The sequence below is a fragment of the Huintestinicola sp. genome (assembly GCF_050874005.1).
Classification (GTDB): Bacteria; Bacillota; Clostridia; order Oscillospirales; family Ruminococcaceae; genus Huintestinicola.
Genome location: NZ_JBNMJV010000006.1, coordinates 1 through 102,121, shown reverse-complemented (window position 1 = coordinate 102,121; position 102,121 = coordinate 1). Strand labels below are relative to the sequence as shown.

At 46.7% G+C, this 102,121-nt stretch carries 98 protein-coding genes, 4 tRNA genes and 3 pseudogenes; 74 read left to right on the top strand and 31 right to left on the bottom strand.

Going from position 1 to position 102,121, the window contains the following annotated elements:
- Positions 1–258: 258 nt before the first annotated feature.
- From metA to ACR0QN_RS03790, 3 genes are read left to right on the top strand one after another with little or no spacing between them, the layout of a single operon-like run.
- Positions 259–1,194, top strand: coding sequence for a homoserine O-acetyltransferase MetA (gene metA / locus ACR0QN_RS03800; RefSeq protein WP_432649864.1), 936 nt, complete (start codon positions 259–261; stop codon positions 1,192–1,194).
- Between the two features lie 11 nt (positions 1,195–1,205).
- Entirely contained in the window at positions 1,206–2,006 is an 801-nt protein-coding gene (locus ACR0QN_RS03795; RefSeq protein ID WP_432649863.1) for a 3'-5' exonuclease, read from the top strand.
- Positions 2,003–2,305: an MGMT family protein gene (locus tag ACR0QN_RS03790; protein ID WP_432649862.1), complete on the top strand. Its 303-nt coding sequence runs from the start codon at positions 2,003–2,005 to the stop codon at positions 2,303–2,305. Before ACR0QN_RS03795 ends, ACR0QN_RS03790 begins: the two co-directional genes overlap by 4 nt.
- A 35-nt stretch (positions 2,306–2,340) precedes the next feature.
- Here ACR0QN_RS03790 and ACR0QN_RS03785 read toward each other — a convergent pair whose 3' ends face one another.
- The 3 genes from ACR0QN_RS03785 to ACR0QN_RS03775 form a co-directional block, all read right to left on the bottom strand.
- A complete protein-coding gene (locus ACR0QN_RS03785) occupies positions 2,341–3,255 on the bottom strand; it encodes a chemotaxis protein (protein WP_432649861.1) in 915 nt (304 codons plus the stop codon).
- Between the two features lie 104 nt (positions 3,256–3,359).
- Entirely contained in the window at positions 3,360–4,544 is a 1,185-nt protein-coding gene (locus ACR0QN_RS03780) for a C39 family peptidase (RefSeq protein ID WP_432649860.1), read from the bottom strand.
- 8 nt (positions 4,545–4,552) lie between these two features.
- The gene (locus ACR0QN_RS03775; protein ID WP_432649859.1) at positions 4,553–5,164 is read right to left on the bottom strand and encodes a hypothetical protein; all 612 of its coding nucleotides are present in this window, start codon (positions 5,162–5,164) and stop codon (positions 4,553–4,555) included.
- Positions 5,165–5,335: 171 nt separating this feature from the next.
- On the opposite strand from ACR0QN_RS03775, the gene ACR0QN_RS03770 reads away from it, so the two are divergent.
- Positions 5,336–5,424: transfer RNA gene (locus ACR0QN_RS03770), tRNA-Ser, on the top strand.
- 37 nt (positions 5,425–5,461) lie between these two features.
- Here ACR0QN_RS03770 and ACR0QN_RS03765 read toward each other — a convergent pair.
- Together ACR0QN_RS03765 and ACR0QN_RS03760 are read right to left on the bottom strand one after the other, a co-directional pair.
- Positions 5,462–6,013, bottom strand: a complete 552-nt coding sequence (locus ACR0QN_RS03765) for a DNA-3-methyladenine glycosylase (protein ID WP_432649858.1) — start codon at positions 6,011–6,013, stop codon at positions 5,462–5,464.
- Positions 6,000–6,710 carry a hypothetical protein gene (locus ACR0QN_RS03760; protein ID WP_432649857.1) on the bottom strand — a complete coding sequence of 237 codons (711 nt, stop codon included), beginning with the start codon at positions 6,708–6,710 and terminating at the stop codon, positions 6,000–6,002. Before ACR0QN_RS03760 ends, ACR0QN_RS03765 begins: the two co-directional genes overlap by 14 nt.
- Before the next feature lie 136 nt (positions 6,711–6,846).
- Here ACR0QN_RS03760 and ACR0QN_RS03755 point away from each other — a divergent pair, with 136 nt between their 5' ends.
- The 40 genes and pseudogenes from ACR0QN_RS03755 (at position 6,847) to ACR0QN_RS03560 (ending at position 49,467) form a co-directional block, all read left to right on the top strand.
- Positions 6,847–7,056, top strand: coding sequence for a DUF1858 domain-containing protein (locus ACR0QN_RS03755; protein ID WP_432649856.1), 210 nt, complete (start codon positions 6,847–6,849; stop codon positions 7,054–7,056).
- A gap of 174 nt (positions 7,057–7,230) precedes the next feature.
- Positions 7,231–7,911 carry a class I SAM-dependent methyltransferase gene (locus ACR0QN_RS03750; RefSeq protein ID WP_432649855.1) on the top strand — a complete coding sequence of 227 codons (681 nt, stop codon included), beginning with the start codon at positions 7,231–7,233 and terminating at the stop codon, positions 7,909–7,911.
- A 1-nt stretch (position 7,912) separates the two neighbouring features.
- Positions 7,913–8,854, top strand: a complete 942-nt coding sequence (locus ACR0QN_RS03745; RefSeq protein ID WP_432649854.1) for a hypothetical protein — start codon at positions 7,913–7,915, stop codon at positions 8,852–8,854.
- A gap of 16 nt (positions 8,855–8,870) precedes the next feature.
- Positions 8,871–9,656, top strand: a complete 786-nt coding sequence (locus ACR0QN_RS03740) for a Nif3-like dinuclear metal center hexameric protein (RefSeq protein ID WP_432649853.1) — start codon at positions 8,871–8,873, stop codon at positions 9,654–9,656.
- A gap of 10 nt (positions 9,657–9,666) precedes the next feature.
- Positions 9,667–10,281, top strand: coding sequence for a hypothetical protein (locus tag ACR0QN_RS03735; protein WP_432649852.1), 615 nt, complete (start codon positions 9,667–9,669; stop codon positions 10,279–10,281).
- 165 nt (positions 10,282–10,446) lie between these two features.
- Positions 10,447–11,292 (top strand): putative RNA methyltransferase, encoded by an 846-nt coding sequence (locus tag ACR0QN_RS03730; RefSeq protein WP_432649851.1) that lies wholly within the window; start codon positions 10,447–10,449, stop codon positions 11,290–11,292.
- Complete coding sequence (locus ACR0QN_RS03725; protein ID WP_432649850.1) at positions 11,282–13,021, top strand: Rqc2 family fibronectin-binding protein; 1,740 nt, start codon at positions 11,282–11,284, stop codon at positions 13,019–13,021. The genes ACR0QN_RS03730 and ACR0QN_RS03725 overlap by 11 nt, the downstream gene beginning before the upstream one ends.
- 23 nt (positions 13,022–13,044) lie before the next feature.
- Positions 13,045–14,721 carry a MutS-related protein gene (locus ACR0QN_RS03720; RefSeq protein ID WP_432649849.1) on the top strand — a complete coding sequence of 559 codons (1,677 nt, stop codon included), beginning with the start codon at positions 13,045–13,047 and terminating at the stop codon, positions 14,719–14,721.
- Between the two features lie 85 nt (positions 14,722–14,806).
- Entirely contained in the window at positions 14,807–18,331 is a 3,525-nt protein-coding gene (locus ACR0QN_RS03715; RefSeq protein WP_432649848.1) for a PD-(D/E)XK nuclease family protein, read from the top strand.
- Positions 18,332–18,349: 18 nt separating this feature from the next.
- Positions 18,350–22,252: a UvrD-helicase domain-containing protein gene (locus ACR0QN_RS03710; RefSeq protein WP_432649847.1), complete on the top strand. Its 3,903-nt coding sequence runs from the start codon at positions 18,350–18,352 to the stop codon at positions 22,250–22,252.
- An 85-nt stretch (positions 22,253–22,337) separates the two neighbouring features.
- On the top strand, positions 22,338–22,760 hold the full coding sequence (locus tag ACR0QN_RS03705; protein ID WP_432649846.1) for a hypothetical protein: 423 nt from the start codon (positions 22,338–22,340) through the stop codon (positions 22,758–22,760).
- 24 nt (positions 22,761–22,784) lie between these two features.
- Entirely contained in the window at positions 22,785–23,315 is a 531-nt protein-coding gene (locus ACR0QN_RS03700; RefSeq protein ID WP_432649845.1) for a hypothetical protein, read from the top strand.
- A gap of 45 nt (positions 23,316–23,360) precedes the next feature.
- Positions 23,361–23,786: a hypothetical protein gene (locus ACR0QN_RS03695; RefSeq protein WP_432649844.1), complete on the top strand. Its 426-nt coding sequence runs from the start codon at positions 23,361–23,363 to the stop codon at positions 23,784–23,786.
- Between the two features lie 204 nt (positions 23,787–23,990).
- Entirely contained in the window at positions 23,991–24,821 is an 831-nt protein-coding gene (locus tag ACR0QN_RS03690; protein WP_432649843.1) for a hypothetical protein, read from the top strand.
- Positions 24,822–25,178: 357 nt separating this feature from the next.
- Positions 25,179–25,721, top strand: coding sequence for a translation initiation factor IF-3 (gene infC, locus ACR0QN_RS03685; protein ID WP_432649842.1), 543 nt, complete (start codon positions 25,179–25,181; stop codon positions 25,719–25,721).
- 44 nt (positions 25,722–25,765) lie between these two features.
- Positions 25,766–25,963: a 50S ribosomal protein L35 gene (rpmI, locus tag ACR0QN_RS03680; protein ID WP_022474285.1), complete on the top strand. Its 198-nt coding sequence runs from the start codon at positions 25,766–25,768 to the stop codon at positions 25,961–25,963.
- Positions 25,964–26,018: 55 nt separating this feature from the next.
- The gene (gene rplT / locus ACR0QN_RS03675; RefSeq protein WP_432649841.1) at positions 26,019–26,372 is read left to right on the top strand and encodes a 50S ribosomal protein L20; all 354 of its coding nucleotides are present in this window, start codon (positions 26,019–26,021) and stop codon (positions 26,370–26,372) included.
- A 79-nt stretch (positions 26,373–26,451) separates the two neighbouring features.
- Positions 26,452–27,273: a TrmH family RNA methyltransferase gene (locus ACR0QN_RS03670; RefSeq protein ID WP_432649840.1), complete on the top strand. Its 822-nt coding sequence runs from the start codon at positions 26,452–26,454 to the stop codon at positions 27,271–27,273.
- Positions 27,270–28,562 carry a DNA-processing protein DprA gene (dprA, locus tag ACR0QN_RS03665; protein ID WP_432649839.1) on the top strand — a complete coding sequence of 431 codons (1,293 nt, stop codon included), beginning with the start codon at positions 27,270–27,272 and terminating at the stop codon, positions 28,560–28,562. Before ACR0QN_RS03670 ends, dprA begins: the two co-directional genes overlap by 4 nt.
- 78 nt (positions 28,563–28,640) lie before the next feature.
- Positions 28,641–30,719 carry a type I DNA topoisomerase gene (gene topA / locus ACR0QN_RS03660; protein WP_432649838.1) on the top strand — a complete coding sequence of 693 codons (2,079 nt, stop codon included), beginning with the start codon at positions 28,641–28,643 and terminating at the stop codon, positions 30,717–30,719.
- A gap of 2 nt (positions 30,720–30,721) precedes the next feature.
- Positions 30,722–32,053, top strand: a complete 1,332-nt coding sequence (trmFO, locus tag ACR0QN_RS03655; RefSeq protein WP_432649837.1) for a methylenetetrahydrofolate--tRNA-(uracil(54)-C(5))-methyltransferase (FADH(2)-oxidizing) TrmFO — start codon at positions 30,722–30,724, stop codon at positions 32,051–32,053.
- Positions 32,050–32,217: a hypothetical protein gene (locus ACR0QN_RS03650; protein WP_432649836.1), complete on the top strand. Its 168-nt coding sequence runs from the start codon at positions 32,050–32,052 to the stop codon at positions 32,215–32,217. The genes trmFO and ACR0QN_RS03650 overlap by 4 nt, the downstream gene beginning before the upstream one ends.
- 4 nt (positions 32,218–32,221) lie before the next feature.
- On the top strand, positions 32,222–32,737 hold the full coding sequence (locus ACR0QN_RS03645) for a YcxB family protein (RefSeq protein WP_432649835.1): 516 nt from the start codon (positions 32,222–32,224) through the stop codon (positions 32,735–32,737).
- 4 nt (positions 32,738–32,741) lie between these two features.
- A complete protein-coding gene (gene plsX / locus ACR0QN_RS03640; protein ID WP_432649834.1) occupies positions 32,742–33,746 on the top strand; it encodes a phosphate acyltransferase PlsX in 1,005 nt (334 codons plus the stop codon).
- Positions 33,747–33,859: 113 nt separating this feature from the next.
- Positions 33,860–34,567, top strand: coding sequence for a ribonuclease III (gene rnc / locus ACR0QN_RS03635; RefSeq protein WP_432649833.1), 708 nt, complete (start codon positions 33,860–33,862; stop codon positions 34,565–34,567).
- A gap of 1 nt (position 34,568) precedes the next feature.
- Positions 34,569–35,585, top strand: a complete 1,017-nt coding sequence (locus ACR0QN_RS03630) for an elongator complex protein 3 (RefSeq protein ID WP_432649832.1) — start codon at positions 34,569–34,571, stop codon at positions 35,583–35,585.
- A 15-nt stretch (positions 35,586–35,600) separates the two neighbouring features.
- On the top strand, positions 35,601–39,164 hold the full coding sequence (smc, locus tag ACR0QN_RS03625; protein ID WP_432649831.1) for a chromosome segregation protein SMC: 3,564 nt from the start codon (positions 35,601–35,603) through the stop codon (positions 39,162–39,164).
- Between the two features lie 131 nt (positions 39,165–39,295).
- A pseudogene (ftsY, locus tag ACR0QN_RS03620) lies at positions 39,296–40,195 on the top strand (signal recognition particle-docking protein FtsY); the annotation flags it as partial.
- A gap of 406 nt (positions 40,196–40,601) precedes the next feature.
- Complete coding sequence (rdgB, locus tag ACR0QN_RS03615; protein ID WP_432649830.1) at positions 40,602–41,174, top strand: RdgB/HAM1 family non-canonical purine NTP pyrophosphatase; 573 nt, start codon at positions 40,602–40,604, stop codon at positions 41,172–41,174.
- Between the two features lies 1 nt (position 41,175).
- On the top strand, positions 41,176–41,484 hold the full coding sequence (locus ACR0QN_RS03610) for a YhbY family RNA-binding protein (protein WP_432649829.1): 309 nt from the start codon (positions 41,176–41,178) through the stop codon (positions 41,482–41,484).
- Complete coding sequence (gene nadD / locus ACR0QN_RS03605) at positions 41,481–42,101, top strand: nicotinate (nicotinamide) nucleotide adenylyltransferase (RefSeq protein WP_432649828.1); 621 nt, start codon at positions 41,481–41,483, stop codon at positions 42,099–42,101. The genes ACR0QN_RS03610 and nadD overlap by 4 nt, the downstream gene beginning before the upstream one ends.
- Positions 42,102–42,689, top strand: coding sequence for a bis(5'-nucleosyl)-tetraphosphatase (symmetrical) YqeK (gene yqeK, locus ACR0QN_RS03600; protein ID WP_432649827.1), 588 nt, complete (start codon positions 42,102–42,104; stop codon positions 42,687–42,689).
- A gap of 13 nt (positions 42,690–42,702) precedes the next feature.
- Positions 42,703–43,068: a ribosome silencing factor gene (gene rsfS, locus ACR0QN_RS03595; RefSeq protein WP_432649826.1), complete on the top strand. Its 366-nt coding sequence runs from the start codon at positions 42,703–42,705 to the stop codon at positions 43,066–43,068.
- A gap of 19 nt (positions 43,069–43,087) precedes the next feature.
- Entirely contained in the window at positions 43,088–43,597 is a 510-nt protein-coding gene (locus ACR0QN_RS03590; RefSeq protein ID WP_432649825.1) for a hypothetical protein, read from the top strand.
- Between the two features lie 15 nt (positions 43,598–43,612).
- A complete protein-coding gene (locus tag ACR0QN_RS03585) occupies positions 43,613–44,482 on the top strand; it encodes a hypothetical protein (RefSeq protein ID WP_432649824.1) in 870 nt (289 codons plus the stop codon).
- A 57-nt stretch (positions 44,483–44,539) separates the two neighbouring features.
- Entirely contained in the window at positions 44,540–46,978 is a 2,439-nt protein-coding gene (leuS, locus tag ACR0QN_RS03580; RefSeq protein ID WP_432649823.1) for a leucine--tRNA ligase, read from the top strand.
- A 146-nt stretch (positions 46,979–47,124) separates the two neighbouring features.
- Positions 47,125–47,298: a 30S ribosomal protein S21 gene (gene rpsU, locus ACR0QN_RS03575; RefSeq protein WP_022474864.1), complete on the top strand. Its 174-nt coding sequence runs from the start codon at positions 47,125–47,127 to the stop codon at positions 47,296–47,298.
- 89 nt (positions 47,299–47,387) lie between these two features.
- Positions 47,388–47,873, top strand: a complete 486-nt coding sequence (locus ACR0QN_RS03570) for a YqeG family HAD IIIA-type phosphatase (RefSeq protein ID WP_432649822.1) — start codon at positions 47,388–47,390, stop codon at positions 47,871–47,873.
- 15 nt (positions 47,874–47,888) lie between these two features.
- Positions 47,889–48,581, top strand: a complete 693-nt coding sequence (locus ACR0QN_RS03565; protein WP_432649821.1) for a zinc-ribbon domain containing protein — start codon at positions 47,889–47,891, stop codon at positions 48,579–48,581.
- Between the two features lie 25 nt (positions 48,582–48,606).
- The gene (locus tag ACR0QN_RS03560; RefSeq protein WP_432649820.1) at positions 48,607–49,467 is read left to right on the top strand and encodes a TIM barrel protein; all 861 of its coding nucleotides are present in this window, start codon (positions 48,607–48,609) and stop codon (positions 49,465–49,467) included.
- 50 nt (positions 49,468–49,517) lie between these two features.
- Here the strand turns inward: ACR0QN_RS03560 and ACR0QN_RS03555 are convergent, their stop codons facing one another.
- The 3 genes from ACR0QN_RS03555 to ACR0QN_RS03545 all read right to left on the bottom strand — a co-directional run bounded on the left by ACR0QN_RS03555 (position 49,518) and on the right by ACR0QN_RS03545 (position 53,865).
- A complete protein-coding gene (locus ACR0QN_RS03555; RefSeq protein WP_432649819.1) occupies positions 49,518–50,306 on the bottom strand; it encodes a polysaccharide deacetylase family protein in 789 nt (262 codons plus the stop codon).
- 73 nt (positions 50,307–50,379) lie between these two features.
- Positions 50,380–52,149: an ABC transporter ATP-binding protein gene (locus ACR0QN_RS03550; protein ID WP_432649818.1), complete on the bottom strand. Its 1,770-nt coding sequence runs from the start codon at positions 52,147–52,149 to the stop codon at positions 50,380–50,382.
- Entirely contained in the window at positions 52,150–53,865 is a 1,716-nt protein-coding gene (locus ACR0QN_RS03545; RefSeq protein WP_432649817.1) for an ABC transporter ATP-binding protein, read from the bottom strand.
- A gap of 255 nt (positions 53,866–54,120) precedes the next feature.
- On the opposite strand from ACR0QN_RS03545, the gene ACR0QN_RS03540 reads away from it, so the two are divergent.
- The 15 genes and pseudogenes from ACR0QN_RS03540 to ACR0QN_RS03470 all read left to right on the top strand — a co-directional run bounded on the left by ACR0QN_RS03540 (position 54,121) and on the right by ACR0QN_RS03470 (position 68,588).
- Positions 54,121–55,122, top strand: a complete 1,002-nt coding sequence (locus tag ACR0QN_RS03540; protein WP_432649816.1) for an SPFH domain-containing protein — start codon at positions 54,121–54,123, stop codon at positions 55,120–55,122.
- Positions 55,123–55,204: 82 nt separating this feature from the next.
- Positions 55,205–56,008, top strand: coding sequence for a YhfC family intramembrane metalloprotease (locus ACR0QN_RS03535; protein ID WP_432649815.1), 804 nt, complete (start codon positions 55,205–55,207; stop codon positions 56,006–56,008).
- Entirely contained in the window at positions 56,005–56,370 is a 366-nt protein-coding gene (locus tag ACR0QN_RS03530; protein WP_432649814.1) for a hypothetical protein, read from the top strand. Before ACR0QN_RS03535 ends, ACR0QN_RS03530 begins: the two co-directional genes overlap by 4 nt.
- Before the next feature lie 18 nt (positions 56,371–56,388).
- Positions 56,389–56,550 (top strand): annotated as a pseudogene (locus tag ACR0QN_RS03525) (Arc family DNA-binding protein); the annotation flags it as partial.
- Positions 56,551–56,893: 343 nt separating this feature from the next.
- Positions 56,894–57,016: a hypothetical protein gene (locus ACR0QN_RS03520; protein WP_432649813.1), complete on the top strand. Its 123-nt coding sequence runs from the start codon at positions 56,894–56,896 to the stop codon at positions 57,014–57,016.
- A gap of 89 nt (positions 57,017–57,105) precedes the next feature.
- Positions 57,106–57,849, top strand: a complete 744-nt coding sequence (locus ACR0QN_RS03515) for an ABC transporter ATP-binding protein (protein ID WP_432649812.1) — start codon at positions 57,106–57,108, stop codon at positions 57,847–57,849.
- Positions 57,836–59,179: an ABC transporter permease gene (locus ACR0QN_RS03510; RefSeq protein WP_432649811.1), complete on the top strand. Its 1,344-nt coding sequence runs from the start codon at positions 57,836–57,838 to the stop codon at positions 59,177–59,179. The genes ACR0QN_RS03515 and ACR0QN_RS03510 overlap by 14 nt, the downstream gene beginning before the upstream one ends.
- Positions 59,176–59,463 (top strand): hypothetical protein, encoded by a 288-nt coding sequence (locus ACR0QN_RS03505; RefSeq protein ID WP_432649810.1) that lies wholly within the window; start codon positions 59,176–59,178, stop codon positions 59,461–59,463. Before ACR0QN_RS03510 ends, ACR0QN_RS03505 begins: the two co-directional genes overlap by 4 nt.
- 87 nt (positions 59,464–59,550) lie before the next feature.
- Positions 59,551–59,694 (top strand): hypothetical protein, encoded by a 144-nt coding sequence (locus ACR0QN_RS03500; protein ID WP_432649809.1) that lies wholly within the window; start codon positions 59,551–59,553, stop codon positions 59,692–59,694.
- 342 nt (positions 59,695–60,036) lie between these two features.
- A complete protein-coding gene (locus ACR0QN_RS03495; protein WP_432649808.1) occupies positions 60,037–61,398 on the top strand; it encodes a hemolysin family protein in 1,362 nt (453 codons plus the stop codon).
- On the top strand, positions 61,379–63,088 hold the full coding sequence (locus ACR0QN_RS03490; protein ID WP_432649807.1) for a transglutaminase domain-containing protein: 1,710 nt from the start codon (positions 61,379–61,381) through the stop codon (positions 63,086–63,088). Before ACR0QN_RS03495 ends, ACR0QN_RS03490 begins: the two co-directional genes overlap by 20 nt.
- A gap of 68 nt (positions 63,089–63,156) precedes the next feature.
- Entirely contained in the window at positions 63,157–64,500 is a 1,344-nt protein-coding gene (locus ACR0QN_RS03485; protein ID WP_432649806.1) for a transglutaminase domain-containing protein, read from the top strand.
- A gap of 74 nt (positions 64,501–64,574) precedes the next feature.
- Complete coding sequence (locus tag ACR0QN_RS03480) at positions 64,575–65,699, top strand: transglutaminase domain-containing protein (RefSeq protein WP_432649805.1); 1,125 nt, start codon at positions 64,575–64,577, stop codon at positions 65,697–65,699.
- Positions 65,700–65,721: 22 nt separating this feature from the next.
- The gene (locus tag ACR0QN_RS03475) at positions 65,722–67,353 is read left to right on the top strand and encodes a transglutaminase domain-containing protein (protein ID WP_432649804.1); all 1,632 of its coding nucleotides are present in this window, start codon (positions 65,722–65,724) and stop codon (positions 67,351–67,353) included.
- A gap of 11 nt (positions 67,354–67,364) precedes the next feature.
- A complete protein-coding gene (locus ACR0QN_RS03470) occupies positions 67,365–68,588 on the top strand; it encodes a transglutaminase domain-containing protein (protein ID WP_432649803.1) in 1,224 nt (407 codons plus the stop codon).
- A 50-nt stretch (positions 68,589–68,638) separates the two neighbouring features.
- Here ACR0QN_RS03470 and ACR0QN_RS03465 read toward each other — a convergent pair whose 3' ends face one another.
- From ACR0QN_RS03465 to ACR0QN_RS03450, 4 genes are all read right to left on the bottom strand, one after another.
- Entirely contained in the window at positions 68,639–70,306 is a 1,668-nt protein-coding gene (locus ACR0QN_RS03465; RefSeq protein WP_432649802.1) for a bifunctional diguanylate cyclase/phosphodiesterase, read from the bottom strand.
- Between the two features lie 206 nt (positions 70,307–70,512).
- Entirely contained in the window at positions 70,513–71,343 is an 831-nt protein-coding gene (locus tag ACR0QN_RS03460) for a carbohydrate ABC transporter permease (RefSeq protein ID WP_432649801.1), read from the bottom strand.
- Positions 71,340–72,185 (bottom strand): carbohydrate ABC transporter permease, encoded by an 846-nt coding sequence (locus ACR0QN_RS03455; RefSeq protein WP_432649800.1) that lies wholly within the window; start codon positions 72,183–72,185, stop codon positions 71,340–71,342. The genes ACR0QN_RS03460 and ACR0QN_RS03455 overlap by 4 nt, the downstream gene beginning before the upstream one ends.
- A 2-nt stretch (positions 72,186–72,187) precedes the next feature.
- Entirely contained in the window at positions 72,188–73,573 is a 1,386-nt protein-coding gene (locus tag ACR0QN_RS03450) for an ABC transporter substrate-binding protein (RefSeq protein WP_432649799.1), read from the bottom strand.
- A gap of 276 nt (positions 73,574–73,849) precedes the next feature.
- Here ACR0QN_RS03450 and ACR0QN_RS03445 point away from each other — a divergent pair, with 276 nt between their 5' ends.
- Positions 73,850–74,302, top strand: a complete 453-nt coding sequence (locus ACR0QN_RS03445; RefSeq protein ID WP_432649798.1) for a GNAT family N-acetyltransferase — start codon at positions 73,850–73,852, stop codon at positions 74,300–74,302.
- A 71-nt stretch (positions 74,303–74,373) separates the two neighbouring features.
- Here the strand turns inward: ACR0QN_RS03445 and ACR0QN_RS03440 are convergent, their stop codons facing one another.
- The 5 genes from ACR0QN_RS03440 to ACR0QN_RS03420 form a co-directional block, all read right to left on the bottom strand.
- On the bottom strand, positions 74,374–74,952 hold the full coding sequence (locus ACR0QN_RS03440; protein ID WP_432649797.1) for a rhomboid family intramembrane serine protease: 579 nt from the start codon (positions 74,950–74,952) through the stop codon (positions 74,374–74,376).
- A gap of 76 nt (positions 74,953–75,028) precedes the next feature.
- Positions 75,029–75,310 (bottom strand): 50S ribosomal protein L27, encoded by a 282-nt coding sequence (gene rpmA / locus ACR0QN_RS03435; RefSeq protein WP_178724439.1) that lies wholly within the window; start codon positions 75,308–75,310, stop codon positions 75,029–75,031.
- A gap of 34 nt (positions 75,311–75,344) precedes the next feature.
- Positions 75,345–75,656 (bottom strand): ribosomal-processing cysteine protease Prp, encoded by a 312-nt coding sequence (locus ACR0QN_RS03430; protein WP_432649796.1) that lies wholly within the window; start codon positions 75,654–75,656, stop codon positions 75,345–75,347.
- The gene (gene rplU, locus ACR0QN_RS03425) at positions 75,653–75,967 is read right to left on the bottom strand and encodes a 50S ribosomal protein L21 (protein WP_432649795.1); all 315 of its coding nucleotides are present in this window, start codon (positions 75,965–75,967) and stop codon (positions 75,653–75,655) included. The genes ACR0QN_RS03430 and rplU overlap by 4 nt, the downstream gene beginning before the upstream one ends.
- Positions 75,968–76,179: 212 nt before the next feature.
- A complete protein-coding gene (locus ACR0QN_RS03420) occupies positions 76,180–77,163 on the bottom strand; it encodes a hypothetical protein (RefSeq protein ID WP_432649794.1) in 984 nt (327 codons plus the stop codon).
- A 279-nt stretch (positions 77,164–77,442) separates the two neighbouring features.
- Here ACR0QN_RS03420 and ACR0QN_RS03415 point away from each other — a divergent pair, with 279 nt between their 5' ends.
- Positions 77,443–78,948 carry a DNA methylase gene (locus ACR0QN_RS03415; RefSeq protein WP_432649793.1) on the top strand — a complete coding sequence of 502 codons (1,506 nt, stop codon included), beginning with the start codon at positions 77,443–77,445 and terminating at the stop codon, positions 78,946–78,948.
- A gap of 139 nt (positions 78,949–79,087) precedes the next feature.
- Positions 79,088–79,528 (top strand): hypothetical protein, encoded by a 441-nt coding sequence (locus ACR0QN_RS03410; protein WP_432649792.1) that lies wholly within the window; start codon positions 79,088–79,090, stop codon positions 79,526–79,528.
- Positions 79,529–79,532: 4 nt separating this feature from the next.
- Here the strand turns inward: ACR0QN_RS03410 and ACR0QN_RS03405 are convergent, their stop codons facing one another.
- Entirely contained in the window at positions 79,533–80,384 is an 852-nt protein-coding gene (locus ACR0QN_RS03405) for a patatin-like phospholipase family protein (RefSeq protein WP_432649791.1), read from the bottom strand.
- 192 nt (positions 80,385–80,576) lie between these two features.
- Between ACR0QN_RS03405 and ACR0QN_RS03400 the strand changes: the two genes are divergently transcribed.
- Positions 80,577–80,669: transfer RNA gene (locus tag ACR0QN_RS03400), tRNA-Ser, on the top strand.
- 133 nt (positions 80,670–80,802) lie between these two features.
- Here ACR0QN_RS03400 and ACR0QN_RS03395 read toward each other — a convergent pair.
- The 6 genes from ACR0QN_RS03395 to ACR0QN_RS03370 form a co-directional block, all read right to left on the bottom strand.
- The gene (locus tag ACR0QN_RS03395; protein WP_432649790.1) at positions 80,803–81,768 is read right to left on the bottom strand and encodes a D-2-hydroxyacid dehydrogenase; all 966 of its coding nucleotides are present in this window, start codon (positions 81,766–81,768) and stop codon (positions 80,803–80,805) included.
- A 131-nt stretch (positions 81,769–81,899) separates the two neighbouring features.
- Positions 81,900–82,664 (bottom strand): amino acid ABC transporter permease, encoded by a 765-nt coding sequence (locus ACR0QN_RS03390; RefSeq protein ID WP_432649789.1) that lies wholly within the window; start codon positions 82,662–82,664, stop codon positions 81,900–81,902.
- Complete coding sequence (locus tag ACR0QN_RS03385) at positions 82,664–83,431, bottom strand: amino acid ABC transporter permease (protein WP_432649788.1); 768 nt, start codon at positions 83,429–83,431, stop codon at positions 82,664–82,666. The genes ACR0QN_RS03390 and ACR0QN_RS03385 overlap by 1 nt, the downstream gene beginning before the upstream one ends.
- 80 nt (positions 83,432–83,511) lie before the next feature.
- Positions 83,512–84,447 carry a transporter substrate-binding domain-containing protein gene (locus ACR0QN_RS03380; RefSeq protein WP_432649787.1) on the bottom strand — a complete coding sequence of 312 codons (936 nt, stop codon included), beginning with the start codon at positions 84,445–84,447 and terminating at the stop codon, positions 83,512–83,514.
- 85 nt (positions 84,448–84,532) lie between these two features.
- Positions 84,533–85,258 (bottom strand): amino acid ABC transporter ATP-binding protein, encoded by a 726-nt coding sequence (locus ACR0QN_RS03375; protein WP_432649786.1) that lies wholly within the window; start codon positions 85,256–85,258, stop codon positions 84,533–84,535.
- 298 nt (positions 85,259–85,556) lie between these two features.
- A complete protein-coding gene (locus ACR0QN_RS03370) occupies positions 85,557–86,111 on the bottom strand; it encodes a TetR/AcrR family transcriptional regulator C-terminal domain-containing protein (RefSeq protein WP_432649785.1) in 555 nt (184 codons plus the stop codon).
- A gap of 203 nt (positions 86,112–86,314) precedes the next feature.
- On the opposite strand from ACR0QN_RS03370, the pseudogene ACR0QN_RS03365 reads away from it, so the two are divergent.
- The 5 genes and pseudogenes from ACR0QN_RS03365 to ACR0QN_RS03345 all read left to right on the top strand — a co-directional run bounded on the left by ACR0QN_RS03365 (position 86,315) and on the right by ACR0QN_RS03345 (position 92,783).
- Positions 86,315–86,908 (top strand): annotated as a pseudogene (locus ACR0QN_RS03365) (AAA family ATPase).
- Complete coding sequence (locus ACR0QN_RS03360; protein ID WP_432649784.1) at positions 86,905–87,234, top strand: hypothetical protein; 330 nt, start codon at positions 86,905–86,907, stop codon at positions 87,232–87,234. The pseudogene ACR0QN_RS03365 and the gene ACR0QN_RS03360 overlap by 4 nt, the downstream one beginning before the upstream one ends.
- Positions 87,218–89,278 (top strand): efflux RND transporter permease subunit, encoded by a 2,061-nt coding sequence (locus tag ACR0QN_RS03355; RefSeq protein WP_432649783.1) that lies wholly within the window; start codon positions 87,218–87,220, stop codon positions 89,276–89,278. Before ACR0QN_RS03360 ends, ACR0QN_RS03355 begins: the two co-directional genes overlap by 17 nt.
- Before the next feature lie 12 nt (positions 89,279–89,290).
- Positions 89,291–91,057, top strand: a complete 1,767-nt coding sequence (locus ACR0QN_RS03350) for a hypothetical protein (protein ID WP_432649782.1) — start codon at positions 89,291–89,293, stop codon at positions 91,055–91,057.
- On the top strand, positions 91,035–92,783 hold the full coding sequence (locus ACR0QN_RS03345) for a glycoside hydrolase family 3 protein (protein WP_432649781.1): 1,749 nt from the start codon (positions 91,035–91,037) through the stop codon (positions 92,781–92,783). The genes ACR0QN_RS03350 and ACR0QN_RS03345 overlap by 23 nt, the downstream gene beginning before the upstream one ends.
- Here the strand turns inward: ACR0QN_RS03345 and ACR0QN_RS03340 are convergent.
- Entirely contained in the window at positions 92,763–93,602 is an 840-nt protein-coding gene (locus tag ACR0QN_RS03340; RefSeq protein ID WP_432649780.1) for an ABC transporter permease, read from the bottom strand. The two genes, ACR0QN_RS03345 and ACR0QN_RS03340, sit on opposite strands and share 21 nt — an antisense overlap.
- 74 nt (positions 93,603–93,676) lie before the next feature.
- Positions 93,677–94,093, bottom strand: a complete 417-nt coding sequence (locus tag ACR0QN_RS03335; RefSeq protein ID WP_432649779.1) for a MarR family winged helix-turn-helix transcriptional regulator — start codon at positions 94,091–94,093, stop codon at positions 93,677–93,679.
- Positions 94,094–94,448: 355 nt separating this feature from the next.
- Between ACR0QN_RS03335 and ACR0QN_RS03330 the strand changes: the two genes are divergently transcribed.
- From ACR0QN_RS03330 to ACR0QN_RS03305, 6 genes are all read left to right on the top strand, one after another.
- Positions 94,449–95,423 (top strand): ABC transporter substrate-binding protein, encoded by a 975-nt coding sequence (locus tag ACR0QN_RS03330; RefSeq protein WP_432649778.1) that lies wholly within the window; start codon positions 94,449–94,451, stop codon positions 95,421–95,423.
- Positions 95,424–95,558: 135 nt separating this feature from the next.
- Complete coding sequence (locus ACR0QN_RS03325; RefSeq protein ID WP_432649777.1) at positions 95,559–96,554, top strand: ABC transporter permease; 996 nt, start codon at positions 95,559–95,561, stop codon at positions 96,552–96,554.
- A 1-nt stretch (position 96,555) separates the two neighbouring features.
- Positions 96,556–97,371 carry an ABC transporter ATP-binding protein gene (locus ACR0QN_RS03320; protein WP_432649776.1) on the top strand — a complete coding sequence of 272 codons (816 nt, stop codon included), beginning with the start codon at positions 96,556–96,558 and terminating at the stop codon, positions 97,369–97,371.
- Between the two features lie 257 nt (positions 97,372–97,628).
- The gene (locus ACR0QN_RS03315; protein WP_432649775.1) at positions 97,629–98,168 is read left to right on the top strand and encodes a hypothetical protein; all 540 of its coding nucleotides are present in this window, start codon (positions 97,629–97,631) and stop codon (positions 98,166–98,168) included.
- Between the two features lie 154 nt (positions 98,169–98,322).
- Positions 98,323–98,399: transfer RNA gene (locus ACR0QN_RS03310), tRNA-Met, on the top strand.
- A 33-nt stretch (positions 98,400–98,432) separates the two neighbouring features.
- A tRNA-Glu gene (locus tag ACR0QN_RS03305) sits at positions 98,433–98,507 on the top strand.
- 84 nt (positions 98,508–98,591) lie between these two features.
- Here the strand turns inward: ACR0QN_RS03305 and ACR0QN_RS03300 are convergent.
- The 5 genes from ACR0QN_RS03300 to ACR0QN_RS03280 all read right to left on the bottom strand — a co-directional run bounded on the left by ACR0QN_RS03300 (position 98,592) and on the right by ACR0QN_RS03280 (position 101,637).
- Entirely contained in the window at positions 98,592–99,824 is a 1,233-nt protein-coding gene (locus ACR0QN_RS03300) for a site-specific integrase (RefSeq protein WP_432649774.1), read from the bottom strand.
- A 121-nt stretch (positions 99,825–99,945) separates the two neighbouring features.
- Complete coding sequence (locus ACR0QN_RS03295; RefSeq protein WP_432649773.1) at positions 99,946–100,236, bottom strand: helix-turn-helix domain-containing protein; 291 nt, start codon at positions 100,234–100,236, stop codon at positions 99,946–99,948.
- Positions 100,237–100,254: 18 nt separating this feature from the next.
- Positions 100,255–100,587, bottom strand: a complete 333-nt coding sequence (locus tag ACR0QN_RS03290) for a plasmid mobilization protein (RefSeq protein ID WP_432649772.1) — start codon at positions 100,585–100,587, stop codon at positions 100,255–100,257.
- Complete coding sequence (locus ACR0QN_RS03285; protein ID WP_432649771.1) at positions 100,584–100,931, bottom strand: plasmid mobilization protein; 348 nt, start codon at positions 100,929–100,931, stop codon at positions 100,584–100,586. Before ACR0QN_RS03285 ends, ACR0QN_RS03290 begins: the two co-directional genes overlap by 4 nt.
- Positions 100,932–101,076: 145 nt before the next feature.
- The gene (locus ACR0QN_RS03280) at positions 101,077–101,637 is read right to left on the bottom strand and encodes a hypothetical protein (RefSeq protein WP_432649770.1); all 561 of its coding nucleotides are present in this window, start codon (positions 101,635–101,637) and stop codon (positions 101,077–101,079) included.
- Positions 101,638–102,121: the final 484 nt, after the last annotated feature.

Below are 102,121 nucleotides of genomic sequence, written 5' to 3'. Positions count from 1 at the left end.
ATCAACCTGTTAAGGGATAACTGCGCCCTTTTGAGGAAAAAGGGCAATAATAGAGGGGATTTTGTGGTCAAATAGAGGCTGTTTCGGCTTTTGACACGGAAAATTTTCCTCATATAATTCCGCTTGTTTAAATACCAGGGCTTTTAGAGGTTACCATAAATGACTATATGCCCTCCGAATATGATTATCCCGAGTTTTCCTCGTTCAATATAAACGGCTTGTTTGAGCCATAAATACATCTGAAAGGACAAAATCAAAATGCCTATCAATATACCCGATAATCTCCCTGCCGCCGAAACTCTCAAAGAGGAAAAAATATTCTGTATGACAGGCACCACCGCCGCTCATCAGGATATCAGACCTCTGAGAATTGCCATACTTAACCTTATGCCCAAAAAGATAGAAACGGAAACTCAGATACTGAGACTGCTCAGTAATACACCCATTCAGGTGGACATTGAGTTTCTGCAGACCGCTTCTCACGTTTCAAAGAACACTCCCGTTTCTCACCTGAACAAATTTTACACCACCTTTGATATGGTGAAGGATCAGAAATTTGACGGTCTTATTATTACGGGTGCGCCTGTGGAGCAGATGGAATATGAGGAAGTGGATTACTGGGACGAGCTTTGCAGGATAATGGACTGGTCGCTGACAAATGTTTTTTCCACATTCCACATCTGCTGGGGTGCTCAGGCGGGGCTTTATCATCATTACGGCATTCCAAAATATCAGCTCAAAGAGAAGATGTTCGGTATTTTTCCCCACAAGATCGAGCTGCCTTTTCACCCTCTTATCCGAGGCTTTGACGAGACATTTTTCGTTCCCCATTCCCGTCATACGGAGGTAAGGCGTGAGGATATCGAGAAGGTCAAGGGACTTGAGATACTCACGTCCTCCCCCATTTCGGGCATTCACATCGTGGGAGACAAGTCTCAGCGGCAGTTCTTTGTAACGGGACATTCCGAATATGACCGCTTCACTATCCGTGATGAGTATATGCGTGACGTGGAAAAGGGGCTGAAAATAAATATGCCCTACAACTATTTTCCGTACAATGATATCGGTCAGCCGCCTCATTTCAACTGGCGCTGCCACGCAAATATGATGTTCTCAAACTGGATAAATTACTGCGTTTATCAGGAAACTCCCTATGACCTTGACAAGCTTACGCCTGTGGTCATAGAAAAATAAGGAGGTCGCTTATGCCGCCCTTTGACAGCAGGATAATTTCCGATTATGTGGTGGTCGATCTTGAGACCACAGGGCTTAGCCCCGAAAATGACAGGATAATTGAAATTGCGGCGGTGAGAGTTGTAAATGACGCTGTTGCCGACACCTTCAGCACTCTTGTTGACCCTCATCGGCACATTGACAGGTACATTACCGAAATTACGGGGATAGATGACAGTATGGTCAGGGGCGCTCCCGATATCGGGGAGGCAATGCCTCATTTTCTTGAATTTTTGGGAGATATGCCCATACTCGGGCACAATGTTATCCGCTTCGACCTGCGTTTTTTGCAGGCGGTGTCCGATTTAGAGGTGTTCTGCGTTGACACTCTCGATATTGCAAATCATATGCACACAGGCAGCTATGGAAACAGTCTCACCGCTCTCTGCGCCCGTTTCGGCGTTATTAACGACAACGCCCACCGTGCGCTGTCCGACTGTCTTGCAACTCATAGGGTGTATCAGAAAATGAAGGAGCATTACCGAAACAACGGTGCGTATTTTACAATGGCGGTCTCCTGTAACAGAAAGGCTTATCAGGAAAATATACGTGCAAAATGCAGATACGGCACTGTCCTCACCGCAGAAAAGGACGCAAAAGGCTCCCTTCTGCTTTCCGCCTGCGGCTGTCCTGTGGGAACGGTCTCGGGAAGCAGGCAGGAGGAATTTGAGGAGAATATTCATCTTGTACGGGAGATAACCGTTTCTAAGCTTACCGAAAATGCCAAAGGAAAGCTGCTTTTAGGTGCGGAAGTAAGGCTGGGCGGAAGATGAAAGAAAAGGTTTTTGAGTTTCTTATGACTATACCAAAGGGCAAGGTCGTGACATACGGGCAGATAGCCGAATTTCTTGGAAATAAAAAAGCGGCACGTGCTGTTGGAAATATCCTTCACAGTAATCCCGATGAAAACAAATACCCCTGCTACAAGGTGGTTGACGGCAATGGGAATTTATCAAGAAATTTTGCGTTCGGCGGTATAGAAAAACAGAAGGAAAAATTAGAGGCTGAGGGCATTGAGGTCAATAATTACAAGGTGGATCTCAATAAATACAAGTGGCGTATAATAAAATAAACCTGAGAGGGAATCGATCCTCTCAGGTTAAATTTTTACTGTGAAATAAGCTTCAGAAGCGTTCTGATAAGCTCGGTTATCTGCGGCTTGGAGAACTGTGCGTCTGCGCCGACGGATTTGCACTTTCTTATCATCTGCTCGTCGATAAGGGACGAGAAAAGGATAACGGGGATAGATTTAAGCACAGGATCGTCCTTGATAAGCTTTGTGAGCCTGTGACCGTCCATCTTGGGCATTTCGATATCGCTTATAACGCAGGCGATATTGTCGGTGATGTCCTCGGCGGTGCAGCGGTTTTTGAACGTGTTTACGTAATCCCAGGCGTCCTCGCCGTTCTGGAATGAAACAACATTCTTGAAGCCTGTGTCTGCAAGGGTGCTGGTTATCATCTTGTTGAGGAATGGCGAGTCGTCCGCAACCACAATTCGCTTGTTTCCTGCGTCGATGCTTGCCTTGTCAACGCTGCTGAGACCTGTGGTGTCGATACCATTGCTGCGGTTGAGGTCTGAAACGATCTTCTCAAAATCCAGTATCATAAGTATCTTGCCGTTTATCTTGGCAACGCCTGTGGATATGCCCATTCCGTCCTGTCCCCCCGAAACTGCGGGAGGCTCGACAATATCCGACCAGGAAATGGTCTGGAAGCCCTTTACCGCCGTAACGTGGAATGCCACCACCATCTGGTTGAACTGGCAGACGATAAAGGTTTTCCTGGAATTTGTCTGGGGAACGTGGAGCACCTTGTGCAGGTCGATAACGGAAATAAGCTTGTCTCTTGGGATAAACACGCCCTCAACAACATCGGGGCCGTTGGGAACGGGTGTTATCTCCTGATCGGTCATTATCTCGCTCACCTTGGCGATGTTAATGCCGTAGCTGTTGTTTCCCACAGTATATTCAAGGAGCTGAAGCTCGTTGGTACCGCTTTCAAGAAGAATTTTTGTGTCCATATATGTAACCGCCTTTCGGAGATATTCCTTTTATTTATTTTATCACAAAACTCCAAAGCATTTGTTAATTTTTTGAAAACTTTGTTTAAAATGCATAAAACATATTATTTATCGGTGGTCTCCGCTATAACAATTGCCTGCTGCTCCAGCTCGTAAAACCTGGTCTCAAAATCCTCCATTTTGAATGACACGATGCCGTAAAGAGGATCGTTCAGATACACGTATTTCTTCTTCAGGTCATAGCCTGTGAGCAGTACGCAGTGCTCATTGCCCGTCCAGGTAACGGTCTCCCCTGTTTCGCTGTCGGTCCAGGAAGGTCCCTCAAAGGTCGGCTGCATTTTATTTGACACCCACACGATAACGGGATATCCCATATCCGTATAAGCATAAAGTGCCTGAGGCGTGCAGCCCGTCACGTTTTTTACATCAAAGCTCCTTGAAGAAACGGTACAAAAAAATTTTTCGGCACACTTTACAATAACACCTGCATAACAGCCGTATGCATTGACCTCACGGGGATCGCCCACGAAAACCTTGCGGTAATCTGCGGCACGGTACTCTCCTTTTTCAAGAAAAACATCCGCAAGAACGGTCTTTGATATTTTTATCCCGTAATGGTTGATCGCCATTGCAAGACTTGTGACCTCGCAGCCTGTGGGCAGCTCGGGCAGCTGCTTTATAAGGGGTACACGCAGGGCTGCGCTTCCCGAAAGCTTCTTTACGGGGACTGCCACGTCAATGCTTCTTGAAGCAAGAGACGGCTCACCCACGCATCTGACGTCCACACGATACTCTCCCGAGTTAAGCCCGGTTATCTCCGTTTCCTCTCCCGAAGCAGGCTTCCAGGTCCTGCCGCCGTCAAGGGAAATAAGGTAGCTTTTGCTCTCCTCGAAATTTTTTATTCTCACCGAGATCCTGCCGCTGCCCAGGGTCTCCTCGGCATATCCCGAAACTGCAATAAATATCTCGTTTCCCGGGGATATAGGACTTTTGCCGATGACCGCAGGCTTTACCTCGGAAAGCTCCCCATTCCCGTACATTACCCGAAGCTGATATGTACCGTCCGGGAGACTTGGAAATGTAAAGGGCATTTTTACATTAAAATAGCTTTGTCCTCCGTCCGTACTGAGACGGTAATCGGACTTTCCTCCGTCGGTTACGAAAACCGTGAGAGAGCTGCCCCTGACGGTATATCCGAAGTGGGACTCCTCGGCGGCGGAAGCGTCTGTCCCGAACACACCGCAGCCGATGACAAAGAAAACGGCGGTGAATAATATTTTTCTTAACATCTGAAACCTCATTTAACGGGTATCTTCTCCCATTCTCCTATCCTGCGCTCAATATCGCCCGAATAATCCGCAATGCGGAAAACAGCGGTGCAGGAGTCACCCTCGGAATATACCATACAGGATATTTTCGGATCCTCCGTACTCACATAGCTGTCCCCGTAAACATAATCGGGGATAACATCGGGGTCGGGATATACGGTCATTCGGATATCATATTCGGGATCGCCGCAGGGAAAGGAAATAAGCTTTTCTATAAGCTCCTCGTCCTCCGCTGTTTCAGTCGGAAGGGAGAATGCAGCATAAAAGCTGCTCCCGTCAAAATTTTTATGGAGCCTTGCATATTTAAGCTCCGCCTGCAGATCTGTATCAAACTGCGGTATTTCGGACATTACAGCAGCCCTTTCCTCGGCGGAAAAATCATCGGAGTACAAAGCGCAGGAAAAGTATATATGACCTTTGATAAGCTGCCAGCCGATATAAAGCACGGCAAAAATAAGCAGGGAAAGAAAGGTGTAAAGCTTGTTTTTCGGGTCGGGTGCAGGACGTGGCACACCGTCTTCGTTAAGCTCGGGGACTTCCTCTTCGGGCGGCATATCGTCCTTTTTTATTTCATCACTCATCGGCAATTTCTCCTAAACACATAGTAACTTACATTATATCACATTTATCTTCATTTTGCAACCGTACAAAACGGTGATATGCCGTTTCAATTGTAAACAAATTATTTTTTTGCCAAAACCTCTTGCCTTTTTTTTACGGGTGTGATATAATATTATAGTCACATAAGATCCGGAGACGTATCGAAGTGGTCATAACGGGGCTGACTCGAAATCAGTTAGGGAGTGATCCCCCGCGAGTTCGAATCTCGCCGTCTCCGCCAAAAAAGCGTTCTGCAAGCCGCAGAACGCTTTTTATTTTTACTTTTTCGTTTTATAAACGTCCTTTGTGCGCTTGTCCGCAAACCGCCAGAGGGCATTTCTGTCCTTTTCCTCGGCATAATCTATGCCCACACGCCTGCGCCGCTCGATCTCGGGGCGGAAACCATCGTCTGCAATGCATATTTCGGGGTTCCCGATGACAGAGCTGCCGTTTAAGGCTTTGTCTATCTTCAGATATTTTGTTAGCCTTGCAGGGCCCTCGTAATTCTCGCAGGCACGGATAAGAACGCCCTGAGGCTGCTCAAGTTCTCCCGAAATGATGTTAAACAGCCAATGCATACCGTAGCAAAGATACACATATATAGTTCCCGCTTCACGGTAGAGAAGCTCCGTCCGGGGAGTGCGCCCCTTTGAAGCGTGACAGGCGGTGTCCTCTTCGCCACGATAAGCTTCTGTCTCGGTTATCCGCAGGACAAGCTCCTCGTCACCGATTTTTCGGACGATAAGCTTACCCACCAGGTCGGGAGCAAGCTCAAGACAGTCCTTCCCGAAAAAATCCGCTCCCAGAGTGGTAAACTTACTTTTCATCATTGTCTCTCTCGTTCTTAGACATTTTTATCTTGTTTTGCTTCATTTCTCGGTAAAAATCACGGTGCCTGAATCTGTTCACCAGTCCGCCGAAATGATCTTTTCCGAAAAATATGCCGTATACAAGAAATGCAGCAAGCACAGGGAGCTGATATGCAATTCCTACTGCGGGAGATATGGGATAGATCGCAAATGCCTGAACAAATTCAAGAAGCATAAATACAGCGTCAATGACTGCCATCCACCTTGCCTCAATGGGAATGATCATAAACATCATAAACCGATGATGAGGGTCAAGGTGAGCAAAAACCAGAAACAGGGAGAAATACAGATAAGAAACATCTGTGTACCCTGTTGCAAAGCCCGTTATTATCAGCAGCACCGCTCCAACCAGGAAATACATCGTCATATTATGGCTTCCCCACTCATTTTCCGTTGCCTTGCCGATAAAGTAATAGAAATAGACAGAGAAAACTATCCAGATCGGGCTGCCTGTCTGCGGAAGCATTAAAAAGGTAATTAGCCGCCATACCTGACCATCAAGTATCGCCGCCCTGTCAAATGCAAGAAACTGCGACAGCATTCCGTTTGTAAAAAGGTCGCCCACAAAAATTATCGCCATAGATGCGGCGATGTAGGTCATAAGATTTTCAATGGCGATATTTCGGAAAAAACGTTTGATTTTATATTTGAGATCCATCTGAAAGCTCCTTTATAAAAATATAATAAAATTATACCACAATGAATTGTATATTTCAAGGAAAACTCTTGCAAAAATCAAAAAAATAGGTTATAATATATTTACATAATTTTTTATGAAAGGTCGTTTTAAAACAATGAGCTATACTGTAACACCCGACTCCATTATCGGAGATATCCTCGACACCGATATGGACACCGCTCCCTACTTCTTCGAGATCGGTATGCATTGTCTCGGCTGCCCCGCATCAAGAGGCGAGTCCATTGCCGACGCCTGCGCCGTTCACGGTACAGACGTTAACGCTCTCGTTGCAAAGCTTAACGAGCATTTCGCACAGAAGGCATAAATTCTGAGCAAAACGGGAAGCGGCGGTAAAATGCCGTTTCCCGATTTTTATTTAAACGGTAGGACAGTATAGTTTGAAAATCAATGATTTTCAAACTCCGAGTTTTGTTTCTTCGGCTGTCGCCTCGATTTGCTGACGCAAAACACAAAACTCTCAAAAGAGGATGGATCATAAATGATACTTAAAGACAAACGGCTTCTCCTGTGCGCCGAGCTTGTAACGGGAGATCTTATATGCGATATAGGCACAGATCACGGCTATCTCCCTGCTCATCTGATACTTACGGGAAAATGCCGCAGGGCAATTGCCGCAGATATTAACGAAATGCCCCTTGAAGCGGCAAAAAGCGTGTTTAATAAAGAAAACATCTCGGACAAGGCGGAGTTTTTTCTGTCTGACGGACTGAAAAACATTCCTCTTGAGGGAGTTACGGATATCGTTATTGCAGGAATGGGCGGCGAGCTTATCTCAAAGATAATCGCCGCCGATGAACGGTCAAAAAGCTGCGGTGCGGCATTTATCCTACAGCCTATGACCAGGGCGTCGGAGCTTAGAAAATTCCTTTCTGAAAACGGCTTTGAGACCGACTGCGAAAAAGGCGTAAAAGAGGGCAGATTTATCTATTCGGTCATAAGATGCCGATATACGGGAGTATGCCGAAAGCTCTCCCCTGCCGAAGAAATAAGCGGCAGACTTGACCCAAGTATTCCCGAGGACAGGGATTATATCCTTTTGCAGTCGGACAGGCTCTCCCGCTCTGCCGAGGGAATGAAAGAAAAATATCCCGACAGATCGGCAGAGCTTACAGAATTATCCCGAGAACTTCGGGAGATGTGCGAAAAGGAGCAGCTTTGATATGGTAAAATTTCACATTCCGAATTTTATGGACAGATTTACGGGCAGTATGAATATGGCCCTTATCGGTATGATAAAAAAAGCTCCGCAGATGTTTTATGACGGGGTGGAAATTGCCAGCGTGTTCGACTCGTTTCCACTTATATGGAACGGCGGACGTATCGTTGCAGGATATATGGATATGAACACCACGGAAAGAGTGGTTCCACAGTACCTCGGACGCTTTAACGCTTTGGGCGTTCCCTGCCGTCTCACATTCACAAATCCGATCATCACCGAAAAGGAGCTTGCCGACCCCGTCTGCAACAGGGTGCTTGATATCGCAGACAATGGACTCAACGAGGTCATTGTTTTTTCGCCACTTCTTGAGGAGCATATCAGAAAAACTCACCCGAGGATGAAAATTACAAGCTCCACCTGCAAGCAGATAACCGATGTTTCGGCGCTTAAAACCGAGCTTGATAAAAACTACAGCCTTGTGGTGCTTGACTATAATTTCAATAATAATTTTGATGTGCTGAAAGACCTGCCGCATAAAGAAAAATGCGAGCTTCTCTGCAATGCGGTGTGCGTACCGAACTGTCCGAGACGTGGGGAGCATTATAAGTTTATCGGCAAATATCAGCTTGAGCATTGCTGTCCCGAGGAGCTTGAAAAAATACGTCGGGGAACGGCAAAGGTAGAGGAATGGAAATGCCCTCATATGAACAACAACGCCTTTACACGAAGAAACTCCCCTCTCCACATTTCTCCCAAGGATATTTACACAAAATACGCTCCTATGGGCTTTGTGAATTTCAAGCTTGAGGGCAGAGGAAATATTTTCCCCGACCTTGCGGAGCAGTATGTTTACTATATGGCAAAGCCCGAGTATCGGGATATCGTGAGATACAACCTGCTCTGCACCGCTGCCTCTGCGGCAGGCTCGGGACGGCAGGCATAAGAAAGGACTGCAAATTATGACAACTGTACGGGATATTTATGATTTTATAGACAGCGTTATCCCATTTTCCACTCAGGAAGGCTGGGACAACAGCGGATTTCTTGCAGGCGACCCGGAAATGGAAGTTCACCGCATTATCACCGCACTTGACATCACAAATAACGTGATAGACGAAGCAATTTCGGAAAATGCGGAGCTTATCGTGAGCCACCACCCGGTTATTTTCACGCCTCTTAAAGCGGTTATGGCAGGCTCTCCCGTAGGCAGAATGATACGGGCAGAAATTTCCGCCATATGCACCCACACACCCTTTGATATGTCCCCTCTTGGAATGAACAAGGGGCTGTATGACTTACTTTCGGAGCCCCTTGGATTATCCGAAAGCTTTATTCCCCTTGAGGAAACGGGAGAGGGACTTTCGGTGGGCAGGATATATGAGCTTAAAGCTCCCCTGTCACCCGAAGAAGCCGCAAAAAGGGCAAAAGCGGCTCTCGGCTGCTCTGCGGTGAGATTTTCGGTCGGCGGCAGGGAGATACGAAAAATTGCCGTAAGCTCAGGCTCGGGAGGAAGCTTTGTTGGGCTTGCTCAAAGGAAAGGTGCGGACGCACTTATTTCGGGAGACTTCAAGCACGACGCATTTATCAACTCGGGTAACGATGGCTTTACCATAATCGACTGCGGACATTTCCACACCGAGCGGATATTCTGCGGCATTATGAAAAAGCTGCTTTCCGAGGCTTTTCCCGATATAACCGTTACCGAGGCAAAAAGCTGCACCGACCCCGCAGGTTATATTCTCTGAGGTAAGCATTATGGGGGAATATAAGCTTATAAATCTCAGGCAGGATTACTATAACGGCATCACAGCAGAAGAGCTTGAGGGGCTTTACTCGTTAAAAAATGATATGCGAAAGCGGGCGTGGAACAGCATTGCGATCCACACTGCCCTCTGCCTGTCGGTCATTGCTGTCTCGGGCTTTATTGCTTTTCTTTATTTCGATAAATTCGGCACCGAGGCACTGCTTTCCGAGGGCTTTTCGGACTGTATCGGATTCATCATTGTGTATTTCATCATTCTTGCGGAGGCTATTGCAAATGCCATAAAGGAGCTTGGCAGATGGAGTGACTTCTACTTCGGCAAGGGAAAAATAATCTCCCTTGAAAGCGAATTTTTTGAGGGAAACAAACGCCGCCCCGAGGGATATTACCGCCACACTCTGACCATTGCCGTAAGCGAGACGGAGGCGGTGGGAAACATTTTCTATTTCTCGGACGAGCCCTGGGAAAGCGAAAAATACATAGGCAAGGACGCTGCGGCGGTCTATTTTCCCAAAGCCCACCTTTTGTATGCGGTGATAGACGGCGAGGACGCCGAAAAATATTCGGAAGAATTTTACTACAGTCTGTCGAAAAAGCTTAAAGCTTGAGCCAAACAAAAGAATCTGATCGCAGGATTTGTTTTCAATATGTACGTTACCGAGCCACAAAGCAAGAAAATTATTTCTATCTTTCCAACGAGATGGCTTCAGCGACACGCTGACGGAAGAATTTTCCGAGATGATGTTTGTGAAAAAATGAAAGGACTGAACAAAATGAGCGGATTTATCTGCCCCGTATGCCGCCTGCCACTTGAGCGGGGAGAACATTCTTATAAATGCGAAAAGGAACATTCCTTTGACATTTCCGCAAAGGGCTATGTCAATCTCCTGCTCTCAAAGGATATGAACGCAAAGCTCCCCGGGGACAACAAAATGATGGTCAGAGCAAGGACGGATTTTCTGTCAAAGGGATATTATTCCCACCTTGCAAAAGAAATGAGCAGGGCTGTACGGGAAAATTTTTCGGGGGGACTTATCCTTGACGCAGGCTGCGGCGAGGGCTATTACACCGAGGAAATTTACCGCTGTGTAAGAGAAAAAACGGACAATGTGAAGCTGTGTGCCGTTGACATCTCCAAATTCGCCTGTGCTTCGGCGGCAAAGCGTTTCAAAGGAGACGAAAACGCCGAAACAGCGGCGGCAAGCGTTTTTCATATACCTATGGCTGACGAGTCGGCAGATGTGCTGGTGACGATGTTTGCGCCATTTTGCAGAGAGGAATATCTCAGGGTGCTGAAAAAGGGCGGCAGCCTTATTATGGCTATCCCCGGTGAAAACCACCTTTTCAGCCTTAAAGAAGCGGTCTATGACGAGCCTTACAAAAACGAGACTGCGGATTATGATATAGAAGGCTTTGAATTTATAGAAAGCAGGAAAATAACCCGCAGAATTTATATTGACAATAACGAGGATATAAAAAGCCTTTTCTCAATGACCCCCTATTATTACAAGACAGGCGTTGAGGGACACAGGCGTGTTGATGCACTTGAAAGCCTTGAAACGGAGGCTGAGTTCGAGGTGCTTATATACAGGAAAGGAAATGATACAAATGGCGCTTGACGGTGCATTTCTCCTTGCGGTAAAGCAGGAGCTTATGCCTCTTGTGGGAGGCAGGATAGAAAAAATATACCAGCCCTCAAAGGAGGAAATTGTTTTAGGCATACGCACAAGAACAGGCAGTTCAAAGCTTCTCATATGCGTTAATGCCGCTTCCGCACGTATCCATATAACGGCAAAACCTATCGAAAATCCCCAAGTCCCCCCTATGTTCTGTATGCTGCTGAGAAAGCGTCTGGGCAGCGGCAAGCTCATCGCTGTAAGGCAGGACGGACTTGAGAGAATACTTTTCCTTGATTTTGAGACAGTAAACGAGCTTGGTGACGTTGTTACCGTTACCCTTGCCTGCGAAATTATGGGAAAATATTCAAACCTTATCGTTATCGGTCAGGACGGCAAAATAATTGACAGCTTAAAGCGTGTGGACGACGCTATGAGCCGTGAAAGACTTGTTCTCCCCAATATGACCTACACCGCTCCCCCGAGAGAAGAAAGACTCAATTTTCTTATTGCGGACGAAAATGATATGAGGGAGCGGATAAAAGCCTGCGTGGGAAAATCTGCGGCAAAGTGCCTTATTTCCGTATTTGAGGGCATTTCCCCCATTCTCGCAAGGGAGTGGATATTCAGAGCCGCAGGGGGCAGGGACATCACTTCCGAGGACTTTGACGATAATACTGTTGACAGAATTGTCCGTGAGATAATTAACACCCGAAATGCCTTTTTCGAGGGCAGACGGGAATACACCATCGTCACCGAACCCGAGGGCGCATTAAAGGATTTCTGCTTTACCTCAATAGATCAGTACGGGGAGCTTATGAAAACAATTCCCTGCGAGACCGCCTGTGAAACTCTTGACAAATTCTACTCCGAACGTGACAGAGCCGCAAGAATGAAGCAGCGTTATCAGGACCTTTTCAGACTCCTTGGAAATACCTACGACAGAATTTTACGCAGAACGGAAAATCAGCGGATTGAGCTGAAAGAGTCCGAGGAGCGTGAGGAGTTAAAGCTCAGAGGGGACCTTATTTCCGCAAATCTTTATACATTGCAGAAAGGTATGAAGGAGTTTACCTGCGTGAATTTCTATGATGAACAGGGCAGCGAGATAACCGTTGAGCTTGACCCTATGCTAACGCCGTCTCAGAATATGCAGAAATATTATGCAGGCTACCGCAAAGCGGACAATGCAGAAAAGCGGCTCAAGGTACTTATCGCAAACGGCGAGGAGGAGCTAAAATATATCGCCAGCGTTTCCGACGCACTTTCGAGAGCAGTTACCGAAAATGATGTAAACGAGCTTAGAGCCGAGCTTGCCGAGCAGGGGTATATCAGGGCGCAGAAGGGCAAGCAGAAACCCCCGAAGCCTGCTCCGCCCCTGCAGTTCACCTCTCCCGACGGATTTACAATTCTGGTGGGACGAAACAACAAGCAGAACGATATCCTAACTCTCAAAACTGCCGAAAAGACCGACATATGGCTCCACACAAAGGATATCACAGGCTCCCACGTAATCATCAGAGCAGAGGGGCGGGAAGTTCCCGATGAAACTATCTATTATGCCGCAAGGCTTGCCGCCGCTCACAGCAGCGCAAAAAATTCGGCACAGGTGCCTGTGGATTATGTTCCTGCGAAATTCGTCAAAAAGCCCGCAGGCGCAAAACCCGGTATGGTCATATTTACAAACAACAGGACTCTTTATGTAAAGCCCCTTGAAACCGAAGAAATGTGATAAAACGAAAGGAAGCTTTGATTATGGACAAGACCGCTCCGCTCCCCGATATACCCGACCTGCTCTATCCCACGGCAGAAAAGCGTGAGACTCTTAACCGACGCAGGACAGAGCTTGCGGACAAATTCCCCTGCACATATATAAACGACCTTATGACCGATACGGTGGCATCTATGATATGCCGCAGAAATCCTCAGAATGTGCAGAAGCTTTTCCGTGAAATGTGCACAGACACCGATGTGATAAACTACCGCCTTGACGCTCTCGAGGACGTGATGAACAATCCGAAGCTGTCCCCTGCCGTACACAATGCGGCTGAAAAGCTGCTTGAAACGGAAAGCAGAAACAGCGGCGGCAACGGCTCACCCGACAGCTTCACCGCTTTGGGAGACCGCATTGAAATGCTCGACTCATATATTTCCTGTATGGAAAGCCTGAATGAGCTGTCCGCAGAGCTTGGAAACGGTATCCGCTCCGAAGCATTCAGAAGTTTTTTTGAGATAATAAAAGAACGCTGCGAATGTGAGGAATTTGCTCAGATGAAGCGTGACATTTCCGAGCTGAAGGAAGCTTTTTCAAAGAAGATACGCTCTGTCACCGTTGCCATAAATTTCAACCAGGAAATGCGCCCCGTTTCCGCAGGGATAGTAAACTATTCCGACAAGCCCGCAGGGGAAAAGCAGAATGTTTTCGACAGGCTTTTTTATAAAACGACAGCATATTCAGATACGGTGGTATCGGGCAAGCTGCGCTCGGGTCTGCCAAACGAGGACGGATATCTGAGCGAGGCAGACAGGGCGCTTTTTGAGGCTCTCGAAAAGCTTACATCATCATATATGAGACGGCTTGAAAGCGCTCTAAGAGCCTATGACAGGCTGTCATTCTCAAGGCTGTCAATGCTTACCGACCAGCTTGAGATATATGACGGAATGGCGAGGATAGCAGAGTCCTGCACCGCAAGAGGCATAAAAATGTGCCGCCCCGAATTTACGGACAAGCCCCGTACTGCCGAGATAACAAATCTCTTTGACCCCTGCTTTTATTTCAAAGCGGCGGCGGCAGACTCCGAAGCAAAAGGCGATGACCTTGTGGTGCGAAACAGCCTTACAATGGACGACAGCGGGCGATTTTTTATCCTGACGGGCGCAAACAACGGCGGAAAGACCACCTTTCTCCGTGGCGCAGGTCTTTGCTTTCTTATGGCTCAGACCGGCTTTTACGTCCCTGCTGAAAGCTGTAAATTATCCCCCTGCGATTTTATCTTCACCCATTTCCCCAAGGAAGAGGAAACGGGCATAAACGCAAGCCGCTTTACCACAGAGATAAAGGACTTGAAAATAATCAGCGACCTTGTGACCGAAAACAGTCTCCTGCTGATGAACGAGTCCATTCAGAGCACCACTCCCAAGGAATGTGCCGAGATAGCCGCCGAAATAACCCGTATTTTCTGTATCATAGGCGTAAGAGGTATCTATGCCACACATATAACCGACCTTGCATACAGGTGTGACGATATCGCCGCAGACCCCGACTGCAGGAGCATTCCCGTAAGCATTGTGGCAGGGGTTGACAAGGAAAGCGGAAAGCGGCTTTACCGCATAGAACGTGGCGAACCTCTGAAGCAGAGCTATGCCAAGGATATTTTCGACTCCTTCGGAATAAATGCAGAAAATATCCGAAAAAGAGTTCACCGAAGCTGATTTTATGTAACGATTTTTACACAGACAAAATGCTATAATGTACATAAGCGCAAAAAAATTATCCATATAAAGGACGGTCAGACTAATGCTGAATATTTATTACGGCACCACAGGCACAGGCAAATCCGCCGCAATGATGAACAGGATAAGGGAAGAAGCGGAGCTGATACGAAAATCGGGCGAAAGCAGAAGCATATGCGTTATCGTCCCCGACCAGTTCACCTTTGAATACGAGCATATGCTTTATAATTCAATGGGCTGCGGACTTTTCAACAGCGGAAATACGGAAGTGTGGTCATTTTCACGTCTTGTACGGGATATTTTCAGCCATAGTCACGCTCCCGAAAAGCAGGCTGCCGACTCCACCGTCAAAACTGCGGTCATGTACAAAGCCATAAAAAAAGCAGTCTCCGAGGACGCTCTGCTATATTTTCAAAAGCAGGCATCACGCCCTAACTTCACCGCCACGGCCCTGACAATGATAAGCGAGCTTATCCACAGCGGCGTTACCCCCGAAATAATGGGCGAGCTTGCGGGAAAAGCTCCCGAAAATATGCGGGATAAGCTGACGGACATTTTTCTTATCTACTCAAGATTTACCGAGGAGCTTTCAAAGCTGGAGCTTCGTGACCCTATGCTTGATTCCCGTATCGCCGCCGAATATGCACGTGAATGCGGCTATTTCAAGGGTATGAGCATTTTTATGGACGAGTTCAAAAGCTTTACGGGAGACCAGTACGGTCTTATGGAAACAATGCTCTCGGACTGCACCGACCTTACTGTATGCCTTACCTCCGACAGCCTTTCGCAGACGGGGTATTCTCCCTTTACCGCCGTTACAAAGACCGCCGCAAGAATTATGTCCATTGCAGGGAAGCTTGACATCAGGACCGAGACGAAAAAATTCACCGAAAACAAACGGTATAAAAACGATGGGCTTTTTACCCTTTCCGACAAGCTTATGAGACTTCCGAAAGCAAAAAATGCCGCTTCGGGAGAATCTGTCACCGTTGTAAATGCTCCCGATATCTACAGTGAATGTGACTACATATGCTCTGAGATAAAGCGGCTCATTTCCGAGGATAAAAGCCTCAGATACAAGGATATCGCCGTTCTCAGCCGCACAATGAACGATGATATTTCCATTCTTTCCGCCGCATTTGAGAGATACGATATCCCCTATTATTCCGACAAAAAGCAGTCTGCGGCACATAAGCGGCTTATGATAATGATAAACGCCGCCTTAGAGCTTGCCTCCGCAAAGCGCATATCCACCGAAACACTTCTGAGATACGCAAAAACAGGTCTTGCCAAGCCTCCGGTCTCATACGAAAAGGACGGCGAGCTATGCAGCATTTACACTCTTGAGCCTGACGAGGAGCTTTTAAAGCTTGAAAATTACTGCTACACCTGGGACATTGACGGTGAGCTCTGGGAAAAGCCTTTCCCCGAAACGGACGAGACCTACAAGGGCATTGACGATATCAAAAACAGGCTTCTTGAACCGATCCTCACTCTCAGAAAGGACTGCGCCGACAAAACGGGAGCGGAAATATGCAGGGCGATACGCCGCTTTATGGCTTCCATACCTGCGGAGGAAAATCTGCTTGAATTTACCTCCCTGCCCTCCGAAGAGAGCGGAAAGACAGGCGGAAAATACTGCTTTGACGAAAGACTTGAAAAGCGTGAAAATGAACGGCTGCTGGCTCAGCTTGACAGTATCCTTTCCGGACTTGAGACTGCCCTTCCCGATAAAATATCCCTTTCGGAATTTCGTGAGATATTCACCCTCAGCGCATCGGGCATAACTCTTTCAAGTCCCCCCGAAGCCCTTGACTCGGTAGCCGCACAGCAGTCGGACCTTGCCCGTCTCTCAAACCCGAGGATAGTTTTCGTAATGCACGCAAACGACGGCGTTTTCCCCTTTGTAACGGGCGAAAGCGTAACCTTTTCCGAGAGGGAAAGAGAGTTTTTCAGAGAGTCCTCTCACGACCTTTCGGGAGATGTGAAAAACCGTATCGAGGAGGAACGCTTCAACGCTTTCAAGGCTCTGTGCAGCCCCTCTGAGAAGCTGTATGTTTCCTGTGAGGCGGCTTCATCCGACGGCTCGCCTATGTATCCCTCCGCCCTTATCGCAGAAATATGCTGTGCCCTTGAGGGCGTTAAAAGGATAAATACAGATGAGCTTGATATGCTCTTTTTCTGCCGCACGAAGGAGTCTGCCTATGCCGCTGCGACTGAAGGCTTTGACCCGGGTGACGGAGATTTTGCCACAGTCCGTGCAGAGCTTTCAAAGGACCCCGTCTACAAAAGCAGATTTGAATACATCGACTCAATTGATACGGGTACAGAGCACCGCATAAACGACAGAACGCTTAGCAAGCGGCTTTACGGCTCAAACGCCGAAATATCCCCCTCACGCTTTGAGGATTTCAGCAAATGTCCCTTTATGTTTTTCTGCAAAAAGGGTCTGGGCATATATCCGCTTCAGAAAAACGACCTTAACCCTATGATACAGGGAAATATTATCCACAAATGTATGCAGGATATTTTTATAAAACACTCCAAGCAAAGCTTTTTAAAGCTCACAAAGGAGGATATCCTCGGTTCTGTGGCACTTTCCGCTGATGAATATATAAGAGATAATCTTGGAGGCGGATTTGCAAAGAAAAGCAGCTTTGAATTTTATCTGAACATCGCCGCAGAGCTTGTCCTCAAGGTCATTCTCCATATGCAGGAGGAGCTTATGCGTTCGGATTTTGTTCCCGTTGCCTGCGAGCTGCCTGTGGGTATTTCAAGCAGGAAAAACACGGAGAACGAATTGCCCGAAATATCAGGAGCCGAAGAAGAAATTTATGCAAGACTTTACGAAAAGCTGAAGTCTGCCCCCTGCACCGCAAGATCGGACAGGGAAGACGGTATGGGAGTTAATTTCTCGGGCACCGCAGACCGTGTGGACGCATATATCGACGAGAAAAACGGCGGTAAGATATATCTCAGGATAATAGACTACAAAACAGGCTCCAAGGAATTTGTGCGTGGTCAGCTTGACCTTGGGATAAATATGCAGATGTTTTTCTATCTCTGGGCACTAACGAGAAAAGGTGAACCCACAGATAAACAAAACTTTGAACCGGCAGGCGTAATGTACGTGCCGATGAAAGCCCCGAAGCTGTCAATGAAAAACAGAAATGACGACATTTCTCCCGAGCAGACGGAAATGAGCTCGTTCAGAATGAAAGGCGAGATACTTGACGACAGAAACATTCTCACCGCAATGCAGAACGATCTCTTTGAATGCGGCAGCGACAGCCTGGTTTACATTCCCGCAAAGCTTAAATTCAAAGACGGTGAAGCACAGGTGTCAAACGTGTTCACCGAGGAGGAGCTTTGCGCCGATATAAACAAGGCAGAAAAGCTTCTCCAAGGGCTTGCACAGGCTCTTGACGAGGGATATATACCTGCCAGTCCACTTAGCAATAAAAAGCTGAAATGCGCCTGTCCCTGCGACAACTGCGATTATGCGGAGGTGTGCGGAAATTATCCCTCACCGAAAACCAGAAGCGGCAGCATTTTCCCCGCCGATGATACCGAAACCGAAGAAAACTAACGAAAGGAACAATGAACTATGGCACCAAACTGGACTCCCGAACAATGCGCCGCCATAAACGTAAGAAACAGGGCGGCAGTGGTATCAGCCGCCGCAGGAAGCGGAAAGACCGCCGTTTTGGTGGAAAAGCTCCTGCGTATCCTTTCGGACAGAAATGACCCCGTTTCGGCGGACAGGATAGTGGTGGTCACATTCACAAACGACGCCGCCGCACAGATGAAGCAGAGACTCTGCGCCAAGCTTGCGGAGGCGGCAGAACAAGACTCCGAGAATGACTGGCTGGTATCTCAGCAGTCCCTTATCCCCTCGGCAAAGATATCTACCATACACTCATTCTGCTTTGATTTGATACGGGGAAACTCTGCACTTATTGACGTTGACTCGGGCTTTCGTGTGCTTGACCAGTCCGAGGACGACGCAATTTCGGCGCAGGCTGCGGAAAATGTTTTCGACAGATGGTTTTCCGACCGTTCGGAGGATATGAAGCGGCTGACGGATTTTTTCTGTCCCGATTCACGAAACGATGAAAGGCTTGCGGCGGTCATTCCGCCCCTCAGAAGCAAGCTGCTTGCTCTCCCCTTCCCCGAGGACAAAATGAACAATATTGCCGCCGCATATGAGCATACGGCAGATATTCTTGAAAAATGCTGCTCCGAAGGCGTTTCCGAAGAACTGAAAAACGAACTGCTTAACGACCCGCTTATCGCCTATTATCTGAAAAACGCAAAAACAAAGCTTGCCAAAGCCCTTGACAGCCTTAATAGTGCCGCAGATATGCTTATTTCCGAATATGAAAAGATAATTTCCGAAATAAGCCTTAAAACAAGCGGCTCCGATGAAAAGCCCTATGCCGACACACTTTCCTCTCTTGAAAAGGCTAAGGGGATAATAACCGTACTTGATGGCGAAAAAAATTCCGCCGCTGTAATGGGAATGAAGCTTGAAGCAGACCTGTTTTTCCCATTTTCGGGAGAAAGTCTGAAGGTCACTCCAAGGCTTACTCTCAGCAAATCCTTTAAATACAAAGTCAAGCCAGCAGGTGCAAAAAAGGCGGACAGCTATACCGCCGCACCCTCTCAGGAGGTGCTTGACAAGGGCAAAAAGCTTCGTAACGAAAGTCTTGACACCGTAAAAAAGCTTTCGGGAAGATACACCCTCTCCGACCTTTTTTACGATTTCACCCGTCACGGTGAGATATGCAGGCTGCTGTTTGCCCTTATGAGCGATATTTTCGCAGAGGAAAAGCGGCTCAGAAGCGAAAAAAACGCCCTCAGCTTTTCCGACGCAGAGCAGCTTGCGGTGGAACTTCTGTGCAGCCGTGACGAAAGCGGAAACATCTCCCCCACACCCCTTGCAAAGGAGCTTTCCGACTATTTCCACATCGTTATGATAGACGAATTTCAGGACTCCACCGCCGTTCAGGAGCTTATTTTCCGTATGCTCTCAAAGGGCGGCAGCGCCGAAGCTCCGGGAACCAATTTCTTTGCTGTGGGAGATGTGAAGCAGTCCATTTACCGCTTCCGCTGCTCCGACCCTACCATTTTCCTTGCAAATATCAGAGAGAGCGTTGACTATGCCGACGACGGAAGCACCGACAGGGCAAGGATATATCTTAACCGCAATTTCCGAAGCTCCCACGGGGTGGTGGAATTTGTAAACGCTGTTTTCGGCAGCATAATGTCCGAGGAAAACGGCAGCGTTCTGTACGATGATACCGCAAAGCTTATCGAGGGCGCAGGTATCGGGGATATTTACGGTCCCACGGAAATAATAACTCTCCCCCCTTCCGTTTCCGAAGAAGAGGACGAAGAAGAAGACTCCGACAATGAAGATAGCGCTGCTCTGACCGAAGACGACGGTGGGCTTTCCTCTCTCGATATCATCGAAGCAAAATGCACCGCTGTGCGCATAAAGGAGCTTCTTGAAAACGAGAAAATAGAGGAAAACGGCGAGATAAGACCCGTCCGCCCATCGGATATATGCATACTTATGCGTGGAGTGAAAAAGGCAGGGATATATGTAAGCTGTCTCGAAGAGCTTGGCATAAGCGTGCAGGGACCTGCGGAGGAAAGCTATCTCGGCTCAAGAGAGATATCAGTGCTTATAAATCTGCTCAGATGTATCGACAACTGCACCCTTGACGTGCCTATGGCATCGGTGCTGATGTCACCTATGTTTATGTTCACCGCCGAGGATATGGCAAGGCTGAGAGTAAAGCGCAGCTCTTCGGTCTATAACGATATTCTGCTGTCCTCAATGGGCAAAAAGGACGTTCCCGAAAAGCTTAAAAGGCAATGTGAGAATTTCCTTGAGGTGTTCGGCAGGCTGAGAGAATACGCCGCCGTCCACACCGCCGCAGAGCTTATCGAGTTTATTTACAGCAGAACGGATTTTATGGCGGTGGTATCGGTCTACAAGGACAGCGCAAAGAAGAAGGCAAATCTCAGGCTCCTGCCCATCTATGCGGAGAAATTTGACAAAAACGGCTCGGGGGGATTAAGCGGATTTCTGCGGTTTATCGACTCAATGCTCCGAAACAAGAAGGATTTCCAGTCCGCCTCGGCAGTTTCGTCCATTAGCGACAGCGTTTCCATTAAGACCATTCACAGATCCAAGGGACTTGAATATCCCTTTGTATTCCTCTGCCGAAGCTTTGTGAAATTCAATCTGAGGGACACCTCGGGCAAGATAGTATTCTCACCATTCCCCGACGGAAGCGGCAGCAGCGTGGGCTTTCGGATAACAGACGGGGCAAAGTATGCCGTTTACGAGTCATTCCCCAGAGAGGTGCTCAGCGAAATGCTGAAAAAGAGCCAGCGTGACGAGGAAATGATGCTCCTTTACGTGGCTCTCACCCGAGCAAAATACAAGCTTTTCATCACCCGAAGAAACGACAGCGAGCCTATAAGCTCAAAGCGTACTGTGGGCGACAGGCGAAGTGAGCTTGCCGAGCTTATCGTAAAGACCGAAACGGGATTTGACTGCCGTGAAGCGGTGGGCGAATGTATGTGTATGGAACAATGGCTTGATGTGGCGCTGTCCCTTTTTGAAAACGGCGATAACATTTCCGAAAAGCATTTGGGTGAATGCAAGGTAATGTTCACAGGCGGAAAAATTTCCGAAGAAAGGGTTTCGGAGGAGGAAACAGCTTCCCCTGCTGCCCTGCCCGATGAAAACAGGGCAAAGCTTCTCAGAGAAAACCTTGTCTGCGATTATGACGATACCCTGTCCGTTACCGCTTCAAAGCTTACCGTAAGCGAGATAGCCAAAAAGCACGAGCCGAGGCTAAGAAGATTTTTCGGTGAGACTGCCCGGAAAAAAGCTGCAAAGAAGGCTGTGGCAGGAATATCCGCCGCCGACCGAGGCACCGCTGTTCACGAATTTATGCAGTACTGCGATATAAAAAAGCTTGCGGCTGTACCGTCGGGTGAACGTGACAAAGCCATTTCCGAGGAAGCCGCACGCCTTTGCAGATTAGGACATCTTACCGAAAAACAGGCAGAATGCGCCGACCCCGATATGATAGGAACATTCCTTGACAGCGACATTTGCGGCAGACTTATCCGCTCGGGCAATGTTATGAGGGAAAGAAAATTTCTGGTGAAGATCGCCGATCTGTGTATTGATGAAGAAATTCTTGACAATTCGGGGCTGAGGGTTTATAATAATACCGAGGGAATGCTGCAGGGCGTTGCCGATCTGCTCTTTGAGGAGGACGGCGGACTGATACTTATTGACTACAAGACAGACAGATACATCACTCCCGAACAGCTTAAAGCCCGCTACAGTATGCAGCTTTATCTTTACGCAAAGGCTCTTTCCCTTATTCTCGGAAAGCCTGTTTCCGAAGCGTATCTTTACTCATTTGAGCTTGGTACGGCGGTAAAGACGGAGCTTTCTCCCGAAAATATCATCATATAAAGCTTTTTTCCCTATGCGGATAATATAAAAGGATCCTGCGGCGGCTTTGCGCCGTCCCAACGGCTCTGAAAGGAATGGTCAAATTATGGAAAACAAGAACGCAAGTCGTCCCAGAACCGCACCCAAGCCCATACCTGCGGCAGGAATGCTCCTGTCATCGGTAATTCTCGGAGTAAGCATAATTATTGCGGGAGTCTCGGTCACAGGCTCTGTAAAAAAGCTCACCGCAGCTGTTGAGGCTCAGACCTTTGCGTCAAGCTATTCCTCACCTTCGAACATTACCGTTAATAACAGCGCTCCCAAGAATTATTTCACCGAGACAGAAGCTGCGGCTTACCTTAATATGACCGTTGACGAGATAAAGGCGGCTATCACCAAAAAAGAGATAAAGGAGTACGTCAAGACCTCCGCAGGCTATTCCATTTCCAAGGACGTGCTTGACAATTATTTCGAGCAGAAGGCATACGAGAGCCTTAATGCGGCCAATTCCGACAGCTCCGAAAGCTGATGCCGCCCCGAAAGGGGTACCGGTATGACAGACAGAATAAAAGTAAAAATAAACCATCACCCTGTGAGCTATCGCTGTATCGAATTATTCGGCGTAATGTTTGTATGCTTTCTTCTGATGTTTGCAGCAGGAACAAGCCACTCGATAGGACTAATGATCGGTTCAATTATAATCACGATTGCGGTATTTGGAGTGGGAGAATTTTTCAGTGCTATAAACGGTTATCTTTCCGTCTATGATGAAGCTATACACTTTCGCTACATAAAATACGAGTCAAGTATCCCACTCAGTGACATCACCGAGATAAGCTACGGGGTATACACAGAATATGCGGGGCGAATGAGCACAAAGCGCATTGCTCTGAATATTAAAACAAGTGACGGCGAGGAGCATTCCTTTAACGACAAGATAAACGAGGAAGAGCTTGCCTCCTCACTTGACACAAACAGCAGGTGCAATGTTCCCATAATAAGAATATACAGATTTTTAGCACAAAAGCTTCCCGATAAGGCTAAGGGATATGTTAAGCCGGATAGCATCGGAGATATGCTTTAACCCGCAAGCAAACAGATAAAATAATACCGAAAATCGGGGGATAATATGTTGATAGATTTTTTTGTTACCGTCACCTATTATTTAGTTATCATCTCGTGGATATTATTCTTCATAATGCAAAACGTATGGAAAAAGCAGAACGATGATTTCCTTAACTTTTTAAACAATAACAGAGAGGAAATAATGAACGGCGTCAGCTGTGAATTTATGGGCTTTACATACACAAAAGAGACCCGTGTGATACGCTTCACCTGCTGTATTTCGGTGGTCATACTGACCCTGTGCCGTTCAAGCGCCATTGTCCCGTCGGACAGATCCGGAGCAACAAAGCTTCTTTGTATCCTTATGACGCTTTTCGGCGGCTGGTGGGGTATCCCTTGGGGTTCGATACGCACTGTGCAGACTTTTTCCCAAATTGCCAAAGCAACGGAGATCACTTTGTATGATGCTTATACCCGAGGAGTGATATGACCGAGATAAACAAAAGGGCAAATAATATTTGCAAGTTTTGAACATTTTATGAAAATATATAATAAATTATAGCACAAATCGCAGAGAAATGCGCAATAATTGACTTGTTTATTATGCAGAATTCTGTTATAATAAAAATAATAGCAGAAAATGCTAATGATCGGCTTAAAAAACCGTATTATTATTGAAAGGTGAATGATAATTATGAAAAAAGCATTTAGAACAGGTGCGGCATTATGCTTATCCGCCGCTGCGCTCACAGCAATAGCTGCAAGCGCATATGCAGAAGCAATTGATTTTGAGGACGGCAACTACTCCTTTGTATCCGTAAAGACAGACGACGGCGGAGATCTTTCCGTTCTTTCCGTTGAGGAGTTCAATGGCTCAATGCAGCTCAAGGTAGACGTTCAGGACTGCTCACTCCTTCCCAAAATCCTTTTCAGTATGAACGATATCGTTGGTACCGAAAACCTCTCCGATATTGACAAGATCTATATGGACATTACATTTGCCTCCAAGGACGGCGTAACAGCTCCCGGCTGGATAGGCGGCTGCCTTGGAACTGCAGGCGCAGACGATACTCCGGCATGGGATCAGTCCGATTTTGAGGGCGGCGAATACGAGAACCCCGTTTCCGAGCCTATGACAATTGAAAGAAAATTCCTTCTCCCTTCAAAGAAGTTTGTAAGCGGCACCGAAGGCTCTAATGCACAGCTTATGAGATGGGGTACCGAAGTACCTTACTATATGTACGTTGACAATATCAGAATTCTCGACGCAGACGGCAACGAAATGCCCCTTATGATCTCTGCTGCTCCTGCTGAGGAAGCAGTTGAAGAAGCACCTGCAGAGACTCCCGCTGAAGAAGCACCCGCAGAGACTCCCGCTGAAGAAACACCCGCTGAGGCAGCTGCCGAAACACCTGCTTCCGACGGAAACACATCATCCTCCAAGACAGGAAACACAGCAGCCGCTTCTGTTGCAGCAATAGCTGTATGTGCAGCAGGACTTGCTGTTATCAGCCGCAGAAAGTAATTCCAATATATTGTCTCATAAAGTGCAGAATGAACTCCTATCATTCTGCACTTTAAATTTGGATATGCTAATTTGTTGCATATCAACACAAATCAGACTTTTTAATCCAACTCATTTGTGTATTTATACATATTTTTATTTTCCTATTGACATAACCACACATACGTGATATAATACTTGAGTACGAAAAATAAAGCAGAGCTATCCGCTCTCACCCTGCTGCAAAGGCACGCAGTGGTCAATAATTTTTTTATCTGTCTGCATAAACTATATTTGCGGATAGTCGGGAAAATTATACGGCGGAGCTTTGGTTCTGCCGTTTTTTATTTCACATTCATTTATAGTTAATTTGATATTTTGGGGGTGCTCGCCATAGCTAACAAGGATAGCAAGGAGCTTCAGATCAATGAAGAAATCCGTGACAAGGAGATCAGAGTAATAGGTCCCGACGGCGCACAGCTTGGTCTTATGTCCGCAAGGGACGCACAGAAGCTTGCCGCAGAAAAGGATCTCGATCTTGTAAAGATCGCACCGCAGGCTGTTCCGCCTGTGTGCAAGATCATGGACTACGGAAAGTATTTGTTTGAACAGGCAAAGCGTGAAAAGGAAGCAAGAAAAAATCAGAAGGTAGTAGAGATCAAGGAGATCAGAATGTTCTCCACCATTGACACCCACGATTTTGAGACCAAAACAGCCCAGGCTGTCAAGTTCCTCAAGGGCGGAGATAAGATAAAGGTTTCCGTTCGTTTCCGTAAGCGTGCCATCGCTCATCCTCAGCTTGGCGAAGAGCTTCTTGAAAAATTCAAGGAAGCCTGCGCCGAAGTCGGAGTCGTTGAAAAGCCTGCAAAAATGGAGGGAAGAGCACTTGTGATGTTCGTTTCCCCCAAGGCTTCAAAGTGACCTGTTTTTCAAAATAACTGTAAAAATAAAGGGAGGATATTTCTATGCCAAAGCAGAAGACTCATTCCGGAGCTAAGAAGCGTTTCAAGCTCACCAAAAACGGTCTCGTAAAGTATCAGAAGACCAACAAGAGACACAGACTCACTCAGAAGGATCACAAGCGCAAGAGAATTGCTCGTAATATGGGCGTTGCAGGTTCAGCTAATGCTGCTACACTCAGAGAGCTTATGCCCTACAAGTAATCGGTAAGGCTTTAACGTAAGAACTGAACAATAATACATTTGGAGGTAAAATACTATGGCTCGTGTTAAGGGAGCAATGGCTACTCGCAAGAGAAGAAATAAAACATTAAAGCTTGCCAAGGGTTACTGGGGCGCAAAGAGCAAGCATTTCAAGATGGCTAAGGAAGCCGTAATGAAATCCGGCAACTATGCTTATATCGGCAGACGTCTCAAGAAGCGTGATTTCAGAAAGCTCTGGATCACAAGAATTTCCGCTGCCTGCAAGATGAACGGAATGAACTATTCTACATTTATGAACGGTCTCAAGAAGGCAGGCATCACTCTCAACAGAAAGATGCTCTCCGAGATCGCAATCAGCGACGCAGCAGGTTTTACAGCACTTACTGAAAAGGCTAAGGCTGCTCTTTAATTTAAGGCAAACAGGCTGTATCACAAAGGCGTTGTCCGTTGTGGTACAGCTTTTTTGAATATGGAGGCTGCAAGGTGCAATGACCGAATATAACCGCATATTTTCCGCCGATAATGAAAAAATAAAGCTTTACCGAAAGCTTACCGAGGACAAAAAAGCAAGACGCAGGGAAAATAAATTCACCATTGAGGGGGCAAGGCTGGTTTCAGACGCCGCCGCCGAGGCTATAGAGCTGCACAGTGTTTTTTTCACCGAAAGCGCAATGGAAAAATACGGCGAAGCTCTGGAGCTTCTTTTCAAAAAATACCCCTCAAAAATATTCAATATCATTTCCGAGGAGCTGTCGAGAGAGCTTTCCGATACAAAAATGCCCCAGGGAATTTTTGCGGTCTGCACAATGCCCACAGCTCAAAAATCGGAAATATACGGCAAAATAAAGAGGGGCAGCAGGGTGCTGATACTTGACAATATCCAGGACCCCGGAAATATGGGCACAATGCTCAGAACTGCCGACGCCTGCGGCATCGACTGCGTTATCCTCTGCTCCTGCTGCGATATTTACAATCCCAAGACCGTCCGCTCAGCTATGGGCAGCATTATGAGAGTTCCTGTCATTTCGGACGATATACAAAATGCGGTGAGCGAGATGAATCTTCGGGGCATACCCGTTTTTGCCGCAGTAATCTCGGACAGCGCAAAGTCCCTTACAGACTGCGATTTCTCGGGGGGCGGAGCGGTTATGATAGGCAACGAGGGCAACGGTTTATCCGATGAAGACGCCGCTCTTGCGGACGTTATGCTCACCATAAAAATGCACGGAACCATCAATTCCCTTAATGCCGCTATGGCAGCGGGGATAATTATGTGGGAGCTTTCCAAGGGCAAGGAGGGAAGGCAATGAATACAGACGACGGAGCATATTACCGCAGGCTTTACAGGCTATGGGCGGTCATTGCATTCGGCGCAGCCTCAAAAACCCTTTCCGAGCTGTATGAACGCTTCGGGAATGCCGAAAGCCTTTACGCCGCCATTACGCAGGACGAGGCGGTGAGAAACGGTCTCCCTGCGGAAACTGTACAGGGAGCCGACAGCATAACCTTGTCCTCTGCGGAAAAGATAATGGAGCTTTGCGATAAGCAGAATATAAAGATAGTTACTGCTGACGAGGAGGATTTTCCCGCAAGGCTCAGGGAAATTTACAATCCTCCCACGGTGCTGTTTTACAAAGGCGACATTTCGGGCATAAACGACAGGCTGAACATCGGCGTGGTGGGCACAAGAAAGCCCTCGGATTACAGCCGAAAAACCGCCGCCGCCATCGTACATACCCTTGCCAAGCACGGCTTTGACATCATAAGCGGCTTTGCGGAGGGCATCGACATCTGCGCTCATCTTGAGTGCATTAAAAGCGGCGGCAGGACATTTGCGGTAGTTGGTTCGGGACTTGATTACCCCTATCCGAAAAACAATATTCCCTACCGTGAAATAATCGAGGAAAACGGAGCTATAATTTCCGAATTTCTCCCGGGTACTCAGCCCTATCCCGCAAATTTTCTTCTGAGAAACCGCATACTTGCGGGACTTTCTATGGGAGTGGCAGTCATTGAAGCCGGAGTGCAGAGCGGTTCTCTCAACAGTGCCGCCCACGCCGTAAGCCAGGGCAAACCCGTTTTCGCCGTTCCGCCCTGCGATCTTTTTGACAGCAGATACAAGGGCAACGTTTCCCTTATCAGAGAGGGAGCTATTCCCCTGATGGGCGCCAGAGATATTTACGGAGAATACTGCGTAAACACTTCGCATATAATAGTCGCAAACGAAAATACCGCCTCACAGCTTGCGAAAATAAAAGAGATAGCGGACAAGGCTGTCCTGGCTGAACGGGAAGGCGATAAGAAGAGATCTGCCGCCCCGAAAAAATCTCAGAAAAAGGCGGAGGACATTCCCAGGCCTGAGCAGAAGCCTGTCCCCGAAAAACAGCCACGCAAGTTAAGTGCCGAGGAGCTTGAAAGCTTTTCAGACCCCATTCAGAAAAATATCATATCACAGCTTTCGGAAAGTTCTTCAATGAGAGCGGACGAGCTTTCCGCCGCACTTGACGCAGACATTGATGAAATTCTTACAGCTCTCACCGAGCTTGAAATTATGGGTAATATTCAGTCCCAAAGCGGAAACTACAGCCTTATGGACTGATTTAAAAATATATATGCTTTTATCGATCGGATAAAAGCCTGCTGCGTAAACAGCCGCAGCAACGGAAAGGAAGATAATATGTCAAATCTCGTTATCGTGGAGTCGCCCTCAAAAGCGAAAACCGTTCAGAAATATTTAGGTCCGGGCTTCGAGGTGGCAGCCTCGATGGGTCACGTAAGAGACCTGCCGAAGTCCAAGCTTGGCGTTGATATAGAAAATGATTTTGAACCTGTTTACGTTCCGATGAAAGACAAGGAGGAGGTCATCTCTTCTCTGAAAAAGGCTGCCAAAAAAGCAGATAAGGTCTATCTCGCAGGAGACCCCGACCGAGAGGGAGAGGCTATTTCCTGGCACCTGGCACAGCTCCTTGACATTCCTATGGACGCACCTGTCCGTGTTACCTTCAATGAGATAACAAAAACGGGCGTGCAGAACGGTATGGCTCACCCCCGTTCTATTGATCTCGATCTGGTGAATGCCCAGCAGGCACGCCGAATACTCGACAGAATTGTGGGTTACAAGCTTTCTCCCTTCCTCTGGAAAAAGGTAAGGAGAGGTCTTTCCGCAGGACGAGTTCAGTCTGCAGCGGTGAAAATGATCGTTGACAGGGAAAAGGAGATAAACGCATTCAAGCCCGAGGAATACTGGTCTATCGAAGCCAAAATGACCGCTCCCTCCTCAAAGAAGCAGTTTGACGCTACATTCGTGGGAATGGACGGCGCAAAGACCGAGCTTCATTCCGAAAGCGAGACAAATGAAGTCCTCAAAAGACTTGAGGGCGCACAGTTTAATGTTACGGGAGTAAAAAAATCCGTAAGAAGAAAATCCCCCGCCGCCCCCTTTACCACATCTACAATGCAGCAGGAGGCTTCCAAAAAGCTGGGTTTCCAGACCTCAAAGACAATGAGAGCCGCACAGCAGCTTTACGAGGGCGTTGAAATAGAGGGAATGGGCGCTGTGGGTCTTATCACATATATGAGAACGGACAGCCTGAGAGTTTCCGATGAAGCAAGGGCTGCCGCTTACAAATATATCGAAGAAAAGTACGGAAAGACCTACCTTCCCGCCTCCCCCAAGGTATACAAGACCAAGGCAGGGGCACAGGACGCTCACGAAGCTATCCGTCCCTCCACCCCCGAGCTTACCCCCGAAAGAGTCAAGGACAGCCTTACTCCCGAGCAATATAAGCTCTACAAGCTCATCTGGGAGAGATTTATCGCAAGCCAGATGGCAAATGCCCTTATGGACACAGTTTCCGTTGACATCGACGCAAACGGCTGTTCATTCAAAGCTACGGGATATTCCGTTAAATTTGACGGATTTACTGTGCTTTACGAGGAATCAAAGGACGACGAGGAAAACAAGGTGCTCCCCGAGATAAATACGGGAGATGTGCTGAAGCTCAAAAATATCGAAGGCAAGCAGCATTTCACCCAGCCTCCCGCACGCTACACCGAAGGCTCATTCATCAAGGCAATGGAAGAAAACGGCATAGGCAGACCTTCCACATATGCCTCCACCATTTCCACTATAATAAACCGTTTCTATGTTGAAAGAGACGGAAAACAGCTGAAGCCTACGGGTCTTGGCGAAGTCACCACCGACCTGCTGAAAGCACATTTCAAGCAGATAGTTGATACCAAATTCACCGCTCAGATGGAAAGCAGCCTTGATAAGATAGAAATAGGAGAAAAGGACTGGGTGGAAACTCTCAGGGATTTCTACGGTGATTTCTCCGACACGCTCACCAAGGCTGAGACCGCTATGGAAGGCAAGAGGGTGAAAGTCCCCGATGAGGAGACCGACGAGATATGTGAGGTCTGCGGAAAGCCTATGGTCATCAAAATAGGCAGATTTGGAAGATTTCTTGCCTGCACAGGCTTCCCCGAATGTACTAACACCAAGAAGATAGTTAAGCCCACAGGCGGTATATGCCCTCTCTGCGGCAAAAAGATACTTGCCAAAAAATCCAAAAAGGGCAAGAAATATTTCGGCTGCGAGGATAATCCAAACTGCTCATTTATGACCTGGGACACCCCCGTTTCCGACAAATGCCCCAAGTGCAACGACGGTACTACACTTTTCAAGAAGGGCGGAAAAATGTTCTGCCTGAAAGAGGGCTGCGGATACGAGGTAGCTATCAAAAAGGAAAAATAATTATGGATAAAAATATAACCGTTATCGGCGCAGGTCTTGCAGGCTGCGAGGCGGCGTGGGCGGCGGCAAACAGGGGCGCAAAGGTAAGGCTTGTGGAAATGAAGCCCGGGAAATACTCCCCTGCCCACAAATACAAGGGTTTTGCGGAGCTTGTATGCTCAAATTCCCTGAAAGCCTCACGGATAAATTCGGCGGCAGGACTTCTCAAAGAGGAAATGCGCAGGCTTGGCTCTCTCACAGTTCCCTGCGCCGAGGAAAACGCTGTAGCGGCAGGCGGCGCACTTGCCGTTGACAGGGAAAAATTCTCCGACAGCGTTACGGAAAAAATTCTCTCCCACCCGAACATCACCCTTGTTTCGAGTGAGCAGGAGGACATACCCGAGGGGTACTGCGTAATTGCCAGCGGACCTCTTACCGACGGAAAACTTGCTGACAATATCGGAGAGCTCTGCGGCAAAAGGCTCAGCTTTTTTGACGCTGCCGCACCTATTGTCACATTTGAGTCAATTGATATGGACAAGGCGTTCTTTGCCGCACGCTACGGCAGAGGGGGTGACGATTACATCAACTGCCCTTTCACTAAGGAAGAATATCTTGCCTTTCATCACGAGCTGATAAACGCCGAGTCTGCTCCCGTTCATGACTTTGACCGTCCCGAAAATTCAAAAGACGATTTCACCGTCTATGAAGGCTGTATGCCTATCGAGGTACTTGCCAAAAGAGGCGAGGACGCCGCAAGATACGGCGCAATGAAGCCTGTGGGACTGACGGACAGCAGAACGGGTCTCAAACCCTATGCGGTGGTGCAGCTGAGACGTGAAAATGCGGAGGGGACACTTTTTAATCTTGTGGGATTTCAGACAAACCTCAGATTTCCCGAGCAGAAGCGTGTTTTCTCGATGATACCGGGGCTTGAAAAGGCAGAGTTTATGCGGTACGGCGTTATGCACCGAAATTCCTTTATCGACTCTCCGAGACTGTTAAACGGCGATTTCTCAATGAGAAGCCGCCCCGAGATCTTTTTCGCAGGGCAGATAACAGGCGTTGAGGGCTATATGGAGTCCGCCGCTTCGGGAATTATGGCAGGTATAAACATCGTCCGCCGAATGGAAGAAAAAAAGCCGCTCATTCTCCCTCGTGAAACGATGATAGGCGCATTGTCACGATATATTTCCGACGAGAGCGTGGAGAATTTCCAGCCCATGGGCGCAAATATGGGCATTCTCCCCGACATCGGCATACGTATCAAGAACAAGCAGGAAAGATATCAGGCTGTTGCCGACAGGGCTTTGGAGGCTTTTGAGGGATATTTTAAGGAGATAAATGAACTATGAACGACAAGGTCAAATTCATTCTCACTATTGTAATTATTGTTCTCGCTGCCGCTTGCAGTATTCTGAACATCATTGACGGGAATTACGTTTTGGCGGTGATATGGGGAGCTGTTGCTGTGCTCAATATCGTTTCCATTGTGCTGAAAATAAAATATAAGAGGTGATTTTATGAATGACGTAATTTACGAGTTTGAATCCGAGATAAAATACAGGCAGATGAAACCGAAACAGTATCTTGCCATACTGATAATCGGACTTCTTATCTCTGTTCCGAGACTTTTACTATCCGTTGTCGTGATAATTTCCTACTTATTGATAAGAACAGAAATTGTTCAATCGGATATCCAGTTCATTACCGTATATTTTCTTATATTCTTTTTTCTCCCTCTAATTATTTTTATAGGAACAATTAAACTATTCAGAGCAAAGGCACTTCTTAAATTCACATTCAGAAATGAAGCAGTCGATATACTTATCGTTCCCAAAAAAAGAACGGTCACTGTCCCCTATTCAAATATCACCGCTGTCAGGTCAAACAGCTTATGTTATTTTTTCTACACAAGCAAAAATCTTGCCTATCTGCTTTCCAAAGAGGCTATGGGAAATGTGAGCAATGAGGAATTTTCCGAATTTATCCTTGAGCATATGGGCATTAAGGTCATTGAACTTATTGAAAGGAAATGAAAATATGAACATTATCGTTGACGCATTCGGCGGAGACAACGCTCCTCTCGAGGTCATAAAGGGCGCAGCTCAGGCTGTGGCTGATTTCGGCGTGGAGGTAACTCTTACGGGAAATGAAAAAATTATCAAGGAGACCGCCGAGAAAAACGGTATAAGTCTCGATAAAATTTCCATAATACATACCGAGTCGGTCATTGACATTCACGAGGAGCCTACAGAGATCGTCAAGAGCCGCAAGGACTGCTCTATGGCGGTGGGTCTGCAGGCGCTGGCAGACGACAAGGGCGACGCATTCGTAAGCGCAGGCAGCACGGGCGCTCTTGTGGTAGGCTCCACCTTTATCGCAAAGCGGCTCAAGGGCGTAAAGCGTCCCGCTCTCGCTCCAATTCTCCCCACCGCAAACGGTCATCTTATCCTTATGGACGGCGGCGCAAACGTTGACTGCCGCCCCGAAATGCTTATGCAGTTCGGAATTATGGGAAGCTGCTATATGGAAAAGGTAATGGGCATAAAATCCCCCAAGGTGGGACTTCTGAATGTGGGCGCTGAGGACACCAAGGGCAGAGAGCTTGACAAGGAGGCTTACAAGCTTCTTTCCGCTGCACCGGTTGATTTCTACGGCAACCTTGAAGCAAGAGAAATGCCCAAGGGAGTTTGTCAGGTGGCTGTTTCCGACGGATTTACGGGAAACATTGCTCTGAAACTGTATGAGGGTATGGGCTCTTTCTTTGCGGGAGAGCTGAAAGGTATGCTCACAGACGGTATCACAGGCAAGATAGCAGCCCTGCTCATTATGAAAAAGGTCAAGGCTTTCAAGAAAAAGCTTGATTACAAGGAAGTGGGCGGCGCTGTGCTGATGGGCATTTCCAAGCCCGTTATCAAGGCTCACGGCAGCTCTGACGCAAGGGCTTTCTACAATGCCATCAGACAGGCAAAGCAGTGTGTTGACGGTGATGTTATCGGCGAGATATCAAGAGCGCTGGAAAGCTGCAAGGCTAAGAGCGAGTAAGTTTATACGCTTTCCCGTTCCGTCGGTATTTTGTAAATATTCCGTAAAAGTTTCCAAAAGCTATTGACTTTTAGGAACAGATGTGCTACAATATAAGAAAGGATATGTCTTAAATGACAGACAAGGCTTTAAGCGAAAGGCTTGCCGCCTTTGAAGAAAAGATCGGCTACAGCTTTAAGAATAAAAATCTGCTTCACGAAGCCCTTTCCCACTCCTCCTATGCAAACGAGTGCAAAAAGGGAAGAAATTCAAATGAAAGGCTTGAATTTCTCGGTGACAGCGTGCTTTCCATCGTGATCTCGGAGCATCTTTTCAATCATTTCAAGCACCTGCCCGAGGGCGACCTGACCAAAATAAGGGCTTCACTGGTTTGCGAAAAGGCGCTGTTTGAATTTTCAAAGCAGATATCTCTCGGAGAATTCATTCTCCTTGGCAAGGGCGAGGAAAATACGGGGGGCAGGAACCGTCCCTCAATTGTTTCCGACGCATTTGAAGCGGTAATTGCGGCTGTTTTCCTTGACGGCGGTATGGAAGCCGCAAGGGAATATGTTTTAGGCTTTATACCGAAGGACCTTGACAAAAACTCCGCAAAGAAGCTCCAGGATTACAAGACCATATTACAGGAGATAATCCAGCGAAATCCCGAGGAAAAGGTGGAGTATGTCCTGAGAAGCCAGTCGGGACCCGATCACGACAGGCATTTTGTAGTGGAGGTCTGCCTTAACACCAACGTTATCGGTCACGGCGAAGGTCACAGCAAAAAACAGGCAGAGCAGCAGGCTGCAAAGGAAGCGCTGAGACTTATGGGCTGCGAGGTCTGATATGAGCCACGCCAATATATCCATTTTTATCCCTCATATGGGCTGCCCAAATGCCTGCTCATTTTGCGACCAGCGGATAATAAGCAGCACCTCTCACGCCCCCACCCCCGATGAGGCGGAGGATATCATCAGAGGAGCCTATGAGCGCATAAGCTCACCCGAGGACAGGGCTCAGACAGAGATAGCCTTTTTCGGCGGCAGCTTTACGGCTATCGACAGGGACTATATGACCGCCCTGCTTGAACGCGCTTCAAAATATCTGAAAACGCCCGAACAAGACGGCTTTCGCAGTATAAGAATTTCCACTCGTCCCGACTGCATTGACGAGGAAATTCTTATGCTGCTGAAAAAATTCGGCGTTGGTGCAATAGAGCTTGGGGCGCAGTCAATGAGAGACAGCGTTCTGCATGCAAATCTCAGAGGTCATACCGCAGAGGACGTGAAAAGAGCCTCAAGGCTTATAAAAGAAATGGGCTTTGAGCTTGGGCTCCAGATGATGGTGGGGCTTTACAAAAGCACTCCCGATGACGAGCTTTTCACAATGAACGAGATCATCGGAATATGCCCGAAAACCGTGCGTATATATCCCGTTACGGTGCTTCGGGGAACATATCTTGCAGAGCTTTTTGACAAGGGCGAATACGTGCTATATCCCTTTGAGGAGTGCGTTTCCCTCTGTGCAAGGCTTATGAAAGGCTTTACCGAAGCAGGGATAAAAATTATCCGCCTGGGACTTCACGCCGAGGAAAGCGTTGAGGACAGGGCTGTGGCAGGCTTTTATCACCCTGCACTGGGAGAAGTTGTCCGCTCGGAATGGGTAAAAGGGATAATTGAGAATGAACTTTTAAAAGATGGCTTTGCAGAATGCAGGGCAGCAAACCGCAATATGAGTATACTTGTGGGTCACAAGCGGTCGAACAGGGCTTATTTTGCGGACAAGAGGGTTTCATTCATTCGTGACGACAGCCTGCCGCCCGGAATTATTTCCGTTAACGGCAGGAAATTTACCATACAATAATTCAGAGGTTTTAATATGTACTTAAAATCACTTGAGCTTCAGGGCTTCAAGTCCTTTCCCGATAAAATAAGGCTGGACTTCGGCAAGGGCATAACTGCAGTTGTGGGTCCCAACGGAAGCGGAAAATCCAACATCGGCGACGCTGTGCGCTGGGTGCTGGGCGAGCAGTCCTCGAAAACTCTCCGTGGAGCGAAAATGGAGGACGTTATCTTTGCGGGAACCGAGCTTCGCAAGCCTATGGGCTTTGCGGCGGTCACACTTTGCATTGTAAACGACAAGGGCATTTTAAATATAGACGCTCCCGAGGTAACGGTGACGAGAAAGCTTTACAGAAGCGGCGAGAGCGAGTATATCATAAACGGGGCGCAGGTTCGCTTGAAGGACGTTTCCGAGCTTTTTATGGATACGGGTCTGGGACGTGACGGCTATTCCATTATCGGACAGGGTCGTGTTGCGGAAATTGTTTCCTCAAAATCGGGCGAGAGACGAAGCATTTTTGAAGAAGCCGCAGGCATTTCCAAATTCCGTTTCAGAAAGGCAGAGGCTCAGAGGAGACTTGCTCAGGCAGAAGAAAATATCCTGCGACTGACCGACATCATCTCCGAGCTTGAAAGCAGAGTTGAGCCTCTCAGAAAGCAGTCGGAAAAGGCAGCGCAGTTTATCGAGCTTTCCGAGGAAAAGAAATCCCTTGAGATAACCGTGTGGGTGCATGAGCTGTCGGAGCTTCGTGCAAAGCTTGCGGAGCTTTCCGATAAGCTGCTTATCAACACCTCGGAATATTCCTCATGCGAAGCGGATATCGAACGTCTCGAAGAGGAGTACAGAACCGTTTACAGCGACATCGCCAAGGGAAATATCCGCATTGAGCAGCTGAGAAACGCCATTCTTGATGCCGAAAAGGCGAACACGGGGCTTCACGCCGACATTGCGGTGTATAAAAACGAGATAACCCATTTCAATGAAAACATTGCCGATCTGGAAAAGCAGATGGAGAATGCCAAGCTGACAGACAGCGAAAACAGGCGGCTCACCGAGGAAAAGCTTGCTCAGATAGATAAGATAGGCAAGGATATCGAGCAGGCGGACAAGGATTTTTCGGAAGCGGAGGAAAGGCTCAGAGAAGCCGCAGGCAGGCAGGACGGCTTTGAAAAGGAATTTTCGGGTCACGCCGCAGAGCTTAACAAGCTTTATATCAGGCAGTCCGAGCTGAAAATCACCGCAAGCTCCTCGGACAATGCGCTCAAAGAAATTGAGGAGCAGGAAAATGCCGCAAAGGCACAGCTTGAAGCCATTGCCGAAAGCAGAAAAAATCTTGAGAACGAGCGCAAAGAGGTGCTTGACGGCTTAAAGCTCCTTGAGGAGAAAAAAGCCGAGCAGGAAAACCGCTCAGGCGGTATGAACAGGCTGTTTTCCGCAAGATCGGAAAAGCTTGCCGCCGCCGAAAAGGAGCTTTCCGAGCTTACCATCGGCGTAAGGGAAAAGGAAAACAAGATAAAGATCCTGCAGGATCTGGAAAATTCAATGGAGGGCTTCGGTCACGCCGTAAAGCAGGCACTTAAAGCGGGCAAAAGCGGCAGGATAGGCGGCATAATCGGCTCTGTGGCGCAGATACTCACCGTTCCCTCTGAATACAGCGTGGCTGTGGAAACTGCCCTTGGCGGCGCACTGCAGAACATCGTCACCGAGGACGAAGAAGCGGCAAAGCGCAGTATCCGTATGCTCAAGGATATGAACGCAGGCAGAGCCACATTTCTCCCCATCACCTCTGTAAAGGGCAACAGACTTAACGAAAGCGGGCTTGAAAGCTGCAGCGGATTTGTGGCTTTAGGCTGCGATATTGTTACATACGATGCTAAATTTACGGGTATCGTAAACTCGCTGCTGGGCAGGACGGTAATTGCCGAGGACATCGACTGTGCAGGCAGCATTGCAAAAAAATATAACTACAGATTTAAAATAGTCACCCTTGACGGTCAGGTTGTCAATGCAGGCGGTTCCTTCACAGGAGGCTCAGCAAACCGCTCCTCAGGTGTCCTCACACGTAAAAACGAGATCGAGCGGTTAACAGCCGAGCTTACTGCAGATGAAAACCGTCTTGCGGAAATGAGATCCAAAGCCGCCGCACTCAAGGCAGAGACCGACAAAATGCGGATAGACCTTGAAGCGGCAAAGGACGAGATACGCATTATCGAGCAGGACAGGATTAGATTTGAAGCCGAGATGAAGCGTATCGAGCAGGTTGAGGAGCAGAGTGTCAGCGGCAGGAAAAATGCGGAAGAGCTTACCCTGCGACTCCGTAAGCGCTTTGAGGAAACAAAAGCCGCCGCAGAGAAAGCCGCCGCAGAGCTTGAAAAAATTGACGCACAGATTGCCGACGGCGAGGATAAATCGGGCAGAGACGGTGCACTTCTTGAAAAGCTCAAGGAAGAAAGAGAAAATATTTCCTCGGAAATGTCCGCCCTAAAAATACGCAGAGCAGAGCTTGAAAAGGACAGAGAAGCCGCCAAGGAAAGCCTTGCCGCTCTTGAAGAGCAGAGCAGGAGCATCGGCGACAGCTCTGTGAAGTCCGCACTTGCCATCGAGGAGCAGAAAAAGCTCATTGCCGAAAGAGAGGAGCTTATCCGCCGGCGTGAGAGCGAGCTTAAAGGCGCAGGAGACAGAACTGCCGAAATAAATTCGGAGATCGCCGAAACCCAGAGCAATAATCTTGAGCTTGAAAAGCGCTCCAACGGAATTCGCAGCAGGATAAAGGAGCAGAACGCCGAAAAGGAAAAATTCGGCGCCGAAAAGACCCGTCTCGAGGAGCGGCACAAGTCTGCTCAGTCCGCATACGACAAGATAATCTCCGATATGGCGGAGCAGTACGAGCTGTACCCCTCGGAAGCGGAGGAGCTTGCCATAAAGGACGCAGACAACGCCGAAATAAGTCTTCGTCTCGGCACCGTAAAGCAGAAGATAAGAGCTCTCGGAACGGTAAATCTCTCGGCTATCGAGGAATACAAGGAAGTCTCGGAGCGATACGAATTTATGTCGGGACAGCTTTCCGATGTGAACAGCTCCAAGCGTGAGCTTGAAAAGCTTATCGACGAGCTGACAGAAACAATGAAGCAGAAATTCTCCGAAAGCTTCAATATCATAAATCAGAACTTCAAGCAGATATTCACCGAGCTTTTCGGCGGCGGAAAGGCTGAGCTTACCCTCACCGACCCCGACGATGTGCTTGAATCGGGAATTGAGATAAACGTGGCTCCCCCGGGCAAGGTCATCAAAAGCCTGTCCCTGCTGTCGGGCGGCGAGCAGGCGTTTGTGGCTATTGCCATATACTTTGCCATACTGAGGCTCCGTCCTGCGCCATTTTGTATCCTTGACGAGATCGAGGCGGCGCTTGACGATATGAACGTTACAAGATACGCCCAGTATCTTCATAATTTCACCGATACCACCCAGTTTATCACCGTTACCCACCGTAGAGGAACTATGGAGGAAGCGGACGTTATGTACGGCGTAACGATGCAGGAAAAAGGCATTTCAAGGCTTCTGAAAATGGAACAGCCACCTGCAGAAGATATAACCGACTAAATATGAATAAATATTTGGAGGAATTAGTTTGAAAATCAAAGATTTTCAAACTCCGAGTTTTGTTTTTCGGTCTGACGACCGAAATTTCCTTACGGAAAACACAAAACTCTCAAGAAAGGAAGGGAATATTTATGGGATTTTTTGAAAAAATTGCCGAAGGCATCAAAAAAACAAGGGACTCTATGATGGGAAAGGTCAATTCCCTGCTGAACTCCTTTACAAAGATCGACGAGGATTTTTTTGAGGAGCTGGAAGAAACTCTCATTATGTGCGACATCGGCGTGCAGACCTCTGTTGATATCTGCTCGGAGCTGAGAAAAGCGGTAAAAGAAAAGGGCATAAAAGAGCCTGCGCTCATCAAGGACGAGCTGAAAAGAATAATCACCGAAATGCTGGGAGAGGACAAAAAGCTTGACCTTTCCTCAAAGCCTGCGGTAATAATGGTCATCGGCGTAAACGGAGCAGGAAAGACCACCACCATCGGAAAGCTTGCCGCAAGGCTCACCTCCGAGGGCAAGAAGGTCATTGTGGCTGCGGCGGACACCTTCCGTGCGGCAGCTATAGACCAGCTCCAGGTATGGGTGGAAAGAGCGGGAGCCGAGATAGTAAAGCATTCTGAAGGCTCCGACCCTGCAGCGGTGGTTTTTGACGCCATCACAGCGGCAAAGGCAAGGGGTGCGGACGTAGTTATCTGCGACACAGCAGGCAGACTTCACAACAAAAAAAATCTTATGGACGAGCTGAAAAAGATAACAAGGATATGCCGTCAGCAGGCGGAGGGCTGTTCCCTTGAGACCCTTCTTGTCCTTGACGCCACCACAGGTCAGAACGCCGTAAATCAGGCAAAGCTTTTCTCTGAAACTGCGGATATTACGGGCATTGTGCTCACAAAGCTTGACGGTACGGCAAAGGGCGGAATCATCATCACCATTCACCGTGAGCTTGGAATTCCCGTAAAGCTTGTGGGCGTTGGCGAGAAGATAGACGACCTTATGGACTTTTCCGCTCACGATTATGCAGAGGCGCTTTTCGTTTCCGATACTGAGTTCAGCGGAAATTACGAGAGACTTACGGGAGACGGTGAGGACGAAGCTTACGAAGATATTTCCGAGGACATTCCCGAAGAGGAAGTCATTGAAGAAACTGTTCCCGAAAACGAGACAGAGGATATTTCCGATGTATCCGATGAAGAAACAGCCGACGAGCTGTCCGAAGCTGTAACAGAAACAAGCGAAGAAGAAATTTCCGAAGATATCCCCGAAAATGAGCCTCTCTGTGAAACCGCCGACAGCGAGGAAGAAACCGAAGAAGCTCCCGAGAAAGAAAAGCCTGCGGAAAAGAAGAGTCTGAGGGACGGAAAATTCGGCTTCCTGTTCAAGGAGATATCCTTCGGCAAGAAGGAAAAAGACAGCGAGGATGAATAAGAGAGGTGTTAATATGAAGCTTATACTTGCTTCCAACAATAAAAACAAGCTGAGAGAGTTCAGAGAGATACTTGAGCCGGAGGGCTTTGAGGTAGTCTCCCAGAGCGAGGCGGGAGCCGACATCGAGGTGGAGGAAACAGGCACCACCTTTGATGAAAACGCATATCTCAAGGCAAAAGCAATTTACGATATGTTTAAAACCCCCGTTATCGCCGACGACAGCGGACTTGAGGTAGACGCACTGAACGGCGCACCCGGAATATACTCCGCAAGATATGCCGAGGAGGGAAAGCGGTGTGCAAGGGTGCTTTCCGAGCTTGAGGGAGTTCCCGACGAAAAGCGGACAGCGAGGTTCAAGTGCTGCATATGCTACATTGACGAAAAGGGCGGAAAGCACGTGGTCACAGGCATCTGCGAGGGTAAAATAGGATATGAAAAGAAAGGCACCAACGGCTTCGGCTATGACCCTATCTTTATGTACGGCGACAAAAGCTTTGCGGAAATTTCCGCCGAGGAGAAAAACAAGGTGAGCCACAGAAGCGACGCTTTGAGGAAGTTTGAAAAAGTAATAAAGGGAGAGAAATAAAATGCTTACAAGCAAACAAAGAGCCTATTTAAGAGGAATAGCCGCCAAAGAGGACACCATTTTGCAGGTGGGCAAGGGCGGCATCGGTGAGAACCTTATCACCCAGGTAAACGACGCTCTCAAGGCAAGAGAGATAGTCAAGCTTAAAGTCCTTGAAACGGCAATGCTCTCATCTGCGGAAGCGGCAGCAGAGCTTGCGGAGGCAACAAAGTCCGAGGTTGTTCAGACCATCGGCAACAAGCTTGTGCTTTTCAAGAGAAATCCCCAGGAGCCTAAAATAGAGCTGCCCAAGGCAGAAAAGAAAAAGTGATAACGGCACTTTTCGGCGGCAGCTTTGACCCTGTTCATTTAGGTCACGTAAATGCGGTGAAGTCCCTGCTTGAGAGCAGTCTTTCCCCCGACAGAGTAATAATTATGCCCGCATTTGTAAATCCTTTTAAAGCAGGGCTTGATACCGAAAACAGAGCAAATTGCGAGGACAGGCTGGAGATGTGCAGACTTGCCTTTGAAAAGCTCCCCCGCTGCGAGGTCTCGGACTTTGAGATAAAAAAAGGAACTCTCAGCTACACCTGTGAGACCCTCAGGTATCTGCAAAAGCTTTATCCCGAGGACAAGCTTATCCTGACCGTGGGCAGCGACTCCCTTGCCACTCTGCCCACCTGGAACAGTTTTCGGGATATTATAAGTATCGCCCAAATTGCAGCAGTCTCACGCTCCCCCAAGGAGTCACGGAGAATAGAGGAATATGCTGAAAAGGTAAAGGCTTTGGGCGGCAAGGTCACGATCATAGAAACAGAGCCTTTTGACATTTCATCTACCGAGATCCGTAAAAAAATTGTAAAAAATCAAGATATATCTTGCTATGTTGATAAAAATGTAGTACAATATATTATGTCTAAGTCTATTTATAAACAGGGTGATCGTTAAATGGCAGTTGATATCTGCGGAGCCGATACGGAAGAAATAAAGGATATCCTTAAAATAAGGCTCTCAAAGAAAAGATATACCCACAGTCTGAATGTTGCCGCCGCCGCAGACAAGCTGGCGGAGAAATTCGGCGCAGACAGGGGGAAATGCTATCTTGCAGGGCTTATCCACGATATCTGCAAGGAGATACCTCCCGAGGAACAGCTTAAAATGGGCAGGGAATGTATCGTTCCCCTCAGTCCCGTTGAGGAGAAGATACCTGCGCTGTATCACGCTGCGGCAGGCTCCTGGTACTGCGAGCACGTTCTGCACATTGCCGACGAGGATATCCTGATGGCGGTGCGGTTCCATACAGCCGCAAGGGCGGGAATGTCAAAAACTGAGGAGATAATCTACCTTGCCGACCTTATTTCCGAGGATCGTTCCTATAAGGACGTGGGAAAAATGCGCAAGCTTGCCTTTGAGAATTTGCAGAAGGCTATGCTTGAAGCCATAAGCTTTTCGGTAAGCGATGTTATTGCCAAAGGCTCGCTTATACCCGAAAGCACCACGCAGGCTTATAATCATTACGCTGAAATTTTCAGATGAAAGGCGGTTTTTTATGCCGGATACACTTACACAAAAGCAAAAGCTTGAGATAATCGTCAAGGCTCTCGACAGCAAAAAAGCCGAGGATATCAAGGTCATCAAGGTTGGCGACCTTACCATAATTGCGGACTATTTCGTAATTGCCGACGGAACCTCAAGCACACAGACAAAGGCTCTTGCCGACGAGGCGGAGTACAAAATGCAGGAAAACGGCGTCACCCCCAACAGAGTTCAGGGAAACAACGGCTCCAACTGGGTGATAATCGACTACGGTGACATAGTAGTCCACGTTTTCAGCAAAGATCAGAGAGAATTCTACAACCTTGAACGTCTCTGGAGAGACGGAGAGGACGTGGATATATCGGAGTGGGTAAAATAATTTTTAAGGGGGACTTGAAATGGAAGACAACACAGATATGGGATATTCCGCTCTCTACAGTCAGACTGAAGAAGAGAATGACGATAAAGCAAAGGCTTTTGCGGATTACGAACAGCGTGAGCTTGCCCGAAAGGGAAAAATCAAGGTCATGGTCATCGGAATACTCTACCTTATTTTTTGCGGGATAAATATTCTGAAAGCCATTCCCGACCTGTCGGAGGGATTATCCTATTGGATAGGCGAAATGGCTGCATTGGTTCTTTTTACCGCTATCGGAGTTATGTTTGTCATGGGCAAAAACAGCGCAAGGATCGCTCTCGGAGTGTTTTTCTGCATATGTGCCGCTATTTCTCTGCTTATTTTTGTGCCGTCGCTGATATCAACTGCGGCATATGGCAGCACGGCTGTTCTCTACGGTGTTTTATCATCGCTCATTTCCCTTGCTATTATCGGTGTGCCTATCTGGTTCACCTTATTCGACAAAAGCGTTAAAGCATACTGCAAAAGCAAACAAAAAGATAAAAACTGAAAGGGGTAATTAACAATGGACGAACTTAAAATGGACGGTCTTGATCTGCCCGATACGGGAGAGACCTATGACGATCTCCCCGACGCATCGGAGGGACTTGAGGAAACAGCTAACGATACTCCCCGTCCTTCCGACAGTATGGACAATTTTGATGATATCGCAATGCCCGTACTCAGCGAAATGGACGGCTCTGAGGTAACTGCCCTCGATAAGCAGGCGGAAAAAGCCGTTACACCCGATAAGCCTGCCGAACCTAAGCCTATGTTCGAGGATATGTCCGCACCCGCAAGACCGCAGAGCACACAGCAGTCCTCCTCTTCGGGACAAAGTACATATCAGAGTACATCAGGCTCATATAAGAGCACATCAAGCTCATATCAAAGTTCCTATCAAAGCACATCGGGAAGGACAAATCCGAGAACGACCTCCTCAATGGACGATCTCTACGCTGCACGTATGGCAGTAGACCCCGAAAAATACGAAAAGGGCAGGAAAAAGACAAAGATCGTTGCGGGAGTTGGTATCGCTCTGTACGGATACAATACACTTTCCTATCTTCTTTCGCTGATAGGCGGCGGAGGATTGACTATTCTGCTGGATCTTGGCATTTCGGGCTTTCTCCTTTATCTGTTCATCAGGTTCTTTATCGGCAGCAACACCGCAAAGGAAACTCTTGCCTGGTGGATAAGCATTGACGTTATATTCAATATCATCGGCATTATCACCGCAGGCGTTGCCACAGCCGCATTCAGCAGCATTGGTCTGGGAGGACTTTTCGGATTTCTTGCAGTTATGGGTATCATTTCACTTGTGGCAAGGTGCGTTATGCTTTATTTTCTTATTCTTGACGAAGATATTTCCGAGTACAGCAAGAACAAACAATAACTCAGATATCAAATTTATATGATATAAATTTCTTTATTTTGCAAAGGACTGATAATTTTGGAAAGATACGATCATTCCGCCATTGAGAAAAAATGGCAGAAATACTGGGAGGAGAACGAGACCTTCAAGACCGATGTATGGGATTTCTCAAAGCCCAAATACTACGTTCTTGATATGTTTCCATACCCTTCGGGCGTGGGACTTCACGCAGGACACCCCGAGGGCTACACAGCTACCGACATTGTTTCCCGAATGAAAAGAATGCAGGGCTACAATGTGCTTCACCCAATGGGCTATGACTCCTTCGGTCTTCCCGCAGAGCAGTATGCGGTAACAACGGGAAACCACCCCAACGGCTTTACCCAGGAAAACATCAAGACCTTCTCAAAACAGCTCAAGGAGCTTGGCTTTGACTACGACTGGTCAAAAATGGTGGCTACCTCCGACCCCAAGTTCTATAAGTGGACACAATGGATATTCAAGCAGCTTTATCTTGACGGCTATGCAAAATATGTGGATATGCCCGTTAACTGGTGCGAGGAGCTGGGAACCGTTCTTTCCAATGATGAGGTAATTGACGGAAAATCCGAACGTGGCGGCTACCCCGTTGTAAGAAAGAATATGAAACAATGGGTAATAGACCAGCCCGCCTTTGCAGAAAAGCTTCTCGAAGGACTTGACGAGATAGACTGGCCCGAGTCAACAAAGGCTATGCAGCGCAACTGGATAGGCAAATCTACAGGCGTTGAGGTCAAGTTTGACATTGTGGGCGGCGGCGAATTCAGCATCTACACCACTTGTATCGAGACAATTTATGGTATCACATTTATGGTTCTTGCTCCCGACGGTGAAATTGTAAAAACACTTATGCCCCGCATAACCAACAAGGAAGAGGTACAGGCGTACATTGACGAGACACTCAAGAAAAACGATATGGACCGCACCGAGCTCAACAAGACCAAATCCGGCTGCGAGCTTAAAGGCGTTACCTGCATAAATCCCGTAAACGGCAAGGAAGTCAGAATGTTCATCGGCGACTTTGTTCTTGCAAGCTACGGCACAGGCGCAGTAATGGCTGTTCCCGCTCACGACCAGAGAGACTTTGAGTATGCTGTTGCTCATAACATTGATATGATACAGGTAATCGACGGCGATGAAAAGCTGGGCCACGTTGACGTGTCCGAGAAAGCCTTTGAAAAGGGCGAATATCTGGGCAAAGGCTACAAGCTCATCAATTCCGAGGAATTTACAGGTCTTACCGTTGAAGAAGCAAAGGAAGCCATCACCTGCAAGCTTGAAAAAATGGGCGTTGCAAAGCGCACCACAAACTACCATTTCAGAGAATGGATATTTGCCCGCCAGCGTTACTGGGGCGAGCCTGTTCCCGTTGTACACACCGAAAACGGCGAGATACACGTTCTTGATGATGACGAGCTTCCTCTCATTCTTCCCGAGCTTGAGGACTACAAGGGCAAGAACGGCAAAGCTCCTCTTGAAAATGCGGAGGAATGGAAAAAGTATGACAAAAACGGCATAAAGGGTACAAGAGAGACCTCCACAATGCCCGGCTCCGCAGGTTCAAGCTGGTACTATTTCAGATATATCGACCCCGATAACGATAAGGAATTTGCAGACCCCGAGCTTCTGAAGCATTGGATGCCCGTTGACCTTTACATCGGCGGCCCCGAGCACGCAGTAGGTCACCTTATGTACTCCCGTATCTGGAACAGATACCTCTACGACAAGGGTCTTGCACCCACAAAGGAGCCATTCAAGAAGCTTGTTCACCAGGGAATGATACTTGGCGAGAACGGCATCAAAATGGGCAAGAGATATCCCGAATATGTGGTAAATCCCAGCGACATCGTAAGAGATTACGGCGCAGATACCCTGAGACTTTACGAGATGTTTATGGGTCCCCTTGAGGTCTCAAAGCCCTGGAGCAGCTCGGGAGTTGAGGGCGCAAGGAAGTTCATCACAAGAGTATGGAATTTCTTCACCGAACATTCAAACCTCACCGAAGAAAATGACGGCACACTCACAAGAGTATACCATCAGACCGTAAAGAAGGTCACCGACGATTTCGAGGCACTTGCATTCAACACCGCCATAAGCCAGCTTATGATATTTATGAATGCCGCATATAAGGCAGGAAAATGCCCCAAGGAGTACGCCGAGGGAATTATCAAGCTGCTTTCCCCCGTCACACCTCACGTGTGCGAAGAAATGTGGAGCATACTGGGTCACGACCATACCATCGCATACGAGTCCTGGCCCGTATATGACGAAAAGGAGCTTCAGGTGGACACCATCGAGATAGCCGTTCAGGTAAACGGAAAGCTCAGAGGAAAGATATCCGTAGGCGTTGACGAAGAGCAGGAGTCCGCACTTGCCAAGGCAAAGGCTCACCCCGATGTAAAGTCATTCATCGAGGGCAAAAACATCGTCAAGGAAATTTATGTCAAGGGCAGGATAGTAAATATCGTTGCAAAGTAACATCTTGTAAATATGCACAAAAAAGTTTACAAAATTTCGTCTTGGTTTTTTGTGCAGACACTTGACAAATGCGTGTGATATATAGTATAATGTTATAGTTATATCGTATATAATCCTCTGCCAAAGGGCAAAGGGAGGGAACAAAATTGGCTGAAATTCACGTTGGAAAGAACGAGACCTTAGAGACTGCTCTTAAGCGTTTTAAGAGAAGCTGCGCTAAGGACGGCGTTATCGCTGAGGTTCGTAAAAGAGAACACTACGAGAAGCCTTCCGTAAAGCGCAAGAAGAAGTCTGAGGCTGCTCGTAAGCGTAAGTATTAATCGTTAATATGTTAATAGTATCGCTTTGTACAGAGCGGCGGCAGCCATATAACTGCCGCCGCTTTTTTCTATCAAGAAGGAGCGTGTTTATGCTGTTCACACCCACAAGAGCCTACAAAAGCATACTGAGCGTGACTCCCGAAATACTGCGTGAAATGGGAGTCACCGCTCTTATCCTTGACATCGACAACACAATGACCACCCACGACAATCCCACTCCCCTTGAGGGACTGTTTGAGTGGCTTGACAATATGCGTAAAAACAATATAAAAATGATGATAGTCTCAAACAATCACGTCCCCAGGGTCACACCCTTTGCACAGCTTCTGGGACTTGACTTCATACCCGAGGGCGCAAAGCCCCTGCCCATAGGATATAAAAAAGCCGCTGAGAAGCTTGGCGTGCCCAAAAGCGAAATATGCACCATCGGCGACCAGCTTTTCACGGATATCCTTGGAGCAAAGCTTTTCGGCATAAAATCCATTCTCGTCCCCCCTATCGAACCGGAAAAAAACGTTTTTTTCAAAATAAAAAGAACGGCAGAAAAACCATTTCTGCCGAAAAAATATTTATAATCGAGGTGCATTTTTATGATAACAAAAAAATGCAGAGACTGCGGAAAAGAATTTACCCTTACAGACGGAGAAATAGAATTTTACCGTTCAAAAGGCTTTGAACTTCCGACACGCTGCAAAAGCTGCCGTGACAAACGCAAAGGCAGGAAACCATCTTCTTCACCGCAAAACCATAACAGCAATAAAAGCAGCCGCTCACGCTTACCCATATTTGCCGTAATTCTCGCAGCAATATTTCTGGCAGCCTTATTTTTCAAGCTTTCGGATATCTTAATCCCCGAGCAGGCATCGCCGTCCGAAATAACGGAAACTTCCGCTTATATCACAGAGCAAACTCCGCCTGCCATAACTTCTTCTGCCATTACATCAGATACAATAACCTCGGAAACCTCACATATATCCACATCGTCAGAAGCCATAGTTACAGGACCCGAAAAACAAGGGCTTTGTTTCCGAAATGCCGATCTTCTTGAGGATCACTACGAAAAGCACGGCATAGAAATGGGATTTTCCTCCCCGCAGGAATATGAACGTGCCGCCGCAGCCGTTGTAAGCTCCCCCGACGCCCTCCACAAGCTTGAAAAGGAGGACAACGACGATGTGTATTATCTTGAAAGCACCAATGAATTTGTCATAGTTTCAACAGACGGATATATAAGAACCTACTTTAAACCGAACGACGGCAAGGATTATTTTGACAGGCAGTAAAAATCAAAGAAAGGATAGATAAAATATGAGCGCAACATTCGGCCCCGCAGGAAGCGCAGAAAGCTTCAAAGCAATGGGCTACAAAAAATCCACCCAGCTCCCCGAATACTTAAAAAAATTCGGACTTACCCATTTTGAATACCAGTGCGGACAGGGCGTAAGAGTATCCGAGGACTCCGCAAGAGAAATAGGCGAAGCCTTCAAAAATGCAGGAATGACTCTGTCTCTCCACGCTCCCTACTTCATCTCCCTCTCGGGAACAGAGGAGGAAAAGCGCCTTAACTCCATAAACTACATACTCGCCTCCGCAAAGGCAGCAAAGGCAATGGGAGCGAAAAGGATAGTAATCCACAGCGGCTCCTGTGCCAAAATATCCCGTGAGGAGGCTCTTGAGCTTGCAAAGGACACAATGAAAAGGGCGAGACAGGCGCTTATCTCTGAGGGACTTGAGGACATAATCTGCTGCCCCGAAACAATGGGCAAAGTAAACCAGCTTGGCACTCTCGAGGAGGTCATCGAGATCTGCAAGGTTGATGACAGCTTCATTCCCACCGTTGATTTCGGACACCTGAACGCCCGAACCTTCGGCGGCATAAAAACCAAGCAGGATTATGCCGAAATGCTTGACAAGCTTGAAAACGGTCTCGGCATAGACAGAGCAAAAATTTTCCACAGTCATTTTTCCAAAATAATGTACACCGAAAAGGGCGGCGAGAAAATGCACCTTACCTTCGGGGATAACCAAGGCTTCGGACCCGATTACGAGCCGCTTATGGAGCTTATCGCAGAGCGTGACTGGTCACCCACCTTTATCTGTGAAAGCGCAGGCACACAGACCGAGGACGCAAAGGAAATGATGGACTATTACAACAGCGTAAAGAAATAAAAAACAGCATTGACGAGCGGCAAACCCGTCAATGCTGTTATTATTATACCTTATTTTTCTTCCACGACCGTGTAAAGCCCCGTATCATCGCCGCTTATCTCAATGCCCTTAGCCTCGAAAAGCTCGGAAACGGTAACAAATTCGTAACCCTGTTCCTGAAGCGCAGGGATAATAGTTTTCAGAGCCTCCACCGTTTTTGTGTTGCCCTGCATATCGTGGAGAAGGACAATGGTGCCGTCCTTGACCTGATTTAGAGTGCGCTCGGCTCTTTCCTCGGCGGAAACGCTGTCCTCCCAGTCATTGCAGCCTGCGCCGCAGATAAAGGGCATATCAATAGCCTCATACATCGTGGGATTTACCGCAATGTAGGGCGGGCGGAAAAACTTGGTATCCTCACCTGTGATCGCTTTTACCTTTTCACGGACATAATCTATCTCCGCAGTAATATCCTCGGCGGACATTTTCGTCATATCCGAGTGAGTTTTGGAGTGGTTGTCTAACTCGCAGCCCATATCATAGGCACGCTTTACCACCTTCTCGGTGCTTTCGGTAATGTTGTTGCCCACAAGGAAAAAGGAGCCTCTTACCCCGTATTCCTCCAGAACATCCAGCACCTGAACGGTGGTGGTGATGTTGGGACCGTCGTCAAATGTAAGAGCCACCAAGGGCTTTCCCAGAGCCTTGTAATCCACTTTTGTGACCTCGCTTTCGGTAGTTTCAGCCTCCGAACTGACAGTTTCGGAAATACTGTCGGCGTTATTTTCCTCCTCGGGCGCACTTGTGCAGGCACAGATAAGAGAGGAAACCAGCGCCATAAAAACAGCAACAGCCTTTTTCATAACGTCTCTCCTTTACGGCTTTTACAAATTATATCATAAAATACAAAATATGTCAACGAAAAAAATATTATTTTTAATCCGCAAACTGACTGTTGTAAAGCTTCGCATAGAAGCCGCCCTTTGAAAGCAATGACTCGTGGTTACCCTGCTCAATGATATGACCATCTTTCATTACAAGTATCACGTCCGCCTCTCTTATGGTAGAAAGGCGGTGAGCCACGATAAAGCTTGTGCGCCCCTCCATAAGACGGGCAAACGCCTGCTGAATTTTTATCTCGGTTCGGGTGTCGATAGAAGATGTAGCCTCGTCCAGAATGAGCATAGGGGGCAGGCAGAGCATAACACGGGCAATGCACAAAAGCTGCTTCTGACCCTGAGAAAGGCTTCCCCCGTCCTCCCCTATCACCGTGTCATAGCCCTTAGGGAGACGTTTGATAAATCCGTGAGCGTGGGAAGCCTTTGCCGCAGCAATAATCTCCTCATCTGTAGCGTCAGGCTTACCCATAGCGATATTTTCCTTTACAGTTCCCGCTCTGAGCCAGGTCTCTTGCAGTACCATTCCGTAATTTTTCCTGAGACTGCTTCGTGTCATATCCCTGATGTCAATGTCCTCCACCTTAACAGCGCCGCTGTTTACATCATAAAATCTCATAAGCAGATTTATGACCGTAGTCTTTCCGCAGCCCGTAGGACCCACGATCGCCACCCTCTGACCGGGCTTGACGCTCAAATTCAAGTCCTCGATAAGCTTCTTTTCGGGAATATATGAGAAATACACATTCTCAAGGGAAACGCTGCCCTTGGGGTCTGTGAGCACCACAGCATTTTCATTTTCGGGAGTCTGAGGTTCTTCCTCAATAAGCTGAAAAAGTCTCGCAGCACAGGCAAGAGCGTTCTGCAGCTCTGTGATAACCCCCGAGATCTCGTTAAACGGCTTGGTGTACTGATTTGCATAGGACAGAAAAACCGACAGCTGACCCACCGTAAATGGCACCGCCGCACCCACCGTAGCCACACAGGTAAGCGCACCCGTCAGAGCCACCGCCGCATATACCACATTGTTCACAAATCTTGTGGAGGGATTTGTGATAGACGAAAAGAAAGTTGCTCTCAAAGAGCATTTGAAAAGCCTGTCGTTTATCTCGTCAAATTTTTTCAGCGTTTCCTCTTCCCTGCCGAACGCCTGAACGATCTTCTGACCGCCTATCATCTCGTCGATAAAAGCGGTCTGCTCCCCTCTCGTCTCCGACTGCAGGCGGAACATATCATAGGTCTTCTTAGCGATAAATCGTGCGATAAACAGAGAAAGGGGCGTCAGCACCACCACCGCAAGGGTTATCTTCCAGCTGATAAGCAGCATAAAAATGAGTGTGGCGAGGATAGTCACAACGCCCGTGAAAAGCTGAGTAAAGCCCATAAGCAGACCGTCCGCAAACTGGTCTGCATCTGCGATAATGCGGTTCACCGTCTCGCCCACAGGGTGAACATCAAGGTAACTTAACGGAAGCTTTTCAAGCTTTCTGAAAGCCTCGTTTCTCACATCACGTACAACGTGATAGGTTATCCTGTTGTTCACCGTGTTCATTATCCATTGAACAACAGCGGTAATTCCAACCACAACAGCAATTTTCAGCAGTATATCACCAATTCCCGCAAGGTCAACATTTCCCTCGCCAACGATCAGGTCAATGGCATTGCCCGCAAGTATGGGAACGTAAAGCGTAAGCCCCACGGAAGCCGCCGCCGTAATGACCGAAATAACGATAAGAGGAATGTAACGCTTTACATAAACAAAAACCTTTTTCAGAGCGCCCTTAGGGGCTTTTTCTTTCTTAGCCGCCACTCAGACCGCCTCCTTTTTGAACTGGGAATTGTAAATTTCTCTGTAGACCTCACAGTTTTCAAGAAGTTCAGCGTGAGTGCCTATTCCCACCGCATTGCCGTCGTCAAGAACGATGATCTTGTCGGCATGCTGAATGGAGGAGGTTCGCTGTGAAACGATAAACACCGCAGGCGAATAATCAAGCTCCCTGAGAGATCTTCTGAGAGCAGCGTCGGTGGCAAAATCAAGAGCCGAAGCGCTGTCGTCAAGAATGAGTATCTCGGGCTTTCTCACAAGCGCTCTTGCAATGGTGAGCCTCTGCCGCTGACCGCCCGAAAGGTTCTTTCCGCCCTGCTCGATCTCGCAGTCAAGCCCGCCCTTTGCCTTGATAACATCAAGCGCCTGAGCCGCCGTAACAGCCTCCATAATATCATCGTCCGAAGCATTTTCATTGCCCCAGAGCATATTTTCACGGATACTTCCCTTAAAAAGCACCGCCTTCTGCGGAACAACGCCGATCTTGCTCCTAAGCTCCGAAACAGGCATATCCTTCACATTAACGCCGTCAACCAGAACCTCGCCGCCGCTCGCATCGTAAAATCTGGGAATAAGATTTACAAGGGAGGATTTTCCCGAGCCTGTGCCGCCGATAATTCCAACCGTCTCCCCCTTTTTCACCGTAAAATCAATGTCCGAAAGGGAGTCGTCACCTGCATTTTTGTACCGCAGATAAACGTGACGGAACTCTGCCGCATTATCGCTCTGAGAAGCATCCTTTTCCCCGTCGGAGATTGAGGGCTTCATCTCAAGAGCCGCCTGGATACGGTTTCCGCAGGCAATGCTCTTGGTGATGTTTATGATTAGATTTGCAAGCTTGATAAGTTCAACAAGTATCTGAGACATATAATTGTAAAGAGCGACCACCGCACCCTGAGTGATAATGCCCTGACTTACGCTGACAGCTCCCCTGTTTATGAGGAAGATTATGCCCAGATTTATGATGATGTAGGTCACAGGGTTCATCAGAGCGGAAATTCGTCCCACAAATTCCTGTGAACGAGTAAGCTCGGCGTTTTTGGAAACAAAGCGCTCGGTCTCCTCGTCCTCCTTGCAGAACGCACGTATAACACGTACACCCGTCAGATTTTCTCTTGTAACGCTTGTAACGCCGTCAAGCTTCTGCTGCACCTTTTTGTAAAGGGGGATGGAGCAGAGCATTATGGCAAATACCACAATGAGCAGCAGAACGGTCACATAAACGAATATCATCGCCGCACGGGCGTTAATGGTGAATGCCATTATCATTGCGCCGAAAACCACGAAGGGCGAACGCAGAAGCAGTCTCAGGGTAAGATTTACGCCGTTCTGCACCTGATTCATATCGCTGGTCATACGGGTCACCATCGTGGAAGTGCCAAGCTCGTCCAGCTCGGAATAGGACAGGCTCTGGATATGCTCAAAAAGCACGTGGCGAAGCTTTGCGGTAAAGCCCACCGAAGCCTTTGCGGCAAAATACTGAGCCGTAATGGAAAACGCCAGCCCCACAAAGCCGAGAAGCACCAGCACAAGGCACATTTTCACAATGTACGCCCTGTCGCCCATTGCGATACCCTTGTCGATGACCGCCGCCACCACCAGCGGCACAAACAGCTCAAGAAGCGCCTCAAGCAGCTTGAAAAGCGGTCCGAGAATGCTCTCCTTGATGTACGCCTTCATATAAACAAGAAGCTTTTTCAATCCCATCTCTCCTTAAAACAATTTTTCGCATACAAAGTTATTATACCATATCAATGGATAATGTTTTATTCTAATTTGTTAATTTTAATGGCAATATTATTAAGCACTGTTTCTAATTTTTGTAAAATATTCCCCGTAAAAAATATTTTCACAGACCTCTTGACAAATATGGAAATATGTGTTATGATAATGATATCAAAATGATATCATTTCAGATCAAACCCAATTCTGACGTATCATAAGGGAGGAAATTTTATGAGCAAGAAAATTACAGGCGAAATTGAAGAAAAGGAGCTTAACGCTCCCAACGGTCTGGCAAGCGCATTTTTATTTGTTATTCTTTACATCGCAGCGGTCGTGGGCATAATTCCTGCGGGAATGAACCTTGACAGCGGCGCTCCCACCTTCGGCGCTCCGCTGCTCGTGATCTGTATTCTGTGGCTCTGTGTGGGCTGGATACCGTTTATGGGCATCAAGGTCATTCGTCCCAACGAGGCTCTCGTACTTACACTTTTTGGAAAATACACAGGCACTCTCAAAAAGGAAGGCATTTTCTTTGTAAATCCTTTCTCATCTGCAGTAAATCCCGCATATGCTGCGGAAATGGCTTCACAGATGAATGTTCACACATCTGCGGACGGCAAAGCCGAGGTCAAAACGGCTTCCGTTTCCAAAAAGCTTTCGCTCAAGGCGATGACCCTCAACAACAAAAAGCAGAAGATAAACGACAAGGACGGAAACCCCGTTGAGGTGAGCATTGTGGTCATCTGGAAGATAGCAAACACCGCAAAGGCTGTTTTTAACGTTGACAATTACCAGGAGTACATTTCCATTCAGGCGGACTCCACCCTCAGAGACGTGGCAAGCCTTTATCCCTATGATGTGGGAAATGACGGCGGCAAGTCCCTCAGAGGCTCCTCTGCCGAGGTTGCTGAAAATCTCAAGGCGGAGCTTCAGAACAGAGTTGCGGACGCAGGTCTTGAGGTCATCGAGGCTCGCATCACTCACCTTGCATACGCTCCCGAGATCGCTGCGGCAATGCTCCAGAGACAGCAGGCGGCAGCTATCATCGAGGCAAGGCAGAAGATCGTTGACGGCGCTGTGGGTATGGTCGAAATGGCTCTCGAGCGCATTACCGAGAATAACGTCTGCGACCTGGACGACGAGAGAAAGGCGCAGATGGTATCAAATCTGCTCGTTGTACTCTGCGGAAACAAGGACGCTCAGCCTATTGTTAACAGCGGTTCCATTTATTGATAACAAACTCAAGTCGTTCCTGTCTCCCCCACCTCAGACCGGGAGACGGGAACAGATATGCATTTAAACGAGGTGACAGTTTATGTTTTCAAATACCTCAATAGCTTCAATGCTCATCTGCAGCTTGCTGTGCATTATCATTCCCATCGTGGCAATGATAATTTACAAGATAAAAAACAAGGACGTGAGAATTTCTTCGTTTTTCATCGGCGGAGCGGTCTTTTTCCTGTTTGCTCTTGTCCTTGAACAGATAATGCATTATTTTATGCTCCCCGTTGTAAGCGGCAGCACAGTCGCTTACGTATTTTACGGAGCGTTTGCCGCAGGAATTTTTGAAGAAACGGGCAGATTTGTCACTTTCAAAACGGTGATGAAACAGCGAAATGACCCCAAAGAAGCCGTTATGTATGGTCTGGGTCACGGCGGAACCGAAGCCATTTTGCTTGCAGGGCTTTCAATGCTCGGCAGCGCAGTTACGGCAATTATGACAAATCAGATGGGGCTTGATGCAATGATCTCCCTTTCCTCGGGAGGCAATGCGGAAACCGCCGAAGCTCTGCGCACACAGCTTGAAACGCTGGCAGCGGTGGGAACGGGCACAATGCTTCTGAGCGTTCTCGAGCGAATTATTGCTATGACGTTCCACACGGCTATGTCGGTAATAGTTTTCGAGAGTGCGAGGGTCAAGGGCAAGGGTTTGCTTTTCCCCGCTTGTATCTTTTTCCACGCAGCACTTGACATTCCTGCGGTGCTTTATCAGAGAGAGGTGATACCTTTGTATGCCCTCTATCCGATAATTACTGTCATTACAGCGGCGGCAGTCTGGTTTGCAGTTAAGTCGTACAGGAGGACGAAGGCGGTCTGCACAGAGGAGGAGACGGCTTGAAAGGCAGGATATGCAGGATAATTCTCGGCATCTCTGCCGCCGTTTTTACCGCTCTTGTAATTGCGTTATGGAGTAAGTCCGAGCTTTGTATCGGGGCGGCGGTGGTTGTCTGCGTGAATTTCATTCTGACGGCAATGCTGAAATTCAGTTTCGGGCTTGCCGCCGAAAACGGATATAATAACAGGGCAAAGCTTGACAGGATACTTTCGGTATCAAGCGTTGTGCTGCTTGTTCTCAGCGTTCCTCTGTTTTTTGTTCCCGTATTTTATGAAAGCATTTCAGATACGGCATTTGCGGCTTATGTAAACATTATCGGAGCTGTACTGCTAATTTCCATTCTTATAGCCGACAAGAAAAAATGATGATCGGAGGTGAAGCGTTTGGCTGAAAATGATAAGGCAAAGGGCAAAAAGCAGGTCCCTCTCAGGCTGTCCGCTTCCCTTTACGACGAGCTTGCAAAATGGGCGGAGGATGATTTCCGTTCCATTAACGGGCAGATAGAATATCTGCTTACGGAATGCGTCAAAAAGCGCAAAAAGTCCGCTGCGCAAAAGCGTACCGAGCGGAATGGGAATATTCCTCCCGGAGAGGCTCCCGAGCTTAATGAACCGTTTTTTTACACCTATCCCGACGGTCACACGAGAGAGTTTGAAAATGTGAAGGTCTTTCTCGATTACGTCATTAACGGCGAGCCGGACGAGAGAGATGAAGAAAAGCACGAAGATTAAAATTTCATTAACCGTATTAGAATATAATAATTCTATTGATTACCATCTGCCTTTGTGCTAAAATAATAGTTGGGAGATTTTCCCTGCTTCGAGTCGGGAACGGAAGAGAAGCTTATGCTTGGGATAATATTTTTTTGCCGTTCTCGGGGGAGTTTTTATGGCTGCAGAAAAGGAAATGAACAGAATGGCAGCCGACGGCCGGCGTGTAATTTCGGTAACGCCATATGCGGCAATGGGTTATGGAATCATTGTCACTTATGAGCGCAAGGTTATGAGATGACATAATTTAAAATGCACTATTGACATTTTATAAATAAGATGATATATTATATATTGTTTTACATTATCATAAAACAGGAGGGTTTTAAATTGGCTGACGTATTAAAGGCAGAGGGACTGTCTAAATCCTACAAAAAGGGCGTTATGGCGGTCAAGGACGTGAGCTTTACCGTGGGAGAGGGAGAAATTTTCGCTCTCATCGGTCCAAACGGCGCAGGCAAGACTTCGACCATCAGAATGATATCCACCCTTATCAAGCCCACGGGCGGCGACGCTTTTGTGAACGGTCACAGCATCATCTCCGAGCCTGACAAGGTAAGACAGGCTATTACATATCTCCCCGACGAGGCAGGCGCATACAAGACTATGACCGGTATGGACTACCTTTACTTTATGGCGGGACTTTTTTCCGCCGACAAGGACGAGATAGACAAGTATGTGAACAGGGCTGTGAATATGTGCGGTCTGGGCGACAGGCTGGAGGAAAAGATAGGCGGCTACTCACGTGGTATGATAAGAAAGCTGCTGCTTTCCCGTGCTGTTATGACACGCCCCAAGCTTGCCATTCTTGACGAGGCTACCTCGGGTCTTGACGTTATCAACGCTCTGGACATCAGAAAGACCATAAAGCGTCTTTCCGCCGAGGAGGGTATGAGCTTCCTGCTTTCATCACACAATATGCTTGAAATAGAGTACGTTTCCGACAGGGTGGGAATTATGGCTCACGGCGAGCTTATGGTCACGGGCACCATCGACGAGCTGAAAGCACGTTATAATGCCGCTAATCTTGAGGAAGTTTTTGAAAGGGTGGTGCAGTCAGATGAAATTAGGTAATCTGTTAAAAAAAGAGATAAAAGAGCTGCTTACTCCTCAGGCTATCTTCTCGATGATATTCACCTGTGTTCTGCTCATTGTTATGGGCAAGGTCATGGGCGGCGCTATGGACGAGGCTCTTAACAATTCAAGCGTGAACATTGCCGATCTTGACGGTTCGGCATTTACAGAGGAAATGATAAAAGCTCTCCCCGATTACGGCGCTGACCCTACGGTGGTCACTCTTCAGTCCGAGGACCTTGAGAGCGAGATGGAGAGACTTGACATCAAAAATCTCGTTATTATCCCCGAGGGTTTCGGTGACAGCGTTGTGAACGGTTCCGAGTCGGCAGGCGTTGACTGCGTGAGCATTGTTACGGGCGGCGGTCTTACAACTTCTATGCAGAATATGTCCGCTTCAAGCCTTACTGCTTCCATTTCAAGCTATGTGAGAAATTACATCGAAACTCAGAAAATGGGTATGACCGAAAGCGAAAAGGAGCTTCTTGCGGAGCCTGTTGTAACTGTAGAATACACTACGGCTAACGGCAAGACCGTTCAGGTATCGGCGGATATGCTTATGGGCGTGCTTATGAGTCAGTCTATGATAGCTCCCTTTGCGGTCTTCTTCCTTATCCTGATGGCTTCTCAGATGATAATGACCGCTATTTCTACGGAAAAGATCGACAAGACTCTGGAAACGCTTATGTCCGCTCCCGTTTCGAGAATTACGGTGCTTACCGCTAAGATGATATCTGCTGTTATCGTGGCGCTTCTTAATGCGGGTGCTATGATAATCGGATTTGCTTTCTATATGCAGAGTATGATGGGAGGCGCTGCTGCTGAGCTTGAGGAGGGTGCTGCTGCAAATACTGCAGGCATTACCTCGGGGGCTGAGGCTCTGGCAAGTCTGGGACTTACTCTCGGTATAGGCGATATCCTTATTTTCGGTCTTGACCTGTTCCTTACGATCGCTATCGGACTTTCGGTATCGCTTATCCTCGGCGCTATGGCTACGGACACAAAGTCGGTGCAGACCTTAGTTATGCCCATTATGATGGCGACTATGATACCTTTCTTCGTTACGATGTTTGCAGACGTTAACTCTATGTCTCCCGCACTTAAGATCATTATGTACATCATTCCCTTTACTCACACTTACACGGCTATGAGCAATCTTATGTTCGGTGAGACGGCTCTCGTTATCGGCGGCCTTATCTATCAGGCGGTGTTCTTTGCGGTTTGTATGTATCTGGCGGTGAAGATGTTTACCTCCGACCTGCTGTTTACTATGAATTTCTCCGCTGACAGAGGCAGAAAGAAAAGCCTTATAAAAGGTGGGGCAAAATGATATTCCACGATTATGAGCCTAAAATGCAGAAAAATCCTATGCTTATAGGCACGGCGGTCATATCAGCCGCCGCTGTCGCCGGGCTGTGGTATTTCAGAGAACGGCTGGGGCTAAGCGTTTCCGATATGCTTATGCTGTCGGGTGCGGCTCTGCTGGTGATACTTCTTACTATCCGTGATATTCTCCAAAAAAAGGAAAATTTCCGAAATGCTTCCGAGCTGAAAAAGCAGCGTGACGAGATGGAATGTGAGGATTTTTCCGACAGCAGTATTTTTTTCAAGTGATATGTTCTTCTGTATATTCGGGCGTATCCCGAACATAATACTTCTGTAACGGGGAAAACATTTTCCCGTGGAAAGGAAGTATTACTAATGTTTAATCAGAACCAGAATAACAACCGTCAGCAGAATAATCAGCAGAACCAGCAGCAGAATCAGCAGAACCGTCAGCAGAACCAGCAGCAGAAAAATCAGCAGAATGGTCAGAACTGCAAGGACAACCGTTCCGAAAGATAAATGCTCTGATTTTCATCTCCATTCAATCAATGCGCTGTATTTCATTTTTATGAGATACGGCGCTTTGTTTTATGTTATTTTAGGAACATATATTTTGATTTTGATTATGAAATTATGCCAAATTTTGATTACAAATCGTTACACTATTTTTACTTTCAGCCGAAAGCCACGGTTTTTAGGGCAATTTTAACGAATTAACCCTTTTATCTTTTAATCTTATTATCTCATTGTCACGTTGACATTGAATGAGTTTTGTAGTATAATTTACAATGTATCATCAGAATGAAAAATATGCCCTGTACAATGGCATATAAAAATTTTTTCCCCGAAAGGAAGTCGGTTATGGAAGCAGACGGGAGTCGGTTTATTATTTCGGACGAGAAGGAGCTTATAATTGCTGCGGTCATCTGTGCCGTTCTTGTGGCGGTAAGGCTGTTTTACGGCTGCGCCGAGGCGGCGGCGGACGAACTTGGCGAGGGCAGGATAAAAAGCTTTGAAGATGAAAAGGACGGCAGGCATACACTTTTTTGCCTGTTTAAAAATCAGCGGAGATTTTTCGCTGTGTTTTCCGTTCACAAGCTTTTAAATTCCCTGCTTGTTGGAGCGATATTTGCTTTTTCCTTCGCAAAGCCCTTTTTTATCGGGGCAGGAAATGCAAATGCTCCTATGGTATGGCTCATAATTGCCCTGTGTTTTCTGATAGCGGCGCTTATACTGAGATTTTTCGGCAGCGACCTTCCGAGAATTCTTATGAGAGGCGATACCGCCGAGAAATTTGCGGCGTCCTCCGCAGGGGCTGTCAGAATTCTCTATTACCTGTTATCACCTATTACCGAGCTTTCGGCGGCGATTTCCTCTCTTTTCGGCAGAAACCAAGGCGATGAGGACGCTGTTACCGAGGAAGAGATACTGATGATGGTGGACGCAGGAAATGAAACGGGCGCTATCGAATCCTCCGAAAAGGAAATGATAAACAACGTTTTTGAGTTCCACGAGCTTACTGTAAGCGATGTTATGACCCACCGCACCGATATTGTGGCGGTGAGCGTGGACGCTGAGATCTCCGAGGTGGTCTATACTGCCATTAAAAGCGGTTTTTCACGTATCCCCGTTTACAGGGAAAGCGTTGACCACATCGAGGGTATGATACACGTTAAAGATCTGTTATGCCTTATAGGCACCGAGTCCTCTCAGGGAGTTACGGTCAGCAGATTTCTCAGAGACGCCGAATTTGTTCCCGAAAGCTGTATGTGCGACGATCTTTTTAAGATGTTCACCGAAAAAAAGCTGCAGATAGCTGTGGCTGTGGACGAATACGGCGGCACGGCAGGTCTTGTTACGATGGAGGATCTTGTGGAGTCCATTGTGGGCAGTATTCAGGACGAATACGACAACGAGACCGAGGATATCTCAAAAATATCCGATGATACTTACACGATAAAGGGTACTGCCGACCCTGCAGATGTTATGGAAGCTCTCGGTGAGCCACTTCCCGAGGACTGCCGTTATGACACTATGAGCGGCTTTATCACCGACCTTCTGGGACGTATCCCCGAGGACGGAGAAACCCCCTCAGTAAGCTACAAAAATATTGAATTTACCGTGCTGCTTACCGAGGATATGAGAATTGTCAGAATTAAAGCTGTAATAAAACACAAAGAAGATGAAAAGGAGTTACCTGAAGATGAAGACAACAAACAGTAAAAGAATTTCCGCTGCCATTGCCTGCGTTCTTTCCCTTACGCTGGTCGCATCGGGCTGTCAGAAAACTGCTGAGGACGGCAACGCTATCCCCGAGATAGAAACTACTGCCGCTCCCGAAACTGAGGCTGTTTCCGAGACTACAGTTCCCGAAACCACTACCGTTCCCGAGACTACTACCGAGGAGACAACCACTACAGAAGAAACCTCTGTTACAGAGGAGACCACAGAGACTTCCGAAACATCTGAGACCTCCGAGACCTCAGAGACTGCTCCGGAATGGTCCGAAACAGAGATATCGGGCACTATGTACGTTACCGAGAACTGCTATTCCAGAGAAAAGGCTATTATCGGCGCTACTCCCATTTCCCAGCATTATGTTGGCGACACCGTTGAGGTGACCGCTCTTACCGATACAGGCTACTACAAGATCGCCGAGGGCGGCTTTATCCACTCGGATTACCTTTCCGACGAAAAGCCTGCCGAAACTACTGTAGCTACAACTACTGCGGCTCCCGAGACTACGGCTGCTACAGAAGCAACTACAGCTGCTACTGAGAAAGACAACTCCAAAGACAACTCCGGAAATTCAGGTCCCGACGTTCCCGACAGCAGCTCCCCAAGCTTCGGTGACGCTATTGAGACACCGGGCTACAACATAAAGTCCTCCTCAAGATACGTTTACAAGCAGCTTTCTGCCGACGAGCAGACGCTTTACAACAGATTTGTAAATGCTGTAAAGACTCTTAACAGCGTTGTTGAAGTTCCTTCGGGACTTACATCGGAGCAGGTGGTAAAGGTTTACACCATCGTTTATGACTCAGAGCCTCAGCTTTTCTGGATGGGCAACACCATTTCCGCAGGTACTTCCTTTGCTACCCTGTCCTTTAAGACTACCGACAGAAACGAGATCAAGGCTATGCAGTCAGAGATCGACTCCGCTGCTTCCGCTATCCTTTCAAAGGCTAAAAATTACAGCGGAACTGTTTCAAAGCTCAAGGTGTTCTTTGACACCCTCGTTCTTCAGAACGAGTTCAATATGTCCGAATCCGGCTACAACTGCTCCATTTACAACGGTCTTACCGCTAAGGGCCCCGTTCAGTGCGCAGGCTATGCAAAGACTATGCAGTATCTCTGCGATCTGGCAGGTATCGAATCCTGCGTTGTAAGAGGCTCCGATAAGGACGGCAACTCTCACGCTTGGAACGTTGTTTACTGCGAAAATGGTTACTACAACATTGACGCAACCTGGGGCGATCCTATTAACAGCTTCGGCTCAAGCTATATCCAGTACGAGTTCTTCCTCGTTCCCGATTCCTGGATACATAACATCACCCACTACAACATAAGCACTCTGCTCAGAAGCAGCGGCTCTGTCAAGCTTTACGATCCTCCTGCCTGCACAAAGGAGGCCTGCAACTACTTCGCTGCTTACAACAAGCTTTATGACACCAAGGCTGACGCTGAGGCTGCTATGTATGCTGCAATCGATGACGCTATCGCAAACGGCAAACACGTTGCCGAGGTCAGAGTAACATCCAAGGACGTTTACGACACTCTTATGAGCGACGACTATTTCAAGACCTTCCAGAAGTACGCCAAGAGCAAGTCTTCCTCCGTTAAGCAGATACAGAGACAGCGCTCCTATACCGGCGGCGTTCAGGTTATCCACTACGATATCGTTTATAATTGATAAAGAAATATAAAGCGGCACGGTTTTGTCCGTCACGCCGATATCTGAAAGAAAGGAACATATTCAAAATGAAGAAAAGAATTTCCGCAGTTTGTGCGGCTCTCCTCCTCACAGCTTCTATGTTTTCAGGCTGCGGCAAGAAAACTGAGGACGCTACCACGGAGGAAACTACTATCAACATCATTCAGGACGGCACAGAAGCGCCTTCCGCAGATGGTCAGGACGGTTCATCTGCCGATGGCACAACAGGTTTTGTGGACCCCGGAGCTAATATTGATTTCGGCGGCGATCAGACCGCTCCCGAAATTGCCGAGACCGAAGGCACTCTCCCCGTTAATCACGAGGAGATCGTAAGTATGATCGAGGGCGGAGTCGTTACCGAAAAGAAGCCTGTTATCACCGAGTACAACGTGGATTACAAGACCCGTTACGGTTACAATACCTTGAACGATCAGGAAAAGGCTCTTTATGCCGATATCCTTGAGGCGGTCAAGTCCGTCAAGACTAAGGTAAAGGTGGACGACAGCGTTACCGACGAAATGTGGATAAAGGTTTACGGTTGTCTTTATATGCAGGAGCCTCAGCTTTTCTGGCTCACTTCCAAAAAAGTTGTAAAGGGCAGACTCTGGTACTGGGAAACTGACCCCGAGAAGATCGCTTCTATGCAGAAGGAGATCGACGCTAAGGTTTCCGAAGTTCTCGCTCAGGCTGAGGGCAAGGACACCTACGGCAAGCTCAAGGTATTCCACGACTACATCACTCTGAACAACAACTTCGTAAAGGAAGAGGGCTTTAATCAGACCATTTACGGCGGTTTTGTAAAGGGCACTATCCAGTGCGAGGGCTATGCCAAGACTATGCAGTATCTCTGTGATATGTCCGGTATCGAGTCTATGGTGATCGTGGGCAGCAACGAGGCTAATGACAGCCACGCCTGGAATGTTGTAAAGGTCGACGGCGACTGGTACAACATCGACTGCACCTGGGACGACCCCATTCTTTCCGAGGTGGACGAGACCAACGTAAGATACAGATACTTCCTTGTTCCCGACGAGTGGATACACAACAAGTCCCACTTCAACGTTAACAAGAAGATTTCCGGCACTCAGCTTACTTACTTCACTCCCCCTGCCTGCACCGCTACAAAGATGAATTACTTCAACGTTACAAATCAGGTCTACTCCGACAAGGCATCTGCTGAGTCCGCTTTGAAGGAAAAGCTCAAGTCCACAGCTGCAAGCAAAATGAGAGCCGCTGAGATACGTGTTTCCGACAAGAGCGTTTATGACGCAGTCACCGCCGGTCTCAAGGATTACGCAACCTGGATAAAGAACGAAAATTCCTCTGTAACTTCTGTGGCTTCTAACTGCGATCCCAACACTCTCGTTATCGAGCTTGATCTTATTTACTGATACTTTCCGGAGTTGGAATGAAAAATTTCAGTTTTATCCCGGCGCTGCTCCTTGCAGTGCCGGCAATTGCAATAATGACGGCAGGCTGTTCAAAGGTCGAAGAAATCTCCGATTATTCGGAGATTCCCGAGCCTGCGGACAGCCTGTCCGTAAATGAGCCTGCAAATACAGATGCTGACTTTGACGACAGCTGCTATATTTACAATCAGCTTTCCGATAAGGAAAAGGAGTATTACGATATTATCAGAGACGCTGCTCTTAACTTCGAGGACAAGGCTGTTTTTCCCGAGGCCCTCGACCCCGAGCTGCTGCGAAAGCTGTATATTTCCGTTTATTATCAGGAAGAAGAGCTTTTCTGGCTGTCCAGTATGTTCTATCGTCCTGCCTCCGAGTCGGACTCGCTAATACTTTCCTACAGATTTACCAAGGAAGAAAGTGCACAGCTCCAAGCTGAGATCGACGCTGAAACAGCAGATATTTTCAGTTCATTTGATGAGAACACCTCCGACTACGAAAAACTGAAATGCTTTCACGACCGGCTTGTTTTAAACTGTACTTTCTCTATGGATACCGATTATGCCAACACCATTTACGGCGCTCTCTGCGACGGGTACGCTCAATGCGAGGGCTATGCTTTCGCTTTTGATTATCTGTGCAGGCTGGCTGATATCGACTGCTTTACCGTTTCGGGCACAAACTCCGACGGGGCTCTTCACGCCTGGAACGTGGTGAAGCTTGACGGTATGTGGTACAATGTTGACTGCACCTGGGACGACCCTATTCTTGACCCTGTGGACGAAGATTTTGTCAGATATTACTATTTTCTGGCGGCTGACTCCGATATTTCGGGAGTCACCCATTTTCCCGACAACACCTATTACTCTTATCCGATATGCTCCTCAGATGAAAATTATTACAAACGTGAGGGGTATTACGCTTCCTCTGCCGACGAGGGCGTTACGCTTCTTGCCAATGCGGCGGCGGACGCTTTAAAATGCGGCAGTAAAAATGCCGCTGTGAGATTTTCCGATGAAAAAGCTTACAAGGACGCTGTTACCAAGCTTTTTGACTTCGGAGGTATCAAACAGGTTATTAAATTTGCAAACGACAGCTCTGACGTTAAGGTCACGGATAAAAAATATGTGCGCTATCTTAACGACGATGAGCTTATCATACACATCACAATGATCTACGAATAAATTTACGGAGAACAAGCAGAAGATGAAAAAATACAGATCATTTGCTTTCAGAGCCGCTGCTTTTGCGGCAGCGCTTCTTTATCTCACCGCCTGCGGAAACGAGGTGGAATATCCCGACGGGGCGGACAGCCTGCCTACGTATTCCGCTACAGGCACGGTCATGACTGTTTATGATACCTCTGAGCATACCACTCCCGAAATGACTACTGCATCTGCTCAGACTACTGTATCAGAAACGACCACCGTTCCCGACACGGAAACAGAAACACAGACAGAAACAGAAACTGTTCCCTCGGAGAGCGAGACCACCATATCGACAAGTCAGTCTCTTTCCCTTGAGGACGTTCCCGAGGTAGGCATTTCCGAGTATTACGAGAAGACCCAGACCACCCCTCCCCTGCCAACAACGACTTCCGCTCCGCCTCAGACAACGGTTCTGATCTCTGATACATCGACCGTTTCCGAAAGTGTTTCGGAAGATATTGTGACTGCACCCTCTGTATCAGGAGAGTTGAGCGTTACATCGTCTGCGGAGGCCGAAGCTTTTACGGCTGATGTATCGGGTCTTAATGTAAAGCTCACCGACGGACGGAAAAGCGAATATACGGGCAGGGAAATAATTTCCCACCCTTACAGCTACTACACCCTTGACGAGAAGCATAAAAAGCTTTATGACAAGCTTGTAAGCGCTATGCTGGAATGCGATGACAAGATACTTTTTGACAGCGGTGAGGATATAAGCTTTGAGGATCTTTTTGACACATATCAGCTCATTTACAACGATGAAAACAGGCTTTTCTACATTTCCCCCACCATTGAGTATGTTTCGGACAAGTCTACGGGATATATCAGAAGTATGAAGGTGAATTACACCTATTCCAAGGAAAATGTTCAGGCTATGCAGGCTGAGATCGACAAGGAAACCGATAAGATACTCTCTATGATAACCCCCGAGATGAACGATTATGACATAGTAAAGCTGTTCCACGACTATATTATTATTAACTGCACCTATGACTCCGAAGCTAAAAATCCCAACAACATTTATGGCACGCTTGTGGAAAAGGAAGCGCTTTGTCAGGGTTATTCGCAGAGCTTTACATATCTCTGCTCCCTGGCAGGCATTGACTCGTTTATCGTTTTAGGCGTGGCTAACGAGCCTCATATGTGGAACGTGGTCAAGATGGACGGAGATTATTATCACGTTGACCTGACCTGGGACGACCCCGACCGTGCAAAGTCTCCCGATTCCGTAAGGTACGACTATTTCGGGCTTACGGACGACAGGATAAGAGAACTGAGACAGTTTGACGACTATGATTACGAGATACCCGAAGCTAAGGGCACCAAATATCAGTATTATTACTACAATAATCTGGTTGCGGGCAGCCTTTCCGAGGCGAGGGCGCTCATCGAATCGGAAGTCCTGAAAGCGGCAGAGACTAAGGCTTCCACAATTCAGATACTCTGCGCCGACGATGATGTGTTTAAAGAAGTCACAGACGTATTTTTCGGCAACAGCCAGGACAATGTTATCGGTATCTTAGGCAGTATCAAGGACAAGGCTAAAAACCGCTTCAATACTGAGTCCATTTACCATAACAGCAACAGCAGCACAAGAACTGTTAAGATCTTTCTTGAATATCTTGACTGATAGGGAAGGGTATGGTTGAAATTATGCTTTGCGGCAGAGGTAAAAACAGAATATTTTGCGCTGCTGCGGCACTCTGCTTCCTTCTCACCGCTCTTTCGGGCTGTGAGCAAGAGGACGGCATTACCGTTATTTCCGACGGCACTACGGTAGAAATTACCGAGAGCGATGTTGCGGAGACCGGGAAATATGCCGAATCGGGGCTGTATATACCCGAAAATATGGTCACAAAGTATGCTTCTCTTGACTATGACGCACGTATGCAGGACGCTTATGACAGCGTTGTGGATACTATTATGAATTTTGAGCCGTCGGCTCATATGCCCCTTACGATCAGCGAGACCGATTATGTCAAGGTGCTTGAAACTGTCCGCTGCGAACAGCTTATGCTGTTTTATCTGCAGGACAGGACTCTTGGAGATTTTGACAATTTCACCCATTCCTACACCATTGATTTTACCTACAAATTTACGGTGGACGAAGTGAACTCTATGCTTAAAGAGACCGAGCAGGCGGCTATGGAGATCATTTCTCAGCTTGATGATGATATGTCCGATTATGAAAAGCTGAAATTTTTCCACGATTATCTGGTGCTTAACGTTGAAAGCGCTGTTGAAGGCGAATATGTGGACTCCATTTACGGCGCTCTGGTCAACAAACAAGCCCTCTGCGAAGGATATGCAAAGGCTTTTTCTTATCTGTGCAATTTAAGCGGCATTGAAAATATGATAGTTACGGGCTACACGGGCGTTGACCATATGTGGAATATGGTAAAGCTGAACGGCAGCTGGTATCACATCGACATCGGCTGGGACCAGCCTGCGGAGGCTCTGAAGGCTCAGTATCCCGATCTGATACTTTACCAGTATTTCCTTGTGGACGACGCTGTTATTCAGAACAACCGAAGCATTAACAATTATTTATGCGCTCCCCCCGACGCCGAGGCTGAGACGATGAACTATTTCGTTTACGAGGGCAAGTATGCTGCGGATTACGGGGAGGCTCTGAAAATTATCGAGGACTCCTGCAGAAGCTGCATTGATACGGGAGAAAAATATTTTATGCTGAAATTTGACTCCTCAAATCTTTGCCTGCAAACCATTTCTGACCTTATCAGACCCGACGGCAGCGGCGTTTCGGACATTGACAGGATAGTGGAACGGCTCAATTTCAAGGGGCAGATAAGCTACATTGATTATTACAAACAGTACCGCATACTGATATTTGTAGTCGAATAAAAAAGCATAGTCTGAGAATTTTTTCCTCAGACTATGCTTTATTTTTTTCATCAGACCTCTATTGTCTGCTTACTTCGGTTTTCACGGAGCATTGCTTCAAAATCTGCCTTGCAGACGGGCTTTGAGTAATAATATCCCTGAAGATAATCTGCACCCATTGTTCGGATAATATCGTCCACCGCTTTTGTTTCCACGCCCTCCACAACAACGCTGTTGTTCACCTTTCTGCACAGAAACAGCAGGGATTCGATTATGGCAAAATCCACGTGATGATATTCTCCGTTGCCAAGCTCTCTTACAAAGGTATGCTCTATCTTTATTTCGTCTGCGGGAAGCTTTTTCAAAAGCTCCATTGAAGCGTAGCCCGTTCCGAAATCGTCCAGAGCGATATGAAAGCCGTGGGAACGTATCTGTTCAAATATAACGGCAAGATTTTCGGGAGACTCCACATTACAGCTCTCGGTAAGCTCCAGCACCATATTATCGGGTGATACGCCGAATTCCTCGGCAGTCTTTACAAGTTCGTCCACGTATCCTTCCTCAAGGAACTGACGATAGGACACATTGAAATTGACCTTGAAATTGCCGAATTGCTCCTGCCATTCACGCTGCTGCTTCACAGACTCCCGCATTACCCATCTTCCCACCTGATTTATGCCCGAGTCCTCCTCGAGAATGGGAATAAATTCCATAGGTCCTGCGTTCTTGATATGCTCGCCCTTCCATCTGAGCAAAGCCTCGCAGCCAAGTATCCTTGTGCCCCTTGCGTCCACAAGAGGCTGAAAATACAGCTCAAAGCCTGCAAAGTCGTGGGTTATACTGTATTTCAGGTCTTCCTTGAGGGTCATTATACGCTGCTGCTTTTCAACGATTTCACCCGAATAGAACTCTATGCTGCCTTTGTTTATCTTCTTAACATAGGACAAGGCAAGCTCAAGGCGGTTCACGATCTCGTCCTTATCGGTCTTTTCGTCGCCGTAGAGCACAGCTCCCGCCGAGAAAGAAAGCTCGATCTTTTTTCCGTCCTTAGTTTCTATTGAACGGGTACAGTCTCTGATACTGTTAAATATGTCAACAGCCGACTTTTTATCCGCACCGGGAAGGAGAAGTATAAATTCGTCTCCGTTGAAGCGAAACGCCATTCTGCCGTCCCTGCACAATCCCTGCAGCCGCTTTGCAAGTGTGGTGAGAAGCTCGTCGCCGTAGTAATAGCCATATGTATTTATGATATTTCTGAACCTGTCGACACCAAGCAGCATAACTACTCCGCTGCCCCTGCTCAGATCCTGCTCGTAAAACTCGTATTTTGTGAGAAGTCCGGTAAGGGTATCATACTTGTTCTGCCTGTCAAGCCTTGTCATAATGCCTGCAAATGTATCAAGCTCGCCGTTTTGGTCACGGGTCATCGTGCCCTTACATTCAAGCCAGACGTATTTTCCAAAACGGTTTATGGCACGGTACTGACAGCTGTGATTTTCCTTCTCCCCTGCAAAAACTGCGGAAATATCCTTAAAATAGATCTCCTTATCCTCGGGGTGTATCTTTTCCCCCCAGACCTCTCCTGCATTCTTAAAATATTCTCCGGGGAGATCAAAGTAGGTTATTGCGTTAGGCGACCAGCGGGAAAGATCCTTTTTGACATCGCAGACGTAAATATAAACGTTGTCAGAAGCGTTGGCAAATGCTTCAAACAATGGATTATTCAAAACATCTTCCATAGTCATCCTCCTTTGCATTAAATTGCTGCTTATGTTTATTATTATATCAAAAATATATAGAATTGTCAATATTTTTTTGAAAACATTTGGCATTTTCAACAATCATAACTAATTTATAGTTGATAATTCGTTAAAAAATAACGTTTAGAAAGCGTTAAAATATGCTTCTCTCTCCGCATAAACGAAGAAAGAAGCATACTTACACATTATCCCTTTACCGCTCCTGCGATCACTCCCTCGATGATATACTTCTGACTGAACAGATAGAAGATGATTATGGGAAGTATGGCAAGCACAAGCATTGCCATAAAGCCGCCCCAGTTCACCGAACCGTATGCGCCCTGCATTGATATCTGTATGGCTACGGGCAGGGTCTTGTATCTGTTTCCGAGTATCAGATAGGGCAGAAGATAATCATTCCATATCCACATTGCGTTCAGTATCGCCACCGTTACCGCTGTGGGCTTTAAGATGGGGAATACTATGCTGAAAAATGTCCGAAGTGGCGTGCAGCCGTCTATTTCCGCTGCTTCCTCAAGCTCCTCGGGAATCGACTTTACAAAACCTCCCAGCATAAACACCGACAGTCCCGAGCCGAAGCCAAGATATACGGCGATTATCCCTATGGGATTATTGAGGTGAAGTCCCGACGCCACGTAGGTCATAGTGTACATCACCATCTGGAAGGGCACTATCATCGAAAAAAGGAAAAGCTTATAAATTATCCTGCTCAGCCTGCTTGTGTCACGCATAATATACCAGGCTGTCATTGAGCAGAGCAGGACAAGGGCAAAGACGCTGAAAACTGTTATAAAAACCGAACGGAGGAAGGCTCCCCCGATCCCTGCTGTGGTTATGCCTGTGATATAGTTGTCAAGACCTGCAAAGGTGTCCTTATCCGGCAGGCGGAAGGGTGCGCCCATAATGCTGAATTTGGTTTTAAAGGAGTTCATAAACACTATGGCAATGGGAAACAGAAATACCGCCGACAGAAGTATCATAAAGATAAAACCAATAGGATTTGTTCTTTCTTTCACCGTTCTTTCGCCGCCTTTCCTTCGATAAGTCTTAACTGGATAAAGGCTATTGTCGCCGCTATAATGAAGAATATGACTGCCTTTGCCTGTCCTGCGCCCTGCCAGCCGGGTCTGCCGTAGAAGGTGTTATAGATATCAAGGGCAAGCATTGCGGTCTCCTTTCCGGGAGCGCCTGCAGTAAGGGCAAGGTTCTGGTCAAAGAGCTTGAATGAATTTGTGAGGGTCAGGAAGGTGCATATGGTCACGGAGGGCATTACCATTGGTATGGTTATGCGCCAGACTATCTGTCCCTTTGCAGCACCGTCAATTTCCGCCGCTTCGGTTATATCTCTCGGGATATTCTGAAGTCCTGCGATATAAATGACCATCATATAGCCGATAAGCTGCCAGTTTGTGAGGATAACAAGTCCCCAGAAGCCGTATGCTGCCTTGTAGGTGATGTCTGTGCCGAAGAAGCCTAAAACGCCGTTTATTATAAGGTTCCAGATATATCCCAGGACTATGCCGCCGATGAGGTTTGGCATAAAGAATATGGTTCGGAATACATTGGTGCCACGAAGTCCTTTTGTAAGGGCAAGGGCGAGGAGAAAGGCGAAGATATTCACCGTTATGACCGACACTACAGTGAATTTTACTGTGAACCACAATGCGTTTGTAAAGCTGCTGTCAGAAAAAATCCGCCTGTAGTTTTCAAGTCCCGTCCAGCTTGAATTCGCCACGGTGGTGAATTTGCAGAAGGAGAGGTAAATCCCCATTGCAAAGGGTATGAGAAAGGATATGGTGAATGCTGCAAGGGTGGGCAGGACAAACAGGGGGAAATAGGGATGCAGTTTTCTTTTCATAGTTACAGCATAGAGCTTTCGGTCTCCCAGGAGCTTCTTACTGTTTCGGTGACATAGTTCCAGTCACGGCTGCCCTGGGCGTACTGTAAGAGTGCGGCGCCGAAATCGTTCTTGAAGGTCTGGCCGGGGAATACGGTAAAGCTCCAGGGGATAGTTTCTGCGTTTTCCTTGTCCATCCAGCGAAGCACCTCTCTGCTCAGGGGGTCGGCAGGCTTTTCCGTATCGGTGAAGGTATCAAAGGGGGCAATGAAGCCAAGCTTATTTACCACCATATCCTTGCCTGTTTCCGAGGAATAGAGCCAGAAAAGGAAGTCCTTTGCCGCCTGCTGTTCCTCGGGCTTTGCGGCGCTGTTTATGCAGAGGAAGTTTTCCGTTCCTATGCAGAGTCCCTGATTTTCCTCGCCCTCGAGTCCCATATAAATTGGCATCATACGGATATTTTCCTCGGAAACGGTATTGCCCGGGACAGAGCTTATCTGTGACCACGCCCAGCTGCCATTCTGGACCATTGCACACTCGCCAAGGGCAAATTCTGCCATTGACTCGTCTGTTATTTTGGAGCCAAGCATTTTTCTGTCAAGGGTGGAGTTATTCAGATAAAGGTCGAAGATATTGCGGTAGTTTTCGCCGTAGGCAAAGTTAAGAGTTTTAACGCCTTCCCCTGTCAGGTCGATCTTATTATCCGTAAATTCACGGTGTATGGGGATATTTGCAAGGTGGGTAGTCCAGCGCCAGTCGTCTCCCGATTTGAGCGATGTGGCGGCGAAAACGCCCTTTATGCCCAGTTCCTTTGCATTTGCCTGCATATCTTCAACAAGGCTTTTCAGCTCCTCATAGGAGTTTACCTCGTCCATTGATACGAAGTCAGTTTTACGGTTTTCAAGGGCGAAATAACGCCGGATTATTTCATCGTTGTAGATGATGCCATAGCCCTCAACGGCATAGGGAATGCCGTATGCCATACCGTTTGCGGAGACTGCCGCAGATTTGTCGATAAGGTGGTTATAGATATCGCTGTCGGTCATATCAAGGCAGTAGTCACGCCAGTTTGCATAGCCTCGGGGCCCGTTTATCTGGAAAATAACGGGGGCTTCGGGGGTGGACATCTTTGCGCTGAGAGTCTGCTCATAGGTATTGTTTGCGGCGGTCTCAACGATCAGGGTATTGCCCGTTTCGTCTTTATACGCCCGTGCAATTTCCTCGTAGACTGGTGCGGCTTCAGGCTTGAAGTTTAAAAATCTGACGGTGACATTTTTTGCCGCCGCCTGTGCGTTCTGTCCCTCCTGAACGGTGCCCTGCTCGTTATTGTTCTTTTTTCCGCAGGCGGTGAGGGAGGTCATTATGCTCATTGCCGCTATGCAGGATATTATTTTTCTGTAGCTTTTCATCAGCTTCTCTTCCTTTCAGAAATTGCTTTATACGCAATTTGCTTTTGGAAATAGTATTTATTTTTATATTGCTGTTATTCAGAAAAAAGCTTTTGTTATGGCGGGTAATTTTCGGTAAATTTTAAATATCGGGGGCGGTATTGACTTTGGGGGCGGGGATATGTATAATTAGGTATAGTGAGGTGGGATTTGATGAAAGCTTATATTTTTGCATTGGGTGATGATTATGATGTTGTTATTGAAGAGGAGCGTATTATTTAATGTGAGGTATACAGATTGATGATCAGAAAGTATATTTCATCGGACTGTGAGCAGATTGCAAGGCTGTTTTATGAAACTGTTCATTCCGTTAATGCAAAGGATTATACGCCCGAGCAGCTTGATGTATGGGCAACGGGCAATGTTGATATACGGGAATGGGACAGGTCTTTTTGTGAGCATTATACTGTGGTGTGCGCTGAGGGCGAGCTTATTCTGGGTTTCGGGGATATTGACAAAACGGGGTATCTTGACAGGCTTTATGTTCACAAGGACTATCAGCGGCGCAGAATAGCTTCCGCTTTGTGTGACGAGCTTGAAAAGGCTGTGAATGTTCCCGTTATCACGACCCACGCTTCAATTACGGCGAAGGGATTTTTTGAAAAGAGAGGTTATAATGCGGTCAGGGAACAGCAGGTCATAAGAAGCGGCATTGCGCTGACTAATTTTATTATGGTCAAAAAAATATAATTACCGTCAGACAAAAAATGACCCGTGAGAAATAATTCTCCCGGGTCATATAATTATTTGTGAAAAACGTTTTACTGAGCGTTCAGCTTTCCCCTGCCGATGAGCCAGCCGAAAAGACAGCCGCAGCCTCCGCCGATGATATGCGCCATCTGAGAGATATTGTCCTGTGCGAATATGCCGTTGATTATTTCTGTTCCCAGATACAGCACCGCCACAAATATAAGAGTGAGGGGTATCTCGCCGCTTCTGCTGTTGGCAAATGAGCTGAGGAGTATCATCATAAACGCAACGCCGCTGGCGCCCAGCAGAGCAACGTGGGGGAAAAAGATAACGTTTATCAGTCCCGTAACAAGAGCGGTGAAGGCTATCATTACAAGCAGCCTTTTGCCGCCGTATTTCTCCTCAAGCATTGGTCCCACAAGGAGGATTATGGTGAAATTACCCATAAAATGGCTTAGGTCGGCGTGGCCGAGCACGTGGGTGAAAAGCCTTACGTAAAACAAGGGGTCGGCAAGGGAACTTTTATACACCGAGAAAAGCAGTCCCGTTGAGCCTCCGCCTGTGATCATTCCAAGAATGACCGCCGCCAGGGACAGCAGAGTGAAGGTGAGGATAACGGGAGAGTTATAGGTTACCTTGGGCAGCTTCATATTATCGTCCTTTCTTATATGTACAAAAAAGCCGTTTTTACTTTTCGGTAAAAACGGCTCCTGACTTTTGTGCAAATCACTCGGCAGCGTAAACGCTTACCTTCTTGCGATCCTTGCCCACACGCTCGAACTTAACTGTTCCGTCGATAACAGCGAAAATTGTGTCATCGGAACCAATTCCAACGCCTGCGCCGGGATGAATGTGTGTACCTCTCTGACGAACGATGATGTTGCCGGAAGTTACAAACTGACCGTCAGCTCTCTTAACGCCAAGTCTCTTGGACTCGGAGTCACGTCCGTTCTTAGTGGAACCCATACCTTTTTTATGAGCAAAAAACTGCATAGAAATTCTGATCATTGCGGTATCCTCCCTTTCAATTTAATGGATATCGTCACTTGACGATGATCTGTATGCTGCGGGGATATTCCTCGGATATGAAGCCAAGATGAGCCTTAAAAGACTCAAGAAGCTTTTCCGAATATCCGCAGCCTTCGTTTTTCAGCCTGAGTGTCAGCGTGTTTTCCAGAACCCGCACCTCTGCCTCGTCTCCGAAAAAATCGGTGATAGTGTTGCAGGTAAGCTCGGCAGCAGAGGAGACCGCAGCACAAGCAACATCATTGCCCGCTGTTCCGCAGCCTGCGTGACCCGTCAGGGAAAAACCCGATAAGCGGCTGTTTTCGGTATAAAAAACAGCTTTTATCATGCCTTGATAGCGTCGATTCTTACCTTAGTGTAGGGCTGTCTGTGACCCTGCTTCTTGTGAGAAGAGCCCTTCTTAGGCTTGTAGGTGAAAACGGTGATCTTCTTGGACTTACCGTTCTTGATGACCTTAGCCTCAACTGCTGCGCCTGCTACGTAGGGTGCGCCTACGGTGAGGGAGCTGTCGTTGTTTACGGCGATCACCTTGTCAAAGGTTACAGTATCGTCAGCGTTTGCCTCGAGCTTCTCGATGAAGATCTCATCGCCCTCCTTGACCTGATACTGCTTTCCGCCTGTTTCGATAATAGCGTACATTTTCGGCACCTGCCTTTTCCTTAAAACTCGCTGTACAGGCGGATATCTCCGTTTATGCGGAATATCGCTTGTCTGCCCGTTCCATGCGGCAGAATTTATTATATCACATTCTTTTCCTTTTGTCAAGGCTTTTTTCAATATTTTTCGTGATTTACGATGATTTTACGAATGATACGGAAATTTGTCTATTAGTGATATTTATTGTGAAAGAATTATATTTTATAACGACATTTAAACGCAAACTTCTCAAACAAACCGGTCAGCTTTTCATCAAGCTTTTTTCGGCTGTTGGGCTTTTTCAGCTCCATCACGCAGTCAAGGGTGTCGGGCGAGATGCTGTCTTCCGTCATTTCAAGATATGTAAGATATGCAATACGATGAATTTTTTTATTCTTCATTTCTGCACGATATCCGAACATACCATACTCAACTTTTTCAAAAGTGTAAACTTCTGCTTTGCCGTATTGCTTTTCCCACGCCTTTAAAATATTTTCCTCGGTTATTTCTCCGTTAAGTTCGGCAGCCATTCCGATATAGAATGCCGCAGAGGCTTCATCGGAATTCTCTCTCGGAAGATACATATATGCCTGATACATTTCACATACTCCGTAATCATCGTTATCGGTAAAATGCTTGTCACGGGGTGCCGATACTGTCAATTCACTTCCGTTTGCAAGTTCAATATTTTTTTCGGGATATGGATTGCCTATTGCTTTATCGATAAGTTTTCTGCTTCGCTCCAAAGCTTCCATTACCATTTTTCCAAGCTTGTCGGGATTGGGGTAATCGGTGAATTCAAGAGGTGTATCGAAAGTAATTGTACACGTTTCTCCTGTCGATTTGGTATAGTATGTATACTTGTGTCTACCGTCGTAGCAGCCAAGCTTAAATGAATAACTATCAGTTAGGATATCATACTCAATAATGCATTTATCATAGTTTATATCAACATCATTCCAATTTTTTGCTTCTAAAAAAACGAGCTGATTACAGGTCTTTTCGGAAAGAAATTCTCCTCTACATTCAGAAAGCATATTTTCATATTCGGATATTGTATAGTCTCCTATTTTATGGAATCTGTCCAGATGTTTTATTACTGTTAATCCGATCTCATTCTCGGTAGTAAAACTAATCTTATCAAATTCATAGAATGTATGCTCTCTGTATCCCGTGTTCTTGACGACTTCATAAGCCAAAAGAAAAAATAATGTGCTATTTTTTCTGTATATTACTATGGGATCACGTTCAGTAAAATAATCGGGCTTCAATTTAAACTTCATAGAACTGTACTCCTTTAAACTATTTATGTGTCACTATCGTAAATTTGGCTGATTGCAGTTATGAGTTGTAAAATGTAACAAAAGTTCTACATTATTTTTGGAACATTTTTTCTGATAATTGCCATTGCAAAATGTTTGTTTTGGGTGTATAATATAAAAAAGAGAACATTTAATTCGTTTGAAAGGGTGATAGCTATGACGCACAGAACATACATTGCAATTGACCTGAAATCCTTCTATGCCTCGGTGGAGTGCGTCGAAAGAGGGCTTGACCCCCTGACCGCAAATCTTGTGGTTGCCGATGTGAGCCGCACGGAAAAGACCATCTGTCTTGCGGTATCACCCTCTCTTAAAAAATACGGCATACCCGGCAGGGCAAGACTTTTTGAGGTCACAGAGGCGGTGAGGCAGGTGAATTTTCAGAGAAGAGCCAATGCTCCGGGGCACACTTTTACGGGAAAATCAAGCGACGCAAGGGCACTTGAAAGCGACCCGTCCCTTGAGCTTGATTTCATTGCCGCTCCTCCTCAGATGGCTCTATATATGGACGTGAGCACGAAAATTTACGGGATATATCTGAAATACATCGCTCCCGAGGATATGCACGTTTATTCCATTGACGAGGTTTTTATGGACGTTACCGATTATCTGGGGACTTACAGAATGACCGCCCGTGAGCTTGCGGCAATGATAATAAAAGATGTTCTTGACACTACGGGCATTACCGCCACCGCCGGGATAGGCACAAATCTGTATCTGTGCAAGGTGGCTATGGATATTGTGGCAAAGCACATTCCTGCCGATGAAAACGGGGTGCGGATAGCAGAGCTTGACGAGATATCCTACCGAAAGCTTTTGTGGGATCATCGCCCGCTGACGGATTTCTGGCGTGTGGGTCCCGGCATTTCAAAGAAGCTGGAGCATTATTATATCCGTACAATGGGCGATATTGCGAGATATTCCTTAGAGAATGAAGACCTTCTTTACAGACTTTTCGGCAAGAACACCGAGCTGCTCATTGACCACGCCTGGGGATATGAGCCATGCACCATTGCGGATATCAAGGCATACAAGCCCTCTGCAAAGAGCATATCCTCGGGGCAGGTGCTGCAGTCCCCTCATGACTATGAGCAGACAAGGCTCATTATAAAAGAAATGGCGGATATGCTGGCTCTCGACCTTGTGGAAAAGCGTCTTGCCGCAGATCAGATAGGTCTTATGATTGGCTATGACACGCAAAATCTCAGGGACAGCGGCATAAGTCAGAGCTACAAGGGCGAGGTAAAGACCGACCATTACGGCAGAAAAGTTCCCAAGGGTGTGAACAGCACCATAAATCTTGACCGCTACACCTCGTCGGCACGGCTCATTACCGATGCGGCAATGAAGCTTTTTGACAGGATAACGGACAAGAACCTGCTTGTACGCAGGATAACCATCAGCGCAAACAAGGTCATAAACGAGGACGATATACCATATGAACAGGCGGCGGAGCAGCTTGACCTTTTCACCGATCATTTTGCATTGTCCGAGCAGAGGGAACGTGAGGACAAGGCGCTTATGCGTGAGAAAAATATGCAGACTGCCATTCTTGCCATAAAAAACAGGTACGGTAAAAATGCCATTGTGAAGGGTATGAATTTGCAGGCGGGCGCAACAGCTATGGAGCGCAACAGGCAGATAGGCGGTCACAGGGCGTAAATTGCGGAGGAATAAGTTTGAAAATCAAAAATTTTCAAACTTACGAGTTTTGTTTCTTAGTCCAAAGACTAAGATTTGGCTGTCGCCTCGATTTGCTGACGCAAAACACAAAACTCTCAGGAAAGGAATGGTCATAAAAATGAGTCTGTATAACAATAACCACAAATATGATGATATGCTTACACTCCCCCGTCCCCTGTCCGAGAAGCATACCCCTATGCCCAGACTCGACAGGGCGGCGCAGTTTTCGTCCTTTGCCGCTCTTACGGGATATGACGAGGCGGTAAGCGAGACCGGACGGCTTACGGACAGCCGCATTGAGCTTGACGAGGACAGAGCCTCTGAGCTTAACGACAAGCTGAACATTTTACGGGATAATCTTTATGAGCGTCCCGAGATTGCGGTGACATATTTTGTTCCCGACAGCAAAAAATCGGGCGGAAAATATGTGACGTTCAAAGGCAATGCACGGGCTATTGACGAGTTTGACAGAACTATCATTTTCACAAAAGGAAGCCGCATCCCTCTTGATGATATTTTTTCGCTGGGCGGAGATATTTACAAGGGGCTTGCTTACTAAGATATTATGCTTTCTGCTTTGCTTCCATAAAATCTCTTATCTTTTCGGCGTTTTCACAGCCTGCTTTATAGCCCGTTTCCCAGTAACGCTCAAGCTCGGAAATGTCGCTCTGAAAGCTTTCAAGCTTTTCGGAGGGACGGAAAACAAGGGCTTTTCCACGTTTTTCAAGCTCTTTGCATATCTCAATCTGACGGTTATATATTTTGTGGCGGATAAGGAGTGCCTTTTCCATATTCGGGAATTTTCTTTTGATGACGCCGCTCATAAACACATTTCCTGCGCCGCATTTCTTTACAAAACCCTCGGGCTGGGTGAGGATAATAACTGCTTTATCGCAGCCGTCCTTAAAAGCACGGCTCACGCAGATAGGAGAAGCGAGTCCTCCGTCGTAATATTTATTCCCGTCTATTTCAATAGGCGGGAAATACCCGGGAATGGCACAGGGGGCACGGAGGGTCAGCCATTTATCAGAGTCTGCAAGTCCGTCGAGATATTCGGACTTCCCCGTTTCGGCATTGGTGACGCCTACGAGGAAACGTCCCTTATAGCGGTGATATTCATCATAATCAAAGGGCACGAGCTTATTGGGTATCTCGTCATAAACAAAATCGAGTCCGAAAAGACTGCGGCATTTTTTATAGTTGCCAATGCCCATATAGCGGGGATCGTTCCGGTATTTGCGGAGTATTTCAATATTTCGCCCGAACTGCTTTGAAACGTAGGAGGCGGCGTTGGATATTCCTGCTGACACCCCGACTATGTAGGGAAATTCGATATTTTTTTCAATGAGAGCGTCCATAAAGCCTGCGGAGAACATTCCACGAAAGGTCCCGCCCTCAAGCACAAGTCCTGTCATTTTTTCCGAAAGTCCTTTCTTTTGGGATATACTTATTTTAGCAGATTTTCGGATAATTGTCAAATTATGTTTATTTCAAGTTTCAGAAAAAAAGCTGACTGAAAAAAAATAATTTTTTTTGAAAAAACACTTGACAAACGCAAAAAGATTTGATATAATATAATAGTCATCAGGACAGACTGCTGAAAATATGGAGAAGTCGCCTAGCCCGGTTTATGGCGCACGACTGGAACTCGTGTATGCGTTAATAGCGCATCGAGGGTTCGAATCCCTCCTTCTCCGCCAAATAAAAACGGCTTGAACTTATGGTTTAAGCCGTTTTTATTTTGTTATACAGACTTTTTACCATTTATGCGAAAACAGATAACGAAAATCACCGCCGATCAAAATGGACCGACGGTGATTTTTCTGTATAATGTTAAGTCAAGCTTCCGCTGTATGCATAGCCCAGGTCGGAGGGAACGGTGTTGATGAGCGGTTCGCCGTTCATATAGCGCCCGATATTTTCTTCGCATATATCGGTGATAAGCTTTTCAGTATGAGGCGAATGACCAAAGCTCGGCCCCGAAATATGAGGGGTTATAAGCACATTGTTCATCGTCCACAGGGGAGAATCGGGCGTCAGCGGCTCCTGCTCGAAAACATCGAGAATTGCTCCGAACAGATGACCGCCCGAAAGAGCTTCTGTCAGCGCATCTGTATCAATAAGCGTGCCCCGCCCCACATTCACAAGCAGAGCGTCGCTTTTCATAAGCGCAATACGCCGCTTGTCCAGCAGATGATATGTCAAAGGAGTTTTAGGCAGACAGCCTATAACGATATCTGCAAGTGGAAGCTCACGATCAAGCATATCCATACCGCAAATGCTGTCAAAGCCGTCGGCAGGGCGGATATTTTTCCGTATGCCCACAGTTTCCGCGCCGAAACTTCTGAGCTTTACCGCAGTTTTTGAGCCGATATCTCCGCAGCCGAGTATAAGCGCACGGCTTCCGTAAATAAGCCGCTCGGTGTGGATATCCTCCCAGACGCAGTTCTCCTGATTTTTTCGGTAAGTAAAAAGACCTCTGAAAGCCGCAAGTATCGTTCCGATTATATATTCCGATATGCCGTCTCCGAATGAACCTGTAACATTTGTTATTATCACATTTTCAGGTATGTGCTTTCCATAGGTGTATTTGTCTGCACCCGAGCTTGTTATCTGGAGCCATTTAAGATTGCTGCAAAGCTCCGCCTGCTCTGCGGTAACGTCTCCGATTATAATATCCGCCGATGCAAGACGGCTGCTGTCTATTCCGAAGCAGATATTGCAGCCGTATTTTTCCGCCGCAGTTCTGAGCCTTAAACGAAACGGCTCTGAAAAGGGAGCGGTGACAAGTATATTCATAAGTTAGTCTTCTTTCATAGGATATGGGTCAGGCAGAAGAAGGAGCCCCCTTTTGGCAATTCGCAGGTTACTCAGCGAAACGCTCAAAGTTGGCGGCTCGGTACCGGTAAAACTTCTTTATCGGTACTGCCCTAAACAGCCGCCGCTTTTATTCTCTTTGGCTTCTGCATATGACGGACAATGCAGGAAAGGGCAAAGTTGATGATGAAATAGAACACACAGGCAAATCCGCAGAGAACAAATACGTCCGACACATTCTGTGTGGTAAAACCCGTATATCTTGGCGAGATCTGTATAAGCTGGAAGGTTCGTCCCATAAGCTCCGCAACGGCTATGTTGGCGATATAGGACGTGTCCTTGATAGTTGTGATGACCTGACTGAGGAGCGTGGGAACGATATTCTTGAAGGTCTGCGGCAGAATTATGTAAAACAGGGTCTGAACGAAGTTGAAGCCCTGGGCATATGCCGCTTCAAACTGACCCTTTGGAACAGAGTTAAGACCGCCCCTGACGATCTCCGCAATGACCGACGATGTAAAAAGCACAAGTGCGATGATCGCTTTGAAAAGGACTGCCATTTCGGTTCGTGAAAGCCCGAAATGCTTTGTAAAATCAGCTGAAAATTCAATTGAAGGGAAGAACACAAGACCGATAAACAGCCACAGCATAAGAGGAGTATTTCTGAAAACTTCAATGTAGGCGATAGCCGCAACTTTAAATATCCTTGTTTTCTTTGACAAGCAGTAATTTCTCACCAGCGCCAGTACCGTGCCGATGATTATTCCGAGAACAACTGCAAAAAAAGCTATCCCCACAGTAAATCCAAGACCCTTGAGCAAATAGAGGAACACACTCTTGTCGGTTATCATTTTTATGCTGCCCATTAACTCATCCATTAGTTTTCTCCTCCTTTGCTTTCTTCAATTATCTTGTCAAGCTCGTCATCGGTAACATCATCTGCTTTTTTGCGGACTGTCGCCGTCTGAACATCACGGCTTTTCAGCTTGTTTTCCCACGCCGACGCAAGGGTTGAAAGAGGAAAGCATATCACAAAGAAAATAATGCCGCCGAGGATATATCCCTGACCTGCCGCAGAGCCTGTGCCCTCCCCCACCGCAAAGGCGTTCGTTCTGGAAATAAGGTCAACTGCGCCGCCTGCAAGGAACATACAAGAGGTGTTTTTTATCAGGTTAACCACCTGATTTACCATAGGAGGCAGAATGATCTTTATAGTCTGTGGGAGAATGATATACATCATTGCCGCTGTGTGGGTGAAGCCCTGGGAATATGCCGCCTCAGCCTGTCCCTTAGGTACTGCTTCAATGCCTGCACGGATGACCTCGGAAATATATGCTCCGTGATATATCCCCAGAGCGATTATTCCGCATAAGAGTGCGGAAAATCCTTTGATACCCGAAAATGTTACTGCATAAAAAAGAAACAGCGCCTGAAGCATAAGCGGTGTATTCTGTACCAGCTCCACATAAATGCGTGAAATGACCATCAAAGGCTTTTTACCGCTTGTTGCCATAAGCCCGAACAGTATTCCCACAGCAAGTGCCAGCAAAAGACCCATAGCAGCCATAATAAGCGTTGAAACCGTTCCGTCAATAAACGCTTCTCTGTGCGTCCAGATCAAATTCCATTTATCCGCATCAAACACAGCACATACCTCCGTTAAAAACAAGGGCGGCAACCGTATGTACTGCCGCCCTCATCATACATATTTTGTAACGCTTGATATCAGTTAAGTCCGTATTCCGTGATCAGACCGTCAATGGTTCCGTCAGAAAGCCAGGTCTGGATAAGCTCGTCAATGGGAGCGGAAAGGGGTGAATCCTTCTTGGTGGCAACGCCGTATTCCTGAGGAGAGAATGTGTCCTCGATGTACTGACGGTCATCGCTCTTATAAGTTGCAAGAATGGACTTGTCAACGCAGAATGCATCAACCGTTCCTGCGGTCATAGCATTGGAAATAGCGGGATAATCACCGAACTGCTCAAAGCTTGTGCCGCCCTCGCTGAAGGAAGAGATATCGAAATCAGCGGAGGACTCGGGAATAGTATAGTCGCCGAGGAGACCCTTTTCGCTCATTGCCTTTACAAGCGCATATGCGGAGGTGGAGCCTGTGGAAACGCCGATCTTCTTTCCTACGAGACCGTCAATGTTTGTAATGCCGTCTGCAGTTTCCACCAGAACGGTTACTGCGTCGGTGTAATAAGCAGTTGAGAAATCCCAGCTCTTCTTTCTTTCATCGGTGATAGTAAATGTTGCAAGAACGCAGTCAAGGTCGCCCGAATCAAGAAGCTCTGTTCTTGTGGCAGCGGTTACTGTGGTAAACTCCACGTCCTTATAACCGAGGCTGTCTGCGATCTTCTTAGCAAGCTCGATCTCAAGACCGCTGTACTCGCCTGAGAGAGGATCCTTGTAGCCAAATCCGATAACAGCGTCCTTAACACCTACTTTAAGTATCTTGTCGGAATTATCTTCTCCTTCAGCCGCAGCAGTTTCTTCCGCAGCCGATGTATCGGCAGCAGCAGTATCGGCAGCAGTATCGGCAGAAGTATCAGCCGAGGTCGTCTCAGAAGAACCTGAGGAGCCGGAAGTGCTTCCGCAGGCAGCGAGAGAACTCATCATAAGTCCTGCAGCAACAGCCGCTAATAATTTCTTTAATTTCATTTTAAACACCATACCTTTCCAAATATGAAGATCTGTATGCTCTTTCCTTTTCATACAGATTTATATAATACCGCTTTTGCGGATATTACCTTATTATTTTGCTGAGGAATGCCTTTGTGCGGTCATTCTGAGGGTTTGTAAAGAAATGCTCGGGAGTGCCTTCCTCAAGAATATTTCCGCCGTCAACGAAAATGACACGGTCTGCGACCTCTCTTGCAAATCCCATTTCGTGAGTGACGACCACCATTGTGAAATTCTTTTCGTGGGAAAGCTCGATCATAACATCGAGGACTTCCTGGACCATTTCGGGGTCAAGAGCAGAAGTGGGTTCATCAAAGAAAATAATTCTGTTCTGCATAGTAAGCGCTCTTGCAATGGCGATACGCTGCTGCTGACCGCCCGAAAGAGTAGTGGGGTAAACATTTGCTTTTGACTCAAGACCCACACGCTTCAGATATTTCATTGCCAGCTCTTCGGCTTCCTTGCGGGGCACCTGCTTGAGCTTGACGGGTGCAAGAGTAAGATTGTCGAGCACCGTAAGATGGGGATAAAGATTGAACTGCTGGAACACCATTGAGGAATGTATCCTGTTGATGAAAGCTCTGCGCTTTTTGCTCATCAGATGATTGTGGATATAAACCTTTCCCGATGTAGGTTCTTCGAGATAGTTCATACATCTGATAAGCGTGCTTTTTCCTGAGCCGCTGGGTCCGATGATAACCAGCTTTTCTCCCTCTTTGACGTGAAGATCAATTCCTTTGAGCACTTCGAGTTCACCGAAACTTTTATGAACATCTTCAAGTCTTATCATTATATCATTTCCTTTCAGTTGAAACGGCTCCGGAAACTGCCTGTTGTTTATATAAATCATTATATCAGATTTTATGAGGATGTCAAGCAAAAATGCAATATTTAAAAATAATTCTTGCATAATTACAGAAATTTGCGGTAAGTTCGGTGGGAAATATGTGATATTTTGAATGATATATCCGACAGAAATTTCATATGATGCTGCTGTAAAATACGTTTTTTATACGGCATTCAATAAAAATATGGAAAGTAGCTTTGTGAGAAAGTCAGAAAATGCATAACTCTATAGAGTATCGGAATTAAGATATATGATTTCTGATTATAGAAGGCAGACCGTTTTTGAAAAGGCTGCTTATATATTCTACGGTAGTTGCCTTGTCATATTTTATTCCGCCTCTCATCCACTCGATAATTATCCCGGCAATACCTTCGGTGTAAAACATAACCACAAGTTTTTTATATTCTTCGGGCAGACTTTTTCCCACCGCTTTTTCCGCACCCGAAACTATCATATTTCCTATCTCAAAAAAATCATTGTACAGAAAAATTTTAAGTTCGTCACGTCCTACCGAATCGTAAACGCAGTTTAAAATATGCTGATTTTTTTCAATATAATCCATTGTGAATAAAATTGCATCCTCATAATCTATGAGCAGGTCAAAGCCCTTGACGACCTCAATGGCTTCCTGCTCAAAGGTCCATTTCAGCAGATCTCTCGTGTCTGAAAAATGATAGTAAAAGGTCTTGCGGTTAAGTCCGCAGTCCTCGATGATCTCACTTACAGTTATTTTTGAAAAAGGCTTTGTCTGCATAAATCGCTTCAGCGATTCGGACAGAGCTTTTTTTGTGTACATACTTGTGACCTCGTGTTTCATTCTATCGCCTCCGGATTTATTATACACTTGTCCGTAAAATAATTCAATGGTCAATCCATTTGATTTGAACGTCAATTTGGGACATCTGTCCGTATTTTACACACTATACCGAAATTATCCGTTTTAATTTCCTGACGGATGAAGTATATTTATCTTATCAAATATGAAAGGCGGTAATCTTGATGATATATACGATCGGACGTGAATTTGGCAGCGGAGGACACGAAATAGGGGCAGATGTTGCCCGCTGGCTTGGCATTCCCCTTTATGACAAGGAATTTATCGAAGCGGCGGAAAGTGCAAGCGGATTAAAGTCGGAGATACTTGAACAAGCCGACGAGAAAAAGGAAAACAGCTGGCTTTATACGGTCCATTACAATACGGCGGAGGACTTTCGGGGAATGTCCGCAAACGAGATACTTTTCAGGATACAGAGCAGGCTTGTGCTGGAATATGCTTCGGGGTCGGACTGCGTTATCGTGGGGCGCTGTGCGGATCATATCCTGGACAATGCGGGAATAAAGCATTTAAGCGTATTCATAGCCGCACCGCTTGAAGAACGCATCAAGCGCATATCAAATATAAGAGCGCTTACGAATAAGGAAGCCGCCGCACTTATTTCCTGAACAGACAAACAGCGTAAAAGCTACTATGAATACTATACGGGAAGGAGCTGGGGAAAGCCCTGCGGCTATGATATATGTTTTAACAGCGCTTCCTTCGGCATAGAGAGAACTGCTGAGATCATCGCAAATTTCAGGGGAATGATGAAATGAAAATTTACAAATACAGCGTCACGCTTGACACACAGCTTGGCGTAAAATGCGGGACCTTAACAAGATACGCCGAATACAACAGAGGCTCCGAAAGCGGATATATCGAGATACTCGGAGGAAAAAATCCGTACCTGGCAAAAATCGAGCCGACCGGGAAATGCAGTATCAGCGGAACGCTGAAAACCATTGTCAGCAAATATAATTTCCGGGGAGACGGATACATTTATCCCGACAAGCTGGAGATAACTCTTTTCGACGGAAAAACACGCCTGCTGATGAAAGGCGTTATAAAGGAGGTCATTTCCGAGAATGAAAAAGTTTTATAAAAAAGTAATTTCCCACCCTGTTTTAATGACCGTGATATTCGTGCTGCTGACAGCATTCTTTGCCCTGTGCAAGCCGCTTATCCCGGTAAATTACGATATGAACGACTATCTTCCCGACGACAGCCGCTCCACAGTTTCTCTTGATGTTATGGAGCAGGAATTTGACGGCGGCATACCCAACGCAAGAGTAATGTTAATGGACGTTACTGTTCCGCAGGCGCTTGATTACAAGGAAAAGATATCGGGTGTGGACGGTGTGGACGATGTAATGTGGCTTGACGATTCCTGTGACATCACACAGCCTATTGAAACTATGGACGCAGATACTGTGGAAACCTACTATAAAGACGGGAACGCTCTTTTGACCGTGACCATATCCGAGGAGAAAAATCAGTCTGCGGTGAATGAGATACGGGATATTATCGGCGATAAAAACTCCCTGACAGGCTCTGCTGTATCAACGGCGGTGGCAACCGAAAGCACCGTAAGCGAAATTTCACTCATAACTCTTATAGCAGTTATTTTTGTAATTATCGTGCTGCTCCTTACCACAAATTCCTGGATAGAGCCTGTTGTTATAATGGCGGGGCTTGGCGTTTCGCTTATGATAAACGCAGGCAGCAATATTATTTTCGGAGAGATAAGCTTTGTTACCAACGCCGCAGGAATGGTGCTCCAGCTTGCGGTTTCTCTGGACTATTCCGTATTCCTGCTGCACCGCTTCGAGGAAAGCAGAAAGGAATTTACCGACCCCAAAGAAGCAATGGCTGACGCTCTCACCAAATCCACCGGTTCTATTTTGTCAAGCGGACTTACTACGGTAATAGGATTTCTTGCCCTGGGACTTATGCGCTTCAAGATAGGTCCCGACCTGGGATTTGCACTTGCAAAGGGCGTTGCAATAAGCCTTATCTGCGTGTTTGTATTTATGCCCTGCCTGACAATGCTTACATACAAGCTTCTTGACAAGACACGTCACCGTCCTCTTGTTCCGAAATTTGACAAATTCGGCAAAGCTGTAAGCAAAATTATGATCCCTATGGCAATAGTTTTCGCCATAATAATTGCGCCCGTTTATCTTGCTTCAAACGCCAACGATTTTTATTACGGCTCATCACACATTTTCGGCACAGATACCCGTCTCGGTGCAGATACGGCGAAGATAGAGGCGGTCTTCGGAAAGCAGGATACTTATGTGGTACTTGTTCCGAACGGCAGCCGTCAGACGGAAAAGGCGCTGTCCGACGAGCTTCAGACTCTTCCTCAGATCAAGGATATAATTTCCTACGTTGATACGGTAGGCGCAGAGATACCCGAGCAGTATCTTGACAGCGAAACCTATTCAATGCTATGCTCCGAAAATTACAGCAGAATGGTGTTAAGCGCCGACGCATATTACGAGGGCAGCGAGACCTTTGCGCTTATCGAAAATATCCGTGATATATGTGAAAAATATTATGCAGGCGATTATTATCTTGCAGGTGAGGGCGTAAGCACATACGACCTTATGGACACGGTAACAAAGGATATGGTAAAGGTAAATCTTATTGCCATAGGCGCTGTATTTATCGTCCTGCTTCTGACTATGAGATTCCTTTCGCTTCCCGTTATACTTGTGCTTGCAATTGAAACGGCGATATGGCTCAATCTTTCTCTGCCGTATTTCAAGGACAGCAGCGTGTTCTACATCGCATACCTGATAATAAGCTCCGTTCAGCTTGGCGCAACGGTGGACTATGCGATACTTATGACGGACAGATATCTTGAATTCCGCCGCAGTATGCCTAAAAAGGAAGCTGTGCCGAAAACAATTTCCACGGTTTCCGTTTCGATACTCACCTCGGGCAGCGTGCTCACGGTCGTGGGACTGCTTCTCGGCAATCTTTCCACTCACGGACTTCTCGCCCAGCTTGGAATGTTTGTGGGAGTTGGAGCAATATTCTCCCTTGTGATAGTATTTTTTGTTCTTCCGGGACTCTTGTACATATTTGACGGAGCGATACGCAGAACAACATTAAAAGCAAATTTTGTACCAAATAAGTAAGGAGAAATTCAGATGAAAAATTCATATAAAATTATTTCGAAAATACTTGCGCTGAGCCTTGTATCAGCTTCTGCAATGCCTGTTTTTGCAGCCGAAAAGGAAGAGGTCATCTATGTAATGTCGGGAGCAGATGGAAGCGTGAACAGCGTTTATGCGGTGAACAGTTTCGACGGAGGGGACATAACCGATTACGGTGAATATACCGATGTTAAGCTGCTGAACATTGACGAGAATATCACACAAAATGGCGATGAGATAAGCTTTTCATCACCCGAAAACGGCAGGGTGTATTATCAGGGCACGCTGAAAAATGCCGAGATACCCTGGAATATCTCCATAAAATTTTTCCTTGACGGTGAGGAGCTTTCCGCAGAAGAAATTGCCGGCAAAAGCGGCGCTCTCGAAATAAGGATAAGCATTTCCGAAAACGAAAAATGCAGCTCGGAACATTATGAAAACTACGCTTTGCAATGCTCCTTTACCCTTGATACGGAGCTTTGCAGAAATATTACAGCAGATGGAGCGACCATTGCAAACGTTGGCGGCAAAAAGCAGATAACCTACACCGTTCTGCCCGATAAGGGGCTTGAAAGGTCTGTATTTGCCGATGTAACGGATTTTGAAATGGCGGAAGGCTCCATAAACGGCATAAAAATGAATCTGGACATCGACATTGACGATGATGAGATAAACGATAAAATAAATGAGCTTACAGACGGCGCCAAAGAGCTTGACGACGGTGCAAGGGAGCTTTATGACGGTACTGCGGAGCTTAACGACGGCGTTTCCGACCTGAACGAGGGAATACAAAAGCTTCGTGACGGTATTGCCGAGGCACAGGACGGACTTTCCGAGTTAAACGAAAAGTCCTCGGAGCTTGTGGACGGTTCTGCGGAAGTAAAAAATGCGCTTATTAAAATTCAGACCTCTCTTTCGGCGGTATCATCAGACACAGACGAACTGGTGCAGCTTGTTTCCGCTTCGGCGCAGATAAGAACGGGAATTGACGAGCTTTACGGCGGAATTGTCAAGCTTAGTAAAAGCCTTGATCACGAAAGCTACAAGGCGGCAATGAACGCAAACGGTCTTGACATAGATGCCCTGAAAGCAGGGAACGAGCAGGCGATCTCACAGCTTACTGCACAGATAACCGAGCTTAAAACTCAGCTTGCAAAAATAGAAAAGGTACCTCAGTATGCCGAGGAAGCAGAAAAGCTGAAAGCGCAGACCGAACAGCTTGAAAGCACTCTTACCCTGCTTATGGGCAGCAATGCGGCTCTGGGCGGTACGGAAACCTATCTGAACAGCGTTTCGCAGGCTTCTGCACAGCTTGAAGCGGGCGCAAAGGAGTTAAAAGCAAAATATGCGGAATTTGACAAGGCGATAAACGGTCTTTATGTTTCATTTTCGGAAATGCTTTTGAATATGTCCGAGCTTTCAGACGGAATAAACACTCTTGTTTCCGAATATAAAAAGCTCGACGACGGTATCGGAGAATACACGGATGGCGTTAAAAAGCTTGCCGACGGTTTTGCTGAAATTTCCGACGGTGCAAAGGAGCTTACCGATGGCGGAGCCGACCTTGCAGACGGCGCAAAGGAGCTTATGGACGGTGCGGCTGAAATGCAGGACGGCACTTCCGAACTCCGCTCCGAAACAGATAAAATAGACGACACCTTCGGCGGCAATCTGAGCGGTATGCTTGATTCGATGTCAAGTGATGATTATGAAGTGAAGTCCTTTAAATTTAAAAGACGTGCCCTTCTGCCTTACCGATGAGGATATTAAATGGGTGGAGGATACCATCGCAGGTATGAGCGACGAAGAAAAGATAGGACAGCTTTTTTTCGGCATCTCCGCTTCCTGTGACGAGAAATATCTGAGAGAGCTTACATCAAAGTATCATATCGGAGGCTGCCGCTATAATCCTGCGACGGGAGCGGTCATAAGAAAGCACAATGAGGTTTTGCAGCGCTCTTCAAAGATTCCCCTGTTCATCGCCTGCAATACCGAATCGGGCGGAAACGGTGCCTGCGCTGACGGCACCTACATCGGCTCGGGAATAAAGGTCGGGGCTACAGGCGAAAAGAAATATGCTTATCATCTGGGAAAGATGTCCAATGAAGAAGCTGCCGCCATCGGGTGCAATATAGCTTTTGCGCCTGTATGCGATATTGCGTATAACTGGCAGAACACGGAAATTATTTCCCGTGCTTTCGGAAGCGACCCCGATATGACTGCCCGAATGAGCGCAGAATATCTTAAAGGCGCTCATACCATTGACGGCTTTGCCTGTGCAGCAAAACATTTTCCCGGAAACGGTCTGGATTTCCGTGACGCACACCTGTCAAACAACGTCAACAGCTTTTCTTTACGCAAGTGGAATGCGACCTACGGAAAAGTCTACAAGACGCTGTTTAAGAACGGGCTTGAAGCAGTTATGGCAGGTCATATTATGCTGCCCGAATATATCAAGGCTGCAAAACCCAATGTAAAGGACGAGGATATGCTGCCCGCAACCCTCAGCCGTGAAGTGATAACAGGGCTTCTCAGGGAGCGTTTAGGATTTAACGGTCTTGTCATCACCGACGCTTCTCATATGGTGGGAATGACCTGCCGTATGAAGCGCTGTGAAATGCTGCCGAAAGCCATCAACGCAGGCTGCGATATGCTTCTTTTCTTTAACGACGCAGACGAGGATTTTGAGGTTATGTTAAATGCTTACCGTGACGGCATAATTTCGGAGACCCGCATAAACGAGGCACTTACCCGTATTTTAGCTCTGAAAGCCCATATGGGTCTTAACAAAAAGCCGAAAGAGCAGCTTGTTCCGACGGAGGAGAAAATGTCCGCCGTTCTCGGAAAGAAAGAATATCTCAAAGTGCAGAAGGAAATAAGCGAAAAGGGTATCACACTTGTAAAATACAAGGACAAAGACGTACTGCCCGTTACTCCCGGGCGTTACAAGCGCATAATGCTTGTTCACGTAAAGGGTGCGGAAAACGGTATGACTGCGCTGATGAAGGCAGTCGGTATGAGCGGCGGAAGTCCTGTGGAGCTGTTAAAAGAAAAGCTTACGGAAAAAGGCTTTGAGGTATTTGTTTACGAAAATCCTCTTGATAAAATGCTGCAGCAGGCACGATCGGGAGAAAAGCCCGAGCTGAATGAATTTTTCGCAGGGAAAACCGCTGTGGCGGATCTAACATCGAAAATGGACCTTGTTATCACGGTGTGCGATGTGCAGTCGGGCAGACCAAGCTTCGGATTATCCAAAGGCGGCGGAGAGATACCCTGGTATGTGTTCGAGGTGCCTGTGATAGTCGTTGGCTGCGAGTCCCCTACTATGCTTGCGGATATTCCTCAGGCACGGACGTATATCAACACCTACGACTCAAAAGAAGCCACCATTGACGCTTTGGTGGACAAGCTGATGAAAGGTCCCTCCTCATTTTACGGCAAAGGCCCTATAGACAGCTTCTGCGGCTTAGCTGACGCACGGCTGTAAACGAAAGGATATGAGAAAATGAATGAAGTACAAAAGCCAAAGAAACCTCTGATATATTATTACTTTACAGCCGTACATAAAAAACTGCATTATGGGAGAGTTGAAGGCAAGAAGCCTTTCGCCCTTGGCAAAGTCGTTATAGATACGTGCGGATATTTCCTTGAATTTGGCTGTTTCGTACTCCTCACGGTCAAAGGATTTTACAACACGTATTCCCCGTACATTCTCCTGCACAACGTTGTTAAGCTCGTCGTACGTCCGGAACACTCTGCCGAAAATGGGATTGACTTTTTTTATTATAAGCAGAAGCAGGGCGGTCATAACAGGAATTACAGCAAGGAATATCAAGGCAATGGCGCTGTTTATCCTGAAGGTAACTATCATAGAAAAAATCAGCATTACAGGTCCTCTTATTGCCATACGGATAAGCATCTGATAAGCGTTCTGAATGTTAGTAACGTCGGTGGTCAGGCGGGTCACGATAGAAGCCGTGGAGAATTTGTCGATATTTGAAAAGGAAAAGGTCTGTACGTTGTCGAACATATCCTGTCTCAGATTTGCCGAGAAGCCCACAGATGTCCGTGCAGACACGTGAGCGGCAAGGACTCCCGTAAGAAGCTGAAACAGGGCGCAGGCAAGAAGAATTATGCCGTATTTCCATACTGCATTCATATTTCCTGCGTCAACTCCGCAGTCGATGACCTTTGCCATACAAAGGGGAATAAGTATCTCGAAAGCTGCTTCCAGTACCGACAGAAAAATGGTTGCCAAGGAGCCTTTCTTATATTCACGAAGGCTCCCCATCAGCGTTTTTATCATTTGAATTACCTCCTTACAATTTATGTAGCACGCTACACTTTTGGCTTTTAATAAACAGCTCAATGAGCTGTTTATCAAATATTATTGTAAATAGTATTCAGCATTCGCCGCAGATCTTCAAGGTCCTTATCGGAAAGACCAGCTGTTATCCTGCGTTCTGTTTTCTGCGCTTCAGCACACATAGTGTTTTTAGCTTCAACAGCTTTATCAGTTTCACGTACGATCTTGATGCGGCGGTCTGTTTCGTCCATACAACAGGTGAGAAATCCGTTTTTTTCAAGCCGTGTAACAATTCCCACAACTGTCGGGTGAGAGACCTGCATATGATCCTCGATCTCTTTCTGAGTGGTTTGTCCTCCCTGCGAGTGAACAAATTCCATAACAATGGTCTGGGAAAATGTCAGGCCGCTTTCTTTAAGAGAAGCGTCGGCTGCCGCTTTCAGCTTGTCGTTTACCCTTTTTATCAGCGGTCCTATGTCCTTATCTGTCATAATTCACCCCCTGCGGTCCAATTGTGTAGCACGCTACAATTATACCATATCAGTTTCAGAATGTCAAGGGAAAATAATATGATTTTTAAATTAGTCAGGCTGCAAATAATAATGTTTTTACCTCATTCTCGCTGAAAACTGCATAAGGATCATCATAACAGCCGGAACAAATAAGGTGATCTGCGCCTTGATTTTACGCAGAATTCATCAAAAATTATATTTTGATATTTATTCATTAAAAATGTATTGTATTTGTAAAGTTTTGTGATATAATAATAGTCGATGTTTTGCTTTAAAGCTTTTATTCTTTAAAGCAGGATATTCGGTAATTGGAATTATTTAAGGAGAGATTTTTATGAAGATGAAAAAAATCACAGCAGTAATTGCAGCTGCGGCTATGATGATGTCCGTATCCGCCTGCGGCAGTTCGACCGAAACAACAGGAACAGAGAAGGATACATACAATGTAGGCGTTGTTCAGCTCGTTCAGCACGACGCTCTTGACGCAGCGACCCAGGGCTTTGTTGATACACTTACCGAAAAGCTGGGCGATAAGGTAACATTCGATATCCAGAACGCTAACGGTGAAAGTACAAACTGTACAACAATTGCAACAGGCTTTGTAGCTTCAAATGTTGACCTTATTATGGCAAATGCTACAGGCGCTCTCCAGGCTTCTGCTGCAGCAACAAGCAATATCCCTATCCTCGGCACATCTGTGACCGATTATGCTACTGCGCTTGAGATAGACAACTGGACAGGCACAACAGGCAGAAATATTTCCGGTACATCTGACCTTGCTCCTATCGACCAGCAGGAAAAAATGCTTGTTGAACTTTTCCCGGAAGTAAAGCAGGTCGGTATCATTTACTGCTCCGCAGAGCCTAACTCCAAATATCAGGCTACACTTTTCGGTGAGGCTCTTTCTGCTGACGGTGTTGCATACAAGGAATACAGCGCAGCAGATACCAATGAGATAAGCACCGTAGTTTCCACAGCAATTTCCGAATGTGATGTGCTTTATATCCCTACAGACAACACAATGGCTTCTTCAACAGAGACTATCAAGAATATCGTTGTTCCTGCAGGTATCCCCGTTATTGCAGGTGAGGAAGGCATCTGCTCCGGCTGCGGCGTTGCAACACTTTCCATCAGCTACTATGACATCGGCTGCAAGACAGGCGAAATGGCTTACGATATCCTTGTGAACGGTGCAGATCCCGCTTCTATGGAGATCGAATTTGCTCCCAACGTTACAAAGAAATACAATTCTGAAATATGCACTCAGCTTGGCGTCACACCTCCCGAGGGTTATGAGCCTATCGGCTGATAAAACAAAGAAATATATAATTTCCGGACGGAAACGTCCTTGAGCAGCAACGGGGTACAGAAAAGATCTGTTCCCCGCTTCTGCGTATATTATGGATCAAAGACTGTACCGCACTTAATAAAAACGGAGGTCAATATGGAAGTATTATTAAACAAGATCACAACATTCGGAAACGCTCTTCCGGGTGACATTACTCAGGGACTTATATGGGGAATACTTGCGATCGGCGTGTTCATTACATATAAGATACTGGATTTTGCCGATCTGACAGTAGACGGCTCTCTCGGTCTCGGAGGAGTTGTAGCGGTGGTGCTTATTACAAACGGAGTGCCTGTGCCGCTGGCAATATTCATAGCTTTTCTTGCAGGCTGCTGTGCAGGACTTGCTACAGCAATTTTCAATACGGTCCTCGGTATCCCGGGGATACTGGCAGGAATACTCACTCAGCTGGCGCTTTACTCCATATATCTTGATATCAACGGAAAGGCAAATGCGCCTATAAGCGTTGACAAATATCCGCTGGTCATATCTTCAAGATATGTTACGGCAGGCAACGATATTGCCGATATTATCCGCACAGTCGGAGTTGCGCTTGCGTTCGTAGCAGTTATAATTGCGGTGCTTTACTGGTTCTTCGGCACAGAATACGGTATGTCCATAAGAGCCACAGGCTGCAACAGCGCAATGTCCAAGGCTGAAGGTATCAACACGAAGGCTACAACTATAGTTACCCTCGTTTTATCCAACGGCTTGGTAGGACTTTCGGGAGCTATCCTTGCTCAGTATCAGGGCTTTGCCGACGTTAATATGGGACGTGGAGCCATCGTTATCGGACTTGCGGCTGTAATAATCGGAATGGTTCTCGGAGAGGTCATTTTCAAAAAGCACTTTAATTTTGTTGCAAAGCTTGCATTTACCGTTATGGGCGCTGTAATATATTTCATAGTTCTCAGAGTAGTAATTCTTATCGGTCTTTCCACCGACAACACAAAGCTGTTCTCTGCACTTATTGTCGCAGTATTCCTTGCTGTGCCCTATCTGAGATCGCAGTATGCGGTATCGTTTGTGAGAGCAGGCAAAAAATCAGCAGAGTATCTTGCAAGGTCGGGCGCAGGAAAGGGGGATAACTGATATGCTGGAGCTTCATAATGTAAGAAAGATATTCAACAGAGGTTCGATAAACGAAAAATCCGTACTTAACGGCATTGACCTTATCCTCGAGGAAGGAGATTACGTTACAGTTATCGGAGGAAACGGTGCAGGAAAGTCCACAACTCTGAACGCTATTGCAGGCGTATGGCCCATTGACGATGGCGCTGTTATCATAAACGGACAGAACGTTACCGGTCTTTCGGAGCATAAGCGTGCAAAGTATATAGGACGTGTTTTTCAGGATCCTCAGTTAGGTTCGGCTCCCGCAATGGAGATACAGGAAAACCTTGCTCTTGCCGCACGCAGAGGAGGAAGCCGTGGTCTGCGCTGGGGAATAACCAAGCGTGAACGTGAAGAATATCGTGAAAAGCTGAGATCCTTTGATCTTGGACTTGAAAACAGACTGTCGGATAAGGTGGGACTGCTTTCGGGCGGTCAGCGTCAGGCGCTTACATTGCTTATGGCGACCCTGAAAAAGCCTGAGATACTTCTGCTTGACGAGCATACTGCCGCTCTTGACCCGAAGACCGCCGCAAAAGTGCTGGAGCTTACCGATAAGATAATTGCTGAACACAACCTTACAACACTGATGATAACTCATAATATGAATGACGCTATCAAGCACGGAAACCGTCTTATAATGATGAATGACGGCAAGATCATCTTTGATGTAAAGGGCGAGGAAAAGTCAAAGCTTACAGTTAACGATCTGCTTAAAAAATTCGAGCAGGCGAGCGGAACGAAGCTTAACAACGACAGAATGCTTCTTGCAGGCGCAGAGACCCAATCAGACTGATAAAAAGTAAAATGAAACAAAGGCTGTTAGTATCATATGCACAGATATGACCCTAACAGCCTTTTTATATTATCAATTTGAAAATGCCAAGCAATTATAGACTTTTTTATACTGACATACTGAATAGATATGATAAAATAAAAATATAAAAAAAGTTCAGCAAGGAAAATTTTTACATTCAGATAATTATGCGTACATAATCCTACTGTAAATGTATGGTATTCTTAATGTATATTCAGATAAGGGAGCGTATGTGTATGCAGGGACCGGAAGAATTCTGCCGCAAAATTGATCTGAAGCTCAGACGGAGCATTATTTCCACCCTCGCTGTGATTTTTGCAGCGGCGTCCTGCGCTGCGGTGCTTATGTACATATTTGCACCTATTGACGATTTTATGGTGAATACCTTCAGAGACGGGAGCTCCAACACGGGAAACAGCGGAGATTTTTTAATGGCTATGGCGCAATCCGACGACAACGGCGGATTTACCGTGATAAATTCAGAGGTTTCCGATGGCGTTTTTACCGCAGTCATATACGGCGAAAACAAAAGTGAAGCCGATCTGACCCTGACTCCCGGGGATTTCAGTTTTTATGCAACAGATATCGTGAACGGAAGCAAGCCGCATTTATGCAGAACAAATATGGTTGAAAATGTGGTAATTCCCGCAGGTTCATCGGCAGAGTTTTCTATCTCAGCAGATGTTTCCGAAGGGTTTACATATGAGTACAGCAAGGCTTCGGTCATCATTTCTGCGGGAAATAGCGGAGAAAAATACGGACTGATGCTCAACTAAATTGTTGAATGTGCACTTATATTTGAGTTTGAGCGCTGATTTGTTGTGCTAAAGTAACAAAAATCAATTTTATTGCAAAAAGCGCTTGACTTTTTATGATAAGTAGTGTATAATAAATAAGTCGCTTGAAGCTGTGAGCTTCAAGGCTGAATATGGCGGTATAGCTCAGCTGGCTAGAGCACTTGGTTCATACCCAGGGGGTCGTAGGTTCAAGTCCCACTGCCGCTACCACTTAAAAGCTGTCGATTTTCGACAGCTTTATATGGCCCGTTGGTCAAGAGGTTAAGACGACGCCCTTTCACGGCGTAATCATGGGTTCAATTCCCGTACGGGTCACCAGTTCACTCGCTCGCAAACAACGCAGGTACGTTGTTTGCGAGTTTTCTTTTTGTCTGAAAATTGGGCTTGGGACTTATATGGGACTTATCCTATCTTCTTGTAACTTTCCGTATCATTTGTGTGATGCGGATTTTTTGTTTCGGGATTGTCTTTCGCCGTAAAGCTGAGAGCATTTGCAACAGCGTCACAGGCTTTTATCTGATTTTCACGGAACATATGACTATACAAATTTAAAGTCGTTGAAACTTGAGAATGCCCTAAAATACCCGAAACTGTGGTAGGGTCAATGCCTGCGCCAATCAGCAGACTTGTATGAAGATGCCTGAACTGATGAATACCATAAAACGGAAAATCATTCCTCTCGCAGAATTCCTTTAACCAACCATAGGGAGTCTGGGGATTCATGGGCTGACCGTCATACTTTACGAAAAGCCTGTCCGTATCATGCCACTTGCTGCCCAGCTTTATGCGCTCCTCGTCCTGTTCCTCCTTATAGAGTAAGAGCACATCAATGACTTCCATGGGAACCTTCACAAATCTCACCGAGCTTTCTGTCTTAGTGGTGTCGGTGTAAATGCCATTAGTCTTGGTGTAGTTGGACGTCCGCTGAATGTGGATAACTCCCGTCTGAAAATCAATGTCCTTCCACTCCAGACCCAGCATTTCTCCCCTGCGCATACCACTGTAAATATCAAGAGTAAAAAATGCACGGTATTTAAGCGGAGCAGTTTTGAGAAGATTGAAAAACTCCTCGGTTTCTTCAATGGTGAGAATCTTGCGTTCCTTCTTGCTGCCTTTGGGAATTGTCACACGCCTGCAGGGGTTGTCGCTGAGCATATCCATCTTAATCGCATAGTCGATTATTGTTGATATGAATGACAGGTAATGGATCATTGTTTTTCTGGATAAAGGCTTGCCTGTGTGCTCGTTCACGCCGTCTTTTGCAAGGCTGTTGATGAACTTCTGAATTTCACGAGTAGTCAGCTTGTCAAGACGAATATGACCGATGGCGGCATAAACACGCTTCGTAAGCTGCCGCTGCCTTGTGTATGTAGTGCTTTTCAGATTCAGCTTGCCATAATCCTCAAACCATTCCTCGGCAAAAGCTTCAAACTTTATTGCCGAAACGATCTGACCGTGCTTGCATTCCTCCTCGAACAGAATTGCCTGACGCTGTAATTCCTTTTCGATCTGCTTTTCTGTCATTTTGGGGTCGGGAGTCCAGGTCATTTTCTGCGTGACCTGCTGTCCGTTTGCTTTGTATCCGCAGGATACCTTGATGCGATATGAATCGCCTCGTTTTTCTATTGATGCCATAGGGCAAACCTCCTTGTATGTTTGACCGTTGGCATATTTCTGCAATATTTATTTTATCACTTTACCAACAGAAAGTCAAGACTGTTTTTGCAGAAATATGCCCACGGATAATTTTTCTCAGTTAATGCTGTGATTTAAGATAATCAAAAAGTGCTGCTTTGCTGATAAGTATCTTGCCACGCTTGCCCTTACCAGTTCGGATATACGGTATCTTCTCCTGTGCCACAAGCTGACGAATCGTATGCTCCGATAAGCCTGTTACAGCTTCTGCACACTCCTTGATAGTCAGCATCTCAACGGGAGCTGCGGCAGAAATCGCTACAGGTTCATTATTCTTATCGTCCCCGCTTTCAACAAGCTGTGACAGTAACGACACGATCTGCGCAATAATTTCAGTTTTGTTTTTCTCCATAAGTTTTCTCCATTTCTCTCAGAGCAACACATTGGGTCTGAGCTTCTTTATTTCTTTTTCAAATTTCTTGCTTATATTCAAAAATCTGTTTTTCAGATTGTTTATTTCATGCAGATATTCGGATTTTTCTGTTTCTGCAATTTTTCTTATCTGTTCAAGTGAATCCCCGCAATAGTAAAACGCTCTTGTGATTTTTCTCAGCTCGTACAAATCATACCTTTTCAGATTTCCCTGAACAGCAATTTTGCGTATGAACCTACCTTCGGGCATTTTCAGATATGCAGCTTTTCTGCTGACAGCATCATATTCGCTTTTAGAAAATCTCACATGACGCACTATATTTCTGCTCATGGATTTTCTCCTTCCCCGACAATTTCAGGAATCGGAATACAGAACTTTTCTGTGTAACTTTCAAGAAAGTCAAGCTGCTTATTCAGTGCAGAGATATCATTTTCACTGATTTTTCTGTGCGTATTTATCTTCTTGGCAATAGCATTCAGCTCGTTACACACCATTCTGAAACCAATCAAATCGTCATGCAGTGACAAAATGTCATACTTGAGAATATTGCCGTTCACAGCCATGCGGCGTATGTATTCGCAGACGCTAACATTGAGTTTTTCTGCTTTTCTTCTGAGAATATCATCTTCCTTCTCGCTTAATCTGATATGTTTTTCTATATTTCTTATAGCCATAAATTTTGCTGCTCCTTTCATAAATCAGGGGGCTGGGGATATGCCTCAGAAACGATTTTGTGGGATACAAAATCTACGCTTGCTATCTTCCTGCCCCGCCCTTTCATGCAACAGAGTTGCATACCCCCTTTCAACACGTTGCAAGCTACCTCTTTCCAAGACCGAAAATACCCTTGTTGCCCTTTGCCGCTGTAAGAGCTTCTTCCTGTTCCGCACATCTCTGCTTAAACTCAGCTATTTCCGATTTCAGCCTGTCGCACAGTTCTCTTAATGATGATATTTCACGTTCCAGATCTGAAATGCGGCTGTCCTTTTCATCAAGCAATGCCGTAATATCAGATATACGATTTTCCAGATCGCTTATGCGCTTGTCCTTTTCCTGAGATAAATGAAAATACTTGCTTGAATCGGATCTAAAGCTCTCCGCAGCAGCCTTTTCTTTCTGAATCTGACTTTCAAGTGTGGAAGCTCGTTTCTGTAAATCTTCATTATACGAAACAAGTGAAATATTCTGAACACGCAGTTTGTCGTTTTCTTCGCAGACAATGTTATACTTGTCCGCAGAAACATGCTTCGGTTTCAGAAACTCGACTGCATAGTCATCAAGCAACTTAACTTCATTGCTATTTTTAGAAATGTGGTCTTTCAGCTCTTTATCGTGCCTGCGGATTGCAGCATAAACAGCCTGATGCGATACATGATACATTTTACAAAATTCATTTATAGTCACAGCCTTCCTCCTTTCGATACTTTTTATATGTTCGGTACTTTTATTCCGGTATCATATCGGTACATTTCATATACTTTTTCTTTTCTCAGATGCTTATGTACCAGAATGATACCGGAATAGTATCCGTTTTCGATACCAAACAAGTACAGATGCAGTACATTTCCCGCATCTGTACCTCAAAAATACAGCTTTGGTACTTAATCTTCGGTACCGATATTCAATTTGGTACTGAATGTACTCATAAATGATGAATCTATTGAATTTATGATTTCTTCCTTATCAGGATTGAGTATAGAGTTTTCGTTCTTCACTTTTTCATCTATGGTAACCTCTAAAAACCCTGGTATTTAAACAAGCGGAATTATATGAGGAAAATTTTCCGTGTCAAAAGCCGAAACAGCCTCTATTTGACCACAAAATCCCCTCTATTATTGCCCTTTTTCCTCAAAAGGGCGCAGTT

Bases quoted from the DNA above. Each gene is read 5' to 3' on its own strand.
- metA (WP_432649864.1), top strand. From the start codon at position 259: ATGCCTATCAATATACCCGATAATCTCCCTGCCGCCGAAACTCTCAAA.
- ACR0QN_RS03795 (WP_432649863.1), top strand. From the start codon at position 1,206: ATGCCGCCCTTTGACAGCAGGATAATTTCCGATTATGTGGTGGTCGAT.
- ACR0QN_RS03790 (WP_432649862.1), top strand. From the start codon at position 2,003: ATGAAAGAAAAGGTTTTTGAGTTTCTTATGACTATACCAAAGGGCAAG.
- ACR0QN_RS03785 (WP_432649861.1), bottom strand. From the start codon at position 3,255: ATGGACACAAAAATTCTTCTTGAAAGCGGTACCAACGAGCTTCAGCTC.
- ACR0QN_RS03780 (WP_432649860.1), bottom strand. From the start codon at position 4,544: ATGTTAAGAAAAATATTATTCACCGCCGTTTTCTTTGTCATCGGCTGC.
- ACR0QN_RS03775 (WP_432649859.1), bottom strand. From the start codon at position 5,164: ATGAGTGATGAAATAAAAAAGGACGATATGCCGCCCGAAGAGGAAGTC.
- ACR0QN_RS03765 (WP_432649858.1), bottom strand. From the start codon at position 6,013: ATGATGAAAAGTAAGTTTACCACTCTGGGAGCGGATTTTTTCGGGAAG.
- ACR0QN_RS03760 (WP_432649857.1), bottom strand. From the start codon at position 6,710: ATGGATCTCAAATATAAAATCAAACGTTTTTTCCGAAATATCGCCATT.
- ACR0QN_RS03755 (WP_432649856.1), top strand. From the start codon at position 6,847: ATGAGCTATACTGTAACACCCGACTCCATTATCGGAGATATCCTCGAC.
- ACR0QN_RS03750 (WP_432649855.1), top strand. From the start codon at position 7,231: ATGATACTTAAAGACAAACGGCTTCTCCTGTGCGCCGAGCTTGTAACG.
- ACR0QN_RS03745 (WP_432649854.1), top strand. From the start codon at position 7,913: ATGGTAAAATTTCACATTCCGAATTTTATGGACAGATTTACGGGCAGT.
- ACR0QN_RS03740 (WP_432649853.1), top strand. From the start codon at position 8,871: ATGACAACTGTACGGGATATTTATGATTTTATAGACAGCGTTATCCCA.
- ACR0QN_RS03735 (WP_432649852.1), top strand. From the start codon at position 9,667: ATGGGGGAATATAAGCTTATAAATCTCAGGCAGGATTACTATAACGGC.
- ACR0QN_RS03730 (WP_432649851.1), top strand. From the start codon at position 10,447: ATGAGCGGATTTATCTGCCCCGTATGCCGCCTGCCACTTGAGCGGGGA.
- ACR0QN_RS03725 (WP_432649850.1), top strand. From the start codon at position 11,282: ATGGCGCTTGACGGTGCATTTCTCCTTGCGGTAAAGCAGGAGCTTATG.
- ACR0QN_RS03720 (WP_432649849.1), top strand. From the start codon at position 13,045: ATGGACAAGACCGCTCCGCTCCCCGATATACCCGACCTGCTCTATCCC.
- ACR0QN_RS03715 (WP_432649848.1), top strand. From the start codon at position 14,807: ATGCTGAATATTTATTACGGCACCACAGGCACAGGCAAATCCGCCGCA.
- ACR0QN_RS03710 (WP_432649847.1), top strand. From the start codon at position 18,350: ATGGCACCAAACTGGACTCCCGAACAATGCGCCGCCATAAACGTAAGA.
- ACR0QN_RS03705 (WP_432649846.1), top strand. From the start codon at position 22,338: ATGGAAAACAAGAACGCAAGTCGTCCCAGAACCGCACCCAAGCCCATA.
- ACR0QN_RS03700 (WP_432649845.1), top strand. From the start codon at position 22,785: ATGACAGACAGAATAAAAGTAAAAATAAACCATCACCCTGTGAGCTAT.
- ACR0QN_RS03695 (WP_432649844.1), top strand. From the start codon at position 23,361: ATGTTGATAGATTTTTTTGTTACCGTCACCTATTATTTAGTTATCATC.
- ACR0QN_RS03690 (WP_432649843.1), top strand. From the start codon at position 23,991: ATGAAAAAAGCATTTAGAACAGGTGCGGCATTATGCTTATCCGCCGCT.
- rpmI (WP_022474285.1), top strand. From the start codon at position 25,766: ATGCCAAAGCAGAAGACTCATTCCGGAGCTAAGAAGCGTTTCAAGCTC.
- rplT (WP_432649841.1), top strand. From the start codon at position 26,019: ATGGCTCGTGTTAAGGGAGCAATGGCTACTCGCAAGAGAAGAAATAAA.
- ACR0QN_RS03670 (WP_432649840.1), top strand. From the start codon at position 26,452: ATGACCGAATATAACCGCATATTTTCCGCCGATAATGAAAAAATAAAG.
- dprA (WP_432649839.1), top strand. From the start codon at position 27,270: ATGAATACAGACGACGGAGCATATTACCGCAGGCTTTACAGGCTATGG.
- topA (WP_432649838.1), top strand. From the start codon at position 28,641: ATGTCAAATCTCGTTATCGTGGAGTCGCCCTCAAAAGCGAAAACCGTT.
- trmFO (WP_432649837.1), top strand. From the start codon at position 30,722: ATGGATAAAAATATAACCGTTATCGGCGCAGGTCTTGCAGGCTGCGAG.
- ACR0QN_RS03650 (WP_432649836.1), top strand. From the start codon at position 32,050: ATGAACGACAAGGTCAAATTCATTCTCACTATTGTAATTATTGTTCTC.
- ACR0QN_RS03645 (WP_432649835.1), top strand. From the start codon at position 32,222: ATGAATGACGTAATTTACGAGTTTGAATCCGAGATAAAATACAGGCAG.
- plsX (WP_432649834.1), top strand. From the start codon at position 32,742: ATGAACATTATCGTTGACGCATTCGGCGGAGACAACGCTCCTCTCGAG.
- rnc (WP_432649833.1), top strand. From the start codon at position 33,860: ATGACAGACAAGGCTTTAAGCGAAAGGCTTGCCGCCTTTGAAGAAAAG.
- ACR0QN_RS03630 (WP_432649832.1), top strand. From the start codon at position 34,569: ATGAGCCACGCCAATATATCCATTTTTATCCCTCATATGGGCTGCCCA.
- smc (WP_432649831.1), top strand. From the start codon at position 35,601: ATGTACTTAAAATCACTTGAGCTTCAGGGCTTCAAGTCCTTTCCCGAT.
- rdgB (WP_432649830.1), top strand. From the start codon at position 40,602: ATGAAGCTTATACTTGCTTCCAACAATAAAAACAAGCTGAGAGAGTTC.
- ACR0QN_RS03610 (WP_432649829.1), top strand. From the start codon at position 41,176: ATGCTTACAAGCAAACAAAGAGCCTATTTAAGAGGAATAGCCGCCAAA.
- yqeK (WP_432649827.1), top strand. From the start codon at position 42,102: ATGGCAGTTGATATCTGCGGAGCCGATACGGAAGAAATAAAGGATATC.
- rsfS (WP_432649826.1), top strand. From the start codon at position 42,703: ATGCCGGATACACTTACACAAAAGCAAAAGCTTGAGATAATCGTCAAG.
- ACR0QN_RS03590 (WP_432649825.1), top strand. From the start codon at position 43,088: ATGGAAGACAACACAGATATGGGATATTCCGCTCTCTACAGTCAGACT.
- ACR0QN_RS03585 (WP_432649824.1), top strand. From the start codon at position 43,613: ATGGACGAACTTAAAATGGACGGTCTTGATCTGCCCGATACGGGAGAG.
- ACR0QN_RS03570 (WP_432649822.1), top strand. From the start codon at position 47,388: ATGCTGTTCACACCCACAAGAGCCTACAAAAGCATACTGAGCGTGACT.
- ACR0QN_RS03565 (WP_432649821.1), top strand. From the start codon at position 47,889: ATGATAACAAAAAAATGCAGAGACTGCGGAAAAGAATTTACCCTTACA.
- ACR0QN_RS03560 (WP_432649820.1), top strand. From the start codon at position 48,607: ATGAGCGCAACATTCGGCCCCGCAGGAAGCGCAGAAAGCTTCAAAGCA.
- ACR0QN_RS03555 (WP_432649819.1), bottom strand. From the start codon at position 50,306: ATGAAAAAGGCTGTTGCTGTTTTTATGGCGCTGGTTTCCTCTCTTATC.
- ACR0QN_RS03540 (WP_432649816.1), top strand. From the start codon at position 54,121: ATGAGCAAGAAAATTACAGGCGAAATTGAAGAAAAGGAGCTTAACGCT.
- ACR0QN_RS03535 (WP_432649815.1), top strand. From the start codon at position 55,205: ATGTTTTCAAATACCTCAATAGCTTCAATGCTCATCTGCAGCTTGCTG.
- ACR0QN_RS03520 (WP_432649813.1), top strand. From the start codon at position 56,894: ATGGCTGCAGAAAAGGAAATGAACAGAATGGCAGCCGACGGCCGGCGT.
- ACR0QN_RS03510 (WP_432649811.1), top strand. From the start codon at position 57,836: ATGAAATTAGGTAATCTGTTAAAAAAAGAGATAAAAGAGCTGCTTACT.
- ACR0QN_RS03505 (WP_432649810.1), top strand. From the start codon at position 59,176: ATGATATTCCACGATTATGAGCCTAAAATGCAGAAAAATCCTATGCTT.
- ACR0QN_RS03500 (WP_432649809.1), top strand. From the start codon at position 59,551: ATGTTTAATCAGAACCAGAATAACAACCGTCAGCAGAATAATCAGCAG.
- ACR0QN_RS03495 (WP_432649808.1), top strand. From the start codon at position 60,037: ATGGAAGCAGACGGGAGTCGGTTTATTATTTCGGACGAGAAGGAGCTT.
- ACR0QN_RS03490 (WP_432649807.1), top strand. From the start codon at position 61,379: ATGAAGACAACAAACAGTAAAAGAATTTCCGCTGCCATTGCCTGCGTT.
- ACR0QN_RS03485 (WP_432649806.1), top strand. From the start codon at position 63,157: ATGAAGAAAAGAATTTCCGCAGTTTGTGCGGCTCTCCTCCTCACAGCT.
- ACR0QN_RS03480 (WP_432649805.1), top strand. From the start codon at position 64,575: ATGACGGCAGGCTGTTCAAAGGTCGAAGAAATCTCCGATTATTCGGAG.
- ACR0QN_RS03475 (WP_432649804.1), top strand. From the start codon at position 65,722: ATGAAAAAATACAGATCATTTGCTTTCAGAGCCGCTGCTTTTGCGGCA.
- ACR0QN_RS03470 (WP_432649803.1), top strand. From the start codon at position 67,365: ATGGTTGAAATTATGCTTTGCGGCAGAGGTAAAAACAGAATATTTTGC.
- ACR0QN_RS03465 (WP_432649802.1), bottom strand. From the start codon at position 70,306: ATGGAAGATGTTTTGAATAATCCATTGTTTGAAGCATTTGCCAACGCT.
- ACR0QN_RS03455 (WP_432649800.1), bottom strand. From the start codon at position 72,185: ATGAAAAGAAAACTGCATCCCTATTTCCCCCTGTTTGTCCTGCCCACC.
- ACR0QN_RS03450 (WP_432649799.1), bottom strand. From the start codon at position 73,573: ATGAAAAGCTACAGAAAAATAATATCCTGCATAGCGGCAATGAGCATA.
- ACR0QN_RS03440 (WP_432649797.1), bottom strand. From the start codon at position 74,952: ATGAAGCTGCCCAAGGTAACCTATAACTCTCCCGTTATCCTCACCTTC.
- rpmA (WP_178724439.1), bottom strand. From the start codon at position 75,310: ATGATCAGAATTTCTATGCAGTTTTTTGCTCATAAAAAAGGTATGGGT.
- ACR0QN_RS03430 (WP_432649796.1), bottom strand. From the start codon at position 75,656: ATGATAAAAGCTGTTTTTTATACCGAAAACAGCCGCTTATCGGGTTTT.
- rplU (WP_432649795.1), bottom strand. From the start codon at position 75,967: ATGTACGCTATTATCGAAACAGGCGGAAAGCAGTATCAGGTCAAGGAG.
- ACR0QN_RS03415 (WP_432649793.1), top strand. From the start codon at position 77,443: ATGACGCACAGAACATACATTGCAATTGACCTGAAATCCTTCTATGCC.
- ACR0QN_RS03410 (WP_432649792.1), top strand. From the start codon at position 79,088: ATGAGTCTGTATAACAATAACCACAAATATGATGATATGCTTACACTC.
- ACR0QN_RS03405 (WP_432649791.1), bottom strand. From the start codon at position 80,384: ATGACAGGACTTGTGCTTGAGGGCGGGACCTTTCGTGGAATGTTCTCC.
- ACR0QN_RS03395 (WP_432649790.1), bottom strand. From the start codon at position 81,768: ATGAATATACTTGTCACCGCTCCCTTTTCAGAGCCGTTTCGTTTAAGG.
- ACR0QN_RS03390 (WP_432649789.1), bottom strand. From the start codon at position 82,664: ATGGATGAGTTAATGGGCAGCATAAAAATGATAACCGACAAGAGTGTG.
- ACR0QN_RS03380 (WP_432649787.1), bottom strand. From the start codon at position 84,447: ATGAAATTAAAGAAATTATTAGCGGCTGTTGCTGCAGGACTTATGATG.
- ACR0QN_RS03375 (WP_432649786.1), bottom strand. From the start codon at position 85,258: ATGATAAGACTTGAAGATGTTCATAAAAGTTTCGGTGAACTCGAAGTG.
- ACR0QN_RS03370 (WP_432649785.1), bottom strand. From the start codon at position 86,111: ATGTACACAAAAAAAGCTCTGTCCGAATCGCTGAAGCGATTTATGCAG.
- ACR0QN_RS03360 (WP_432649784.1), top strand. From the start codon at position 86,905: ATGAAAATTTACAAATACAGCGTCACGCTTGACACACAGCTTGGCGTA.
- ACR0QN_RS03355 (WP_432649783.1), top strand. From the start codon at position 87,218: ATGAAAAAGTTTTATAAAAAAGTAATTTCCCACCCTGTTTTAATGACC.
- ACR0QN_RS03350 (WP_432649782.1), top strand. From the start codon at position 89,291: ATGAAAAATTCATATAAAATTATTTCGAAAATACTTGCGCTGAGCCTT.
- ACR0QN_RS03340 (WP_432649780.1), bottom strand. From the start codon at position 93,602: ATGATAAAAACGCTGATGGGGAGCCTTCGTGAATATAAGAAAGGCTCC.
- ACR0QN_RS03335 (WP_432649779.1), bottom strand. From the start codon at position 94,093: ATGACAGATAAGGACATAGGACCGCTGATAAAAAGGGTAAACGACAAG.
- ACR0QN_RS03330 (WP_432649778.1), top strand. From the start codon at position 94,449: ATGAAGATGAAAAAAATCACAGCAGTAATTGCAGCTGCGGCTATGATG.
- ACR0QN_RS03325 (WP_432649777.1), top strand. From the start codon at position 95,559: ATGGAAGTATTATTAAACAAGATCACAACATTCGGAAACGCTCTTCCG.
- ACR0QN_RS03320 (WP_432649776.1), top strand. From the start codon at position 96,556: ATGCTGGAGCTTCATAATGTAAGAAAGATATTCAACAGAGGTTCGATA.
- ACR0QN_RS03315 (WP_432649775.1), top strand. From the start codon at position 97,629: ATGCAGGGACCGGAAGAATTCTGCCGCAAAATTGATCTGAAGCTCAGA.
- ACR0QN_RS03300 (WP_432649774.1), bottom strand. From the start codon at position 99,824: ATGGCATCAATAGAAAAACGAGGCGATTCATATCGCATCAAGGTATCC.
- ACR0QN_RS03295 (WP_432649773.1), bottom strand. From the start codon at position 100,236: ATGGAGAAAAACAAAACTGAAATTATTGCGCAGATCGTGTCGTTACTG.
- ACR0QN_RS03290 (WP_432649772.1), bottom strand. From the start codon at position 100,587: ATGAGCAGAAATATAGTGCGTCATGTGAGATTTTCTAAAAGCGAATAT.
- ACR0QN_RS03285 (WP_432649771.1), bottom strand. From the start codon at position 100,931: ATGGCTATAAGAAATATAGAAAAACATATCAGATTAAGCGAGAAGGAA.
- ACR0QN_RS03280 (WP_432649770.1), bottom strand. From the start codon at position 101,637: ATGTATCATGTATCGCATCAGGCTGTTTATGCTGCAATCCGCAGGCAC.